Here is a 115,343-nt window from a genome sequence, read left to right on the forward strand (position 1 = left end):
TCCTTGCAGTATGTTGCATCGTGCTGGGAGCAGCCTCGATTTTCGGCTTGTACAAATATGTCGAGCCGCAGCTGCCCGACGTTGCAACGCTGAAAGATGTGCGGCTGCAGATACCGATGCAGGTCTACAGCGCCGATGGCGAACTGATCGCCCAATACGGCGAGAAACGCCGCATTCCGCTGAAACTGGATCAAATTCCGCCGGTGATGGTGCACGCATTCATCGCCACCGAAGACAGCCGCTTCTATGATCACCATGGCGTCGATCCGGTCGGCATCTTCCGCGCCGCCTCCATCGCGTTGGTCTCCGGCCACGCTTCGCAGGGGGCCAGTACCATTACCCAACAGCTGGCGCGTAACTTCTTCTTAAGCCCGGAACGCACCCTGATGCGTAAAATCAAGGAAGCCTTCCTGGCGGTGCGCATCGAGCAGATGCTCACCAAGGATGAAATCCTTGAGCTGTATCTGAACAAGATCTATCTGGGTTACCGCGCCTACGGCGTGGGCGCCGCCGCGCAGGTCTATTTCGGCAAAGACGTCAGCCAGCTGACCCTGAGCGAAATGGCGACCATCGCCGGCCTGCCGAAAGCGCCATCCACCTTCAACCCGCTCTATTCGCACGATCGCGCCGTTGCCCGTCGCAACGTGGTGCTGTCGCGCATGCTGGACGAACACTACATCACGCAGGCGCAGTACGATCAGGCGCGCTCCGAAGACCTGGTCGCCAATTACCATGCGCCGGAAATCAGCTTCTCCGCGCCGTATCTCTCCGAGATGGTGCGTCAGGAGATGATCAAGCGTTACGGTGAAAACGCCTATACCGATGGTTACAAGGTTTACACCACCGTCACCAAACGGCTGCAGCTGGCGGCGCAGGAGTCGGTACGCAACAACGTGCTGGCCTATGACATGCGCCACGGTTACCGCGGCCCATCCAACGTGTTGTGGAAAGTCGGCGAAGCGGCCTGGGATCGCAAACAGATTGTCGATTCGCTGAAAAACCTGCCGAACTACGGCCCGCTGGCGCCGGCGGTGATCACCGCCGCCAACCCGCAGGAAGCGACGGCGATGCTGGCCGATGGCAGCAGTATTGCCCTGCCGATGGCGACCATGCGCTGGGCACGCCCATACCGTTCGGACACTCAGCAAGGCCCAACGCCGAAACGCGTCACCGACGTAGTGCAGGCCGGCCAGCAAGTGTGGGTGCGTAAAGTGAACGAAGCCTGGTGGCTGTCGCAGGTGCCGGACGTCAACTCGGCGCTGGTCTCTATCAACCCGAACGACGGCGCGGTGAAAGCGCTGGTTGGCGGCTTCGACTTTAATCAGAGCAAGTTCAACCGCGTCACGCAGGCCCTGCGTCAGGTGGGCTCGAACATCAAACCGTTCCTGTACACCGCCGCGATGGATAAAGGCCTGACGCTGGCCACCATTCTGAATGACTTGCCAATTACCCGTTGGGATGCCGGCGCCGGCACCGACTGGCGGCCGAAGAACTCGCCGCCGACCTACGACGGCCCGATTCGCCTGCGTCAGGGGCTGGGGCAATCGAAGAACGTGGTGATGGTGCGTGCGATGCGCGCGATGGGCGTCGACTACGCGGCGGAATATCTGCAGCGCTTTGGCTTCCCGGCGCAGAATATCGTGCATACCGAATCGCTGGCGCTGGGGTCCGCCTCCTTCACCCCGATGCAGCTGGTGCGCGGCTACGCGGTGCTGGCGAACGGCGGTTACCTGGTCGATCCGTACTTCATCACCAAAATTGAAGACGATAACGGCAATACGGTGTTCGAGGCCAAACCGAAAGTGGTGTGCGGCAGCTGTAACCTGCCGGTGATCTACGGCGATACCCACCGTTCGGCGGTGCTGTCCGACGACAACATCGAAAACGTCGCCACCTCGCAGGAAGGCAACAACAGCACGGTGCCGATGCCTCAGCTGGAGCAAGTCACCCCGGCTCAGGTACAGCAGGACGGCGACCAACAGTATGCGCCGCACGTCATCAGCACACAGCTGGCCTTCCTGATCCACGACGCGCTGAACAGCAACATCTTCGGCGAACCGGGTTGGATGGGTACCGCCTGGCGCGCCGGCCGCGATCTGAAACGTCATGATATCGGCGGCAAAACCGGTACCACCAACAGTTCCAAGGACGCCTGGTTCTCCGGCTACGGCCCGGATACCGTGACCTCGGTGTGGATCGGTTTCGACGATCACCGCCGCGACCTGGGCCGTTCAACGGTATCCGGCGCTATCCCGGATCAGATTTCCGGCGGTGAAGGCGGTGCCAAGAGCGCCCAGCCGGCGTGGGACGACTTTATGAAAACCGCGCTGGAAGGCATCCCAGAGCAGAAAGTCACGCCGCCGCCGGGCATCATCAGCGTCACCATCGACAAGAGCAGCGGCAAGCTCTCAGGCGGTGGCGGCGGCAGCCGTTCCGAATACTTCATCGAAGGAACGCAGCCGACGGACTACCCATCGCGCGATACCGGCACCACGTTGACCGATCCGGGCGGCGAAAGCCACGAGCTGTTCTGATCGAAAAGGGCCAGAGAAATCTGGCCCTTTTTTTATTCGGCGTGAAGCGTATCAGCGCGACGCGCGCAAAAATGCCTCGGAAAGGAACAGCGCGCTGACGTTGCGCGCCTCACGGAAATCCGGTTCCGCCAGCAGCGCCATCATGTTGGCGATCGGCCAGCGCACCTGCGGCAAGGGCTCCGGCTCATCCCCTTCCAGGCTCTGCGGATAGAGATCGTGCGCCAGCACGATATTCATTTTGCTGGAAAAGTAGGACGGCGCCATCGTCAGCTTACTGAGAAAATCAAAGCGTTTCGCGCCGTACCCCACCTCTTCCATCAGCTCGCGGTTGGCCGCCTCCAGCACCCCTTCACCGGGATCGATCAGCCCTTTCGGGAACCCCAGCTCATAGGATTCGGTGCCGACCGCATATTCGCGGATCAGCAGCAGGTCATCGCCAATCACCGGCACGATCATCACCGCTTCGCGATCCGAAGGCCGCATGCGCTCATACACCCGCCGAACACCGTTGCTGAATTCCAAATCGACCGACTCGACGTTAAACAAACGCGAACGCGCGACCGTTTCCACTTTCAGAATTTTAGGTTTTTGCAGGTGTTTATCCATGATTGCCTCAAAGAGGTTACCCAGGCGCGGACGGGGCAACCGAAAAAATGATTGGCGTAACGCACGGCTCGTTGGCGCTCAAACGCTGACCAAATTCGATCCTGATCACATTGTGCGTTAAGGGCAAGCTCCGCCGCAACGCGCATGAACAGTAATTTACTTTCTTTTAACAAGCGTAGCCAGCGGCCGGCGATTTTCCGTACTGATTCAGCAAACAGCGCGCAAGAAAATAGGATAATACCGATATCGACGACAGAGGCCGGTTGCTAGTATCACGCAGGCAAGAATCAGTGATAAAATGGCCTTGCGTCATGAAGGAATGAGATCCAGAGCGAGAATCTGTTTGTTCCCTCATTAGTTCTGGGTGCCTCCTGGCGGTTTACTCCGTATAATATTCAGCTTTTCATCAGGTTGGCGAAATTCACGGGTGTGAGATGGGGATTGCATGAGCACAATAGTGTTGATATTGGCCTTAGTGCTTGTCTGCCTGATTGCCGCCGGCCTGTACCTGTGGTTCAAGGCCCGCAACCCGTCGGCGCTGGCGCACGCATTGCCGTTTATCAAGCCTGCCCACCGCAAGCTGACCGACGAAGAGCGCGCCGCGGTCGAGTTCTATCTCAGTCAGCAAAACAAACTGAGCAACAAACTGTTGCCCGGCGGCGGCGCTACGCTGCCCGCGGCCAAGCTGGCGCTCACCCCGCAAAGCGATAACGTATATCCGGTCACGCACGCCATCACCCGCTACGGGCTGGCCAGCGACGATCCCAATAAATGGCGCTATTACCTCGACGCGGAAGAGGTGCATCTGCCGCCGTTTTGGGAACCCTATATCACCGCCGACAACCATGTGGAAGTGATCAGAACCCAGACGCTGCCGCTGGTGATTTCGCTCAACGGGCACTCGCTGAAAGATCACATTCACGATCGGCCGCAGCCGCCGGTGGTGGCCGCCACGCCGACCAAAAACGCGTCCATCCGCAAGGAAGAGAGCGAGCATGTCGAGCTGGTCAATATTCGCAAGGAAACGCCGGAAGAGCATGCGCTGAACCGGCCGAACGGCATCCGCGAAGCCGTCATCATCTCCGCCGCACTGCTGCTGCTGTTCTTCAGCCTGATAAGCCCGGTGCTGGTTATCCCCTGGATGATTTTTGTGGCGGTGCTGATGATCGCCTGGGGATGCTGGAACCTGTTCCGCCGTCCGGCGTCGCGTGAGCTGAAAGAGATCCACTGCCTGCGCGGCACGCCGAAGCGCTGGGGCCTGTTCGGCGAGTCCGATCAGGGGCAGATCAGCAACATTTCGCTCGGCATCATCGATCTTATCTACCCACCGCATTGGCAGCCGTACCTGACTCAGGATCTGGGCAAGACCACCGATGTGGACGTCTACCTCAATCGGCAGGTAGTGCGCCAGGGGCGCTTCCTCTCGCTTCATGACGAAGTGAAGAATTTCCCGCTGCAGCAGTGGGGCCGCAACGCGGTGCTGGTCGCCAGCTCGGCGCTGGTACTGCTGTTGCTGTTGATCTATATCCCGCTCAACCTGCCGCTGACCCTCAGCATGGCCTGGCTGCAGGGTGCGCAAAAAGTGGAAGTGACCAGCGTGCAGGCCCTGGAAGCCACGCCGCTGCGCATCGGCGACACGCTGAAAGTGCGCGGCAGCGGCATGTGCTATGTGCCGCCGCCGGCCAACGGTGGCGGTACCGTCAATTTTGCGCCGTTCGACTGCTCCGGCATCTATTGGAACAACGCCGCCCCGCTGCCGCAGCCGGAATCGGAAGTCATAGACAAAGCGACGGCCCTGCTGGCCACGGTCAACAGCCAGCTGCATCCGAGCGGCGCCGATCAGAAGGTCAACCCGCAGCTGGCCAGCGCCATCGAGAAATCCGGCATGATCCTGTTGGATGACTTCTCTGATATCGTTTTGAAAACGCAGGATCTATGTCAGGCAGAAAACGACTGCGTGCGGTTAAAAAACGCCTTGGTCAACCTGGGCAACGCCAAAAACTGGAGCGGCCTGATGAAACGCGCCAGGTCCGGCGCGCTGCAAGGCGTCAACGTCCTGCTGCGCCCGGTGAGCGCCGAGTCGCTGGAAAGCCTGACCAAAGTGGCCACGTCATCGTTCATCTTCAATGAAACGCGCCTGGCCGCCGCGGCGCTCAACAGCCCGCCACCGGGCGGTTTCCTGATCCGCAGCGACGAAGGCCGCCAACTGGTCAGCCACCCGCAATCCTCGGTGCCGCAAAGCGAATACAACGCCCTCGACCAGTGGAATGAGCTGCAGCGCCTTTCCACTCTGCTGTTGCATACCCCGTTCCAGGCTCAGGGGGTGATCACCAGCCTCAGCGTCGATGCCAACGGCACCCGCCACGTGGCGCTGCACAGCGAACCGGACATGATTACCCTGTGGCGCTACCTCGGCACCAGCCTGCTGTTGCTGGCGGTGGTCGTCAGCCTGGGCTATAACGCCTGGCGGCTGGTGCAGCGTCGGCGCATCAATCAACACCGCGTCGCCGATATCCAGCGTTACTACGACAGCTGCTTCAACCCGCAGCTCAATCCGATGTCGATGCGGCCGATGCCCTGAACCTGACGCCGGGGCCTGCGCCCTGTCATCTGCTTATGCTACGCTAACGCTATTATTCTCATCTGCGGACCGCCCGTCGGTTCGCCCGTGGAGTTTTTATGGTTCCCGAGTTTGATTGGCCGCAGATCGATACCGTGCTGCTGGATATGGACGGCACCTTGCTGGATCTGGAATTCGACAGCCACTTTTGGCTCAGCCTGGTGCCGCAAGCGCTGAGCGAAAGGCGCGCCATTCCGTTTGACGAAGCCCGCAATATTATTGAGCGGGAATATCAGGCGGTGCAGCACACCATGAATTGGTATTGCTTCGATTACTGGAGCGAGCGGTTGGATCTGGATATCTACCGCATGACCAGCGAAGTGGGCAGCCGCGCCCGGCTGCGCGAGGACACCGAGCCATTTTTGCGGGCGCTGCGCGGCGCCGGCCTGCAAACCATTTTGCTGACCAACGCCCATCCGCACAGCCTGGCGGTGAAAATCGAGCATACCGGTCTGGATCGGCACCTTGATTTATTGTTTTCCACCCACACATTTGGTTATCCGAAAGAAGATCAGCGTCTGTGGCAGGCGGTGCAACAGCACACCGGGTTCAACCCGCAGCGCACGCTGTTCGTCGACGACGGCGAGCCGATCCTCGACGCGGCGCGCACTTTCGGCATTCGTTACTGCCTGGGCGTGCAAAACCCGGACTCCAGCACGGCGGAGAAAAGCTTCCAGCGCCATCCGTCGATGCGCGACTATCGCCTGCTGATACCGGCGCTGGCCAAGGGGGAAGCATGAAGGAAAAAGCGACGCGCGACGACGCGGTCCGGCTGGATAAGTGGCTGTGGGCCGCACGCTTCTACAAGACCCGCGCGCTGGCGCGCGAAATGATCGACGGCGGCAAGGTGCATTACAACGGCCAGCGTGGCAAGCCGAGCAAGATTGTCGAACTTAACGCCGAGCTCAAGCTGCGGCAGGGCAACGAAGAACGTACGGTGATCGTGCTGGCGCTGACCAGCCAACGCCGCGGCGCCAGCGAGGCGCAGCAAATGTATCAGGAAACCGAAGCCAGCATCGCCAACCGCGAAAAAATGGCGCTGGCGCGCAAGATGAACGCGTTGACCATGCCGCATCCGGACCGTCGTCCGGACAAAAAGGAGCGGCGCGACCTGATGAAATTTAAATTTGGTGAGCCGGAATAACCCCTCACCGCAATGAGAGAAGATTATGTCCAACCATGACCAATTGCACCGTTACCTGTTTGAAAACTACGCGGTGCGCGGCGAGCTGGTTACCGTCAGCGAAACCTATCAGCAGATCCTGAATAACCACGACTACCCGGCGCCGGTGCAAAAACTGCTGGGCGAGCTGCTGGTCGCCACCAGTCTGCTGACCGCGACCCTGAAGTTCGACGGCGACATCACCGTTCAGCTGCAAGGCGACGGCCCGCTGAAGCTGGCGGTGATCAACGGCAACAACCGCCAGGAGATGCGCGGCGTTGCGCGCACCCAGGCGCCTATCGCCGACGACAGCACCTTGCATCAGATGATCGGCAACGGCGTCATGGTCATCACCATTTCCCCGACGGAAGGCGAGCGCTATCAGGGCGTCGTCGGCCTGGAAGGTGAAACCCTGGCCAAATGCCTGGAAGCCTACTTCCGCCAGTCCGAACAGCTGCCAACCCGCCTGTTCATCCGCACCGGCGAAGCGGAAGGCAACGCCGCGGCGGCTGGTATGCTGCTGCAGGTGCTGCCGGCGCAGGACGGCAACCTCGATGATTTCGATCATCTGGTGCAACTGACCAACACGGTCAAAAGCGAAGAGCTGTTCGGCCTGCCGGCCAACGAAGTGCTGTACCGCCTGTACCATCAGGAAGAGGTCACCTTGTACGAACCGCAGGACGTGCAGTTCCGCTGCACCTGTTCTCGCCAGCGTTGCGCCGACGCGCTGCTGACCCTGCCGACCGACGAAGTGGCGGACATGCTGGAGCAGGACGGCAATATCGACATGCACTGCGATTACTGTGGCAGCCACTATGTCTTTGACCCGGTTGATGTTGCCGCGCTGTATGCGGGTAACACCGGCGAAAGCGACCAGTTGCACTAAGTTACACCCTTTCGGCGGGCGCGCCCGGCGCCCGCCAACGCCCGCCGTTTGCACGTTTGCTTTTTTCCGTGTGCTATCTCTCAGATCGTAACGAAATACCGCCTAAAACGTTAAATATTTGATACCCATCGCGGTTACGCACCGTTAGATCCCTACAATTGCCGCCAGAAATTCTGTGACCAAGGAGTAGTAACATGCGCGTTAAAGGTATAACCCCTCAGGATCTGGCCGCTTACGGCATTCACGACGTTAGCGAAATCGTTCACAACCCGAGCTATGAACTGCTGTTTAAGGAAGAAACAGACCCATCTCTGGAAGGTTTTGAGCGTGGGGTAGTCACCAAGCTGGGTGCCGTCTCCGTCGATACCGGCATCTTCACCGGCCGTTCGCCGAAAGACAAATACATCGTCCGCGACGACATCACCTGCGATACCGTGTGGTGGGCCGATCAGGGCAAAGGCAAGAACGACAACAAACCCCTCAGCCCGGAAGTGTGGGCCGATCTGAAACACCTGGTCACCGAGCAACTGTCCGGCAAGCGCCTGTTCGTGGTGGATACCTTCTGCGGCGCTAACGCCGACTCGCGCCTGAAAGTGCGCTTCATTACCGAGGTGGCCTGGCAGGCGCACTTCGTGAAAAACATGTTTATCCGCCCGAGCGACGAAGAGCTGGCTGACTTCGAACCGGACTTCGTGGTGATGAACGGCGCCAAATGCACTAACCCGAACTGGCAGCAGCAAGGCCTGAACTCGGAGAACTTCGTCGCCTTCAACCTGACCGAGCGCATGCAGCTGATCGGCGGCACCTGGTACGGCGGCGAAATGAAGAAAGGCATGTTCTCGATGATGAACTACCTGCTGCCGCTGAAAGGCATCGCCTCGATGCACTGCTCGGCCAACGTGGGCGAGAAAGGCGACGTGGCGGTGTTCTTCGGCCTGTCCGGCACCGGCAAGACCACCCTCTCCACCGATCCTAAGCGTCAGCTGATCGGCGATGACGAGCACGGCTGGGACGACGACGGCGTGTTCAACTTCGAAGGCGGCTGCTACGCCAAGACCATCAAGCTGTCTGAAGAAGCCGAGCCGGACATCTACCACGCCATCAAACGCGATGCGCTGCTGGAAAACGTCACCGTGCTGGCCGACGGCAGCATCGACTTCAATGACGGTTCGAAAACCGAAAACACCCGCGTTTCTTACCCGATCTATCATATCCAAAACATCGTCAAGCCGGTGTCCAAGGCGGGTCACGCCACCAAGGTGATCTTCCTGACCGCCGACGCTTTCGGCGTGCTGCCGCCGGTATCGCGTCTGACCGCCAACCAGACTCAGTACCACTTCCTGTCCGGCTTCACCGCCAAACTGGCCGGCACCGAGCGCGGCGTAACCGAACCGACGCCAACCTTCTCCGCCTGCTTCGGTGCCGCGTTCCTGTCGCTGCACCCGACGCAGTACGCCGAAGTGCTGGTGAAACGCATGCAGGCCGCCGGCGCCCAGGCTTACCTGGTCAACACCGGCTGGAACGGCACCGGCAAACGCATCTCGATCAAAGATACGCGCGGCATCATCGACGCCATCCTGAGCGGTGAGATCGACAAGGCGGAAACCGTCACTCTGCCGATCTTCGATCTGGCGATGCCGACCGCGCTGCCGGGCGTGAATCCGGAGATCCTCGATCCGCGCAATACCTACGCCAGCCTCGAGCAGTGGCAGGAAAAAGCGCAGGATCTGGCCGAGCGCTTCATCACCAACTTCGACAAATACACCGACACGCCTGCGGGCGCCGCGCTGGTCAGCGCCGGCCCGAAGCTGTAATTCGGTAGCATTACCTCTTCAGCTAAGGCGCGGATCCCGCGCCTTTTTTTATTTCAATTGATTGCTTTTTAATCGGCAAGACGAGAAAATAAGTCAATGCAATCATTGATAGCAAAGGAGGTTTAAATGGCGACTATCACCGTCAGAAATCTGGACGACGAAATCAAAGAGCTGCTGCGTATCTCAGCGGCGAAAAACGGCCACTCCATGGAAGAGGAAGCGCGCATGATCCTGAAACAGGCGCTGGTGAAAAAGCCGCCGCGCTATGGATTGGGTACCTGGATGCATCAGCACTTCGCCGAATTCGGCGGCGTTGAGCTGGAGATCCCACCGCGTGACGCCGTGCCGCCACGCATCGTCACCTTTGATGATGAAGATGACAACGCATGATCATTATCGACACCAACGTCATTTCAGAAACGCTGCGTCCCAGCCCGTACTACAACGTCATTAACTGGTTAAATGAAAAGGACAATGACGAGCTCTATCTCAGCGCCATTGTCCTCGCCGAACTGTTCAGCGGCGTGGCCTGCATGCCTGACGGCAAGCGCCAGCGGGATCTCAAGCTGAAATTGGCAGACGCCATTGAATTGAAGTTCGAGGGGCAGATATTGCCGTTTGATGGGCTGTGCGCGATGCAATACGCGGAATTGACGGCAAGGAATCGGCTGCTGGGTAAAGCGATGAGCATGCCGGATACCCAAATCGCCGCCACCTGCCTGCATTATGGCGCCACCCTGGCCACCCGCAATACCAAAGACTTCCTCCACTGCGGCATCGAGTTAATCGATCCGTGGCAGGCGCCGACCGGCCGTCGGTTGCATGAAGATGCGGCGGAATACTACGTGATGAGCAGAAAGTCCTGACGGGGCCGCAGCGGCGCGGCCCACACCAGAGGTCAGGCGTTTTCCCTGGCCGTTTGATGGCCGTTGGTCGACTCTTTTTTCTCCATCGGCAACGGAATATACGCGCGGATCAACAGCCCGCCGCGCTCGCTGGTGCCGATATCCAGTTCGCCGTCATGCGCGTCGATAATGCGCTGCACGATCGCCAGCCCCAGACCGGTGCCGCTGGTGCTGCGCGCGCTGTCACCGCGTACGAACGGCTGCAACAGGTGCTTCAACTCGTCCGGCTTGATGCCCGGTCCGTCATCTTCCACCTGGAACCAACCGCGCTGCAGCTCACGGCCGCTGCTGACCTTGATCCAGCCATTGCCGTAACGCGCCGCGTTCACCACCATATTCACCGCCGCCCGCTTAATCGACAGCGGATGCACATTCATCATCAGCTCGCCCGGCGACAGCGCGGTTTCAATCACCCGCTCATAGCCGCTCTCGGCCGCGACCACTTCGCCTAAAATGGCGTTCAGATCGCTGCTTTCGGTCGGCATTTCCTGCCCGGTGCGCAGATAATCGATGAACTGCTCGATGATGGCGTTGCACTCTTCGATGTCTTTATTGATCGACTCGGCCAGATAGCCGTCTTCGGCGCTCATCATCTCCGTCGCCAGCCGGATGCGCGTCAACGGCGTGCGCAGGTCGTGGCTGACCCCGGCCATCAGCAACGTGCGGTCATCCGCCAGCTGCTTGACGCCCGACGCCATCTGATTGAATGCGCGAGTCACCGACCGCACTTCGGAAGCGCCATACTCGCGCAGCGGCGGCGGAATAATGCCCTTGCCCACCTGCAGCGCCGCATGTTCCAGCTCCACCAGCGGGCGGTTTTGAATACGAATAAACAGCCAGGCGCCGCCGATCGCCAGCAGCATGATCGCCAGCGTATAGCGGAACAGCGGCGAGAAGTCGCCCTGGTGGATTTCCGTCAGCGGCACGCGCACCCAGATATCGGGCTGCAGCCAGGTTTTCAGCCACACCACCGGGGAGTTCTTGTTCACCTCCACCCGCACATCGGTCGGCCCGCCGAGCTGCTGCGCCATCTGCTGGCTGAGGAACTGGTAGTGCTGCGCCCAGCGCAGGCCGCTCTCCTCCGCCGCCGAGTTGGTGTAGAGAGAGATGCCCAGTTCGCGGTAGATCTCACGGCGGAACGCCGGCGGCACTTCCAGCAACGTGCCGTCTTCCAGCTGCAGCCGATCGGTCATCAGCATACGCACTTCGTAGGCCAATACCTTGTTGAACTGCTGCAGGCTGGGCAGGATGGCGAAGTTCAGCACCACCAGATAGGTCGTCACCAGGCTGACGAACAGCAAGGTGACGATCAACAACAGGGTTCGGGCAAACGAGCTACGCGGTGAAAAGCGCAATCGCCTCATGCCTTGCTGCCGTCCGGTACGAAGACATAGCCGAGACCCCACACGGTCTGGATATAACGCGGATGCGCCGGATCTTCTTCAACCATGCGGCGCAGGCGAGAGATCTGCACGTCGATGGAACGCTCCATGGCGCTGTATTCGCGGCCACGCGCCAGGTTCATCAGCTTATCGCGCGACAGCGGTTCACGCGGGTGGCTGACCAGCGCCTTCAGTACCGCGAACTCGCCGCTGGTCAACGGCATCGGTTCGTCTTCGCGGAACATCTCGCGGGTGCCGAGGTTCAGTTTGAATTTGCCGAACGCGATCACCGCCTCTTCCTGCGAAGGCGCACCCGGCAGTTCGTTCGCCTGACGGCGCAGCACCGCGCGGATACGAGCCAACAGCTCACGCGGGTTGAACGGTTTAGGAATGTAGTCGTCGGCGCCGATTTCCAGCCCCACGATGCGATCGACCTCTTCGCCTTTGGCGGTGACCATAATGATTGGCATCGGGTTGCTCTGGCTGCGCAGGCGGCGGCAGATGGACAGGCCGTCTTCGCCCGGCAACATCAGATCGAGCACCATCAAATGGAAGGATTCACGAGTCAGCAAGCGATCCATTTGCTCAGCGTTGGCAACGCTGCGAACCTGGAAGCCCTGCTCGGTTAAATAACGTTCTAAAAGCGCGCGCAGGCGCATGTCATCATCGACAACCAGGATCTTATGATTCTCTTGCATGGTATTACTCCCAAAGGCTTTATTGCCTGACTCGAATATTGTTAGAAAACCTTGCCATTTGAGACAGCGTTTAATGGTATGTATTCTAGACGAAATTGTTACAAAGCTTATTCTTTTCCCCATTTATCAACAATTTTCAGTGAATGTCGACGGGGGTTCGTTAAAATTTCGCCCTTTATCGGCGCAATGTGGGGTGACGGCCCAATTTTGCACAATTTCGCCACCGGCAAACCGACCGGTGGCGTTCAGCTGTCGGATCAGGAAGTCTGCAGGAAACGCGCCAGCTGCCGGCGCAACTGCCGGTTCTCTTGCTGCAACGCATCAACCCGATCGAGCAACGTCAGCGCCATGGCGATCCCCGGCCAGTCCAGATCCAGCTCGGCACGCAGCCTGCGCGCGCGCTGCAGGTGGCTCAGCGCCGGATAATCAAACTCCCAGCGCGGCTGCGCCGGCTCCAGCGGCACAATAACGCCCAGGCCGACGATCTCGACCAATTCATCCTCTGAAATCTCCACCCGCTGGCACAGTTCCACCACGGTGAATGTGATCTCTTTTTTCATCATCTGCTTTACTCCCATTCCGCGCGCGGGTTGAACGCCGCCTGTTCAGCCAGTTCTCGCCACAGGGCGCTGGCCTTCTCGTTCGGCTTCGGCGGCATCACCACCTTGAGAATGACATACAGATCGCCGGGCTCTTTCTTGCCCGCCAGCCCTTTGCCCTTGACCCGCAGCCGTTTGCCGCTCTGGCTGCCGGCCGGCACGGTCAGCGCGATTTTGCCGGTCAGCGTCGGCACCTCGATGCTGGCGCCGAGCGCCGCTTCCCACGGAGCGAGCGGCGCCACGATGCTCAGGTTGTGGCCGTCTATCTCAAACAGCGGATGCGGCGCAAGGCGGATGACCAGATACAGGTCGCCGTTCTGGCCGCCGCCCACGCCGGCAACGCCCTGCCCCTTGAGGCGAATGCGCTCGCCGTCGCCCACGCCGGCCGGAATTTTCACGTTCAGCGTCTTGCTGGCTTCGCTTACCTGCCGCCCCAGTTCGTCGTACACCGGCAACTTGTAGGAAATCTCGCGGCTTTGGCCATGCAGCGTTTCCTCGAGGAACAACGGCACCTCCATCTCCAGATCCTGGCCGCGGAAGCCATGCCCGCCGTGCGAGTGCGAAGCGGAACGGTGCCCGCCCGCCGCCCGCCCGCCGAACATGCTTTCGAAGAAATCGGAGAAGTCTTGCGCGTCGGCGCCGCCGCCGTGCCATGAAGCGCTCTGCTGATAGCCGCCGCGATCGCCGCGCGCCTGGCGGCCAAAGTTCGGATCGTTGCGGTGCAGCCGGATCTGATCGTACTCGGCGCGGCGCTCCTCGTCCTTCAGCACCTCATAGGCTTCGGCCACTTCCTTGAACTTGCTTTCGGCATCGTCTTCAGTGCTCACGTCAGGGTGATATTTACGCGCCAGCCGACGGTAGGCCGTTTTGATGGTTTTCAGATCGGCGTTGGGCTCAACGCCCATCGTGGCGTAGTAATCTTTAAATTCCATGCGGTAATACCTTCAATGTGTTGGGTTGTGCGCCAAAATTCCTTGTCTCTCTCGCCAGATATCCTCCTTTCGTCACATTCCTTTTCCGCTACGCTAAGCATACTCCCGATCGTTAAAAGCTGCGCAAACTGAATAAAAACCGTGCGACAAGGCACAGGCCCGCGCGCCATTTCTAAAGCCCCCCGCATTCACGTACACTGTGGCGGTGACCCCATAAAGATAAATCACGATGAGAACTCAACTGATAACCCGTGAAGGGTATGACAAGCTCAAACAAGAGCTGGATTACCTCTGGCGCGAAGAACGCCCCGAGGTGACCAAGAAAGTGACCTGGGCCGCCAGCCTGGGCGACAGAAGCGAAAACGCCGATTACCAGTACAACAAGAAGCGGCTGCGCGAGATCGATCGCCGCGTCCGCTATCTGACCAAATGCCTGGAGCAGTTGAAGATCGTCGATTATTCACCGCAGCAGGAAGGCAAAGTGTTCTTCGGCGCCTGGGTAGAGGTGGAGAACGAAGACGGCGAAACCAAACGTTTTCGCATCGTCGGTTACGACGAGATTTTCGGCCGCAAGGATTACATCTCCATCGATGCGCCGATGGCGCGCGCCCTGCTGAAAAAAGAGGTCGGGGACGTCGCCACCGTCAATACCCCGCTGGGCGAGGCGCAGTGGTACGTTAACGAGATAAACTACCCGAAGTAAGCTTTCAGCTTTTTCCTAACCGCCGCCAACGCCGCCGTCTGCGCTGTTCTCCATGCCGCGGCCGCGCGGCGGCGGCCCGCTTCGCTGGCATTTTCCCCGATCAATCCGTATAACTGTCCCCTGTTTATTCACCGATCTCAATACAGATACCAGACCTATGAATGACCCACTGAGCCGCATTATTGCAACAGAACTGCAGGCCCGGCCGGAGCAAGTCGACTCCGCCATCCGTCTGCTGGATGAAGGTAATACCGTGCCCTTTATTGCACGCTATCGTAAGGAAGTCACCGGGGGCCTGGACGACACCCAACTGCGCCAGCTGGAAACCCGCCTGGGTTATCTGCGTGAACTGGAAGATCGTCGCCAGACCATCCTGAAGTCGATCGATGAACAGGGCAAACTGACTGAACAATTGGCGGGGGCGATCAACGCCACGCTGAGCAAGACCGAACTCGAAGACCTCTACCTGCCGTACAAACCGAAGCGCCGCACCCGTGGCCAGATCGCCATCGAAGCCGGCCTGGAACCGCTGGCGGATACGCTGTGGCAGGATCCGCAACAGCAGCCGGAACAACTGGCTGAACGCTACGTCGACGCCGAGAAGGGCGTGGCGGACGTAAAAGCCGCCCTCGACGGCGCGCGCTATATCCTGATGGAGCGCTTCGCCGAAGACGCCGCGCTGCTGGCCAAGGTGCGCGACTACCTGTGGAAAAACGCCCATCTGGTGTCCAAAGTGGTCGAAGGCAAGGAAGAAGAAGGCGCCAAGTTCCGCGACTATTTTGATCACCACGAACCGATTTCTCAGGTGCCTTCACACCGCGCGCTGGCGATGTTCCGCGGCCGCAACGAAGGCGTGCTGCAGCTGGCGCTGAACGCCGATCCGCAGTTTGAGGAAGCCCCGCGCGAAAGCCAGGCGGAGCTGATCATCATCAATCACCTCAACCTGCGCCTGAACAACGCCCCGGCCGACGCCTGGCGCAAGGCGGTGGTCAACTGGACCTGGCGCATCAAGGTGTTGCTGCACCTGGAAACCGAGCTGATGGGCACGGTGCGCGAGCGCGCGGAAGATGAAGCAATCAACGTTTTCGCCCGCAACATGCATGATCTGCTGATGGCCGCGCCGGCCGGCATGCGCGCCACCATGGGCCTCGATCCGGGCCTGCGCACCGGGGTGAAAGTCGCCGTGGTCGACGCAACCGGCAAGCTGGTCGCCACCGACACCGTCTACCCGCACACCGGGCAAGCGGCGAAAGCCGCCGCCATCGTCGCGGCGCTGTGCATCAAACACAACGTGGAGCTGGTGGCCATAGGCAACGGCACCGCTTCACGTGAAACCGAGCGCTTTTATCTCGACCTGCAAAAGCAGTTCGGCGAAGTCCGGGCGCAGAAAGTGATCGTCAGCGAAGCGGGCGCGTCGGTGTATTCCGCGTCTGAATTGGCGGCGCAGGAATTCCCGGATCTCGACGTATCGCTGCGCGGTGCGGTGTCCATCGCTCGCCGCCTGCAGGATCCGCTGGCGGAGCTGGTGAAGATCGACCCGAAATCCATCGGCGTCGGCCAGTATCAGCACGACGTCAGCCAGAGCCAGCTGGCGAAGAAACTGGACTCGGTGGTGGAAGACTGCGTAAACGCCGTCGGCGTCGATCTGAACACCGCGTCGGTGCCGTTGCTGACCCGCGTGGCCGGCCTGACGCGCATGATGGCGCAGAACATCGTCAACTGGCGCGATGAGAACGGCCGCTTCAGCAACCGTGAACAGCTGCTGAAGGTCAGCCGTCTGGGGCCGAAGGCCTTCGAACAGTGCGCCGGCTTCCTGCGTATCAACCACGGCGACAACCCGCTGGATGCTTCCACCGTTCACCCGGAAGCCTATCCGGTGGTGCAACGCATCCTGGCCGCCACCGAGCAGGCGCTGCAGGACCTGATGGGCAACGCCTCGGCGGTGCGCAGCCTGAAAGCGGTTGATTTCACCGACGACAAGTTCGGCGTGCCGACGGTCACCGACATTCTGAAAGAGCTGGAGAAGCCGGGCCGCGATCCGCGTCCGGAGTTCAAAACCGCCACCTTCGCCGAAGGCGTGGAAACCCTCAACGATCTGCAGCCGGGCATGATCCTGGAAGGCTCGGTGACCAACGTCACCAACTTCGGCGCCTTCGTGGATATCGGCGTGCATCAGGACGGCCTGGTGCACATCTCCTCGCTGGCGGACAAATTCGTCGAAGATCCGCACACCGTGGTGAAGGCCGGCGACATCGTCAAAGTGAAGGTGATGGAAGTCGATCTGCAGCGTAAACGCATTGCGCTGAGCATGCGCTTGGATGAGCAACCGGGCGAGGGTTCACCGCGTCGCGGCGGCAACGCGCCTGCCCAGACGCGCGACAATGCCAACCGTTCGGCAGGCGGCAACAAGGCCAAACCGCGCAACGCGGTGCCGGCCGGCAACAGCGCCATGGGCGACGCGCTGGCGGCGGCATTCGGCAAGAAACGCTAAGTCGGAACCGACAGGGCGGAGCCTGCTCCGCCCTTTTCGAGAAAGAAAACTTGCGGCATTTTTTTGACCCGTCTCAATAAACCTTCATCTTTTTATTTCCCGTTGCTGCGTGACCGCCCTCTCATTGTTAAAGCGGCAAACATCCCTTCTGCAGCCGTTTATTAACAACGTCGTTAACACGCATTTTTCATTTTGCGAATTGTGAGCGAAACACAAATGGTTACCGCTCGCATTACGGCGGAATAATGTTATTGAATTGCCTTTCATCAGAAATAAATAAGGGAAAAACGCCATCAATATTTGCAAACGAGAAAACTCGGCTACAAATACGCAACTGATTTAACTCACCATTCTCATTTGTCGCCGAGTAAAAGCAGTGGTAAAACGGGGCTTATCAAGACGACACAACCAAAAACTGTCGGCGCCATAATAATTGGTTACAATACCCCTATTTTTTGTATTGAATGCGATAATGATAATTACTATTATTTGCGCTCACTTTATTGCATGACCTTATGGATGAATACCGCCGACGGCGTGGCATTTTCGCCGGCAACGTCCAATTATCATCAGCCCGATGTTCATCGGCACCCGGAAGGTTAATCACATGCAGCTTCAACCTAAACACACATATAAAATTGTCGGCTTTTCCGGTGAAATTGCACCGGCCTACCGCCAGAAACTGTTATCGCTCGGCATGCTGCCCGGCTCTTCGTTCGACGTGGTGCGCGTCGCGCCGCTGGGCGATCCGATAGAAATTAAAACCCGCCGCGTCAGCCTGGTGCTGCGCAGGAAGGATCTGGCGCTGCTGCAGCTCGACGGCCAGTCCTGAACCGGCGCGCCTCCATTTGCCGACGCGCCCTTGCGCCGGCGCTGCTCTCCTTGAAGACGACACGCTGAACTATGAAAAAACTCACCATCGGCTTAATCGGTAACCCGAACTCCGGCAAAACCACGCTGTTCAACCAGCTGACCGGCGCACGCCAACGGGTCGGCAACTGGGCGGGCGTGACGGTCGAACGCAAAGAAGGCCATTTCACTACCCCGCAGTCCGACGTGCGGCTGGTCGATTTGCCCGGCACCTACTCCCTGACCACCATTTCAGAGCAAACCTCGCTCGATGAGCAGATCGCCTGCCACTACATTTTGAGCGGCGACGCCGATCTGCTGATCAACGTAGTCGACGCCTCCAACCTGGAGCGCAATCTCTACCTGACGCTGCAGCTGCTGGAGCTGGGCATTCCCTGCATCGTGGCGCTGAACATGCTCGACATCGCCAAAAGCCAGCATATCGATATCGACGTCGCCGCGCTGTCGGCACGCCTCGGCTGCCCGGTAGTGCCGATGATCTCCACCCGCGCCGACGGCATCGGCGTGCTGAAACAGATGATCGACAATCATCGCCTCAACGAACAGCAGGCGCTGGTGAACTATCCGCCGTTGCTGCTGAAAGCGGTCGCCACGCTGAGCGATGCCATGCCGCAAACGCTGCCGGCGGTGCAACGCCGCTGGCTGGCATTGCAGATGCTGGAAGGCGACATCTACAGCCACCGGCTGGCCGGTCCCGCCGTCGCGCTGTTGCCTGCGGCCATTCAGGCGTTGCAACAGCAGCAGCAAGAAGACCCGGCGCTGGTGATCGCCGACGCGCGCTACCAGTCTATCGCCACCCTGAGCGACGCGGTCAGCAACTCGCAGCAGGCGATGCCCAACCGCCTGACCGACATGCTGGATAAAGTGATCCTCAACCGCTGGCTGGGCGTACCGATCTTCCTGTTGGTGATGTACCTGATGTTCCTGCTGGCGATCAACATTGGCGGCGCGCTGCAGCCGATCTTCGATATCGGCTCGGCGGCGATCTTCATTCAGGGCATTCAGTGGCTCGGCTACACCCTGCACTTCCCCGACTGGCTGACCGTTTTCCTGGCGCAGGGCGGCGGCGGCGGCATCAACACCGTGCTGCCGCTGGTGCCGCAGATCGGCATGATGTACCTGTTCCTGTCGTTCCTGGAAGACTCCGGCTACATGGCGCGTGCGGCGTTCGTGATGGATCGCCTGATGCAGGCGCTCGGGCTGCCGGGCAAATCCTTTGTGCCGCTGATCGTCGGTTTCGGCTGCAACGTGCCGTCCATCATGGGCGCCCGCACGCTGGACGCCCAACGCGAGCGCCTGATCACCATCATGATGGCGCCGTTCATGTCCTGCGGCGCCCGGCTGGCGATCTTCGCGGTATTCGCCGCCGCCTTCTTTGGCCAGGACGGCGCAGGGGTGGTGTTCTCGCTGTACATGCTCGGTATCGCGGTGGCGATCCTCACCGGCCTGGTACTCAAATACACCCTCATGCGCGGCGAAGCCTCGCCGTTCGTGATGGAGTTGCCGGTTTACCACGTGCCGCACCTGAAAAGCCTGCTGCTGCAAACCTGGCAGCGGTTGAAAGGCTTCGTGTTGCGCGCCGGTAAGGTGATCGTGGTGGCCAGCATATTCATCGGCGGCCTGAACAGCTTCTCGTTCAGCGGCAAAACGGTCGACAACATCAACGACTCCGCGCTGGCCACGGTTTCCAAGGTGCTGACGCCGTTGCTGCAGCCGATGGGCGTCCACCGCGATAACTGGCAGGCCACCGTCGGCCTGGTGACCGGCGCGATGGCGAAAGAAGTGGTGGTCGGCACGCTGAATACGCTGTATACCGCCGAGCACATCAACAAAGAGGCGTTCGACGCCGCCAACTTCAACCTGCTCGATGAGCTGGGCGGCGCGCTGCAGGAAACCTGGGACGGCCTGAAAAACACCTTCAGCCTGAGCGTGCTGTCCAACCCGATCGAAGCCAGCAAGGGCGATGGCGAGATGGGCGTCGGCTCGATGGGCGTGATGAGCAGCAAATTCGGCTCCGGCATCTCCGCCTACAGCTATCTGATCTTCGTGCTGCTGTATGTGCCCTGCGTCTCGGTGATGGGCGCCATCGCCCGCGAATCGAGCCGCGGCTGGATGACATTCTCCATCCTGTGGGGGCTGAACGTGGCCTACTCACTGGCGACGCTGTTCTACCAAGCGGCGACCTTCAACCAACACCCGCAGTACAGCCTGACGGCGATCCTGGCGGTGCTGCTGGTGAATCTGCTGGTGCTGTTCGGCCTGCGCCGGGCGCGCAGCCGCGTCACGGTACGCCTGGGCAACGCCACGCCGGCGGCCTGTTGTCAGGGCGCCAAAGGGAGCTGTCACTGATGGCCGGGCTGCTGCAGGTGCGCGATGCGCTGGCGCTGCGCGGCAGCGCCCAGGCGCAGCAGCTCAGCCAATCGCTGGCGACGCCGCTGCCGCTGGTGCAGGCGATGCTGGATCGTTTGACGGCGATGGGGAAAGTGGAGCGCATCGAACAGGATGACGGCGCCTGCTTGAGCGGCGGCTGCAAAAGCTGCCCGCAGGGCCAGGGGTGCAGCACGGTGTTCTACCGACTGAAAGCCTGAAGATAAGGGGCGCCAATGACGGGCGCCCCATTACCGTTCAAGGCTTATTGTTTGTCTTTGTAAACTTCGGCGATGGCGCTGAATTTACCATGTTCGCGGCCTGCCAGGATCACGTAGTATTGACCGCCCTTTTCGTCAGCCAGTTTGGACAGCTCTTCCTTGGCGTCCATCGGTGACGTGGTTTCCGCCGTCGTGGTGACGGTGCCGATCTTCTCGTATTTACCCGGGTTCTTATCCAGATCTTCCTTGGTCAGCAGGGTTGCCGCCATGGAGCCGAAAGACACCGAACCCAGCACTGCCGCTGCAATAATCATCTTCAATGATTTCATGACACTAACCTCTCAATGGATAATTTATCTGTTATGAAAGCCGTCAAAAATCCATGCGTAGTACCGCAGGCTGCCGCGACATCCTCAGGCCTCGTTGCTTTCCCTGACGGGGCCCGTTTCCCAGAGACGAAACGCCAAAATGAAAAGCGCCGCACGCGGTCTTTTCATTTTGCAGCCAACGCATTGACTCACTAAGTATTGAACAGCTTTGTCTTTTATCCACCCGGCAGCGTTTTTTTTCGCGCTCTATCGTGCGTTTTCCCGCTGCATTCAATGTGCTGCAATAAACGCTTCGATCACCGTCACAAATTCATCGGGATGAGAGATAAACGGCGCATGGGCGGCTTTGGCCACGATCTGCGACGTGGAGTTCGGCCAGGCGGCATCGAGCAGCTCGGCGACCTTGCGCGGCACTAACCCGTCCAGATAGCCGTAAATCCGCAGCAGCGGCAGATTCAACTCCGCCAGCGGCGCGCGCAGATCGGCGGTGCGCAGGATCTCCAGCCCGCCGTTCAACACCTCGACGCTCGGCGTCGGCTGATTAAGCACCACCGCTTTCAGCTGGCGCGCATCCTGACGCGCGCTCTCGGTGCCCAGCGTTTGCAGCGCCAGAAAACGCTCGACGGTGCGCTGGAAATCCAGGCTCAGCTGATGCTGGAAACCGCTCAGCACGTCCGGGCGGATCCCCGGCCACGCATCGCGAGCGGCAAAACACGGCGAGGAGGCCACGGTGATAAGCCCCTTGACCCGCCCGGGCTGCATCAGCGCCGCCTGGCTGGCCACCAGCCCGCCGAGCGACCAGCCAAGCCACCAGGCCTGCGGCGGGGCGGCCGCCAGCACGATATCCGTCATCTGCTCCAGCGACAGGGCGCCGAACCCCTGGCTGCGGCCGTATCCCGGCAGATCGACCAGATGCAGGCGAAAATGCGGCGTCAGTCGCGCCTGGATGCAACTCCACACTTCGGCGTTCAATCCCCAGCCGTGCAGCAGCACAAGATCGCGTTCGCCTTCGCCTATTGTTTGCCAGTACAGCGCTGTCATTGGTTACTGTCCTTTCATGCTTATCCGTGTCGGAGGCCCTATGCTATCAATCCGCAGCCGCTGTTGGCTATGCCGACAGCCGTTGAGCCTGGTGCGTCATGGCATCTGCAGTTGCTGCCTGCGCCATCTGCCGGTCAACCCTCCGTGTTGCCCGCGCTGCGGATTGCCCGCCGGCGAGACGCAAATGCCCTGCGGCCGCTGCCTGCAACGGCCGCCGCCCTGGCAGCGGCTGGTGTTCGTCGGCGACTACGTTGCGCCGCTCAGCCAACTGGTAAAAAGGTTCAAGTTCCACCGCGCGCCCGAGCTGGCGCCGACGCTGGCGCGCCTGATGCTGCTGCGGTGGCAGCAGGCGCGAAGAGAGCAGTATCTGAACAGACCCGACCTGATTTTAGCGGTACCCTTGCATGCATCACGCTGCTGGCGCCGTGGCTATAATCAGAGCGATCTGCTGGCCCGGCCGCTGGCGCGCTGGCTGGGCTGCGCCTATCGGCCCGCCGCCTTGCGCCGGGTGCGCAAAACCGCCCTGCAACAGCGGCTGAGCGCCTCTGCCCGCAGACGCAATCTGCAGCGCGCGTTCGCCTGTACCGTGCCGGTCGCCGGCCGGCATATCGCCCTGGTGGATGACGTGGTGACCACCGGCAGCACCGTCGCGGCGATCGCGGCGCTGCTGCGGCGGCAAGGCGCCGCTTCGGTGCAGATATGGTGCGTTTGCCGCACGTTGTAGTGCCACGGCAATGGGCGTATTATAACCGACTATAGAAGTCAACTATTGAGCTAATGCTATGATCCGTATAACAGATGCTGCACAGGAACACTTTGCCAAACTGCTGGCAAATCAAGAAGAAGGCACCCAAATCCGCGTATTCGTGATCAACCCGGGCACGCCGACGGCCGAATGCGGTGTCTCTTATTGCCCGCCGGACGCGGTAGAAGCGACGGATACCGAACTGAAGTTCGACAAACTGTCCGCCTATGTCGATGAGCTGAGCGCGCCGTATCTGGAAGACGCCGAAATCGACTTCGTGACCGACCAGCTGGGTTCTCAGCTGACGCTGAAGGCGCCGAACGCCAAGATGCGCAAGGTCGATGACGACGCGCCGCTGATGGAGCGCGTGGAATACGTGCTGCAGTCGCAGATCAACCCGCAGCTGGCGGGCCACGGCGGCCGCGTAACGCTGATGGAGATCACCGACGACAACATGGCTATTCTGCAGTTCGGCGGCGGTTGCAACGGCTGTTCGATGGTGGACGTCACGCTGAAAGAAGGCATCGAGAAAGAGCTGCTGCAGAAATTCCCGGAGCTGAAGGGCGTGCGTGACCTGACCGAGCACCAGCGCGGCGAGCACTCCTACTATTGATACCCGGCGTTCGCGCCACGGTAGATAACACAATGCCGGAAGGGGGAACCCGTTCCGGCATTGTCGTTTTCAGCCCACCGACACCTTGCGGCGCCGCTTGTCCAAATCCTTCAGTAAGCGGTTTATGTGCGGGTCGGCAAACATCTCCTCCAGCGTCTGGGTCAGCTTGCGCCGCCAGTTAGGGTATTGATCGCTGGTACCGGGAATATTGACCGGATCGGCCATATCCAGCCAGTCTTCCGGCTGCAGGCCGAGCAAGGCGCTGGCGCTGTCGGCAACATAGCGCTGCAGGCCGCGGTTGAGCAGCGGGCTCATGCCGAGCAGCGCCGCCTTCTTGCCCACCTTCTGCGGCACGCAGCCATAGCGATGCAATCCGTCCAGCAACCCCTGTTTGGCGCGTTCCCGATCGGCGAACAGCGCCCGCAGGATCTCCGCATCCGGGTAAAGGCCCAGCCGATTGCCGAGCGTCAGATCGTCGCTTTGCCAGTAGCCGCGCAGCGTCGGCAGATCGTGGGTGGTGATGGTCGCCATCGCCTGCACCGGATAGGCCTGCGGCGCGCGGAAATGATGTTCACCGTCGCTTTCGAAATAGAGCACTTTGTAGGAATAGACGCCGCTGTCGCGCAGCTTGCCGACGATCTCCACCGGCACCGTGCCGAGATCCTCGCCGATCACCATGCAACGGTGGCGCTGGCTTTCCAGCGCCAGCACCGCCAGCAGATCGTCCACCGGGTATTTGACGTAGGCGCCGCGATCGGCGGTTTCGCCATACGGGATCCACCACAGCCGCAGCAGCGCCATCACGTGATCGATGCGCAGCGCGCCGCAGCTGGTCATGTTGGCGCGCAAAAGATCGATGAACGGCTGATACCCGCGCGCCGCCATCACGTGCGGATCCATCGGCGGCAGGCCCCAGTTTTGCCCCAGCGGCCCCAGAATATCCGGCGGCGCCCCGACCGACGCTTTCAGGCAGTACAGCTCACGGTCACACCAGGTTTCCGCCCCACCTTCCGCCACCCCGACCGCCAGATCGCGATACAGGCCAATCGGCATCTGCTGCTGCCTGCTCTGGTCAAAACACTGCGCGAACTGGGTGGCCGCCAGCCATTGCAGCCACAGGTAAAAGCGGACCGCGTCCTGATGTTCGGCGCAAAACTGCCGCACCGCGTCGCTCTGCCCCTGCCGATAGCGCTCGGGCCAGGCCGGCCAGCCCCACTGGCTGGCGTCTTTGGCCGCCAGATGGGCATGCAGCGCATCAAACGCCGCCTGCTGATACAGGCTGTCGCCCCCCTCAGCCACGAACTGCTCGAACGCCTGACGCTGCGCGTCGTTCGGCTGGCGCGCCTGAAACAGCGGGAACGCCAGCTTCAGCGCCGCCAGCTTCAGCTGCATCACGGCGGTGTAGTCCACCCACTCCGCGGCGCGCGCCTTGGCCAGCTGCTTCTGCGTCGCCGGCTTCTGCCACCAGCGCTGCGCCGCGTCGCTGCGCTGGAAATCCTCCACCGCATTGACATCGATATACGCCAGATTCAGCCAGCGGCGCGATGAGGGGCTGTAGGGGCTGGCGCTCTCCGGGTTGGCCGGATACAGCGCATGGATCGGATTGAGGCCGACGAAGGCACCGCCGCGTTCCCCCACCTGCCCCACCATCAGGCGCAGATCGCCGAAATCGCCGATGCCCCAGTTGCGATCGGAACGCAGCGTATACAGCTGAACGCAGGCCCCCCACAGCTTCTTGCCGGTCAGCAAGGCGTCCGGCTCGAAGCAGCGTCTCGGCGCGACGATCACTCGGCATGACCACTGCTGCTCGCCCTGGCTCAGCGTCAATTGGTGGTACCCCATCGGCAGATCGCCGGGCAGCGTCAGGGTCTTGCGCGCGCCGACGCGCCCCTGCAGGCATTCGCCGTCTTCACGCTGCAGCGCCCACAGGTACTCGCCTTCACCCGCCGGGGTCAACGCCAGCGGCGCGCCCTGATAGAACACCTTGACCGCCGGTAACGGTGATGCCGCGCCTTCCTGCGCGCCATCGGCCCGATTCATGGCCGCCAACAGCTTGCGCTTGGTCTCCGGTTCAATCGCCTGTCGCTTGCCGTGGGCATTGATAAAATCGGCAGCGATCCCCGCCTGCGCTGCCGCCTGATCGATACGCTTGCGATCCATTCGCTCTCCTTAACGTTTGGCTTGCCAGATACGCTGCTGATAATCGCGGATCGAGCGATCCGAGCTGAACATGCCGACGCGCGCGGTGTTAAGGATAGTCCGCCGCGTCCATTCGTCCCGATCGCGATACAGCTCGTCGACCCGGCGCTGCGCCTGGCAGTACGAGGCAAAGTCCGCCAGCACCAGGTAGGGATCGCCGCCTTCCAGCAGGCTGTGCAGCATCATGTCGAACGCGTGCTTGTCGCCGTGGCTGAAGGCACCGCTCGCCAGCTCGTCCAGAATCGTCTTCAGGTGCTTGTCTTTCTTGCGGTAGCTGAGCGGATCGTAACCCTTCGCCACTATCGCCTTCACCTGCTCCACGGTATTGCCGAAGATAAAGATATTGTCTTCGCCCACCTGCTCGGCGATTTCGACGTTGGCGCCGTCCAGCGTGCCGACCGTCAGCGCGCCATTCAGCGCCAGCTTCATGTTGCCGGTGCCGGAAGCCTCTTTGCCGGCGGTGGAGATCTGTTCGGAGATATCCGCCGCCGGGATCATCAATTCGGCTACCGACACACGGTAGTCAGGGATGAACGCCACTTTCAGGCGATCCTTCACCAGCGGATCGTTGTTGATCTTCTCGGCCGCCTGATTGATGGCGTAGATGATGTTCTTCGCCAGGTAGTAACCCGGCGCCGCCTTGGCGCCGAACAGGAACACGCGCGGCACGATGTCCAGGTTCGGGTTGTCGCGCAGCTGGCGATACAGCGACAGGATGTGCAGCAGGTTCAGGTGCTGGCGTTTGTACTCGTGCAGGCGTTTGATCTGCACGTCGAAGATCGCGTCCGGGTCGAGCGTCAACCCCATCACGCCGTGCACGTACTGGGCCAGCGCCACCTTGTTGTCGCGTTTGATCTGCTGATAACGCTGGCGGAACGCCGCGTCGTCGGCGAATTTCTCCAGCCCGCGCAGCGCGTCGAGATCGTTCGCCCACTCCACCTTCAGCGTCTCATCGATCAGGCCCGACAGCGCCGGGTTGCACTGTTTCAGCCAGCGGCGCGGCGTGATGCCGTTGGTGACGTTATGGAATTTATTCGGCCACAGCTGGTGGTATTCCGGGAACAGATCTTTCACCACCAGATCCGAATGCAGCTGCGCCACGCCGTTGACCGCAAAGCCGCTGACCACGCACAGGTTGGCCATGCGCACCTGCTTGTTGTGGTGCACCGCCAGTTTGGCCCACACCGCCTCGTCGCCCGGCCAGTGCTTATCCACCAATTTTTTAAACCTGGCGTTGATCTGTTTGATGATGGAGAAATGGCGCGGCAGCAGGCTGCGCACCAATTTTTCATCCCAGCATTCCAGCGCTTCCGGCATCAGGGTGTGGTTGGTATAGGCGAAGGTGTTGCTGGTGATCGCCCAGGCCGCCTCCCACTCCAACTGGTGCTCGTCCAGCAGAATGCGCAGCATTTCCGGAATGGCGATGGTCGGGTGGGTGTCGTTCAGCTGGATCACTTCGTACTTCGGCAGCTCTTCAATCTTGCGGCCGGCCTGATGGTGCTTGCGCAAAATGTCCGCCACCGAGCAGGCGCACTGGAAATACTGCTGCATCAGGCGCAGGCGCTTGCCGGCCTGATGGTTGTCGTTCGGGTAAAGCACCTTGGTCAGCTTGTCGGCTTCTACGCCCTGCTTCTCCGCCTGCAGGAACTTGCCGTCGTTGAAATCGCTCAGGTTGAACGGATGCTGATGGGTCGCCTGCCACAGGCGCAGCGGCTGCGCCACGCCGTTGCGATACCCCAGCACCGGCAAATCCCAGGCTTCGCCGCGCAGGGTGAAGGCGGGGCGCCACAGTTCGCGGCCGTCGGCCTGCTTTTCCAGCTTGCCGCCGATGCCCACGTCCACCGCCAGCGCGGCGTTGTGACGGAACCACGGATAGCTCTCGCGTTGCCAGTTATCCGGCGCCTCTTGCTGTTGCCCATCGCGGAACGACTGACGGAACAGCCCGTACTGGTAATTCAGCCCATAGCCGGTGGCCGGTTGTTCCACCGTCGCCATCGAGTCGAGGAAACAGGCCGCCAGCCGCCCCAACCCGCCGTTGCCCAGCGCCGGATCGGTTTCCTGCTCCAGCAGATCCGCCAGCTTGATGTTCTGCTCCGCCAGCGCCTGTTCGACGGTGTCGTACCAGCCCAGGTTGATCAGGTTGTTCGCCGTCAGTCGGCCGATCAGAAACTCCATCGAGATGTAGTTCACGTGGCGCAGCGGTTTGGCACTTTTACGCGGCGCCGGCTGTACGGCCAACTGCTCGGCCAGCGCCGCGCTGACGGCTTCCCACCATTGATGTTGCGTCATCTGCTGTGCGGAACTGAGGCCGAACCGTTGCCACTGGCGGGCAAGCGCCGCCAGAAAAGCATCCTTCTTGAGCGTAGGCTGTGACATAAGGAAAACTCTCTATCCAGTAAGTGGGTCAAATTGCCGCTATCGTGCCGGTGAGAAAGCCTGACGGCATCATCCCGCCTGGGGATTAGCTGGGGAGGAGGATTGGGGCGTAGCTGGAATTGTGATCTCAGGCACTGTTTGACTCCCTTGCAACGATGCAAAAAAGCCCGCCAACGCGTGCGGCGAGCACTGAGAACGTTAACCCTGACGTTAGCACAAGTATTCGCGCTGCTGAAGTTTTGTCCATGGCCGGAAATGCGATCCGCCACCGCATCGCCGCACGCCGGCGCCAAACGTAAAAAAGTGTGATCGATAGCAACTTAACTCCAAGCCGATGCGGAAGCTTGTTGCAATACGTTTAGGGTTGGCAGAAGTTAGGGGGAGCTATTAATTACGAACCATAAAATAATTAGCGCCACTCCAATCCCGGCGGGAACCGCGATTTATACCCTGGAATACTATGCTGATCCCATCAAAACTGAGCCGCCCGGTACGGCTGCAAAATACCGTGATCCGCGATCGCCTGCTGGCCAAACTGGCCAGCGCGGGCAACTATCGTCTGACACTGGTCAATTGCCCGGCGGGATACGGGAAAACCACGCTGATCGCCCAATGGGCGGCCGGCAAGGCCGATCTGGGCTGGTATTCCCTGGATGAGAGCGACAACCAGCCGGAGCGCTTCGCCAGCTACCTGATCGCCGCGCTGCAGCAGGCCAGCGGCGGCCGCTGCGTCAAGAGCGAGGCGCTGAGCCAGAAACACCAGTACGCCAGCCTGGCGGCGCTGTTCGCCCAACTGTTTATCGAGCTGGCCGACTGGCATCAGCCGCTGTACCTGGTGATCGACGACTACCACCTGATCACCAACGACGCCATCCATGAAGCCATGCGCTTTTTCCTGCGCCATCAGCCGGAAAACCTGACGCTGATCCTGCTTTCGCGCACCCTGCCGCCGCTCGGCATCGCCAACCTGCGGGTGCGCGATCAGCTGCTGGAAATGGGCACGCAGCAGCTGGCGTTCACCCATCAGGAAGCCAAACAGTTCTTCGATTGCCGTCTGGCGGCGCCAATGGAACAGCAGGACAGCAGCCGCCTGTGCGACGAAGTCGAAGGCTGGGCCACCGCGCTGCAGCTGATCGCGCTGTCGGCCCGCCAATCCGCCTCATCGGCTCAGCTGTCGGCCAAGCGGCTGGCGGGGCTGAACGCCAGTCACCTGTCCGACTATCTGGTGGACGAAGTGCTGGATCACGTCGATGCCGATGCACGCGCCTTCCTGCTGCGCTGTTCGGTGTTGCGCTCGATGAACGACGCGCTGATCGTGCGGCTGACCGGCGAAGACAACGGCCAGCAACGGCTGGAGGAGCTGGAGCGCCAGGGGCTGTTTATCCACCGCATGGACGACACCGGCGAATGGTTCAACTTCCATCCGCTGTTCGCCTCTTTCCTGCGCCAGCGCTGCCAGTGGGAACTGGCGCTGGAGCTGCCGGGGTTGCACCGCGCCGCCGCCGAGGGCTGGCTGGCGCTGGGGTATCCGGCGGAGGCCATACACCATGCGCTGGCGGCCAGCGACGTCAGCATGCTGCGCGATATCCTGCTGCAACACGCCTGGTCGCTGTTCCACCACAGCGAACTGGCCTTGCTGGAGGAGTGCCTCAACGCGCTGCCTTATGAGCGCCTGATCCAAAACCCCAAGCTGGCGCTGCTGCAGGCCTGGCTGGCGCAGAGCCAGCACCGCTACAGCGAGGTCAACACCCTGCTGGAGCGCGCCGAGCGCACCATGCGCGAGCAGAAAATCGAGATAGACCAAACGCTGCACGCCGAGTTTGACGCCTTGCGCGCCCAGGTGGCGATCAACGCCGGCAAACCGGAAGAAGCCGAGCGGCTGGCGACCGAAGCGTTGAAATTCCTGCCGCTGTCGAGCTATTACAGCCGCATCGTCGCCACCTCGGTGACCGGCGAAGTGCACCACTGCAAGGGCGAACTGGCGCGCGCGCTGCCGATGATGCAGCAGACCGAGCAGATGGCGCGTCGTCATCAGGCCAACCATTACGCGCTCTGGGCGCTGCTGCAGCAGAGCGAAATCCTTATCGCCCAAGGCTTCCTGCAGGCCGCTTACGAAACCCAGGACAAGGCGTTCGAACTGATCCGCGAGCAGCACCTGGAACAGCTGCCGATGCACGAATTCCTGCTGCGCATCCGCGCGCAGATCCTGTGGTCATGGTCGCGGCTGGACGAGGCGGAAGACGCGGCGCGCGCCGGGCTGAAAATTCTGGCTAACTACCAACCGCAACAGCAGTTGCAGTGCATTGCCATGCTGGCCAAATGCTCGCTGGCGCGCGGCGATCTGGACAACGCCAACACCCACCTGCAGCGCTGCGAAACCTTGCTGCACGGCGCCCACTACCATCGCGACTGGCTGACCAATACCGACAAATCGCGGGTGATCCACTGGCAGATGACCGGCGACACCGCCGCCGCCGCCCAGTGGCTGCGCCACACCGAAAAACCCGGCATGGCGGACAACCACTTCACGCAGGGCCAATGGCGCAACATCGCGCGGGTGCAGATCCTGCTCGGCCAGTATGAAGAGGCCGGCGTGGTGCTGGATGAACTGAACGAAAACGCCCGCCGCCTGCGGCTGGTGAGCGATCTCAACCGCAACCTGCTGCTCAGCAACCAGCTCTATTGGCTGCAAGAGCGCAAGGGCGAAGCGCAGCAGGCGCTGATCGAAGCGCTGTCGCTGGCCAACCGCACCGGCTTTATCAGCCACTTCGTCATCGAGGGCGAAGCGATGGCGCAGCAGCTGCGCCAGCTGATCCAGCTCAACACGCTGCCGGAGCTGGAACAGCATCGCGCCCAGCGTATCTTGCGCGACATCAACCAGCATCATCGGCACAAGTTCGCGCATTTTGACGAGAACTTCGTCGATAAGCTGCTGACCCACCCACAGGTGCCGGAACTGATCCGCACCAGCCCGCTGACCCAACGCGAATGGCAGGTGCTGGGGCTGATCTATTCCGGTTACAGCAACGACCAGATCGCCGGTGAGCTGGATGTGGCGGCCACCACCATCAAGACCCATATCCGCAATCTGTATCAGAAGCTGGGCGTGGCTCATCGCCAGGAGGCGGTGCAGCAGGCGCAGCAGTTGCTGAAAATGATGGGGTACGGCGCGTAAAAACCCTGATATCCCTCTGGTCTTAAACGCCGCAGAGTTGGTTACAATAGCGGCGTCCCCCTATTACGAGGCAGTCAGCAGTATGGAACAGTTCGAAGCGATCAACGTTGAGCAGGCGTACACCCGCTGGAAAGAGGGCAGCGCCGCCCTGGTCGACATCCGCGATCCGCAAAGTTTTGAAGCCGGGCATACGCCGGGCGCCTTTCACCTCACCAACGCCACCCTGTCGGCCTTTATGCAGCAAAACGACTTCGAGCGGCCGGTGATGGTGATGTGCTACCACGGCAACAGCAGCCGCAGCGCGGCGCAGTACCTGCTGCACCAGGGGTTCGACGCGGTCTACAGCATCGACGGCGGCTTCGAGGCCTGGGCCCGCCAGTATCCGCAAGACGTGGAAACCTCTGCCTGATCCCCGCAGCCCGCCGTGCGTCGGCGGGCTTCCCCTTGGTTTTTGTGCGCGTTTTCGCGGGTTTTTCGCAGATCCGTTTGCCAGCGCTCAGGATTTCGACGTTATAATCGGCCGTCAGGGTCGCCGGCGAGTAAGCCGCGGCCAAAATCATTCACTTACGACGGAAGAGCAATGGTTAGAGTAATCGCCATATCCAACCCGCGCCTGGCGCTGGCCTTTGTCGACTATATGGCGACCCAGGGCATCCGGCTTGAGCTGCGCAACAGCGGCGAGGCGGCGGAAATCTGGCTGGCCGACGACGGTCACCTCGAGCAGGTGCAACACGAGCTGCAGCAGTTTCTGGCCGATCCGCTCAACCGCCGTTATCAGGCCGCCAGCTGGCAGACCGGCCATACCGACGCCGGCCTGCATTATCAGAGCGAATCCTACCTGCACACCCTGCGCAGCAAGGCCGGGCCGCTGACGCTCGGCGTGATGGTGCTGTGCATCGCGGTCTATATTCTGATGCAGGCGCTGGGCGACGATACCGTGATGTACTGGCTCTCCTGGCCGCAGGACAGCAGCCAATACACGCAGCTGTGGCGCTGGGTCAGCCATGCGTTCCTGCATTTCTCCCTGCTGCATATCCTGTTTAACCTGATGTGGTGGTGGTATCTCGGCGGCCAGATGGAAAAACGCCTCGGCGCCGGCAAGCTGTTCGTGCTGGCGGTGGTGTCGGCGTTCTTCAGTGGCTGGGCGCAATCGCTGTTCAGCGGCGCGCTGTTCGGCGGGCTGTCGGGCGTGGTCTATGCGCTGATGGGCTATGTCTGGCTGTCGGGCGAACGGGCGCCGGAGCGCGGCCTGATGCTGCCGCGCGGCCTGATGGTGTTCTCGGTGCTGTGGCTGGTGGCCGGATATTTCGATATTTTAGGAATGTCGATCGCCAACGCGGCACACATAGCCGGTTTAGTGTTAGGGTTATTGATGGCATTTTGGGATACGCGTCATCGCGCACACAACGAACAATAACAGCCGGGAGCTATGCCCCAATGGGCATAGCGGGCGTTTTAGGGGATTATCGTGAAGCAAACACAGCGTCATGACGCAATTATCGAGCTGGTGCGCCTGCAGGGTTACGTCAGCACGGAAGAGCTGGTCGAACATTTTGACGTCAGCCCGCAAACGATTCGCCGCGATTTGAATGACCTGGCCGACCAGAACAAGATCCAGCGTCACCACGGCGGCGCGGCGCTGCCTTCCAGCTCGGTCAACGCTGCCTATAACGATCGCAAGGTGATGTGGTCGGAAGAGAAAGCCCGCATCGCGCAGCGCGTCGCCAGCCAGATCCCGGACGGCGCCACGCTGTTCATCGATATCGGCACCACGCCGGAGGCGGTGGCCCATGCACTGATGAACCACAAGAACCTGCGCGTGGTCACCAACAACCTTAACGTCGCCACCCTGCTGACCGCCAAGGAAGACTTCCGCCTGATCCTGGCCGGCGGTGAAGTGCGCACCCGCGACGGCGGCATCATGGGCGAAGCCACGCTGGACTTCATCTCCCAATTCCGCCTCGATTACGGCATTCTCGGCATCAGCGGCATCGATATGGACGGCTCGCTGCTCGAATTCGACTATCACGAAGTGCGCACCAAACGCGCGATTATCGAAAATTCCCGCTGCGTGATGCTGGTCACCGACCATTCCAAATTCGGCCGCAACGCCATGGTCAACCTGGGCAACATGAACCTGATCGACTACCTGTTTACCGACCAACTGCCGCCGCCGAGCGTGATGAAAATCATCGAACAGTACGACGTGCAGCTGGAGCTGTGCTGATCCGGCCTTAACCTGCGGGGCGCGCCGCCGCCCCGTTTCACGCCCCTCAACTCGCCTTGCCCGACGCTGCCTGCGCGCCCGCGCCATATCCACATCAATTATGTGACTATCATCACCAAACTGTTACCTCTATCACGCCTAAATGTTTTTGTTTGGTTAACTCTTGGCTTGCTTGTTGGTTTTTGATTACAATCATGAGCGAAAACGAACATGAAAGAGCTATTTCGAACATCTGGAGGAAGATGACGTGGAAACCAAAGACTTGATCGTTATCGGTGGCGGCATCAACGGTGCCGGCATCGCGGCGGATGCTGCCGGGCGCGGGCTGTCGGTACTGCTACTGGAAGCGCAAGACTTGGCCTGTGCTACGTCTTCCGCCAGTTCCAAACTGATCCACGGTGGCCTGCGCTACCTGGAACACTACGAATTCCGTCTGGTAAGCGAAGCGCTGGCCGAGCGTGAAGTGCTGCTGAAGCTGGCGCCGCACATCGCGTTCCCGATGCGTTTCCGCCTGCCGCACCAGCCGCACCTGCGTCCGGCCTGGATGATCCGCATCGGCCTGTTCCTGTACGATCACCTGGGCAAACGCACCAGCCTGCCGGGCAGCAAGGGGTTGCGCTTTGGACCAGAGTCGGTGCTGAAGCCTGAACTGAAGCGCGGTTTCGAATATTCCGACTGCTGGGTCGACGATGCTCGCCTGGTGGTGCTGAACGCGCAGGAAGTGGAAAAACGCGGCGGCGAAGTGCGCACCCGCACCAAAGTGACCCGCGCATGGCGTGAAAACGGCCTGTGGATGGTGGAAGCGGTCGATATCGACAGCGGCAAAACCTTCACCTGGCGCGCCAAAGGCCTGGTGAACGCCACCGGCCCGTGGGTGAAAAACTTCTTCGACGACGGCTTGAAGCTGAAATCGCCTTACGGCATCCGCCTGATCAAAGGCAGCCACATCGTGGTGCCGCGCGTGCACGATCAGCCGCAGTCTTACATTCTGCAGAACGAAGACCACCGCATCGTGTTTGTGATCCCGTGGAATGACGAATTCTCCATCATCGGCACCACCGACGTGGAGTACAAAGGCGATCCGAAAGACGTGAAGATCGACGAGAACGAAATCGCTTATCTGCTGAAAGTGTACAACGATCACTTCAAGAAGCAGCTGGGCCGCGACGACATCGTCTGGACTTACTCCGGCGTGCGTCCGCTGTGCGACGACGAATCCGATTCACCGCAGGCGATCACCCGCGATTACACGCTGGACGTGCACGACGAGCAAGGCAAGGCGCCGCTGCTGTCGGTATTCGGCGGCAAGCTGACCACCTACCGCAAGCTGGCCGAACATGCGATGGAAAAACTGGCCCACTACTACCCAGGCTGCGGCCCGGCGTGGACCAAAAACGCCACGCTGCCGGGCGGTGACATCGATGGCGATCGCGACGGCTACGCGGCCAAACTGCGCCGTGCACACAGCTGGCTGCCGGAAGCCCTGGCGCGCCGCTATGCCCGCACCTACGGCAGCCAGAGCGAGCTGATCCTGGCCGGCGCCAACGGCCTCGCCGATCTGGGCGAAGATTTCGGCCACGGTCTGTATGAAGCCGAGCTGCGCTACCTGACCGAGAAAGAGTGGGTCGTGGAGCTGGACGACGCCATCTGGCGCCGCACCAAGCTGGGCATGTGGCTGGACGAAGCGCAGCAGGCGCGAGTGAAAGCCTGGCTGGCGGAACACGCGAAAACGAAAGCGCTGTCTCTGGCTTCCTGAGCTGCAGCGTAACGAAAAAGGGCCGGTTATCCGGCCCTTTGCTTTTTTCCTCTCTCGCTTTACAGCTTCACCGGCTTAATGTGCCAAATTTCATCCGCGTATTCCTGAATGGTGCGATCGGATGAGAAGTAGCCCATATTGGCGATATTCAGCACCGCGCGCCGCGTCCACTCGTCCTGATTGAGATAGACCTCGTCCACCTTGTCCTGCGTGTCCACATAGCTGCGGTAATCCGCCAACAGCTGATAGTGATCGCCGAGGTTGACCAGCGAGTCGAACAAATTGCCATAGCGTTTCGGCTCTTCCGGGCTGAACACCCCGGTGGCGATCTGCGTCAGCGCCTGATGCAGCTCCGGGTCCTGCTCATAGTACTGGCGCGGGTTGTAACCGTTGCGGCGCAGTTCCTCAACCTGCTCGGCGGTATTGCCGAAGATAAAGATATTCTCCTCCCCCACGTGCTCGCGCATCTCGACGTTGGCGCCGTCCAGCGTGCCGATGGTCAGCGCGCCGTTCAGCGCGAACTTCATGTTGCTGGTGCCCGAGGCCTCGGTGCCCGCCAGCGAGATCTGTTCCGACAGATCCGCCGCCGGGATAATGATCTGCGCCAGGCTGACGCCGTAGTTCGGGATGAACACCACCTTCAGTTGAGTATGCACGCGCGGATCGTTGTTGATCACTTTGGCCACGTCGTTGATCAGACGGATGATCTGCTTGGCGGCATAGTAGGCCGAGGCCGCCTTGCCGGCGAAGATCACCACCCGCGGCACGCGCTCGATATCAGGGTCAGCCAGCAAACGGTTATACAGCGTGATGACGTGCAGCACGTTGAGCAGCTGCCGTTTGTACTCGTGGATGCGCTTGATTTGCACATCGAACAACGCATCCGGGTTGACCACCACGTTGAGCGTTTTGGCAATGTACAGCGCCAGCCGCTCCTTGTTCTGCCGTTTGGCGCGCTGCACCGCCTGCAGGAAGCTCGGGTAATCGACGTTGGCCTTGATCTCGCTCAGTTGGCTGAGATCGGTGCGCCAGGTTTGACCGATGCAGTCGTCCAGCACCGCCGCCAGCGGCGGATTGGCCAGCGCCAGCCAACGGCGCGGCGTCACCCCGTTGGTTTTGTTGCAGAAACGGGTCGGGAATAGCCGGGCGAAGTCGGCGAACAGCGACTGCACCATCAGTTCGGAATGCAGGGCGGAAACGCCGTTGACCTTGTGGCTGGCCACCACCGCCAGCCACGCCATGCGCACCCGGCGGCCGTTGGTTTCGTCGATGATCGAGACCCGCGCCAGCAGATCGTTGTCGTCCGGCACCACTTCCTGCACCATCTTGAGGAAGTGATCGTTGATTTCGAAAATCAGCTGCAGATGGCGCGGCAAGATGCGGCCAATCATATCCAGCGGCCAGGTCTCCAGCGCCTCGCTCATCAGCGTGTGGTTGGTGTAAGAGAACACCTGCTCCACCACTTCCCAGGCGTCGAGCCACTTGAATTTATGCTCGTCGATCAGCCGGTGCATCAGCTCCGGAATCGACAATACCGGGTGGGTGTCGTTGAGGTGAATGGCGATCTTGTCCGCCAGGTTGTCGAAGGTTTTGTGCATCAGCCAATGGCGGTTGAGAATATCCTGCACCGTGGCCGACACCAGGAAATACTCCTGCCGCAGCCGCAGCTCGCGCCCGGACGAAGTCGAATCGTCCGGATAGAGCACGCGCGACACGTTCTCCGAGTGGTTTTTGTCTTCCACCGCCGCGAAGTAATCGCCCTGGTTGAACTTGCCGAGGTTGATCTCATTACTGGCCTGCGCGCCCCACAACCGCAGCGTGTTGGTGGCGTCGGTGTCAAAACCGGGGATCACCTGATCGTAGGCGATGGCCACGACCTCTTCGGTCTCCAGCCAGCGCGCCTTGGCCCCCTCCTGCTGCACGCGGCCGCCGAAGCGCACCTTGTAGCGGGTGTTATGGCGCGGAAACTCCCACGGATTGCCGTACTCCAGCCAGTAGTCCGGCGACTCCATCTGTTGGCCGTTGACGATGTTCTGCTTGAACATGCCGTATTCATAACGAATGCCGTAGCCGCGCCCCGGCAGCGCCAGCGTCGCCAGCGAGTCGAGGAAACAGGCCGCCAGCCGGCCCAGACCGCCGTTACCGAGCCCGGGGTCGTTTTCTTCCTCCAGCAGCTCCGCCAGGTTCAGCCCCATCTCGTTCAGCGCGTTGTCGATATCCTGATAGATGCCCATCGACAGCAGCGCGTTTGACAGGGTGCGGCCGATCAGGAACTCCATCGACAGGTAATACACCTGCCGCACGTCTTGAGACAGCTGGGCGCGGTTGGAACGCAGCCAGCGCTCCACCATGCGATCGCGTACCGCGAACAGCACGGCGTTCAGCCAATCGTGCCGGTTGGCGATGGCCGGATCCTTGCCGACGATAAACATCAGCTTATAGGCGATGGAGTGTTTCAGCGCTTCCACACTGACCGTAGGTGAGGTGTAACTAAACGGTGAAGTCATGGCTTTTTAATCCCTTGTAGGGAGCCCCGCCATTCGCCGCGGAATAGCGGGCTCCGCTGAACATGGACGCGGCACGCCGCGCCCCGACAATCTACCCTTACGGCTGCCCGCCGCGCGTCAACCCGAAACGCGAAACGCAGGCTACAAACGTTGATAAAGCGATAAATACTCTTTCGCCGCCACCGGCCAGCCGAAGTCCACGCTCATGGCGTGGCGCTGAACGTGGCGCCAGTGTTTCGGCCGGCTCCACAGCACCATGGCGCGGCGGATGGCGTTGCCCAGCGCGACAGCGTCGCAATCGTCGAACACGAATCCGCTGGCGGTGCCGTCGGCCAGGTTCTCCAGCGCGCAGTCCACCACCGTGTCCGCCAGCCCGCCGGTACGGCGCACCAGCGGCAGCGTGCCGTATTTCAGGCCGTAGAGCTGGGTCAGGCCGCAGGGCTCGAAGCGGCTCGGCACCAAAATGACGTCGGCGCCGCCGATGATGCGGTGGGAGAAGGATTCGTGATAACCGATCTGCACGCCGACCTGTTCAGGGTAGTCGGCGGCGGCGGCCAGAAACGCCTGTTGCAGCACCGCATCGCCGGCTCCCAGCAGCGCCAGCTGCCCGCCCTGCGCCAGCAGTTCAGGCAACGCCTGCAGCACCAGATCGAGGCCTTTCTGGCTGGTCAATCGGCTCACTACCGCGAACACCGGCAGTGATTCGTCCACCTTCAGCCCCATGGCCTTTTGCAGATGCAGCTTGTTTTTGACCTTGCTTTTCAGATCGTCGGCGTCATAGCGGGCGCTCAGCCGCGGGTCGTGGGCCGGATCCCAAATCTTGTCGTCCACCCCGTTGAGGATGCCGCTCAGCCTGCCCTGCCGCTGCCGCTCCTGCAGCAGCCCCTCCATGCCGTAGCCGAACTCCGGCCGGGTGATCTCACGCGCATAGGTCGGGCTGACGGCGGTCACGTGGTCGGCATAAAACAGCCCGGCCTTGAGGAACGACATCTGGCCGTAGAACTCCAGGCCATAGACGTTGTAGAACGACGCCGGCAGCCACAGCTCGGTCACGTGATGGGCGGAGAACAGCCCTTGATAGGCCAGGTTATGCACCGTGAACACCGAACGCGCCGGGTGGCCGTTGGCGGCCAGATAGGCGCAGCTAAGACCGGCGTGCCAGTCGTGGGCATGCACCAGCTGCGGGCGCCAGTAGCGATCCAGCCCCTTGGCCAGCTCGCAGGCCATCCAGCCCAGCAGCGCAAAGCGGCGGTGGTTGTCGGGGTAGGCATACATGGACTGATCGTGGTACGGGCTGCCCGGCCGGTCATACAGCCAGGGCGCATCGATGAGATAGATGCCCACACCATGGTAGGTGCCGTAACGCAGGCCAACCCGGCCGGCGAACGAGTCGATTTCCGCCACCAGCACGGTGTCGGGTATGCCGTTGCGTACGTCAGGGAAAGCGGGCAATAGCACCCGAACATCGGCGCCTTCGGCGATTTGCGCCGCCGGCAGCGCGCCAACCACGTCTGCGAGTCCGCCCGTTTTCAGCAGGGGGAACATTTCAGAACATACGTGTAAGACCTGCATTATCACTCCTGAAAGTCGGCCGAAGGCCTCTGGATAAGAAATAAAGCAGGCTTGCCGCTGTTATGTGTGCCGCGTTGCGCAAGCCATCGAACCGTTCATCGGGCGGCAGGCTATCGTTCTGCCCCCCACGTTAACTCACAATTTTGACAACATTTCGCGCGTCACCAGCACGATGCCGCCTTCCGAGCGATAGAAACGCTTGCTGTCCTCATCGGCGTTTTCCCCGATCACCATGCCCTCCGGAATGTGGCAGGCGCGGTCGATGATGCAGCGCCGCAGGCGGCAGGAACGGCCGACGTTCACGTCCGGCAACAATACGGTAGAGTCGATGGTACAGAACGAGTTCACTCGCACGCGCGGGAACAGCACCGAATGCACCACCACCGATCCGGACACGATGCAACCGCCGGACACCAGCGAGTTCATGGTCATGCCGTGGCTGCCGGAGCGATCCTGCACGAACTTGGCCGGCGGCAGCGGTTCCATGTGGGTGCGGATCGGCCAGGCGCGGTCGTACATGTCCAGCTCCGGCGTCACCGACGCCAGATCGAGATTGGCGCGCCAGTAGGCGTCCAGCGTGCCCACGTCGCGCCAGTACGGCGGCAGATCGGGGTTGGACGTCACGCAGGACAAGGTAAACGGATGCGCCCACGCCGCCTGCTGCGCGGTGATTTTCGGGATCAGATCCTTGCCGAAATCGTGGCTGGAGCCGGGGGTCGACATATCCTCTTCCAGCAGCTGGAACAGGTAGGCGGCATTAAAAATATAGATGCCCATGCTGGCCAGCGACATATCCGGGTTGCCCGGCATCGCCGGCGGATCGGCGGGCTTTTCCAGAAACTCGATGATACGGTCGCTTTCATCCACCTTCATCACGCCGAATTCGCCGGCTTCGCTGCGCGGCACCGGCAGGCAGGCCACGGTGCACTGAGCGCCTTTCTCGACGTGATCGATCAGCATGCGCGAATAATCCATCTTGTAGATGTGATCGCCCGCCAGGATCACCACGTATTCGGCCTCGTAGCGGCGGATGATATCCAGGTTCTGGTACACCGCGTCGGCGGTGCCCTTGTACCAATGCTCGGTGCTGAGGCGCTGCTGGGCCGGCAGCAGATCGACGAACTCGTTCATCTCCTCGTTGAGGAACGACCAGCCGCGCTGAATGTGCTGCACCAGCGTGTGCGACTGGTATTGGGTGATCACGCCGATGCGGCGGATGCCGGAGTTCAGGCAGTTCGACAAGGCGAAATCGATGATGCGGAATTTGCCGCCAAAGTGGACGGCGGGCTTGGCGCGGGTGGAGGTCAAATCTTTCAAACGTGAGCCGCGGCCGCCGGCCAGGATCAGCGCTACGGATTTAATCGGCAACTGGCGCGCCAACATCAGGGGGTCTTTATTTTCAAACCTAACCATAGCGGACTCCTTTTATTATTTCCGTACCAGAACGCAAAGCGAGCGCGCGGCCTGGTGCCAGGCGGGCAATACCGCCCGTGAGTCTTCCTGAGTGAACGGGGCGACAACCTGCCAATCGCCTTCCGGCAACCTCATCTCCGTCGTTTGCGGCGTGGCGTTGACCAGCAACAGCCAGCGCTGCGACAGCAGGATCTGCATGAGCAGCTCGCCCCGCTCCCACTGCTGCGCGTCGAGCGGTTGGCCTTGCGCGTTCAGCCACTGCACGCTGCCGTCGTCCTGCTGCCACCAGCGGTCCTGCTGCAGCGCGGGGATCTGGCGGCGCAGCGCGATCAGCGCCGCGACGTAATCGGTCAGCGCGTCATCCGCCGTGGCCCAATCGAGCCAGGTGGTGGCGTTGTCCTGACAATAGGCATTGTTGTTCCCCTGCTGGCTGTGTCCCTGTTCATCGCCGGCCAGCAGCATCGGCGTGCCCTGGGACAGCAATAGCGTGGCGAGCATCGCCCGCTGGCTGGCCCTGCGGCGTTGCACAATGGCGTCGTCGGCGACCAGGCCTTCCACGCCGTGGTTGTTGCTGAAATTGCGATCGCTGCCGTCGCGGTTGCCCTCACCGTTCGGCTGATTGTGTTTCTCGTTGAAGCTGACCACGTCTTGCAGGGTAAAACCGTCATGCGCGGTCAGCATGTTGACGGTGGCGTAAGGCGCCCGCCCGCGCTGGTTGTACAGATCGCTGGAAGCGGCAAAACGCCGGGCGAACTGGCCAAGCGACACGCCGCTCTGCAGCCAAAAACGGCGCATGTCGTCGCGGTAATGATCGTTCCATTCGGCGAAGCGGCCGGGAAATGCCCCCACCTGATAGCCGCCGGGACCAATGTCCCAGGGTTCGGCGATCAGCTTGCAGCGCGACAGCAGATCGTCCGCCAGCATCGCCTGGAACAGCGGCGCATCGCGATCGAACCCCGGCGTGCGGCCCAGCACGCTGCCCAGATCGAAGCGGAAGCCGTCGACGTGGCACTCCCGCACCCAAAAATGCAGGCAATCCATCACCCAGGCAACACCCTGCGGCTGATCCAACCGCAGCGTGTTGCCGCAGCCGGTGTCGTTGACGTAGTCCCCTTCGGGCGTCAGCCAGTAGTAACTCAGATTATCGATGCCGCTCAGCGACAGCATCGGCCCATCCCTGTCCAGCTCGGCGCTGTGGTTGAACACCACGTCAAGGATCACCTCAATGCCGGCTTGGTGCAGCGCCTTGACCGCATCGCGAAATTCGTTCAGCGGCGTGGCATCGGTGCTCAGGCTGGCGTAGCGGTTGTCCGGCGCATAGGGCGCCAGCACGTTATAGCCCCAGTAGTTGATCAGCCCCAGCCGCTGCAGGCGCGGCTCGGAGGTATGCTGTTGCACCGGCAGCAATTCCAGCGCGGTGATGCCGAGGCGTTTGAAGTGGGCGATCATCGCCGGGTGCCCCAGCGCGGCGAAACTGCCGCGCAGCGCCGGCGGGATCTGCGGGTGCAACAGCGTCAGGCCGCGCACGTGCGCTTCGTAAATCACCGTCTGCCCCCAGGGCGTGGCGGGCGGGCGATCGTCCTGCCAGTCATACTGTTCGTCCACCACCACGCACTTCGGCATCAGCTCGGCGCTGTCGTGCGGGTCCGGCTGCTCGTAACCGCCGTGCAGGTGCGGGTGGTCCGCCACCGGCCCTTCCACCGCGCGCGCGGCCGGATCGAGCGCCAGCTTGTTGGGGTTGAAGCGCTGCCCGTTCGCCGGATCAAACGGGCCGTAGACCCGGTAGCCGTAACGTTGCCCCGGCCTGCCGCCCGGCAAATAGCCATGCCAGATATCGCCGCTGCGCGCCGGCAGCGGCAGGCGCACTTCGCGCTGCTGGCCGTCGAACAGGCACAGCTCCACCCGCTCGGCATGCGCCGAATACAGGGTAAAATTGATGCCTTCGCCGTCGTAATGCGCGCCCAGCGGCGCGGCGAGGCCAGCCGTCAGCTCGGTCATGGCGCCTCCCGCAGCAGATAAATGGTCGACAATGGCGGCAACGTCACGCTGATAGAGAAATCGCGGCCATGGCTGCCGACCATTTCGGAAGAGACCCGCCCCTGATTGCCGGCGTTGCTGCCGTGATAGTGGTGCGAATCGGTATTGAGGATCTCGCGATAGTCACCGGCGCGGGAAATGCCGATGCGGTAGCGATAGCGCGGCACCGGGGTAAAGTTGCTGATGGCGATCAATTCATTGCCCTGCGAGTCGTAGCGCGCAAAGGCGAACACCGAGTTGTCGTGATCGTCGACCACCAGCCACTCGAAGCCATCCGGGAAGTAGTCGCGCTCGTACAGCGGCGCCTGCTGCCGGTAGCAGTGGTTCAGATCGCGCACCAGCCGCTGCACGCCGTTATGCCAGTTATCCAGCCCTTCCAATAAATGCCAGTCGAGGCTGGTATCGAAATTCCACTCGCGCCCCTGCGCGAACTCGCAGCCCATAAACAGCAGCTTTTTGCCCGGATGCGCCCACATAAAACCGTAATAGGCGCGCAGGTTCGCGAACTTCTGCCAGGCGTCGCCCGGCATACGGTCGAGGATCGATTTTTTGCCGTGCACCACTTCATCGTGCGAGATAGGCAATACGAAGTTCTCGGTATAGGCGTACAGCATGCCGAAGGTCATCTGGTTGTGGTGATACTTGCGGTGCACCGGATCGCACTTCATATAATTGAGCGTATCGTGCATCCAGCCGAGGTTCCATTTGTAATGGAACCCAAGGCCGTTGGCGTCCGGCGGCAGGGTGACGCCGGGATAGTCGGTGGACTCCTCCGCCAGCGTCACCGCCCCCGGCTGCGCCTGGCCGATAGTCTGGTTGGTATAACGCAGGAAGGCGATGGCCTCCAGATTCTCGTTGCCGCCGTAGTAATTCGGCACCCACTCGCCGTCGGCGCGGCTGTAATCGCGATAGATCATCGACGCCACCGCATCGACCCGCAGCGCGTCGATGCCGAAACGCTCCAGCCAATACAGCGCGTTGCCCGCCAGGTAGTTGCGTACCTCGTGACGACCGTAGTTGTAGATCAGCGTATTCCAGTCCTGATGGTAGCCCTCGCGCGGATCGGCGTACTCGTACAGCGCAGTGCCGTCGAAATTCGCCAGGCCGTAGGCGTCGCTCGGGAAGTGCCCCGGCACCCAGTCGAGGATCACGTTGATGCCCGCCTCATGCGCCGCCGCCACAAACGCCCTGAAGTCAGCCGGCGTGCCGAAGCGCCGGGTCGGCGCATACAGCCCCAGCGGCTGATAGCCCCAACTGCCGTCGAACGGGTGCTCGTTGATCGGCAGCAGCTCGATATGGGTGAATCCCATGTCCTTCACATAATCGATCAGCTGCACCGCCAGCTCGCCGTAGCTGAGCCAGAAGTGGTTGTCAGTGTGGCGGCGCCATGAGCCGAGATGCACCTCGTAGATGGCGATCGGCTGGTCAAAATCGTTGGCGCGGCGGCGCGCCGGCGTCGACGGCACCACCTCCGGCAGCGGCGCCACCAGCGAGGCGGTATCCGGGCGCATCTGCGCCTCGAAGGCGTAAGGATCGGCTTTCAACTGAGTATTGCCGTAGCAATCGACGATTTCATATTTGTACAGCTGGCCGGCCTGCACGCCGGGCAAGAACAGCTCCCAGATGCCGTTTTCACGCCGCAGACGCATCGGGTGGCGGCGGCCGTCCCAGAAGTTGAATTCCCCCACCACCGAAACACGCTGGGCGTTGGGCGCCCAGACCGCAAAGCTGACGCCGTCGATGCCATCCAGCGTGACGAGGTGAGCGCCCAGCCGTTCATAGGGGCGCAGGTGCGTGCCTTCGGCCAATAACCAGCTGTCGATATCCTGCAGCAGCGGGCCGAATCGATAAGGATCGTCGACGATCTGTTGATGATCGCGCCAGCTGACCTGCAGCTGATAGCGGAAAGGATTTTTTCGCCGCGGCACCACCGCGCTGAAGAAACCGCGCGGATCGTCGCAGTTCAGCTGCACCAGCCGCCGGCCGGTTTGCTGTTCCACCAGCCAGACTGCGCCGGCGTCCGGCAGCAGCGCGCGCACCTGCAGACCGTTATCGGTCGCATGCATGCCAAGCAGAGCAAAGGGATCGGCGTAATGGCCGGCGATGATCTGATCAATCACGTCACGATCGGGAAGTACAGGCATAGTCTTCTTCCTTAGATTAACAGCATGATCTAAGCACGGCTTGTTGATTATTCCTTGGCCGTTTTGGTCATCATGCAATGCATTCGGACTCTAAAGCGTGATTGCGGTCGGTTATTGACCAATCTTTACTCTGCCGACCTGAATTTCGCTCTTTATGCTTATTTTTTGAAATATTTCAGTCATGGTGAAAAATTGTCCACCCATGCGTTAAGCATAGCCAATGTCTGTTAAAAACTGCTCAGCATTGCTCAGGAAAATTCTTCATTAAGAAAACTGCCAGCCTGGCGGCGTTTGCATGCGGCGGCTGACGAGGAGATAGGCGGGATCCCGCCCATTGAAACGAGGCTGGCGATGACGCTGCCCGACGCGATGCGCGGCGAACAAAAAAGCGGAAAATAAGGCATTAGGGGGCTGAAAGCAGCCAGCCCCCTGGAAGTGCGGGTTTACAGCAGGATGCGCAGCATGCGGCGCAGCGGCTCGGCCGCGCCCCACAGCAGTTGGTCGCCCACGGTGAACGCCGACAGGTACTCCGGCCCCATATTCAGCTTGCGCAGACGGCCGACCGGCGTATTCAGCGTACCGGTCACCGCCGCCGGCGTCAGTTCGCGCATGGTCAGTTCGCGGTCGTTCGGGATCACGCGCACCCAGTCGTTGTGCGTCGCCAGCATCTGCTCGATTTCCGGCAGCGACACGTCTTTTTTCAGCTTCAGCGTGAACGCCTGGCTGTGGCAGCGCAGCGCGCCGACGCGCACGCACAGACCGTCGACCGGGATCACGCTGGCGGTGTTCAGGATCTTGTTGGTTTCCGCCTGGCCTTTCCACTCTTCGCGGCTCTGGCCGTTGTCGAGCTGCTTGTCGATCCACGGGATCAGGCTGCCGGCCAGCGGCACGCCGAAGTTATCGGTCGGCAGTTTGCCGCTGCGGGTGGCTTCGGTCACCTTGCGTTCGATATCCAGAATCGCGGAGGCCGGGTTCTGCAGCTCTTTCGCCACGTCAGCATGCAGCATGCCCATTTGGGTCAGCAGTTCGCGCATGTGGCGCGCGCCGCCGCCGGAGGCCGCCTGGTAGGTGGCGACCGACGCCCACTCCACCAGATCGTTGGCGAACAGGCCGCCGAGCGACATCAGCATCAGGCTGACGGTGCAGTTGCCGCCGACGAAGGTTTTGATGCCTTTGTCCAGGCCCTGCTGGATCACCGCGTGGTTGACCGGATCCAGGATGATGATGGCATCGTCCTGCATGCGCAGCGACGAGGCCGCGTCGATCCAGTAACCCTGCCAACCGCTGGCGCGCAGCTTAGGATAAACTTCGTTGGTATAATCGCCGCCCTGACAGGTAATAATGATATCGAGCGCGCTCAGCGCGTCAATGTCATACGCATCCTGCAGCGTGCCCTGCTGGCCGCCAAAGGCCGGCGCGGCGGAACCGTGCTGCGAGGTGGAGAAAAAGACCGGGCGAATGGCGTCGAAATCGCGCTCTTCCGTCATGCGTTGCATGAGAACCGAGCCGACCATTCCGCGCCAACCGATGAAACCAACATTTTTCATAATATCTGTGTCCCGCCCGGATAAGGGCTTATTAGGTGATAACGAGTTGTGTGCAATATCTCCTCACCTTACAAAATGTCGGCGCGGGCGCAAAGTGAATTTATTCGATGGCTGGGGATTTCTCAGCAATCCTTCTTATAGGCAAGGACGCGGCCGTAAAGGCCGAGGCGTTTTCCCGATCACGAGGTCACCATGACAGAGATGATTTCCGCTACGGTATTGCTGTTTTTAATTATGGATCCGCTGGGCAACCTGCCGATTTTCATGTCGGTGCTCAAGCACCTGGAGCCGCGCCGCCGCCGCGTAGTGTTGATTCGCGAGCTGCTGATCGCCCTGCTGCTGATGCTGATCTTTCTGTTCGCCGGCGAGAAAATTCTGGCGTTCCTCAACCTGCGTACCGAAACCGTCTCCATTTCCGGCGGCATCATCCTGTTTCTGATCGCCATCAAGATGATTTTCCCCACGCAGGAGGGGAACAGCTCCGGGCTGTCCGCCGGCGAGGAACCGTTCCTGGTGCCGCTGGCGATCCCGCTGGTGGCCGGGCCATCGATTCTGGCGGCGCTGATGCTGCTGTCGCACCAGTATCCACATCAGCTGCCGCATTTGGTGGCGGCGCTGCTGATCGCCTGGGGCCTCTCTGCGGCCATTTTGCTGATGTCGAACCTGTTCCTGCGCCTGCTGGGCAGCAAAGGCGTCAGCGCGCTGGAGCGGTTGATGGGGCTGATTCTGGTGATGCTGTCGACCCAGATGTTCCTGGACGGCGTGCGGGCTTACATGAAGCTGTAGGCGCCTGGCGGCGCCGACAACGGTCCGCGTTTAGCGGGCGGTAACGCGGCGAATATAGGCGAGCGTATCGGCAACCACGCCGTCCAGCGGCTGGTTGATGTCGATCGCTTGCACATCCGGCTCCTGCTCGCCCGGCTCTTCCAGCGTGGCGAACTGGGAAATCAACATCTGCGGCTTGAAGAAATGGCCCTTGCGTTGCTTCAGACGCTCCTCGATCACTGACTGGTCGCCTTTCAGATACAGGAAATGCAGGTTGAGATTGCCGTCGCGCAGGCGATCGCGATAGCTTTTCTTCAGCGCCGAGCACACCAGCAGCGACACGTCGTTGGTGCGCTGCATGGCGAAGATGGCGTCGTTCAGGGCCGCCAGCCACGGCGCGCGATCGTTGTCGTCCAACGCATGCCCGGAGGACATTTTGATGATGTTGGCGCGCGGGTGCAGGTAATCGCCGTCCAGCATGGCGGCGTTGGCCTGGTGAGCGACAGCGCTGGCCACGGCGGATTTGCCGCTGCCGGAAACGCCCATCAAAACAAATACGTGATTCTGCGGATTGCTCATTGTGTCATGCCCTTATGGGAACTGGCGCGAGCGCGCCAAATGCGTCCCAACTGATAAAGATACTCTGGAACGCCGACGCCCCGCAGGGCGCCGGATAAAGATTATACGACCGTCGCCAGCAGCAGACAGCCCACCAGGCCGCACACCGAGATAATGGTTTCCAGCACCGACCAGGATTTGATGGTTTCCATGATGCTCAGGTTGAAGTACTCCTTGAACAGCCAGAAGCCCGGATCGTTGACGTGCGAGAAGATGACGCTGCCGGAACCGACCGCAATCACCATCAGCTCAGGGCTGACGCCGGTGGTGGCGATCAGCGGCGCCACGATGCCACCCGCGGTGATCGCCGCCACGGTGGCGGAACCCAGCGCCAGACGCAGCGCAGCGGCGATCGACCAGGCCATCAGGATCGGCGAAACGTTGCTGCCTTCCATCAGGCCGGCGATGTACTTCTCGACGCCGCTGTCCACCAGCACCTGCTTGAAGGCGCCGCCGCCGCCAATGATCAACAGCATCATGGCGATGATTTTAATCGAGTCGGTGATGGTGCCCATCACTTCATCCATGGTACGGCCACGGTTCAGGCCGAAGGTGAAGATGGCGATCAGCACGGCGATCAGGGTGGCCATCACCGGGTCGCCGAAGAACTCGGCGAAGCGCAGCAGGCTGTGGCCCTTCGGCAGCACCATTTCAGCGACCGCGCGCAGCGCCATCAGGATCACCGGCACCAGCGACGTGGCGACGCTGACGCCAAAGCTTGGCATCTCCGCGTCGGTAAAGGTTTTCGGGTTGTACAGGCCTTCCGGCACCGGCTTGTCGATGCCTTTCAGGAAGCGGGCATAGACCGGGCCGGCCAGGATCACCGTCGGGATCGCCAGCAGCGTGCCGTACAGCAGGGTTTTACCCATGTCGGCATGGAAGATGGTGGCGATGGCGGTCGGGCCTGGGTGCGGCGGCAGGAAGCCGTGGGTCACCGACAGCGCGGCGGCCATCGGCACGCCGACGTACAGCAGCGGGATACGCGCGGAGGCGGCGATGGTGAACACCAGCGGCAGCAACAGCACGAAGCCCACTTCGTAGAACAGCGCGAAGCCGACGGTGAAGCCGGTCAGCACCACCGCCCATTGAATGTGTTTTCTGCCGAACTTGTCGATCAGCGTGGTGGCGATGCGCTGTGCGCCGCCGCAGTCCGCCAGCAGTTTGCCGAGCATGGCGCCGAAGCCCATGATCAGCGCCAGGCTGCCCAACGTGCCGCCCACGCCGGCCTTGATGGAGCCGATGACCTTATCGACCGGCATACCCTGCGCGATCCCGACCGCCAAAGCAACCAGAACCAGAGAGATAAAGCCGTTCAGCTTGAAGCGGATCATCAGCAGCAGCAGCAGCGCTACGCCGCCTGCAACAATCACTAATGGCATAGTTTTTCTCCAACCTTTTATCGCGACTCTCTTTACAATAGGCGTAAAGCGTGCGGTTGTTTTATTTTTAGGCTCTTTCCCGGTGTTTAAGAAGAGCTGTAGGTGTTGTTGAGTCAGAGGTTCAGTCTTGCAGCAAGATGACCGCGCACTCGTTGTTACCGGTATCATGATACCGGTAACAACATAAGCGCCGGAACCGGGTAACCGGCTAAAATTCGCGTTCTGGGACAGAGATCAAACTTATGCCGGCAACGAGCGGCGGGCTTACAGGCGGGGTAACCAGCGCGCCTCAGGGCGCGCTGTAAAAAGAAAGAGTGTTAAAACAGAACGTTAAAATGGCTCAGATGCTGCCGCCGGGGATCACGGTGAAACCGACGTCCACCATGCGCGGGCACACCGTTTCGCCGCGCAGCCGGGCCAGCAAGCGCTCGGCGCCGATCTGGCCCATGCGTTCGCGCGGCGTCAGCACGCTGGCCAGCTTCGGCACCATCACCTGGCCGATGTCATGGCCGTGGAAGCCGGCGATCGCCATGTCCTGCGGGATCGACAGCCCTTGCCGCTGGCATTCGAAGGCCGCGCCGATCGCCAGGTCATCGTTGGTGCAGAAGATACTGTCGATCTGCGGGTAGTCACGCTGCGCCTGGCGCAACAGCTCGCCGCCGGCGGAATAAGAGGAAGAACGCGCGGTCATGATGCTGTACGGCTCCAGGCCGGATTCACGCATCGCCTGCTCATACCCCTGCTGCTTGATGATGGTACGCTCATCCTGACGAGCGCCGAAATAGACCACGTGACGGTGGCCGTGCGCGATGATCTGCTGGGTCATCTGGCGCGCCGCCTCGAAGTTGTTGAAGCCCACCGCCAGATCGATGCACGGCGAGACGCAGTCCATCAGCTCCACCACCGGAATGCCCGCCACCTCGATCATCTTCAGGGTACGCGGCGTATGGTGGCGCTCGGACAGGATCAGGCCGTCGATATTGTAAGACAGCAGCGAGGTCAGACGCTCTTCTTCACGTTCCGGCAGGTAGCCATAGTGCGCCAGCATGGTCTGGTAGTTGTGCGCGTCGGTCACGCTTTCAATGCCGCGCAGCACTTCGGCGAACACCTGGTTGGTCAGCGACGGCAACAGCACGCCAATCGCCCGGCTGGTGGCGTTGGAGAGGATATCCGGCGCGCGGTTGGGGATGTAGCCCAGCTCATCCAGCGCGACGGCGATTTTTTGCTGCAGGGCGGCGGAAACCTGGTCGGGATTGCGCAGATAACGGCTCACCGTCATCTTGGTCACGCCCACCTTGTCTGCCACATCCTGGAGTACCGGCCGTTTTTTCTTCATTATCAATGAACTGACTAACCGTGAATGGGCAGTCATTTTAGCAAAAAAAACGGCGGGCCGATATTGTCGGTTATGCGACGGCCAACGCAAAAAGGGCTCACACCGTGAGCCCTTCATACGCTGACAAAGGGGGAAAAAGCGTGGTTTTTCCCCCTTTGTGATGATTAGCCGAAAATCAATAAATTGATTTTCCTTGTTTTTATATGCTGGCGGCGTCAAGTCAGGCAACATCGTCAGACGTGTCATTAACCTCAAGGGCTCACATCGTGAGCCCTTGAAATTTACCGCTTAATCACACCGGCGGCAGATCGAACAGCAGGATTTCGCTCTCTTCGTCGGCCTGGATCGTCAGCGCCGATTCATCCCACACCGCGAACGCGTCGCTGATGCCGGCGGTCTGGCCGTTGACCGAGACCTTGCCGCGCACCACCTGGATCCAAACGCGACGGCCGGCGGCGATCGGGCATTCCCCCTGCTCGCCCTTATTCAGCGCCCAACGCGACAGCGTCATATCCTGGAACACCTTCAGCGAGCCGTCACGCGCATCCGGCGACAGCACCAGCTGACGGCCCTGCGGCGCGTCGAACATGCGCTGCTCGTAGCGCGGTTCCAGCCCGACCTGATCCGGGATGATCCAAATCTGGTACAGGTGCAACGGACGATCCTGATTAGCGTTGTACTCAGAGTGACGCACCCCGGTGCCCGCACTCATGATCTGGAATTCACCGGCCTGGATCTGCTCCTTATTGCCCATGCTGTCCTGATGTTCCACCGTGCCGCTCAGCACGTAGGTCAGGATTTCCATGTCTTTATGCGGGTGAGTACCGAAACCCTGCCCTGCGTCGATCACATCTTCGTTGATCACTCGCAGCGCCGAGAACCCCATAAAGTTCGGATCGTAGTAATCGGCAAATGAGAAGGTGTGCCAGCTATCCAGCCAGCCATGATTGGCGTGGCCGCGGTCTTCCGCTTTACGTACATAAATCATTTTCAACTCTCCTCAATGTTTTTTTACAGTCTAGTCCTGCCAGCAGAATAAGAAAGCGTAAAAAACTCATGCCTCTGTTCAAAAATTTCGATGGAATGAAACAGCGGATGGGCAGCGGATTTGTTGAAAGCGGAACCGGCTGAAAAAGGGCAAAAAAAAAGCCAGCACCCGAGCTGGCTAAGTAAACACTGGAAGCAATGTGAGCAATGTCGTGCCTTCGCAGCGAGAGTATCAAGGGTTGATGCCCTCCCCGGAACGCATCGCAATAATAATCATTATCATTCGCACCTGTAAAGCGTTTTTTTTGACCCGTTGAAATAATATTGACTCAAGGCAGTAAACGGATAAATTCAGAGGTTATTCAACCGGTAAGCAAAAGGAGCAGCGAGATGAGCGAGATCGTGATACGCCACGTGGAAACATCGGATGCGCAGGCTCTGCATCATCTTTATTCTCAGACGCCCGTCTACCGCGATACGCTGCAGCTCCCGCTACCGTCCGTCGAGTCCTGGCAGAAACGCCTCGCCAACCCCGAACCGGGCACGCATAACCTGGCGGCCTTCGTTGACGGGCAGCTTGTCGGTCAGTTAGCCGTGATGCTGAATCAGCGCGTTCGCCGCCGCCACGTGGCCACCTTCGGCGTCGGCGTCGATCCGCGCTACCACGGTAAAGGCGTCGGCAGCCGCCTGATGCAGGCGATGATCGACCTGTGCGACAACTGGGCGGCCATCGAGCGCATCGAACTGACGGTGTTTACCGACAACCCGGCGGCCATCGCGCTGTATCGAAAGTTCGGTTTTGAGATTGAAGGCACCAGCCGCGCTTTCGCCATTCGCGACGGCGTGCTGGTCGATGCCTACCATATGGCGCGTTTTCGCTCCGGGCAGCCGCGCGGCGATGCGTGATCTCATCCCCCCGCAGGGGCCGCTGCGCCGGCCCCTGAATATCAACCGCCGAACCTTTTTACACGCGCTGGCCGGCCTGACCGCCGCCGGCATGTTCTCCCCCTTCACCCCATTAGGTGCCGCTATGCCAACTTCCGCCGCCGGGCGCCCTGGCGCCCGCAACCTGATTACCGATGTGCCCGGCCTGAAGGTCGGCGTGGCGCAGGACAGCCGGGTGCGCACCGGCGCGACGGTGATCCTGCCGGACAGCCCGGCGATTGCCGCCGTGGACGTGCGCGGCGGCGGCCCCGCCACCCGGGAAACCGACGCGCTGGGTGAAGACAATTTGGTACAGACCGTCGATGCGTTGACGTTCAGCGGCGGTTCGGTATACGGCCTGGCGGCGGCGGACGGCGTCGCGGCCTGGCTCGGGCTACAAGGCAGAGGCTATGCGCTGCGGCCGGCTCCCGGCGTGCCGGTCTCACCTATCGTGCCCACCGCCTGCCTGTACGATCTGGCCAACGGCGGTGACAAAAACTGGCAGCTCACGCCGCCGTATCGCCAGCTGGGCATCGACGCGGTCGGCAAGGCTGGATTGGACTTTCCACTGGGCACCGTCGGCGCCGGCTACGGCGCCATGACCGGTATGGGCAAGCTGAAAGGCGGGCTCGGTTCGGCATCGATCGTTGCCGCCAGCGGCGCTACCGTCGGTGCACTGGTGGCGGTGAACAGCCTGGGAGCGGTGGTAGCGCCCGGCACCCGCGCCTTCTGGGCGACGCCCTATGAAATTGACGGTGAATTCGGCAACGGCGGCGCGACGGCGCTGGCGCAACTGCGCGCGCAGGGCGAAGACTGGATGGTGCAAGAGCCGCAGGGCGGCAGAAAGAACACCACCCTGGCCTGCATCGCCACCGATCTGGCGCTGACGCGGGTGGAGTTGAAACGGGTGGCCATCATGGCGCAAGACGGCATGGCGCGCGCTATTCGCCCGCTGCACAGCCCGTTTGACGGCGACGTGGTGTTCGCCCTGTCCACCGGGCAGCGCGAGGTACAGGGCAGCCGCGAACTGGCGGTGCTGCAGATCGGCGCGCTGGCGGCGGACACCCTCGCTCGGGCGATCGCCCGGGGCGTATACGCCGCCACGCCGTGGCCGGGCAGCCAGGTCACAACCTGGCAAACGCTCGGCGGCTAACGCGCCGCCATCAAAAAAGGGGCGCCGGCGGCGCCCCTCGATCTTTATTGCCCCCCACCGCCTAAATGCCGGCGGTTTCCCGAATATAACGGCGCGCCTTCACCGCATACTCGAACGGGTTGGCCAGCGCCGGATCCTGCTCGGCCTCCACCACCATCCACCCTTTGTAACCGCGCTCGTCCAGCAGCTTGAACACCGGCCTGAAGTCGATCACGCCATCACCCGGCACGGTGAAGGTGCCCTTCTTCACGCCGTCGAGGAAGCTCAGCTTGTTGGCCTTCACTTCCGCCACCACCTCATCGCGCACGTCCTTCAGGTGGACATGGTTGATGCGCGGCAGATACTTTTCCAGGATCGCCATCATCGCCTGTTGGCTGCCTTCCGAATAGTAGGCGTGGCCGGTATCGAACAGCAGGTAAACGTCGTCGTTGACCATGCTCATGTAGCGATCGATTTCGGCCGTGGTCTGAATGCCGGTGCCCATGTGGTGGTGCAGGCACACCTGCATGCCTTTATCGGCGGCGATCTTCGCCAACTCGTTGTAACCGTCGGCCACGCGCTGCCACTCTTCATCGCTGAAGTACGGCTTCTCTTCGAACACGCCTTTGGTGGTGCCCTGAATGCTCTTGCTCTGCTCTGAGCAGCCAATCACCCTGGCGCCCATGGCATGCAGGAAATTCATGTGGTTGATAAATTCATCAATGGTTTTGTCTTTCTGGCCGTCGGCGAAAAAGGTGCTGAACCAGGCGTTGCAGATCTGGATGCCGCGAATATCCAGCATCGGTTTCAGCACCGCCGGATCGCGCGGGTATTTGCTGCCCACTTCGCTGCCGGTGAAACCGGCCAGCGCCATTTCACTGACGCACTGCTGGAAGGTGTTCTCCTTGCCCAGATCGGGCATGTCGTCGTTGGTCCAGCCGATCGGCGCAATGGCCAATTTCACGTTGTCTTTATTCATGGTTTGCCTCGGTCCTTGCAGGGCCGCCGGTACAAACGCCGCCGGCGAGCCGAATCAGATTATTTGCCCAACAGCTCTCTTTCGATGCGTTCTCTGGTCGCCACCGCCTGGCTCGGCATCTTTTCCGGGTAGCCGAACAGCGAGGTGCAGATGATCGATTCGCCGCCGACCTTGAAGCTGCGGTTGGCAAATTCCATGTCGCGCAGCGTCTGGAACAGGGCGTCGAAATTCACCTCGCCTTCGCCGATGCCGACGTGCTGGTGCACCGCGGCGTCAACGCCCGGCGGGTTGACGATATAACGGCAATGCTTGGTGTGGTTCATGGTGTCGGCGATCAGCACGTGGGACAGATCGTCCCCGGCGTACTGCAGCATGCCGGCTACGTCACCCTGCCCCTTGTCGTAGTAGAAGGTGTGCGGCACGCTGTAGAGGTATTTGACGTGGTCGCTGCGCAGCGACTTCACCAGATCGGCGGTTTCGTTGCTCAGCTCGCAGAAGTCCCACGGGTGCGACTGGATCTCCATACGAATACCCTCGCGCTCAACGATCGGTAGCAGCTCCTCCATCGAGCGATACCACAGCTCCTCGCAGATCTCCGGTTCGTTGGGGTTGCCGGCCAGCTCGGTGTTGATCACCTGCACGCCCATTTCCACCGCGATTTCGATCATCCGCCGCCAGTTTTTGACCGCCGCCTGGCGGCGATCTTCCCCCGGACCGGACCAGCGATACACCACGATAAATGAGGAGATCTCCACGCCGGTCGCTTTTAGGGCGTTTTTATACTCCGCCATGATTTCGCGGCTGGCCTTCGGATGTTTGTAAAACGGGTTGATCTGCGGGTGCGGCGACTGTTCGATGTATTTGTAGCCCCAGTCCGCCACCTGCTGAACCATTTTGGTGACGCCCAAATCCCGGATAACGTCGACATCAAAAGCGATCTTCATGGTCACTCCTCTGCAATCGTGGTTACGCGCTGCGAGCGGTTATTTGCCGTAAAACGCCGGGCGCGCCGGCAGGGTCACCGGCACGATCTCGCCGCTGAGCTGGGCCGCCACGCAGGCGTCGGCGGTCACTGCGGCGGCGTAGCCGTCCCAGGCGGAAGGCCCGGTCAACTTGCCCGCGGCTACGTCGTTGATGAAGCCCTGCAGCTCGACGTCATAGGCATCGATAAAGCGATCCTTCCAGTCGGTCAGGATTTCGGTCGACAGGCGGGCACCGCTGCGCATCTGCACCGAGGACGGTTCCGGCAGTTTGGCGATGCCGGTTTCCCCCACCACTTCGCACTGAATGTCGTAGCCGTACTGGCAGTTGACGAAGATTTCGACGTCGATGCGCGTCCCTTTGGCGGTTTCAAACAGCACAATTTGCGGATCTTTCAGGTGCGGGAACGCCTTCGGGCTCTTGCGTGGGAACACCACCTGCACCGACACATAGTCGTCGTCGAGCAGCCAGCGCAGCACGTCGATTTCGTGGATCAGGGTGTCGGTGATCGCCATATCGGTGGTGTAGGCCTCGCCGACCGTCGGGTTGCGGTGCGCGCAGTGCAGCATCAGCGGCTCGCCGATCTGGCCGCTGGTCAGTACCTGTTTCAGCGCGCGATAGCCCTGATCATAGGGGCGCATGAAGCCGACCTGCACCAGCCGTTTGCCGTGCTTCGCTTCGGCGTCGACGATGTTTTTGCAACCCTGCGCGGTCACCGCCAGCGGCTTCTCGCAGAATACCGGTTTGCCGGCGGCGATGGCCGCCAGCACGAACTCTTCATGACTCGGCCCCCAGGAGGTGACCAGCACCGCCTGCACGTCGGCGGCCTTGATCAGATCGTGGCCGTTGTCATACACCCGCGCATCCAGCTGCAGATCGCTCACCGCCTTGGCGGCGTTGTCGCGGTTGATGTCGTTGACCGCCACCACGCGGGCGCCCTGCAACACTTTGCTGCAGCGACGGATATGATCGCGGCCGATGGCGCCGGTGCCGATAACCCCAATGTTCAATGTCATTTTCGCTACCCTCGAGATTAATGTATGAAAACGAATCAGTAATCGCGCGCCTTATCGATGTTTTCCTGCAGCTTGCGCGCCACTGCGACGATTTTTTCGCTGTCGGCCACCTGAGCGCCGCCCACGCGCCACCAGCTGAGATACTTGTGCACCATGGTCTTCGGCAGCACCTTGATGTCCAGCAGCGTGGACACGGTTTGCCTGCGGGCGTCGGCCAGCGCGTCGAGCAGCTGCTGCTCGGTGGTGACGCGATAGGTTTTACAGCCGTAAGCCGCCGCCAGCATGGCGAAATCGACCGGCACCAGCTTGCCGTCGAGCTTGCCGCCCTGTGGATTGCGGAAGCGGAATTCGGTGGTGTAGCTGTCCATGCCATGTTCCATCTGCAGGTTGTTGATGCAGCCGTTGGTCATGTTGTCGAACAGCACCACGTTGATCTTGCAGCCTTCCTGAATCGAGGTGACCAGCTCGGAATGCAGCATCATGAAGGCGCCGTCGCCCACCATCGCGTACACCTCACGCTGTGGCTCGGCCAGCTTGACCCCCAATGCGGCGTTCACCTCGTACCCCATGCAGGAGTAGCCGTATTCCACGTGGTAACCGTGCTCGCAGCGGTTGTGCCACACCCGCTGCAGATCGCCCGGCAGGCTGCCGGCGGCGGCGACGATCACGCTGTCCGGCGGCAGCTCGCGGTTCAGCACTCCCAGCACCCGGCTCTGGGTCAGAGCCGAGCCGGTCTGGGCGATAAATTCGGCGAACACCTGCTCGCGGTCGAGGTGATCGTCTATCTCCGGCACAAAGTCTGCGCCGCTGTACTCCACTGCGTAAACGCGCTCGCTCTCTTCGCGCTGGGCACCGCGCGCCGCGGCGATGGCGTCGCCCCAGCCGGCGCGATAATCGGCCTGCGCCAGCAGCGCGCCCAGTGCGTTCAGGGCCTCGCGGGCGTCCGCCAGCACCTGCACGCCGTCGAGCTTGCCGGCGTCGAAAGCGCTGACGTTGACGTTGAGGAAGCTGACGTCCGGATTTTGGAACAGCCATTTGGACGAGGTGGTGAAATCGGTGTAACGGGTGCCGACGCCAATCACCAGATCGGCCTGCCGGGCCAGCGTGTTGGCCGCCAGGCAGCCGGTTTCGCCGATGCCGCCGAGGTTAAATTCATGGTCGCTCGATACCGTGCCTTTGCCGGCCTGGGTCTCGGCGAACGGAATGCCGAAGCGCTCGGCAAATTCGCGCAGCGCCCGCCCGGCCTGCGAGTATTTCACGCCGCCACCGCACACCAGCAGCGGTTTGCGTTTGGCCGTCAGCAGCGCCAAGGCGTCCGCCAACATGCCATCGGTCGCCGGGCGGCGATCGAGTCGGTGAACGCGTTTTTGGAAGAAATAGTCGGGGTAGTCGTAGGCTTCCCCCTGCACGTCCTGCGGCAGACACAGCGTCACCGCGCCGGTTTCCGCCGGATCGGTCAACACGCGCATCGCGTTGATGCAGGCGCTCATCAGCTGTTCCGGCCGCACGATGCGGTCCCAGTACTTGCTCACCGCGCGGAACGCGTCGTTGGTGCTGATGCTGAGATCGTAAGACTGTTCGATTTGCTGCAACACCGGGTCCGGCTGGCGGGAAGCGTAAACGTCGCCCGGCAGCAGCAATAAAGGAATGCGGTTAGCGGTGGCGGTGGCCGCGGCGGTGATCATATTGGCGGCGCCGGGGCCGACCGATGAGGTGCAAGCATAAATTTGCCGACGCAGCTTCTGTTTGGCGAAGCCGATCGCCGCATGGGCCATCCCCTGCTCGTTGCGGCCCTGGTGCACCCGCAGATCGCCGCTATCCTGTTCCAGCGCCTGCCCCAGCCCCAGCACATTGCCGTGGCCGAAAATCGCGAAAATGCCCGCGACGAATTTGGTTTCCACGCCGTCGGCCAGCAGATACTGGTTATCGAGAAATCTGACGAGCGCCTGCGCCATGGTTAACCTGATCTTGCCCATTTACCCACCCTTTAGATTAAGGGCCGCCCCGGAAAGCGCTCATGCCGAGCCGACAATCCCGTGTTTGTGTTACGCGGCGGCAGCTATTATCTTGAGCAGGCGATGCCCGCGCTGCTCACGAAGTCGACAACCTGAAACGTGAAGCGATTATAAACAAATATATTTTTCATAAAATCACATTACAGAAGAAACATTTCATTTTGCGATAAAGATCGCATATTGCATGAAAAGCCCGTTTCATCTTGTGGTTCAGCCTTCATGGGCTTCGTGCCGCGCACCGGCCGATAAAAGTCGTTGGCACATGGGCTGACAGCCTTTTCCCCTGCCCTCATCCCCCTTTTATGTTCGGCCCCGGCGGCCCTTGCGCAGCCGATTCATCGCCTTTTCCCATGCCTCTGTCGATGTTTTAAACGCATCACATTTTTGGGGTGTAAATTTCATTTCATATTGAAATTGAAATTTTCATTCCCCATACTATCCCCATGCTTCCTGCAGGGCGCCACGCTCGGGCCGCCGCCGGAGTTTTGCTTAACAGAAGGAAACGGGTATGGCTACACAACAAAAACAGCTTGATGTCATTTGTCTCGGGCGCATCGCCGTCGATTTCTATGCTCAGCAGATCGGCGCGCGTCTGGAAGACGCCGGCACATTCGCCAAATACCTCGGCGGCTCTTCCGGCAACGTGGCCTACGGCACCGCCATTCAGGGGTTGAAATCCGGCATGCTGGCCCGCGTCGGCGATGAACACATGGGCCGCTTTCTGCGTGAAGAGCTGCAGCGCGTCGGGGCCGATACCCGCTGTCTGATCACCGACAAGCAACGATTAACCGGCCTGGTGATCCTCGGCATCAAGGATCAGGAAACCTTCCCGCTGATCTTCTACCGCGAAAACTGCGCGGACATGGCGCTGACGCCGGACGACATCGACGAGGCCTACATCGCCTCCTCCCGCGCGCTGGCCATCACCGGCACGCACCTGTCGCACCCGAACACCCGCGCCGCAGTGCTGAAGGCGCTGGAGTATGCGCGCCGCCACGGCCTGCGCACCGCGCTCGACATCGATTACCGCCCGGTACTGTGGGGGCTGACGTCGCTGGGCGACGGCGAAACCCGCTTTGTGGAATCAGACCAGGTGACCCGCGAACTGCAGGAGGTGCTGCACCATTTCGATCTGATCGTCGGCACCGAAGAGGAATTTCATATCGCCGGCGGCAGCACCGACACGCTGACGGCGCTGAAAAACGTGCGCCGGACTACCGCGGCCACGCTGGTGTGCAAGCGCGGCGCACAGGGCTGCTCGGTGTTCGAAGGTGAAATCGCCGACGACTGGGCGCAGGTGAAGCTGCACGCCGGTGTGCGGGTTGAAGTGCTGAACGTGCTGGGGGCCGGCGACGCCTTTATGTCCGGGCTGCTGCGCGGCTACCTGAACGATGAGGGCTGGGAGCAGGCCTGCCGCTACGCCAACGCCTGCGGCGCATTGGTGGTTTCGCGCCACGGCTGCGCGCCGGCGATGCCGACCAAACGGGAGCTGGACGACTACCTGCAGCGTGAACAGCAGGTCACGCGCCCGGACCGCGACGCACGCCTGAACCACCTGCACCGGGTCACCACCCGCAAGCAGCAGTGGCCGGAACTGTGCGTGTTCGCCTTCGATCACCGCAAGCAACTGGCGGACATGGCGCGCGAAGCCGGCGTCGGCGAGGAACGCATTCCGCGCCTGAAGACCCTGCTGCTCACCGCGGCGCAACAGGCTGCCGCGCAGGCCGGCCTCAACGGCAACAGCGGCATTCTGGCCGACACCACCTACGGGCAGGCGGCGCTGAACGAGATCACTGGCCAGGGATGGTGGATCGGCCGGCCGGTGGAGCTGCCCAGCTCGCGCCCGCTGCGTCTGGAGCACGGCAATATCGGTTCGCAATTGATCGACTGGCCGCAGGAGCACGTGGTGAAGTGCCTGGTGTTTTATCACCCGCACGATGCGGAGGAACTGCGCCGCGAACAGGATGAGCTGATTGCCGACGTCTACCGCGGCTGCTGTAAATCCGGCCACGAGCTGCTGCTGGAGGTGATCCTGCCGGACAGCAACGCCGACAAAGACGAACGCTATTACCTGGAGATGATTGAACACTTCTACCAGTTGGGCATTCAGCCGGACTGGTGGAAACTGCCACCGCTGAGCGCAGAAAACTGGCGGCAGGTCGGTGCCCTGATCGACACCTACGATCCCTTCTGCCGCGGCGTGCTGATCCTGGGGCTCGACTCCCCGGAGGCGGTGCTGAAGGCGGGCTTCGCCGCCGCCGCGGATGCGCGCTGGGTGAAAGGTTTCGCCGTCGGCCGCACCATTTTCGGCCAACCTTCGCGCCGCTGGCTCCAGGGGGAAATCGACGACGCGGCCCTGATCGAGCAGGTGAAACAAAAATACCTGACGCTGATCGGTTTCTGGCGCCAGTACCGTCCGCAGGCGGGCGGCGCGCACTGACAGCAACAGCAGGTTCACGTCCCCTTAAGGCCATTTCGCCGCTTTAAGGGGATTTTTTTGCCCCTTTTCTGTGAAGTCGCGCAATGTGCGATCGAATAAATCGCTTTTTGAGGAAATGAAATTTCCGCTCCGTCTGTTAAAATACCCTGTCAATATTTCAGGCATCAGGCCAATGCGCCTTCACCCCACTGCGAGCCGAATGGATGAACAACCCAACTCAACTTTCGCTGTTACAGGACGAGATCCGCCACCGTTATGAAACGCTGAGCAAGCGTTTGAAGCAGGTGGCGCGCTATATTTTGGATAACAGTAACAGCATCGCTTTCGATACCGTTGCCTCCATCGCCGCACAGGCCAGCGTGCCGCCTTCCACCCTGATCCGTTTCGCCAACGCCTTCGGCTTCAGCGGCTTCAACGAAATGAAGCAGGTGTTCCGTCAGCATCTGATGGAAGAAACGGTAAACTATACCGAGCGCGCGCGCCTGTTCCGCCAAACCTCTACCGACGACAACGTCGCGCCGGAGAAGCCGGCGGAGATTCTCAACGTATTCACCATGGTCAATGCGCAGGCGCTGCAGCAGCTGGCGATGCAGATTGCCCCCGAGCAGTTGGATCGCGCCGTCGAACTGCTCAACAACGCCGAAAACATCTACGTGATCGGCCTGCGCCGCTCGTTCAGCGTCGCCTCCTACCTCACCTATGCGCTGCGCCATCTGGAGCGCCGCGCATTTCTGATCGACGGCCTGGGCGGCATGTTCACCGAACAGCTGAGCATGGTGAAACCGAAAGACGTGGTGATCGCCATCAGCTATTCGCCGTACGCCCGCGAGGCGGTGGAACTGGTGGAGTTGGGCGCCAAGCGCGGCGCGCAGCAGATCGCCATCACCGACAGCCAGGTCAGCCCGCTGGCCGCGTTCAGCGACGTCTGTTTCGTGGTGCGCGAAGCGCAGGTGGACGGGTTCCGTTCGCAGGTGGCCTCGATGTGCCTGGCGCAGACGCTGGCGGTCTCGCTGGCGCTGAATAACGCCCGGGACGAGTAAGGCGGATGTGAACGCGCCCGACAGGCTCGGGCGCGGCGGGATTATTGCAGCAACAAATAGCGGTAGAGCGCGCTTTCCAGACCCTGCTTCATGCTGATGAAAAGCAGAATCTCCACCGTTTCGCCGTCGTAGTCATAGATGACGCGGTATTCGCTGTCGGGATCCAATCGTTCGTGCAACCGCACTCCCATGCCCGCCAGCACGGCGTTGAAGCGATAGCGGACGGGATCGTCGGCGATTGCCGCGAGGGACGATAACAACAGATTGTCCACGAACATCCCGGCTGCGACGGCCCCTATCGTTCCGCTCTTATAAGACTCGATGTCTTTCAGGCTCCATTCCGCCGCCGGCGCGACGGTAAAACGTATTTCCTGGGGCATCCTGCACCTCGGGTCTATTTCCGCGCGTCACGCAGCCGCTGCAAGGTTTCTTCGGGCGACAGACCGCGCTGATTTTTAATCTCTTGCTTCGCCATCATAGTCAGTTTCAACAACGCGTTGGACTGGCGCTCGAGATTGCGTTCCCGTATTTCGGCCTCTCTCTCAGCCGCCGTTTGTACAAACAGCTCGGCAACACCATTTTTTGTGACGTAAACCCCGCCTTCAAACAGATCGGGCGAACCTAATCCTTCGCGCGCCGCTTTTTGAGACATGGTGGTTGTCATAGTTTTTCCTCCTGTGTACCGGCATTCTCACTGCATAACAGCGGTTCGTTAGATTCACTCAGCCAGGGAGCAATCGCGTGCGGACAGGTTATCATTTGAGCAAGATAGAGGGCAAATTTAGGTCAAATTTATACCCTGATAAAGAGAAAGCCCGGCAAGCCGGGCCTCAAGCGCCTATTGCGCGGCGGGGTAACCTTCGCCGTTAATCCAGGCGTGGTCTTTTTCCCAGGTGAATTTCCACTGCCGCACCGGCCCGGCCATCACGTTGAGATAATAGTTGTCGTAGCCCGCCAGGGTCGCCACCGGATGATAACCGCGCGGCACTTTCACCACGTCGCGATTGTAGACCGGCATGCATTCGTCGAGCGTGCGATCGTCGGTATAGACGCGCTGCATGCAGAACCCTTGCTCCGGCTGAATGCGGTGATAGTACGTCTCTTCGAGATAGGTCTCGTCCGGCGAATCTTCTTGATCGTGCTTGTGGCTCGGGTAGGAGCTGGTGTTGCCCTCGTCGGTGTAAACCTCCACCACCAGCAGACTGTCGGCCGGCTCGCTGTCCGGCAGAATGTTATGCACCAACCGCTGGTTGCGCCCCTTGCCGCGCCGCTCCACGCCGATTTCCGCCGGCGTGATCAGGCGTGAAGGCAGATGGCCGCTGCCGGGCGCGCTGCACACCGCCAACTCCAGATCGGTTTCTGCCCGCACGTCGATGCGATCGTGGTGCGGCACGTACACCGCGTAAGGCGGCGTGCGCTCGAACGGGCTCATGCGTTTGCCGATATGCGGGTATTCGGCGCGCAGCGTGGCGACGGAGGCGATACCGGCCACCAGTACCAGACACAGTTCCTTGTCACCGCACTCCAGCTGCAGCGACTGCCCGGCGGCCAGGCGGTAAACGTCAAAGCCGACATAGCCCCAACCGGCATTTTCCGGCGTCACGTGCTGGATACGCCCCTCGGCGTTCGGCGCCTGACATTTGGCAAGCAGTGAAGACATTTCGATTCTCCTGTTAACTCCCCGTGCAAAGGCCGCTGCCCCCATGGAGCAACGGCCCGCTCATACTCTGCGATCGCTTAACCCAGCGTCGGCATGCTGAATTCAGACACCGTCTGCTGCCCGGCTGGCCAGCGCGCGGTGGCGGTCTTCATGCGCGTGTAGAAACGCACGCCGTCGGTGCCGTGCACGTTCAGCGCGCCGAACACCGAGCGCTTCCAGCCGCCGAAGCTGTGGAACGCCATCGGCACCGGCACCGGCACGTTGACGCCGACCATCCCGGCCTGCACTTCCTGCACGAACTGGCGCGCGTAGTGGCCGCTGCCGGTAAAGATGGCGCTGCCGTTGCCAAACTCGTGGCCGTTAACCGTGTCGATGGCGGTGCGATAGTCCGGCACCCGCACGATGCCCAGCACCGGCCCGAAGATCTCTTCGCGGTAGATGCGCATGTTCGGCTTCACATGGTCGAACAGCGTTCCGCCGACGTAGTAGCCTTCAGGGTAGCCCGGCACCTGATAATTGCGGCCGTCGGCCACCAGGGTGGCGCCTTCTTCCACGCCCAGATCGATGTAGCCCAGCACCTTTTTCTGGTGAGCGGACGATACCAGCGGCCCCATTTCATTCTCTTCGCCACCCTGCTGCAAGCCCGGCCCGACGCGCAGCTGCGCGATCAGCGGCTTCAGTTTGGCGATCAGTTTGTCGGCGGTATCGTCACCGACCACCACGGCGATCGGCAGCGCCATGCAGCGCTCGCCGGCAGAGCCGAACGCGCCGCCCATCAGCGCGTTGACCGTGGCGTCCAGATCGGCGTCCGGCATGACGATCGCCTGGTTTTTCGCCGCGCCGAAGGCCTGTACCCGCTTGCCGTGCGCGCTGGCGGTGGTATAGATATGTTCCGCCACGGTGGAGGAACCGACGAAGCTCACCGCCTGAATGCGCGGATCGGTGCACAGCTGCGCCGCATCTTCATTGGCGCAGTGCACCACGTTGAACACGCCGTCCGGCAGGCCGGCTTCTTTCAGCAGCTCCGCCAGGCGCACCGAGGCCGAAGGCACCAGCGCCGGCGGCTTGAGGATAAAGGTATTGCCGCAGGCCAACGCGATAGGGAACATCCACATCGGCACCATCGCCGGGAAGTTGAACGGGGTAATGCCCGCCACCACGCCCAGCGGCTGCATCAGCGAGAAACTGTCGACGCCGCTGCCGACGTCCGGCGAGTACTCGCCCTTGATCAGATGCGGGATGCCGCAGGCAAATTCGACCACTTCCATGCCGCGCGTCAGTTCGCCCAGCGCATCCGAATACACTTTGCCGTGTTCGCTGACGATAAGCTCGGCCAGCTCGTCGCGGTGCTGTTCCAGCAGCGCCTTGAAATTGAACATGATGCGCGCGCGGCGCAGCGGCGTGGTGCGCGACCAGTCGGCGAACGCCCGATGGGCCACGTCGATGGCCTGCTTGACTTCGGCGGCGGTGCTCTGCGTGACGCGCCGCTCAACCTGCCCGCTGGCCGGGTTGTGCACGTCGACGGTTTGATTGCTGCTGCTCAGGCACACCTGCCCGTCAATAAAGTTACCCACGGTTTTCATGTCACGCCCTCTTTTCAAGTCCGCTGTCGCCTGGCCACACCCAGGCGGCGCGGCGTTAATCGTCCCGCTCGCCAAACCCCGTCGGCAAGCCGGCTAAATCCTGACCGGATGCAGCAAACTCTATTTCATTGAAAAAAAAGTTTCAAATAAATTGTTTTGAAAAATTTGTTTTTAGTGCGTGAGGTCGCAATTTTGCGGTGTCGATCGGGTTGGCGCTTGCATTGCCGTGCCAGGGAAAGCGCAACTGCGGCGGAGAAAGTTGGGGTAATACACACTGACTTTGCTACAGAAAACCCGCACTGCGCCTGCCCTGCCGCCGTTACCGCACGCCCTCGAGCGCCCAAGGCGCCCGAATCGCTCGCGACGGTTTTTTTTGAACTGGATCTAAAAATCAATATTCCATTATTCACTAATTATGAAATAAATGTTCTTGTTTGTTCCAGCATTTATCGACGACATCGCCTTGATGACAGGCACGGTTCACACCCTTCCGCTCGCCCTCTTCCCGACAACCCAACCGTGCGGACGGAAGCCAGGATAAAAATCGGAGCAACACATGTCATATCAGCGTAAGCACAATACCGGCTACATATTGCGAATTTGCGGCATCGCCGCCCTGGGCGGCATTCTGTTCGGCTACGATACCGCCGTGATCTCCGGCGCGATCGAAGCGTTGAAAGCCTATTTCGATCTCAGCCCGGCCGAAACCGGCTGGGCCGTCTCCAACGTGGTGATCGGCTGCGTGGTCGGCGCCTTCGCCGCCGGGCCGCTGGCGGCGCGCTGGGGCCGTAAAAAGGCGCTGATGCTGGCAGCGCTGCTGTTCACCGTGTCCGCCGTCGGCGCCGCATTGGCTCCAACCTTCACCTGGTTCGTCATCTACCGCATCATCGGCGGGCTGGCGGTCGGCATTGCCGCCACCGTGTCGCCGATGTACATGTCGGAGGTGTCACCGAAAGACATGCGCGGGCGGGCGCTCAGCATGCAGCAATTCGCCATCGTCTTCGGCCAAATCGTGATTTTCTACGTCAACTTCAAAATCGCCAGCATCGCCAGCGAAGCCTGGCTGGTGGAAATGGGCTGGCGCTGGATGTTCGCCTCGGGCGTGATCCCCTGCATTCTGTTCTGCATCCTGGTGTTCGTCATTCCTGAATCGCCGCGCTGGAACGTGATGATGGGCCGCGACGATCAGGCGCTGGCGATGTTGACCAAGGTCTCCAACGCCGCCCACGCGCAGAATCTGCTGAAAGAAATCAAAGACTCGCTGCAGCAGGATCAACAGCAGCAGCACCGGAAGCTGAACTACGGCGATGTGCGGGTGCGGTTCATCCTGTTCGTCGGCTGCATGATCGCCATGTTGCAGCAGGTCACCGGCGTCAACGTGATGATGTATTACGCGCCGGTGGTGCTGAAAACCGTCACCGAAAACGCGCAGGAAGCGCTGTTCCAAACCATCTGGATCGGCGTGCTGCAGTTGGTCGGTTCGGTCATCGGTGCCATGCTGATGGATCGCATGGGCCGCATTCCGCTGATGCGTTACGGCACGCTGGGCGCCATCGCCGGCCTGCTGCTCACCTCGTACGCGCTCTACACGCAGGCCACCGGCTATTTCGCGCTGTTCGGCATGCTGTTCTTCATGGTGTTTTATGCGCTGTCCTGGGGCGTCGGCGCCTGGGTGCTGGTGTCGGAAATCTTCCCGAACCGCATGCGCGCGCAGGGGATGAGCATCGCCGTCGGCTGCATGTGGGTCGCCAACTTTGCGGTGTCGCAGTCGTTCCCGATGATCAACGACCACCCTTACCTGTTCTCGCATTTCCACGGCGCCTTCCCGATGTGGATCTTTGCCGCCTGCTGCCTGTTCAGCTACTGGTTTATCGGCCGCTATATTCCTGAAACCAAAGGCGTCTCGCTGGAAAAAATGGAACAGGTGGTGCTGGCCAAACGCCACCGCCAATCCCTGCCCGACGGCAAGCCGCTGCCGTTGGAAAACGGCAAATCCTGATCTCTCACCCTTTATCGCTGGAGTCATGCCCCATGAACATTGCGCTGGACCGCTTCTGCATTAACCGCAAGATCGCGCCGAATCTCGATCTGGACAATTTTTTCCGCCTGGTGAAACGCTGCGGGCTCAGCAAAGTTGAGCTGCGCAACGACATGCCCAGCGGCAAGGTGACCGACGATCTGAGCGACGCGCAGCTCAACGCGCTCGCCACGCAATACGGCATTGAAATCGTCACGATCAACGCCCTCGGCATGTTCAATCGGGTGGATGACCCGGCGGCGCTGCAGCAGCGCGCCGAAGCGTTGCTGGCGCAGGCGCAGGCCATCCACAGCCGGGCGCTGGTGCTGTGCCCGCACTGCAGCGCCGACGACACGCGCAGCGAGCAGCAAAAACGGGACGATACCCTCGCCGCGTTGCGTCTGCTGGCGCCGCTGTTTGCCCGCTACGGCGTGCAGGGATACGTCGAGCCGCTGGGCTTCGGCATCAGCTCGTTGCGATCGTCGCTGCTGACCCAGGCGATCATCCGCGATTCGGGCGCGCCGTACCGCATCGTGCTCGATACTTTCCACCACTATTTGAGCGGTGTGGCGCAAGCCGACTTCGACGCGCAGATCCAGGTGGCGCAGATCGGCCTGGTGCATCTGTCCGGCGTGGAGGATGGGCGGGATAAAGGCGCGCTGAGCGATGAAGAGCGCATCATGCTGAGCGCGGGCGATCGGCTGGAAAGCCGCCGCCAGGTACAGAACCTGGAACGCCTGGGCTACACCGGCGTCTATGCCTTCGAGCCCTTCTCTTCGCAGTTGGACGGCTGGAGCGAAGCGGATATCGAACGGGAAATCCGCCAGAGCATCGCCCTGCTGCAAGGGTAAAAAAAACGGCCTCCGCGGAGGCCGTTTTTCATGGCGTTACTTCAGATTGCCGACCACCAGCTGGTGGCGCGCATTGTAAAACTTACGGTAAGCCAGATAGCAGGCGATGATGGTCGACAGGCTGGCGGTGGAAAGCAGCATAAAGGTCACCATAATCTGGTATTTGATCGCTTTCACCGGGTCGATGCCGGCAAAGATCAGCCCGGACATCATGCCCGGCAGGCTGACCAGCCCAACGGTTTTCGCCGAGTCCACGGTCGGGATCAGCGAAGCGCGGATGCTGTCGCGGATCAGCGCCGCCGAGGCGAACTTGGGCGTCGCCCCCAGGCTGAGCATCTCCTGAATCTTCTGCTGCTCGCCTTTGAAACGCTGGCCGAGGTTGGTGTAGCACAGCCCCACCGCCACCATGGCGTTACCGGCGATCATCCCGGAGATGGGGATCACCTGCATCGGCGTAAATTCGATGGAGCCGGTCAATACCAGCACCGCCAACGTCAGCACCGCGCCGGTGGTGATGGCGATAAACGACGTCACGAACGCGTGTTCGACGTACTTGCTGCGTTTCTTGGCGTTGTAAGCCGCGTTAAAGCAGATGAACAGCACCATCAACACGGTGAGAACGGCGTTATCCAGGTCGAAAATATACTTCAGCACGTAGCCGACGATGATCAGCTGCACCACCGCGCGGCAGATGCTCCAGATAATGTCCTTTTCCAGCGCCAGCTTTTCCCGGTGGCTGATCAGGATGGCGACCACCACCAGCACCATCGACAAGCCCAAGGATTCGTTGGTGATGTTATGCTGATTCATGCTGTTGCTCCTGTTGCTCGGCGCCGTGCGCGCGCAGGGTGATCACTTCGTCCGCATGCGCTATCTCTTCGGTATCGTGCGTCACCCACAGCACCGCCAGCCGGTGTTCCGCCACCAGCTGATGCACTATCTCATTGACGTTACGTTTGTTTTCCTCGTCCAGCGCGCTGGTGATCTCATCGAGCAACAGCACCCGGGGCATAAACTGCAGGTTGCGGATCAGGGATACCCGCTGCTTCTCCCCGCCGGACAGTTCATTGATGCTTTTGGTCAGCATCGCCTCCGGCAGCCCGAAACGCGCCAGATCGGCCTTCATTTTTCGCTCGGCCGGCGGTTCCTGGCGGATCTGGTAGGGCAGCGCCAGATTGTCGTAAACCGTATTGCCGAACAGTGACGGCGTCTGGAAGCAGTAAGAGACCTGCTTGCGATACGCCTCCGGCGACATCTCGTCGATCGCCTGGCCGTCGAAATAGAGCTTTCCGCTGGTCGGATCCATTAAGGAAGAGATGATTTTCAGCAGGGTGCTTTTCCCGCAGCCGGAAGGTCCGGTGATCAGTTTGAACTCGCCTTCACCCAGCGTGAAAGAGACGGAATCCAGGATCACCTGGCTGTCTATTTGATAATGAATATCATCCAATCTCAGTATGTCTTTCTTTTCCTTCATTACGATGCCGGCTCCCTATACCTGTTCCCGTCTGAGCGATAAGTATATGGCCGCCAAAAACATCTTAGCAATGGCTGTGCGGATGGCAGCGAACGAAGGGGAAGGATTGACGGAGCGAAACGCCCCGCCAAATGATAAATTTAATTAATGATTAGCTGTAGGAATAGTCAAAAGCGACCGCCAGGGTCGAATCACTCTTTTTTTATCGCTGCCTGTTCGTCGCAGCTGTACCAGCGGAGAGAATTGTTGATGCTGCGGTGGGTGCAGTGAACCTTACCCTCCTTTTCCAGCGCCAGCAGCAGGGTGCGGGTGGTATAAATATTTTCGCCGCATTTATCCGCCAGCTCGCGCGTCTTCGGCCACTGCTCCGGCGGGGGATGATGGCCCCCAGATCCTTCCACACGCTCCCTGCACAATCCTTGCAACACATTCAGCATCAGCGATTTTCTGCTTTCAAACGTTTTCGGCGCCTTGGCCATAGCATTCCTCCTGAGTGGTTACTGCTGAGCACCCCGCTCACGGCTGCACGTCAGCGATGCGCAGGGTGTAAATCATGGTGGCATTCGGGGGGATCGCCGGCGGGTTGCCCTGTTTGCCGTACGCCAGCGCCGGCGGCACCACCAGCGTGATCGCACCGTGACGCTGCAGCTTCTCGATAGCCGCGCGAAACAGCGGCGGGTAGCGCGTCAACGGCTGCGAGATCACCGTCCCCGCCAGCTCCATGTCTTTGACTACCCGGCCGTCGGTCAGGCTTTCGCGCACCACGATATCCACCCGATCGTCGGCGCCGATCGCCCCGCTGCCGGCATAGTCCACCCGGTAATAGAAACCGAGCGCATCCTGCTTGACCCCCTCCTGGCGAACGAAATTGGCCAGGTAGGCGTTGTCATCCCGAGGCGGCGCCTGCGTCTGTAGCGCCTGCTGCAACCGCTGCTGCGCCGTGTGCAGCGCGCCGTCGATGGCGGCTTCATCGAGCCGCAATCGCCCGGCCAGGGTATCGGCGATGCCCGCCAGCAACAGCTGGGTATCCGCTTCCAGACCCGCGCGCCGGTTCTCCTGCTGCAGATGCAGAATGTCGCGTCCGAGCGACACGCCGGCGGCATACGCCTGCTTGTCCGCCGCGCTGGCCAGCGCAGGCGGCTCGGCCGCCTGCTGCCGTTCGGCCAGCAAGGTCTCCACCCGCCGCTGCTGCTGCGCCAGCTGCGTCGCCAAACTTGCGCTGCGCTGTTCGGCCCGCGTTAACGAAGCGGCCAGCACGCTCACTTCAGGCACCGGCGCAACGGCCTGCCGCAATCCCTTCAGGGCATCGGCCAGCGGCCGAATATCGACGACGGCCGGTTCCCGTTTCGGCGCCGCGGCGGCCTGAGCCGCCGCCAACTGCCGCTCCAGCTGACGGATTTTCTCTGCCTGCTGTTGCACAGAGTGCTGCAACGACGTTAAACGAGCGCTGTCTGCGGCCGGTTTGGCGGCTGGTGCTGACGCCGATTTACGCGCGGTATCTTCCCTGGGCGCGGCCGGTGGCGCCTGCCGCTGTTCGGCAAACTTCAACAACGCGGGAATGCCGTCATCGGCGGCGCAAGCGGCCCCGCTCGCCGCCAACAGCAAAAGAGCCATCGCCCATCCTTGCGCGCATCGCTTCATGGCTACAGATTCTCAACCCGGCTGGACAGATCGGACATCAGCTCATGCTCGACGTCAGCGCAGAATTTCTCGGTTTTATATTGATAAAGAGCATCAATCGCTTTACGGGTACTCTCATCCACATTGCCGCGCACCCCGGCATATCCGGAAGCGTTGGAAAGCAGGCCATTAAAATAGGCGATGCGTTTTTGGTAACTTTGCGGATTAATATTCTTTAATGAATTAACCCGCTGCTGACAAAGCGCGATGCGTTGCTCATCGGATTTATCATTAGGATTATTCTGTGAGATTTTTTTCACGGAATTCAGTTTTGTCTTGCTCCCGCCCGCACAGCCAGAAAGCGCCATAAGAGACAGCAGAAATAGGGTCAATCCCACCCAACGGCGCCCGCCGCAAGCATTAATCATCGTTATCATTCCGTTTATAATCCTTTAATTGTCACTTAGGTCATCATTATGTGGCGAACGGCAGCAGCACATGCCTTAATTTGATTAATCAAAATGGGTTAGGTAGCGAAAAATCCCTATCACGCAATGCGATAGAATAATTCACTACCGGTGCAATTGTTATTTAATTGTTAACCAATTAGGTCTAAACGCTGGCTAAACGCGAATAAGAAACCCCATTCCCTCATGAACAAACAACCATGAAATAACAATAAAAACAATAAATTATGTTTTATATTTTGTTTCTAAAGGGAAATGCATCATCTGCTGCCTCAGAGCGATATTAGCAAAACAATATTGTGAATTGTAGGTGTCACCCTATTTCCCCCGATCTAATATCTCGCATATCGTTATTTATATAGTGATTTATACTGGATAATATTTGTATACGATCTATTGATTTTAAAGCAAATATATTTCTTTTTCCTTTTGGTTTTATATTCTGAATTTGACTTAATTTAATAAAATCTATTTCCAAGCAATACTATTATTTGCAAGAATATTCCCAGCAACACGCCACACGTAAAAAACGTATTTTATTTACCAGAAAATCCATTATCGATTTTCCAAATCTCGTTATTTCTCATAAATAACGGATATCGGCGTATTGCCCAGAGCAAAAGGATCTGGCTCCAACCGCACGGGCGGCGACATGGCGTTGCCACCGCCGCGGGGGATTTAGATGTGCTGTTCTTTTTATTTAAAAACTCTCTACAGGAACCTGAGAAATGAAACTGAATAAATTAATGCTGGCAACCATGATTGCTTTCGCTTCCGCATCTGTTGCTCATGCCGCATCTAATCAGGGCAGCGGTAAAGTCACCTTTACCGGCGAAATTATCGATGCGCCATGCAGCGTCGCGCCGGAATCCGTTGACCAAACCGTGCCGATGGGCCAGATCAGCAGCCGCATCCTGGCCAACCAGGGTAAATCCAGCATGCAGCCTTTCAACATCGAACTGAAAGATTGCTCCATCTCCACCATGAAAAACGTCAAAGTGACCTTTACCGGCACGCCTGATCCGGTTAACAACAAACTGCTGGCCCTGAGCGGCACGGCAACCGGCGCCGGCATCGTGATCTACGACAACCTGCACTCCAAAGAGGTGGAACTGGGCACCGCGACCGACGGTCAGGGCCTGAACGACGGCGACAACTCGCTGAAATTCGCCGCTTATCTGCAGGGCAGCAGCGCCTCAAGCGCCGTGGTGCCGGGCGACTTCACCAGCGTGGCGAACTTCACCCTGGCTTACCTGTAATACCCCACAGGGGATGTCTCAGGGCATCCCCCGCTTTATTGCATGCCGAGGATACCGGCAAGGGAACAGGGAAAGACAGGGAGACGCCAGCATGACTATCCGCCTTTGCGGCCTGTTGCTCATCGCGCTCAGCGTCGGCAGCGCGGCGGCGGCAGCGAAAAATCAGGGCCACGGCAAAGTCAGCCTGGGCGGCACCATCGTTGAAACGCCGTGCGGCATCGCCAGCGACAGCCTGGATCAAACCGTCGATTTTGGTCTGATTTCCATGACCGACGCCTCGCAGGATGGGCAGTCGGTGCTGATCGGCAGCCGCCGCCATTTCACGATCAAACTGGTGAACTGCGAGCTGGCCAGCCAGGTGAAGCCTGACTTCATCTATCGCGCGGCCAACGTCACGTTCGACGGCACCGCCGACAGCGGGGATCCTTCCCTGCTCGGCGTTTACGGCGAGGCGAAGGGCGTGGCTATCGAGCTGTTGAACGATGCCGGCACGCCGATCCCGCTCGGCAGCACGACGGCGGATTACCAGATCGTCGCCGGCGACAACACGCTGCGCTTTGGCGCGCAGTTGCGTCTGCATCCCGACAAGGCGCGGGCGGGCGGCTTCAGCTCTCTGGCCAAATTCACCCTGTCTTATCTCTAGCGCCGGCGGGCGCTGCACAGCATTACGTATTCAGGTCGTACGGATGACCTGCTATTGGGCGCGGACTTGCCATGAGTGATTATGCTATGACGTCATTACTGACACGGAAACACCTACCTCTCCTCGTCATTCTATCTTTCCTCTGGGTGCGTCCGGCATTTTCCGCCACGGAATTCAATACCGACGTCCTGGATATCGGCGAGCGCAGCAAAGTGGATCTTTCGCGCTTCTCCGACGCCGACTACGTCATGCCCGGCGCTTATTTGCTGGACATCAAGATCAACCAGAAAACGCTGCCCCAGCGCAGCATTCAGTATTTCCCGTCGCCGGATAACAAGAGCGGCAGCCAGGTGTGCCTGCCGCCTGACCTGGTGGAAAAAATGGCGTTGAAAGAAGAAGCGGCCAAAAAAATCACCCTGTGGCACGACAACCAGTGCGCCGACATTCGCGGCATCAAAGGCGCGACCATCTCCGATCGCATCGGCGGCGGCGTGCTGGCGATCACCATCCCGCAGGCGTGGATGAAATACTCCGATCCCGACTGGACGCCGCCCGAGCAGTGGGACGACGGCATTCCCGGCCTGCTGCTGGACTACAACCTGAGCGGCCAGTTAGGCAAGCAGAGCCACAACAACAACACCGCCCAGAACCTGAGCAGCTACGGCACGCTGGGCGCCAACCTGGGCCCCTGGCGCCTGCGCGCGGACTACCAGGCCAATTACAATCAGCAGGCCGGCGATCGCAGCACCGGTTTCGACTGGAACCAGATCTACGCCTACCGCGCGCTGCCGATGCAGGCCGCCAAGCTGACGCTGGGCGAGATCTATCTCGACTCCGGGGTGTTCGACGCCTATCGCTTCACCGGCCTCAACCTGGCCAGCGACGAGCGCATGCTGCCGCCGAACCTGCAGGGCTACGCGCCGGAAGTGCGCGGCATCGCCAAGAGCAACGCCAAGATCACCGTCTCGCAGGAAGGCCGCACGCTGTACGAAACCACCGTGCCCGCCGGGCCGTTCGCCATCCAGGATCTCAACAGCTCGGTGCGCGGCAAGCTGGACGTCAAGGTGGAAGAGCAGGACGGCACCGTTTCGACCTTCCAGGTGGATACCGCCACCATTCCGTACCTGACCCGCCCGGGCTACGTGCGCTACAACGTGGCGCTCGGCAAAACCTCGGCCTACGACCACCGCACCCAGGGGCCGCTGTTTTCCGCCAGCGACTTCTCCTGGGGGCTGAGCAACGCCTGGTCGCTGTATGGTGGCGCGCTGCTCGGCGGCGACTATAACGCCTGGGCGCTCGGCCTCGGCCGCGATCTGAACGTGTTCGGCGCCATGTCGCTGGACGTCACCCAGTCGATCGCTCGCCTGCCCGGCGAGCCGACCGCCAGCGGCATGTCGTTCAAGCTCAACTACGCCAAACGCTTCGACGAGCTGAACAGCCAGATCACCTTCGCCGGCTACCGCTTCTCGCAACGCAAATTCATGAACATGTCGCAGTATCTGCAGGAGCGCTACGGCGATTACGACAAGAATTACAACGGCCGTCAGAAAGAGCTGTATACCATCACCGCCAGTAAAACCTTTATGGCGGAAGACAGCGCCAGGGCGATCACCACCTATCTGACTTACTCGCACCAGACCTATTGGGACGCGCGAACCCAGGATCGTTACGGGCTGTCGACCAGCAAGTTGTTCAGCATCGGCGATATCAGCAACATCACCGCCTCGCTGTCGGCTTACCGCACCTATTACCAGGGCCGCACCGACGACAGCGTGATGCTCAACTTCACCGTACCGATCGGCGATCGTCGGCGCGTCGGCTATGCGCTGCAAACCAACAACGGCGACGTCACGCAGACCGCGTCGTACAACGACTACAGCGATCCGGACAATACCTGGCAGGTCAGCGGCGGCTTTAACCAGTCCGGCAAATCGCTGGCGCGCGGGTACTACACCCACAACGCCTCGTTCGGCTCGCTGAACGCCAGCGCCTCTTACCAGCAGGACAGCTACTCGTCGATCGGCGGCTCGTTCCGCGGCGGCCTCACCGCGACCCGGCACGGTATCGCGGCGCATCAGAACTCGAGCAACGGCGGCAGCCGCATGATGCTCGACACCGACGGCATCGCCGGCGTGCCGATCAATAACGGCCGCGCCTACAGCAACCGTTTCGGGCTGGCGGTGATTTCCGACATCACCAGCTACTACAACACCGACACCCGTATCGACGTCAATAAGCTGGCGGACGACGTCGAGGCCACTCGCGCCGTGGTGCAAGGCACGCTGACCGAAGGCGCCATCGGCTACCGCCACTTCGAGGTGGTGAAAGGCAGCAAGCTGCTGGCCACCATTCGCCTCGCGGACGGCAGCGAACCGCCGTTCGGCGCCGCGGTGCTGAGCGAGAAAGGCCGCGAGGTCGCGGTGGTCAACGACGGCGGCTCGGTCTACCTGACCGGCGTACAGCCGGAGGAAAAACTGGATGTCGCCTGGGAAGGCCAACGCCGCTGCCGCATCGTGATCCCGGGCGCCGCCAAGCCGCTGGACCAGCTGCTGCTGCCGTGCGCCACCCTGTAATCCGTAACGCTGAGAAATAATGACATGAACAAACACCCGATAACGCTACTGACCGCCGCCGGCCTGGCCCTGAGCGCCGTACTGCCCACCGCCGACGCGGCGATATCGCTGGATCGCACGCGCGCCGTTTATGTGAGCGACGCCAAATCGATCAGCCTGAATATCGTCAACGAAAACAAAGAGCTGCCTTTCCTGGCGCAGTCCTGGCTGGAGAACGAGCAGCATCAGAAAATCACCTCGCCGCTGGTGGTGCTGCCGCCGTTGCAGCGCGTGGAGCCGAGCGAGCGCAGCGTGGTGCGCATCACCAAAACGCCGGAAGCGGATCGCCTGCCGCAGGATCGCGAGTCGGTGTTCTACTTCAACCTGCGCGAGATCCCGCCGAAAAGCACCAAAACCAACGTGATGCAGCTGGCGCTGCAGACGCAGATCAAGCTGTTCTACCGGCCGAAGGCGATTGTCGCGCCCAAGGGTGAAGTGTGGCAGGAAAAGCTGGTGTTCCGTAAAAGCGGCGGCGCCATCACCGTCGACAACCCGACGCCGTTTTACATCACCCTGACCGGCATGACGCGGCAGACGCAAAAACAGGGCGGCGGCGCGATCGACGGTTTTCAGCCGCTGATGCTGAAGCCGAAATCCAGCGAAAGCCTCAAGCTGCACGACACCGGTATGAACAGCTTCGTCATCACCTACATCAACGACTACGGCGGCCATCCGGAGCTTCGCTTCGTCTGCAATGGCGGCGTTTGCACCGCCGTGCCCGAGAAAAAATAAGGAGGTCCAGCATGGCTGAATTCACCGATCGACTGCGCCCTCTGCTGCTCGGCGCACTGCTGTGCGGCGGCGGCGCGCTGGCGGCAACGCCGCTGGGCGCGATCGAAGGCACCACCGGCACCGTCAGCTTTCACGGCGGTCTGCTCAGCTCTCCCTGCAGCCTGACGCCGGACAGCCGGGATCAGTCCGTCGATCTGGGCGACGTCAGCGCACGCGACTTCCGCAACGCCGGCGATCGCAGTGCGCCGGTGCGTTTTCGTCTCTCGTTCCGCAATTGCCTGCTGGGCGCGCGCGCGCTGGCGGATAACCCGGCCGGCCCGCGCAACGGCGATGCCGGCCGCCTCTACCTGCAGGGTGAGCAGGCCGCCACGCTGGTGTTTCTCGGCGAAAGCGACGTCGACAACCCGTCGCTGCTGAAGCTGAACGGCGGCGTACAGGGCATCGGTCTGCGGCTGCAAGACCAACAAGGCCAGGCGCTGGAGCTGAATCAGCGCAGCCGCCCTTACATTCTGCAGCCCGGCAGCAACACCCTGTGGTTCAGCGCCAGCGTGGAATCCACCCAGCGGGCAGTGATGGCGGCCGGGTTCGCCGCCGTGGCGCACATTCAGGTGATTTACCTGTGAGGCTCGAGAACGCAATGAAAACTCAACTGACCAAACTCTGCCTGCCGCTGGCGATCGCGCTGGCGGCCCCCGCCGCCTGGGCCAACGGCTATGTCACGCCGGACGGCGGGCCGAAACAGTTCTATATCGATCTGAATGAAAGCAACATCACCAACCAGGTGGGGTTCACCAAACTGTTTCCCTATGATCTGGGTGGCACCTATACCGGCAAGGTGTATTGCGATACCCCTATCCCCACCAGCCCACACTTTTACAAGTCGGATTCGGCGTTGCCCCCCTCCGACTACGGCAACGGCTATTTAAAGCTGAATGACTTTTTGGATTTAAAAGCCGAGGTGTGGATTGCCGGCAACAAGAACGCCTACGTCACCGTGCCTTTTTACAACGAATCGAATTTGCTGAGCCAACACCGCTGCCAGCCGCCGTACTTGCAGGTCAACAACTACGGCAGCGGCTCCAAAGGCAAGATCACCTTCCGGGTGCGCAAAAAGATCATTAACGGCGTTGAGATTAACGATCGGCAGATCATCGAGATGTACGGCCGCCTCGGCTCGACCGACGGCGGTTTCGGCCCCAACCCGATGGCGCAGGTGTTTATCCAGTCCGCAATCCTCTACGTGCCCGATAAATGCGTGGTGAACGAAGGCCAGTTGATCAACGTGGAGTTTGGCGAGATCGGCGGCAGCGATCTCAACGGCTCGAACTACCCGCAAAGCATTCCGGTACGCTTCCAGTGCGAGGGCGGCAGCTTCGAGGACGGCACGCTGAACATCAAGCTGGCGGTGTCGGGCACGGCGGCCTCCTTCAGCAACGAGGTGTTCAAAACCGACAAGAACGATCTCGGCATCCGGCTGACGCACAACGGCCAACTGGTTATCCCGAATGAGTTTTACCCGGTGCCGAACATCGGCAACGGCGGCTCCTGGAACCTGGTGGCGGCGCCGCTCGCCAACGGCGGCGCAGAGATCGGCGAAGGGGAATTCAACGCATCGGCCACCATCGTGGCGGCATTCCAGTAACCGAGGGAGGAACGGAAAATGCGTCTACGCGCTTTAGCGCTGCTGAGCTGCGCGCCCTGGTGGTTTGCCGCCATGCCGGCGGCGGCGAACACCGAGCTTATCGGCGCGCCGGTGCAGTTCCACGGCACCGTGGTGAGCCGCCCGTGCAATATCGAACCGCAGTCCGCCGATCAGCTGGTGGAGATGGGCACGGTGATCGTCAAAACCCTGTACCGCTACGGCCATACCACGCCGGTGCCGTTCAGCATCAAGCTGACCGACTGCAAGACCACGGTGTTCAAATCCGTCAGCGTGACCTTCAGCGGCGCCGAAGACGGAGAGCTGCCGGGCAAGCTGGCGATCAACAACGGCGCGAACGGCGCCGCCATCGCCCTGTTCGATCATCAGGGTGCGGACATCTCTCTGAATAAGGCCACCAGCGCCGTCGCGCTGCAAAACGGCCCCAACAACCTGAACTTCACCGCCTACGTACAAGGGCGGCCGAGCGCGATTCAGAACCAAAGCATTACCGAAGGCGAATTCACGTCCGTCGCCAATTTTGTGCTGGCGTACCAATAAGCCCCGCACCGCCCCAGGGAAATCAGGAAAACGCCCGGCGCGCAATCGCCGGCGATTGGCCGTCACCGTTCGCTCCGGCACGGCCTTTTAAGGAGGCACCCATGCCAGATATTCGCTTCACGCTGTTCGACAGCGATAACTTCTACCAGCAGGGGCTGCGTCTGCTGCTGCAGGATTATCTGCACTCCCTGAACGAATGCCAGCGCCGGTACCCGCAGTTCTCGCCGCTGGCGCTGCAGGCGTTGGATAACATCGAAATCGTGTTCCGCACGCCGGAAGAGCGCTGGGGCTGCGCCTGCTGTTACCAGAGCCCCTACGGCATCCCGCGCCAGCGGCAGCTGACCCTGCTGATCCTCGACGACACGACCCAGCAACAGGTGAAAAACCTGCCGCCGCTGTTCAGCATCCATCGGCGCGATTCGGCCTACGCCATCCGCCTCAAATTGCAGATGGCGCTGGAGAAATTTATCCAGCATCCGTGGATGGCGCTGCACGCCGCCGGCATGTGGAAATGCCAGGCCTGCCGCATCGCCGCGCTCAGCCACTGCGAAAAAAAGGTGTTGGGGTTGATGAGCAGCGGCATGTCCGCCTGCAGCATCGCCGGCCTGCTGCAGCGCAGCCAGAAAACCATCAGCGCCCATAAACGCTCGGCGATGCGCAAGCTGAACGTGCGAAAAAACAGCGAGCTGAATAAGGTGCTGCTGAATCAGCGCGGGCTGAGTTGACTGACAACGGACTCGCGAGTGCCGAAAGAGTGGTTTACTCTGAATACTCATTTTCGCACTGCAAAGCGAGCCGGAATCCATGCCCAGAACAGCCAAAGTCGTTGACGTTCCCGCCCTCGGCGAGCTCGATCGCCAGGCGGGTCAGCTTAGCCACCAGCTGGCGCAGGCTCTGCGTCAGGCCATCCACCGCGGCGATCTGAAAGCGGGCGATCTGCTGCCCTCGACGCGCCGGCTGTCGGCGGCGCTGGATCTGGCGCGCGGCACGGTGTTGGAAGCCTTTGCTCAGCTGACGGCGGAAGGCTTTCTCGAACCGCAGCCCGGCTCCGGCACCCGGGTCGCCCACTATCAGGCGCCGCGCCGCACGCTGCACGCCACGGCGCAGGCGAGTTCGGCGGTAGCGGTTCCGCTTTCTTCACAGGCGCAGCATCTGGCGCGCTTTGCCACGCAGGCGCGGGCGCTGCCGCCGGTGCCGTTCACTGTGTCAGTGCCAATCGGCGATACCGCGCCCGACGATATCTGGCGGCGGCTCGGCAACCGCATCCGCGCCCGCGGCCCCGGCGCGCCGTCGGGCTACGGCGATCCGCTGGGCGCACTGCCGCTGCGCGAAGCCATCTGCGACTATGTGCGCCGTTCCCGCTCGGTAAACTGTACGCCGCAGCAAATCCTCATCACCTCCGGCACCCAACAGGGACTGTATCTGGCCGCGCAGATCCTGTTGGATGCCGGCGACAGCGCCTGGGTCGAAGATCCTGCCTACGCCGGCATTACCGCCCTTTTTAACAGCCTGTTTCGCGATCGGCACATGATTAGGGTGCCCGTCGCCGACGACGGCATCGACGTCGCCGCCGGCGTGCGCCTGGCCGCCAATGCCCGCGCCGCCTTTGTCACGCCGTCGCATCAGTATCCGCTGGGCATGCCGATGAGCATGGCGAAAAGAAGCGCCCTGCTGGCCTGGGCCAGAGAGCGGCAAGCCTGGATCGTGGAAGACGATTACGACAGCGAGATGCGCTACGCCGGCCACCCGTTCCCTTCGCTGCAGGGGCTGGCACCCGAGCGGACGCTTTATCTCGGCACCTTCAGCAAGGTGCTGTTCCCTTCGCTGCGGCTGGGTTACGCCGTCGTGCCGCCGCCGCTGGTCGACGCCTTTTGCGGCGCCAGGATCCTGATGGATCGCCATCCACCCAGCGCGGATCAATACGTGCTGGCCGCCTTTATCGCCGAAGGGTATCTCGACCGGCATATCCGCAAAATGCGCGGCGTCTACGCCGAGAAGCGTCGGGTGCTGATCGAGGCGATCAACGCGTACATCCCGGCCGAGCTGGCGGTGGTGCAGCCCTGCGATCAGGGCATGCACATGGTGCTGTGGTTGAGAAAAGATCTCGACGACGTGCGGGTCGCCCTGCAGGCCAACGAAGCCGGGTTGGCGCTGCGGGCGGTGTCGCCGATGTATGCGCCCGGCCAGGGTGAGCCGGGCCTGGTGCTGGGATTGGGCGGTTACGCCGATCGCCAGGTGCAACAGGCAGTGGAACGGCTCGGACAGGTGATCCTGGCCTGCGCCGGCAGCGGCGCCTAGCGGGAAAAACGTTTGGCGCCGAACACGCAAACCACCACGCCGGCCATCACGGCGATCATCATCGGCTGGACGGTCTCATGCAGCAGCCAGCCCGCCAGCGCCAGGCCGAAGAACGGCTGCAGCAGCTGCAACTGCCCGACGGCGGCGATGCCGCCCTGCGCCAGGCCGCGATACCAGAAAATAAACCCAATCCACATGCTGAACACCGAGACGTAAACCAGCGACAGCCAGGCAGCGCCGCTGACCACGGGCCAGGCGGCCGGTGCCGCCAGCCAGGTGGCCGCCAGCGTCAACGGCAAGGCGACCACCAGCGCCCAGGAGATCACCTGCCAGCCGCCGATCCGGCGCGACAGCACCGCCCCTTCGGCATAACCCAGGCCGCACAGCAACACCGCCCCGACCATCAGCGCATCCCCTTGCCAGGCGCCGCCGCTCCCCTGGCTCAACGCGAAAGCGCCCACCAGCACGGCGCCGACGCCTGAAAAAGCCCAAAAAGCGGGCTTGGGCCGCTCTCCGCCGCGCAAAACGCCAAAACCGGCGGTCGCCAGCGGCAGCAGGCCGATATACACCAGCGAATGCGCCGACGTGGTGTGCTGCAGCGCCAGCGCCGTCAGCAGCGGAAAACCGATGACTACGCCAAGCGCCACAAACAGCAGCGGCGGCAAATCGGCCCGCGTCGGCCGCGCCTGCCGGGTGATCAGCAGCGCACACAGGGCCAGCAAAGCGGCGATCGCCGCCCTGACCGCCGTCAGAAACAGCGGATCGAGCTCCAGCACCGCCACCCGGGTGGCGGGCAACGAGCCGCTGAAGATCATCATGCCAAGAAAACCGTTCATCCAGCCCTGGGCCGAATGACCGGCGGCGGGATGTGCAGGGGTAACAACGAGAGTTTTTGCAGACTGACTGTCCGTCATGTGAACGCTCCGCACGCCTGAGGCATACCGAAATCGGCAACCCGCGAGGCGATGTCATAGTGAAAGAGAACATCGTTGCCCAGCGTCGCTTGCCGGGGCTGCGTTCTATTTTTCAGATAAAGCGGTTCACAGACAGGTCCAGATAGTGAAATTTTTACTGTGCCGGTTAGCAAAGCGCGCCGCTAACGCCAAAGAAGGGCGTTTTTCGGGCTGTCCTTGGCCGTTTGGCGGCCCTGCCTGCAGGGTATCATGGACTTTTATGCGTTTTTGCAGAACAGGACAAGGTGCGGCGCCGTGGTGAAACCCTTCTTACGCAGTGGCAGTTTGGATGATGTGCTGGCTTTAGGCGAGAACGGGCAACCGGTCTACGCCTGCGCGCAGCAGCTGCGGGAAACCCTGCGCCTTCGCCGGCAGCAGCAGGCCGCCGACTGTCTGGCGATCCCCCAGCCGAACGAAAGCGGCACCCGCATCGACTGGTATGCGCCCTTCCCCGGCAAAGTCACCTCCTGGCTGGCGGCGAGCGATGCCCAGCGCGCGCAGGCGGTACGGCACCTGGAACACTGCCTGACGACCTTCCGCAGCCTGACGGAACAGGCCCTGGCGACCGATCACCCCAGCCATCGCCTGTTCGGCGCGCTGCTGGCCAAAGCGATGCACATACCCGACCCCAACCACGTTTACCTGGTGGACGATCGACCGGTGCTGACCTTCTGGGGCTTTATCAAGCCGCAGGCGCAGAGCCCGAACGATCCGTTGGCCTGCCTGCGCCCGATCGAAGCAGAGATGAAAGTCGAAGTGGAAAAACCGGCGCCGATCGCCGCCGCTCCGCGTAAACCGGTCGTTGTCGAACCGGTAAAACCGGCCCCGGCCGCCGAGCCCGAACCGGCGCCCGCCCCGGCAGCGCCTATCGAATCCCCTGCCGCTCGCCGGCGCCACGCTCTCTGGCTGTTGCCCGTACTGTTGCTTGGCAGTGCGGCGCTGGCCGCCTGGCTGCACCGCTCACCGCCGCCGCAACCGGCGATACCGGCTGAGGTACGGCATCCGGCGCCGCCGAAAAAAACCGCCGCGCCGTTGCCCAAGCTGCGCTTGCCGCTGGCGCACGCGACGCTGATGCCGCCGCCCCCGGCGCCGGCCATCCCGCAACCGCTGGACAAAAATGCGCTGGTGCTGCCGCCCGAGGCGGTGAAGGCCGGTTCCACCCGTTTCCTTAACGGCAAATGGCGCGCCACGGTGGCGCTGAAAGACCCGATTACCGGCAAGCGCCCCGGTCTGCAATACCGTCTGAACGGCGGCAAGGGCAGCGCCGTCATCGCCTACGGCGACGGCGTCAGCTGCCGGGTGGCGGTCGAAGCCGGGCTGATGCAGTCCGGCAATCTGGTGATCAACAGCCGCACCAAGGCGCGCTGCAGCGACGGCAGCCGCTACCAGATCCCGGAGATCGTCTGCCGCCAGGGCGAAACCGGCGCGGCAGAGTGCACCGGCCGCTACGATGCGGACACCACCTATCCCATGACGTTCAAGCGCGAGAGTAAATGATGCTGGCACCCCTTACGGACTACAAACACGGCATTACGCTGATCCAGGACAGCAGCATTCAGTTTCTGGACTTTGCCCTGACCCCGCGGCTGGACGCCGAGTTTCCCGGCAAATTCGTGCGCAAGACCGCCAGCGGCCCACTGCTGCGCCTGCAATGGGAGGCCGAGAGCGGCAAATATCAGCTGCCGGCCGAGGGTGGGCAAGCCGCCGAAGTGGTGCGGCCGGAGTTCAGCTACCCGCTGCAGCAGTCGCTGCGCCTGCTGGATAAGCTCTGGCTGCCGTTGCCGTTCTTGCGCTATACCGCCTCGGGGACATTTTTGTCGGGCCCGGATAACTGGGCTCGCCTGCAGGTGGTGCAGCTGGATGAACCGGATCAGGACGGCAACCTGCTGCGGGTGATGCTGGCCTTCGATACCCGCGCCGCCGCGCCCGGCCAGGAAGCGCTGGCGCCGGGCGAAAGCGATCTCGGCGCCGATCTGAGCTTCGCGCTGGCGCACCGCAACCACGAGCTGGGCGAGTTCCTCGATCTGACCTGGGTGGACGGCTGGCTGCGCGAGGCGTTCAGCCAGCGCGCCGCCGAGCGGGAACAGCGCGCCGAGGCGGAGATCAACGCCGGGCTGAAAACCTTCGAGTATCAGGCGCACTACCTCAACCTGCTGCACATGCTCGGCCATCAGCTGACGGTGCCGCAGATAAAAATGGCGGCGGCGACGCTGCAACAGCCGGCGATCGACGTCGATCTGGTGCTGGACGTCGGCAATTCTCACACCTGCGGCGTGCTGGTCGAAGACCATCCGGAAGAGAGCAACGGCCTGAAGCAAACCTATGAGCTGCAGCTGCGCTCGCTGTCCGAACCGCATCACGTCTACAACGAACTGTTCGAGAGCCGGGTGGAGTTTTCTCGGGCCGCGTTCGGCAAGCCGCATCTGTCGTTCCAGAGCGGACGCGACGACGCCTTCCAGTGGCCCTCCATCACCCGCGTCGGCCGTGAAGCCGCGCAATTGGCGCAGCGGCGAACGGGCCATGAAGGCACCACCGGCATCTCCAGCCCGCGCCGCTATCTGTGGGACGAAGAGCGCTATGCGCCCGGCTGGCGCTTCAACGAGCGGCACGAGCCGATGGCCGCCGCCGCGCCGTTGACCACCCTGATCAACGACGAAGGCGTGCCGCTGTCCGCCCTGCCGACGGCGCAACGGCTGCCGGTGTTCGCCGCCCATTACAGCCGCAGCGCGGTGATGACGCTGATGCTGAGCGAGCTGCTGGCGCAGGCGCTGATGCAGATCAACAGCATCGCCCAGCGCAGCCGCATGCCGAACGCCGCCGCGCCGCGCCGTTTGCGCGCCATCATTCTGACGCTGCCTTCGGCGATGCCGAAACCGGAGCGCGAGATTTTCCGCCGCCGCATGCAGGAGGCGATCGGGCTGGTGTGGAAGGCCCTCGGCTGGCACCCGCAGGATGCGCCGTTCGACGGCGCGCACGCCCGCTTCCCGGCGCCGCAGGTGCAGATGGAGTGGGACGAGGCCACCTGCGGTCAGATGGTCTATCTGTACAACGAAACCCAGGTGAACTTCGCCGGCCGCACCGACGCCTTCTTCGCCGCCATGGCTCGGCCCGACCGGCCGTTGGCGCCGGGTGAGCAGGCGGGAAAAACGCTGCGTATCGCCTCCATCGACATCGGCGGGGGCACCACGGATCTGGCGATCACGCACTATTCGCTCGACGACGGCGTGGGCAACAACATCAAAATCAACCCGCGCCTGCTGTTCCGCGAGGGCTTTAAAGTCGCCGGCGACGATATCCTGCTGGACGCCATCCAGCAGTTTATCCTGCCCGCCGTGCAGCAGGCATTAGAAGCCGCCGGCGTGAGCGCCGCCCCGGCGCTGATGGACAGGCTGTTCGGCAACGAAGGACGCATGGACGGGCTTTCCACCCTGCGTCAGCAGGCCGCGCTGCAGATCTTCATGCCCGCCGGACGCGCGCTGCTCGGCGCCTATGAAGAATACGACCCGCTGGACAACCGGGCGGAAATCGCCGCCAGCCTGGGCGATCTGCTGCCGCAGCCGCCGACGCCGCAGGTGCTGGCGTTTATCAACGGCGAAGTGCAGCGCGAAGCCGACAGCAACGCCTTCGATATCCTGCACACCCCGCTGGTGATCCGCCTGGCCGATCTGCACGCCGCCTTCTTGTCCGATCACATCGGCATCGGCCGCTGCCTGCGCCTGCTGGCCGAGGTGGTGGCGCTGTATACCTGCGACGTACTGCTGTTGACCGGCCGCCCGGCGCGTTTTCCCGGCGTGCAGGCGCTGCTGCGCCATCTGCAGCCGCTGCCCGCCAGCCGCATTCTGCCGCTCGAGGGGTATCACACCCGCAGCTGGTACCCGTTCAACAAACGCGGCCGCATCGACAACCCAAAATCCACCGCCGCGGTGGGCGCCATGCTGTGCCTGCTGGCGATCGACCTGCGGCTGGAGAGCTTTTACTTCAACGTCGGGGATTTCCAGCCCTACTCCACCATTCGTTATCTGGGCATGCTGGACGGTAACAACATGCTGGCGGACGATAACGTCTATTACCGCGACATCGATCTGGATCGCGCCGATTTCGCGCTCGATCCCGCCGGCAGCTTCCAGCTGCGCGGTCCGCTGCGCCTGGGATTCCGCCAGTTGGACAACGAACGCTGGCCAGCCTCGCCGCTCTATACGCTGACCATCAATGATGCCCAGCTGGCGCGCAAACTGGCCGGCGACGCGGTGATCAGCCTGCGGCTGGCCATCACCGCCAGCGCCGAGCAGGGCGCCGAGAGCGTCAAGATCGCGCAGGCGCTGCTGGCCGACGGCAGCCCCGTCCCGGCGCACCACCTGCAACTGAAACTCAATACCCTGGCTGCCAGCGCCTCCGGTGCGACCCACTACTGGATAGACAGCGGGAGCATTTACCCACGATGAACACACAAACCTTCGCCCCTGCGGCTCCGAATAACGCGCTCAGCGCCGGCATTTTGCAAGCTATCGGCTGGGTGGACGCTGCGCGCCGGCAGTCCGCCCGTTTGGAACAGGAGGCGGATCGCCTGACGCTGCGCCTGCGCCGTTGCCATAACCGCGCAGCACGGTTGGAAAACACATGCCCTGCGCAGGTCGCCATCGGTTTGTATGGCCACAACGCCGCCGCCAAGGCCCATCTGCTGGCGGCGCTGGCGCCTGGCGCAAAGCGCTTCAACGCGGACCTTTCGCTCGCGGTGCGCTACTGCACGGCGGCCGAGGCGGGGCCCGCCGAGTATCCGATCGCCCTCGCCCTGCTCAATGAAGCGCAGTGGCTGGCCATTGCGCTCGATGCCGCCGCGATGGGCGGTTTCCGGCTGGACTGGGACGCCCGCGCGATCGCCGGCCATCTGCAAACGTTGGCGCGCCACCGCCAAGCCATCGCCCCCGACGGCCTCAGCGACGGCGATGTGCTGGCGCTGTGGGATAGCCAACGCCGCCACGGCGTCAAGGGGCAACAGACGCTGGACAGGCATTTCTGGCCGCAGGCCGTGGCGCTGGCGCCGCAGCTGAGCATCGACGATCGCGCGCGCCTGTTTGCGCCGCTGTGGGGAGAGGAACCGACGCTGACGACGCATTATCGCCAGCTGGCACACACGCTGCATGCCCTCGGTGGCAGCCGGCAGGTTCATGCCCCGCGCCGCGCCTTGACGCTGCTGACCGCGAGCGCCGCACCGGAAAACACGGCAATCATCGTGATGGCCGAACACGGCGGTGAACGGGAGATCGCGCTGAGCGATCTGGTCTGGCTGACCGCCGAAGTCACCACCGTTCTGCCGCAAACCGCGCAGGCGGGCCTGCCCGCCGACGTGGCGCTGATCGACCTGCCCGGCAGCTGCGCCCGCCCGCAGGCGGAACCGACGCAGCGGCTGCAACAGGCGAAACGCGCCCATTTGCTGGCCCGCTGCGCGGACGGCCTGCACGCCAACCTGCTGCTGGTGGCCGATGCCGCCGCCACGCCGCAGGACGCCGCGCGCATCGGCCAGGCGCTCGCCGGTTGGGTCGACCACACCCAGGGGGAAACCCCGGCGCTGCGCCAGCGCCGCAAGCCCGGTTTAATCTGGGCGATCACGCCGTTCGACCCACGCCAGGAAGGCAAAGCGCGCCCTGACGACGCCGTTCAGCGCCAGGTCGGCGAACCCGGTGACAGCTGGGCCACACTGCTGGCGCTGGATGAGCAAGATTGCCGCCGCATGGTGAACTACCTGGCCGCACAGGCGCGCCCGGCACACAAGCAAGCGCGCCTGCTCGAGCTGCGCGAAGAGTTGCAGCGCGAGCTGACGGAAAGCCTGCTCGGCAACTGGCTCACCGCCGCCGATCCATACGCGGCCCAGCAACGCGCCCAACAGCTGCTGCGCGCGCTGCAGGCGCAGGCCGGCCGCCACGGCGAACTGCTGGAACGATTGTTGCCCCAGCGCGATACGCTGCGCCAGCTTTACCAGCAACAGCAGCACGCCGCGCCGACCCCGGCGACGCCTGCGCCGTTCGGGCTCGACATCGATCTGTTCGGCGCACCGGAAACCCCGGCGCCCGGCGAGCCCCCCACGTCACCCTTTGCCGCGCGGATATTCGCGGATTGGATCAACCATCTGCGCAGCCTGCCGGACAGCCGCCGCTTGCTGGATCTGCTCGGCGTCGACAAACCGCATCTCGAACTGCTGGTTGATGCGTTGATCGGCGCCGCCTGCCGCCAGCGGCTCGATGATGAGCTGGAGCGCGCGCTGTGCGCCGGCGGCCTGCCGGAACAGGGGGAAGATCGGCAGATCAGCCAGGCGTTGGCGCTGTTGGGCGACTTCGTCGCCTGGCTCGGCTTCCAGCGGCGCGATGCGGCAACGCGCCCCGAGAGCCGCGTCAATCCCGGCCAACCGATCTTTACCCCACCGCCGCAGCCGGCGGTGGACTGGAGCGGCCAGCAGCGGCTCACCCGGCTGGCACCGACGCCAACCAAAAATACCGCATTTTATATCTATGACTGGCTGATCGGCCTGCAGACCCTGCTGGCGGAAAATGCCGCGCAGGCGCAGCCCGCGCTGGCAGACGAGCAACGCGCCGCACTGGCGGCGATCGTCGCCGCCCTGCGCGCTGCGCCGTAGCGGGCGCCATCCGGGCCGGACACCGCCGCGCAGTCAGTGGCAGGCCGGCCCGGCCGACATCACTTCGCGGAAATGGGTGACCAGCGGGCGCAGGTTGGCCTTGTGCCACACGGCCCACAGCTGCGTGGTGTATTGCATCCAGGGCAGTTCGCGCAGCACTACGCCTTGCGGCGCGTTATGCCGCAGGCTGTGCTGGATCAACGTCATCCCCAACCCGGCGGCGACCAGCCCCAGCGCGGTCAGCGGCTCGCCCGCCTCCAGCCGGATATCCGGATCGAACCCGGCCTTCACACAGGCCGCCACGAAGTCGTCGCGCGAATGGGCATCCTCCTTGTGCAGCACCGAAATCCAGGCCTGATCGGTGAGATCCGCCGGCAGCAGCGTCTCTCGCTCCGCCAGCGGATGGGCCTGCGGCAAGGCCAACAGCATGCGATCGTCCAGCACCTGCGTATATTCAAAATCCGGATCCGCGCGATCCGGCACCGTATTGACCAGCGCCACGTCCAGGCTGCGCTGCCGCAGCCCTTCCAGCTGTATGAAAGAAGGCTGGCTGTAAAGCACGATGTGCACATCCGGCCGGGAAACCCGCAGCGACCGCAATGCGTTCGACAATACGCCGGAGTGCATCGCATTTTCGATATAGCCAATGCACAGCCCGCCGTCTTCCCCGCGCCCCAGACGACGCCCAAGCGACTCGAGCCGGGTGGCGTGCGTCAACAGCGCGCGGGTTTCGGCCAGAAACGTCTGGCCGTCGGCGGTCAGGCGGATGCGCTGCTGATTACGTTCGAACAGCATCAATCCGAGGCGCTCCTCAAGCTGGGAAATCTGCCGGCTCAGCGGTGACTGGGAAATGTGCAGCCGTTCGGCGGCGCGGCCGACGTGCTCTTCTTCCGCCACCGCCACAAAGTATTTCAACTGACGTAAATCGATCATGTGAGACCTCAAAGGACTTAACTTAGACAAATTATGTCCTATCAAGTCACAACTTGCCAAGTTATCTTTAGCCTCGTGACGGGGCAGACGCTGTATGAGCCCCACTAGTTTCCCTGAAAAGATAACGTATTGAGGATTCACCATGAGCATCAAAAATATTTTACCCGGCAAGATCGGTTTGGGCGGCGCGCCGCTCGGCAATATGTTCCGCGCCATTCCAGAAGAAGAAGCGCTGGCTACCGTAACCAGCGCCTGGGACTTGGGCATCCGCTACTTCGACACCGCACCGCTTTACGGTTCCGGCCTGTCGGAAATTCGCATGGGCGAAGCGCTCTCTCAGTATCCACGCGATGAGTTCGTGCTGAGCACCAAAGTGGGCCGCATCATGCTGGACGAAATGGAAGATCCCGCCGCCCGCGATCTGGGTGAGAAAGGCGGCCTGTTCGAACACGGTTTGAAAAACAAGATCCTGAACGACTACTCGGAAGACGGCACGCTTCGCTCCATTGAACACAGCCTGAAGCGTCTTAAAACCGACCGTCTGGATATCGTCTGGATCCACGACGTCGCTCAGGATTTCTACGGCGACAGCTGGCTGGAACAGTTCAATATCGCCCGTACCGGCGCCTTCCGCGCACTGTCCCGCCTGCGTGACGAAGGCGTGATCAAAGCCTGGGGCCTCGGGGTCAACCGCGTCGAGCCTTGCGAACTGACGCTGGCGCTTGATGAGCCGAAACCGGATGCCTTCCTGCTGGCCGGCCGCTACAGCCTGCTGGATCACGAACGCGCCCTGCAACGCCTGATGCCGGAAGCGCTGGAACAGAATGTCGATATCGTCGTCGGCGGCCCATACAGCTCCGGTGTGCTGGCCGGCGGCGAACATTTCGAATATCAGAAAGCGTCCCCGGCTATTCGCCAGCAAGTCGCGAAAATCAAAGAGATCGCCGCTCGCTTCCAGGTAGACGTCAAAGCCGCTGCGCTGCAATTCGCGCTGGCTAACCCGGCCGTCGCCGCCGTGATCCCCGGTTCGAGCCGTCCTGGCCGCATGGCCGAAGATCTGGCTGCGCTGGATGCAGTGATCCCGGCTGAGTTCTGGGCGGAGATGCGCCGTCAGAAACTGGTGGCCGACAACGCGCCGCTGCCGATTCGTTAAGTTTTATGGGGCCGGTCCCCGGCCCCATTACCCACATGACAGAGTGATATACATGATGAAACTGGATCTTTCAGGCAAAGTCGCCGTCGTCAGCGGCTCCACCTCCGGCATCGGTCTCGGCATCGCGCGCGGGCTTGCCAAAACGGGCGCCACCGTGGTGATCGTCGGCCGTCAGAAAGCCGGAGTCGATAACGCCATCGCCGACATCAGCGCCAACGTGCCCGGCGCGCAGGTACGCGGCGTGGTCGCCGATCTCGGCACCGAACAAGGGGCTGCAACCCTGTTCGCCGCGGAGCCGAAAGCCGACGTGCTGGTCAACAACCTCGGTATTTTCAACGATAAAGACTTCTTTACCGTGCCCGACAGCGAGTGGATGCACTTCTATAACGTCAACGTTCTCTCGGGCGTGCGTCTGGCGCGCCACTACGCGCAGAGCATGACCGAACAGGGCTGGGGACGCATTATTTTCGTGTCGTCCGAATCCGGCGTCGCCATACCGGCGGATATGATCAACTACGGCGTGACCAAAAGCGCCAACCTGGCGGTATCTCACGGCCTGGCGAAACGCCTCGCCGGCACCGGCGTGACGGTCAACGCCATCCTGCCAGGGCCAACCTTTACCGAAGGCCTGCAGGAGATGCTGGCGGAAGCGGCGGCCAAATCCGGGCGCAGCGCGCGCGATCAGGCCGACGAGTTCGTTAAAACCGAACGCCCAAGCTCCATCATTCAACGCGCGGCGGACGTCGATGAAGTGGCCAACCTGGCCGTTTACCTTGCGTCTCCGCTGTCTTCGGCCACTACCGGCGCTGCGCTGCGCGTAGACGGCGGCGTCGTCGACACCCTGGCAATGTAATTCCGTACCCTAAACCGATATCAAGAGAGAAAGAAAATGGCTACTACATCCGTATCTATGAACATCCCGGCATCCGCCGACACCGTATGGCAACTGATCGGCGGCTTCGACGCCCTGCCTGACTGGCTGCCGTTCATTCCGAAAAGCGTCGTTTCTGAAGGCGGCCGCGTGCGCACTTTGACGACCTCTGACGGCGGCACCGTTATCGAGCGGCTGGAAGCGTTCGACAACCGTCAACGCAGCTACAGCTACTCCATCATGCAGGCGCCGTTCCCAGTGGTGAATTACCTGTCCACCCTGTCGGTACACGCCACCGACGACGCCAACGTGGCGCGCGTGGAATGGTCGGGCAGCTTCACGCCGGTCAATATCAGCGACGACGAAGCCGTCGCCCTGTTCCATGGCATCTACCAGGATGGCCTGGATGCGCTGAGCGGCAACTTCCCGCGCTAATGCGTGAACACTCCGCACGCTTACGGCCGATGGTGAAAACCATCGGCCATTTTTTTGCTTTAGCTCTGGAGCAGGATAAATCCGCCAGCGCCGTTTATGCTGTAAAGGAGACTTCCGTTTGAGGAGATGGCCGTGCGCCCTTTCAGCCTGAAGACTATCGACCATGTGGTGCTGCGCGTGCGCGATATGCAGAAAAGCCTGCATTTTTATACCCGGATCGTCGGCTGTGATATCGCCAAACAGCGGCCGGATTTGGGGCTGATGCACCTGCGCGCCGGAGCGGCCATGATCGATCTGGTGGATATTAACGGCGTGTTGGGGAAAAAAGGCGGCACGGCGCCCGATCCTCACCGGCAAAATGTCGATCACATCTGCCTGCGCATCGATCCTTTCAACGAGGACGAGCTGTTGGCCTATCTGCGATCGCAGGGGATCGGCGTTGATCCCGCCGAATCGCGCTATGGCGCTGAAGGCGACGGCCCGTCCATTTATTTCAGCGATCCGGACGGCAATCGCGTGGAATTGAAGGGGCCGGCGATCGGCTAGATCCTGGCGCTCCCGTTGATGTCGGACAGCCGTTGGCGATCCGTCACCCGCAGTGATTTGTTTTTAAATTGAATGATGCCGTCCGCCGCGAGCTGCGCCAGCGCGCGGCTCAGCTGTCTGACGGAGATGCCCAATCTCGCCGCCAGCGCCTCCCGGTTTTCCAGCTCAATCAATTCCCCTTCGTTCTTTATCTTGAATAATAAAAATTTTCGCAGTTTATACTCCGCCGTAAAAACGCCGTTCGCATGCAGCAAAGAGGCATTCAGCAGCTTATTGCTCAATTGCCGGCAGATAAAGGTGAGGAACGCCGGGTCGCTCAGGGCGTGATTGTTGATGGCCTCTATCGGTGCCGCGAGGAGCAGCGCGTCGGTCACCGCCTGCACGGTGCTGAACAGCGTGCGCTGCGCCTGGGAGAACAGCTCCAGATCGCCAATCACCGAGAAATCCGTTTCGAAGGAAAAGACAATGTGCGCGCCATTCACATCAAAATTCTCAACCTGCAATTTTCCCTGCACGAGAAAAAACAGGTGGGTCAAACGATCGCTTTGCGTCACCAGGTATTCGCCGGCTTCGACGTTGACCAGGCGCAGTGCGGCGAGCAGCGTGGGCGAAAGCGCCGTTCGCAGATCGTGAGCGTCGATAAAAGCTTCTTTTAGCTTGCTGTCACCGACCGTTTTCAAGGCGATTCACTCCCAGGGCTCATCCTTAAACGTCTCACATCCTCGCTTTCGACTGCGTTCAGCATAGCCGACGCGCTTCAGAACGAAAAAGGACATCTGACCTTTTTTGCCTTAGGTCGTCTGGGTACTTTCTCCGCATAGCCCACCCGAGGAGATGGCCATGCGACATATTTTGATAGATACCGATACTGCTTCCGACGATGCCGTCGCGCTGCTGATGGCGTTGCGCGCACCCGACGTGAAGGTGGAAGCGATCACCACCGTCGCGGGAAACTGCCCGCTTGAACAGTGCGTCAAAAATGCACTTATCTGCGTGGAAAAAGCGGGAACCTATGCGCCTCCGGTTTATGCCGGCATGGCGAAACCGCTTTTCCGAACGCGCTATCATTCGCACCATATTCACGGCGAAGACGGCATGGGCGACATGGCCTTGCCCGATCCGCGCCAGAGCGCCGAACCCGTTCATGCCGTGGACGCCATCATCGACTGCGCCGCACGGCTCAATGGCGAGCTGGAAATCGTCACCCTCGGGCCGTTGACCAATCTCGCGATGGCGGTGCTGAAAGCGCCCACGCTGGCCGAAAAAGTGAAGAGGGTTTATGTGATGGGCGGTTCCGGGCTGATGCCCGGCAATATCACCCCGCTGGCCGAATTTAATCTTTACGCCGATGCCGAGGCCGCGCATCTGGTGCTCACTGCCGGGCTGCCACTCACCCTCGTTGGCTGGGAGATCGGCATGGGGGAAGCATTTATCAACGAACGCGATATAGAGCGATTGAATAATCTCGGCGAACTGGGGCGCTTTGCCGTGCGCTGCAATCGCACGCTGATGGCGTTCAACGCCATGCGCACCGAACGTAAAGGCTTTGATTTGCCCGATCCGACCACCATGGCGGTGGCGCTCTACCCGGACATCGTCGAAACCAGTCTGGAGGCGTATTCCTGGGTTGAATATAAAAGTGAAAGGTCTTACGGCCATTACGTCATCGATTCCACCCACCTGACCGGCGAACCGGCCAATGCGCGCGTGATCACCCGCATCAAACCCGGCCTGTTTAAAGAAAAACTGTTCTCGTTGTTATCTCAGCCGTTAATGAAATAAGTGGCCCGTATGAAATTCGATCCAAGAAAATTGAAGAAAGTGGAATTACACGTCCATTTGGATACCTGTTTAAGCTACCACTATGTCAAAAAGGTCGACCCGCAAATAACCAGAGCGGCATTTAATCGGCAATTTATCGCGCCGAAGCGATGCGCCGATCTGGGGAACTTTTTAAGCAAGATAGCGCCGCAAATAGATCTATTACAGACACGCCAGGCGATAACGCTGGCCGTCGAGGACTTATTCGCGCAGTTGGCGGCGGATAATATCATCTATGCCGAGCTGCGCTTCGCGCCGCTGCTGCATACCCGGCTGGGATTAACCGGCGAAGCGGTGGTCGAGACGGTGCTGGCGGCCATGCATCACGCATCACGGGCTTACGGCATCGCCGCCGGGCTGATCCTGTGCACGCTGCGACATTTCGACGCGGCCGCCAGCCTGCAAACGGCGAAACTGGTTATCGATTATCAGGGAAGCGGCGTGGTGGCGCTGGATTTGGCCGCCGATGAAGCGCGTTACCCGCTGGCCAATCACGTAGCGGCCTTTCGGGCGGTGCGCGAAGCCGGCGGCAACGTCATCGCCCACGCCGGCGAGGCGAAGGGCGCCGACAGCGTACGGGAAACTCTGGAGCAGCTACAGGTGTCGCGCATCGGCCACGGCGTCAGGAGCATCGAGGATGCTGCCCTTATCGAGCGTCTGATAGCCACCGGCGTCCTGCTCGAGATCTGCCCCAGCTGCAATCTCGTCTGCAATCTGTTCGACAGCATCGACGATCATCCGATAGATCGGCTGAAAAGGATGGGAGTGCGGCTGAACGTGAATACCGATGCGCGCACCGTCGCCGACACCACGCTGAACAAGGAGTACCAGCTGTTGCATGACGCCTTCGGCTGGCAGGATGACGATTTTAACCGCAGCAACCGACAGGCGCTGGAGGCGAGTTTTCTCGACGGAAACACTAAAATGAAATTAATGAATCAGCTCAAGGCCGGGCCAATGTGACCCGGCACGTGTCAAGGCTGAGCGGGTTTTAACGCCCCTGCGCCGCCAGCGCCTGGGCACAGGCCCAGGCCGAACTCCAGGCCCACTGGAAGTTGTAGCCACCCAGCCACCCGGTCACGTCCACCACTTCGCCGATGAAATAGAGCCCCGGCACCTTGTGGGCCTCCATCGTCTTGGAAGAAAGTTCGTTGGTGTCGACGCCGCCGAGCGTCACTTCCGCCGTGCGGTAGCCTTCGGTGCCGTTCGGCTGCACGCGCCAGTTCTGCAACAGATCAACCAGCGCCGCTTGTTGCGGCGCATTCAGCTGCTTCAGCGTCGCCTCCGGCAGTTGTCCCAGGGTCTGCAAGCACTCCACCAGCCGCTTCGGCAAATGCAGCGCCAGAGTGTTTTTCAGGCTTTGGTTCGGGTGCTCTTGGCGTTGGTTATCCAGGAAGCCCGCCAGATCCAGCTCAGGAAGTAAGTTAACGCTCACATACTCACCCGGTTGCCAGTAGCTGGACAGCTGCAATACCGCCGGGCCGGAGAGACCGCGATGGGTGAACAGGATGCTTTCACGGAAGCTGACGCCGTTCTCGGCGGTGATCACCGCCGGCACCGACACGCCGGACAGCGTTTGCACATGCTCCAGCAGCGGCTTATGCAGGGTAAAAGGCACCAGCCCGGCGCGCGTCGGCAGCACCCTGAGGCCGAACTGCTCCGCCAGTTTGTAACCGAACGGCGAGGCGCCCAACCCCGGCATGGATAATCCGCCGCTGGCCACCACAAGTGAGCGAGCACTTACTTTTTCGCCATTGAGCGCCAGCTGGTAGCCGTTCTCGGTTTTCTCCACGCCCAGCACTTCGCTGCGCAGGCGCATCGTCACCTGACCCAGCTCGCACTCTTTGACCAGCAGATCCACCACCTGCTGCGCCGAGTCGTCGCAGAACAGCTGCCCCAGCGTTTTTTCATGGTAGGCGATGCCGTAGCGGTTGATCAGATCGATGAAGTCCCACTGGGTGTAGCGCGCCAGCGCCGACTTGCAGAAGTGCGGGTTGTTCGACAGATAGGCCGCCGGTTCGGCGTACATGTTGGTAAAGTTGCAGCGCCCGCCGCCGGACATCAGGATCTTGCGGCCCGGTTTTTTGCCGTTGTCGAGCAGCAACACGCGGCAACCGAGTTGCCCCGCCTGCGCGGCGCAAAACATGCCGGCGGCACCCGCCCCAATCACTACGACATCAAACTGTTCCACCTGAGCCTCACTTATCAAAACCACAATCGCGACAAAAGAGCGCCATATTACGCCGTTTCGCCGCCGGTCACCGCCAAATTCACGGCGGCAGATTGTAAAGCCCCGGCGCCGTCAACGCCACAGTAAGAAAATATTACAGAGGTCAGAGGAGAATAACGCGTTGATATTCAATATTTTTGTTATAGGCGCGTCATCGTTTCGTCATGTCCAAATCAAAAAAACGTCATATTTTCCTTTTCCCCGGCCCCGGTTGTCACTGATAATGCGCGGCGTTCATGTCCACAAACTGGCGTAACGCTTATGCTGCATTTGTTCGCTGGCCTGGATTTCCATACCGGCCTGATGTTAATTCTCGCATTGTTGTTCGTGTTGTTTTATGAAGCCATCAACGGTTTTCATGATACGGCCAATGCGGTCGCTACAGTTATTTATACCCGCGCCATGCGCTCGCAACTTGCGGTCGTGATGGCAGGTTTGTTCAACTTTCTTGGCGTAATGCTCGGCGGTTTGAGTGTTGCTTACGCCATCGTCCACTTGCTGCCTACCGATCTGTTGTTGAACGTCAGTTCAGCACACGGATTAGCCATGGTCTTCTCCATGCTGTTGGCGGCAATCATCTGGAACCTCGGCACCTGGTATTTCGGTCTGCCGGCCTCCAGTTCCCATACGCTGATAGGCGCAATCATCGGTGTCGGTTTAACCAACGCCCTGATGACCCACACTTCGGTGGTGGATGCGCTTAACGTCCCGAAAATGATTGGTATTTTCCTTTCTCTGCTGTTCTCGCCGCTGGTCGGCATGATGGTGGCGGGAGTGATGGTGTTCGCCTTGCGCCGCTATTGGAGTGGCACCAAGAAACGCCAGCGTATCCACATGACCCCTGCGGAACGTGAAAAGGTCGACGGCAAACGCAAGCCGCCGTTCTGGACCCGTATCGCGCTGATCCTGTCGGCGATTGGCGTCAGCTTCTCGCACGGCGCCAACGACGGCCAGAAAGGCATCGGCCTTATCATGCTGGTGTTGATCGGCGTTGCGCCGGCCGGCTTCGTGGTCAATATGAATGCAACCGGTTATGACATCACCCGTACGCGTGACGCCGTGACCCACCTGCAGCAATATTACCAGCAGCACGGCGACGCGCTGTCGCATGCGGTGTCGCTGACGCCGCTGGTGCCAAGCCCGGATGACGAAGCTGCGTCTGGCAAACCGGCCGAGTTCCACTGTGACAGTTCGCGCGCCATGCCGGCGATCGAGCTGGCTCAGGGCATGCTGACCAACCTGCAAAGCTACGATCAGCTGACGGTTGACCAGCGCAGCCACCTGCGCCGCCTGCTGATGTGCGTGACCGACACGGCGGATAAAGTCGCCAAGCTGCCGGAAACCTCATCCGCCGACCAGCGCTTCCTGAAGAACCTGCGTCAGGATCTGCTGCAGACCGTCGAGTACGCGCCGATGTGGATCATCGTCGCCGTCGCGCTGGCGCTGTCGCTCGGTACCATGGTGGGCTGGAAACGCGTGGCCACCACCATCGGCGAGAAGATCGGCAAGAAAGGCATGACCTACGCCCAGGGCGTATCGGCCCAGATGACCGCGGCGCTGTCGATCGGCGTGGCGAGCTATACCGGCATGCCGGTCTCCACCACCCACGTCCTCTCTTCGGCGGTTGCCGGGACGATGATCGTGGACGGCGGCGGCGTGCAGAGCAAAACCGTGAAGAACATCCTGTTGGCCTGGGTACTGACCCTGCCAATCTCGATTCTGCTTTCCGGTGCGCTGTATTGGATTGCGTTGAAGCTGATCTAAGCGATAAGCATCATGAGGAAGGCGGCCGCAGGGCCGCCTTTTTTTTGCCTGCATCAAGGGAAACAGAAAGGCATTAATACCAAATCATCATCGCTATCAGGCAGATGACCACCAGGCCGCACAGGGCCGAGGTCAGCATAAACTGCCCGCGCACCCGCTCACAGCGGCGAATAAACTCCGGATCGTGGTGTTCGACATAGCGCTGCGCAAAGATATAGCGCACCAGCCTCAGTTGCTTGCTGGGTTGGCCGTGGGCGGTGAAGAAGCCGCCGCCGTCGACGTATTGGTACAGCAACGGGTCACAGCCGCGCAATACCACCAGCAACGCGCGCAGAGAAGAGTAATACCGCACCATGTTTACCACACACACCACACATAAGGCCCAAAACAGCGCGACGGTACTGATCATGATTACCCCCTCAAGGCGTTGTTATCCGCGGCCATCCGCCGGGTCCAACCGCCCTACCTCATTACCCGATACTCTGCTGGAGCTTACCGCTCTCATCCCCTTTTTTTGCCTGCACGAGCCACGCCCATAACCCACCGCCTCCGAAGACGTTGCCGCACCGCACGATGAGATTTGCACGGCATGGTTCTACTCAGAGGAGAAATGGTGAGGCCCATATCCATCATTGTAGGTTAATGGAACGCAAACTGGCCTGAGCAGTGGATAAAATTTACCGCCCTGTACCGAAAAGTCACCTGCCGGGGCGTTATAAGCGATAACCGTCCGTTTCGATTATGTCGCTTTTCTGGATAGTCTATCCCGCGCCACGCCGCTGATCTTTCCCCCCACGCTGGCTAGACTCAGGTTTCCGTTACGCTCATCCAAGGAAACTGTTATGGCAAACCATTCAATCAAGGGAAAAACCGTCCTCATCGCCGGCGGTGCCAAAAACCTCGGCGGGCTGATCGCACGCGATTTGGCTGAACAAGGCGCCAAAGCGGTGGTGATCCACTACAACAGCGCCGCTTCCAAAGCCGAAGCGGAGAAAACCGTCGCCGCCATTCAGGCCGCCGGGGCGCAAGGTGTCGCGCTGCAGGCCGATCTCACCACCGCAGGCGCGGTCGAGAAGCTGTTCGCCGATGCGGTCGCCGCCGTCGGCAAGCCGGATATCGCCATCAATACCGTCGGCAAGGTGCTGAAAAAGCCGCTGATCGACATCAGCGAAGCCGAGTACGACGAGATGACGGCGGTCAACGCCAAAACCGCGTTCTTCTTCCTGAAAGAAGCGGGTAAGCACCTTAACGACAACGGCAAAATCTGCACGCTGGTCACCTCGCTGCTCGGCGCCTTCACGCCGTTCTACGCCGCTTACGCCGGCACCAAAGCGCCGGTGGAGCACTTCACCCGCGCCGCCGCCAAGGAGTTCGGCGAGCGCGGCATCTCCGTGACGGCGGTCGGCCCCGGCCCGATGGATACCCCGTTCTTCTACCCGGCAGAGGGTGCGGACGCCGTGGCCTACCACAAGACGGCGGCGGCGCTGTCGCCATTCAGCCAAACCGGCCTGACCGATATCGAAGACGTGGTGCCGTTCATCCGTCATCTGGTCAGCGACGGCTGGTGGATAACCGGCCAAACCATCCTGATCAACGGCGGCTACACCACCAAATAAACCCGGCGGGGGCACCTATCGCCCCCGCACCTGCTCGCGCGCAACCGCGCCATGCGGCTACACTCTCTGTCAGAAACGGCGCCAAGGAACAGCAGGTCAACGAGATGGACAGATTCAATCAATACCGCGTATTCGTACAGGTGGCGGAAATGGGCAGCTTTATCCGGGCGGCCCATGCGCTGGAGGTGCCGCGCGCCTCGGTCTCCGCCGCCGTGCAGCAATTGGAAACGCAGCTGGGCGTGCGCCTGCTGCACCGCACCACGCGGCAGGTGCGGCTGACCGCCGACGGCGAACAGCTGCTCGAGCGGCTGCGCCCGCTGCTGGCCGAAGTGGAAGACATCGATCAGTCATTTCAGGCCAGCCAACGGCAGGCCTCCGGACGGCTCAGCGTCGACGTGCCGAGCCGCATCGCCCGCCGGCTGATCGCCCCGGCGCTGCCCGGCTTGCTGCGGCGCCATCCTCACCTGCAGCTGGTGCTCGGCTCCGCCGATCGCGCCATCGATCTGGTACAGGAGGGGGTCGACTGCGCGGTGCGCGTCGGCGATCTGCACGACAGCAGCCTGGTGATGCGCCCGCTCGGCCATATCGCGCTGATCAACTGCGCCAGCCCCGCCTACCTGAGCGAATTCGGTCATCCGCTCCACCCCGGCGATCTTGCCGAGGGGCACTGGAGCATCGGCTACGCCTCGCCCAAGACCGGCCGCGAATCCCCCTGGGAATACCTGACCGGCGACGGCCCTACGCAACGGCTCGAACTGCCCAGCCGGGTGGTGGTCAACAACGCCGAAAGCTATATCGCCTGCTGCCTCGCCGGGCTGGGGCTGATGCAAATCCCGCGCTACGACGTGCAACACCTGCTCGACGCCGGTGAACTGGTGGAAGTCCTGCCCGGTTACCGCGCTACCTCTATGCCGATCGCCCTGATCTACCCCCATCGCCGCCAGCGCTCAAGGCGCCTGGCGGTGTTTCATGAGTGGTTTGAAAGCCTGCTGCAGCCGCATCTGGAGCGCTGATTGCACATTTAGCGCTATACTTTGTTTAATAACGCTTATAATTCAAGCGGTCAGACCGTTAAAACCCGCATAACCCATAGGCTTTTACGCCACGCGGGTGTACAACAAAAGGTATCGTGCGCAGAGATTTTCGATGCGGCGCAGTGTGATCGCCCCAACATATCATTGCGTTATCCGAATGATACTATGGAACCAACAGCGCCAGGCGGGTACACGGAACGCCTGCTAACCCTTTTTAATCGGCATGTTTATGGAAGGAGTATTCTTATGGCTTACAAACACATATTGATCGCGGTAGACCTATCCCCGGAAAGCAAGATCCTGGTAGAAAAAGCCGTCTCTATGGCGCGGCCGTATAACGCCAAAGTTTCTCTGATCCACGTCGATGTCAACTATTCCGACCTCTATACCGGCCTTATCGACGTCAATCTCGGCGACATGCAAAAACGCATCTCTGAAGAAACCCATCAGGCGCTGACCGAGCTGTCGCAAAACGCCGGCTACCCGATCACCGAGACCCTGAGCGGCAGCGGCGATCTGGCGCAGGTGCTGGTGGACGCCATCAAGAAATACGATATGGACCTGGTGCTGTGCGGCCACCATCAGGACTTCTGGAGCAAGCTGATGTCTTCCGCGCGCCAGCTGATCAATACCGTGCACATCGATATGCTGATCGTGCCGCTGCGCGATGAAGAAGACGAATAAAGTAAGCGTTTGCTAACTTAACTGACCAACGCCCGCGCCCTGCGGGCGTTTTTCATGCCGCCACGCCGATTAATCGCTTGATAATCAACCGCCCTCCGATGATATAGTCGCTAAAGACACAACATCCTCCCCCGAGCATCGCCTATACCCATATTTATAAGAAATAGCGGGGGAAATTTAATGCGAAAAGGAGTTATCCATGGAATATGCCGTATCGGTAGAGTCTTTCCTGTCCTCGTTACAACGCCATAACCCTCACCAGCCGGAATATCTGCAGGCGGTGCGCGAAGTGTTCACCTCGCTGTGGCCGTTTATCGAGCGCAACCCGCGCTATCGCGAACAGGCGCTGCTGGAGCGCCTGGTGGAGCCCGAGCGTATCATTCAGTTCCGCGTCAGCTGGGTGGACGATCGCGGCCAGGTGCAGGTCAACCGCGCCTTCCGCGTGCAGTTCAACTCGGCCATCGGCCCCTACAAGGGCGGCATGCGCTTCCACCCATCGGTAAACCTGTCGATCCTGAAGTTCCTCGGCTTTGAGCAGACCTTCAAGAATGCGCTGACCACCCTGCCGATGGGCGGCGGCAAAGGCGGCTCCGATTTCGATCCCAAGGGCAAAAGCCAGGGCGAGATCATGCGCTTCTGCCAGGCACTGATGACCGAGCTGTATCGCCACTTGGGCCCGGACACCGACGTGCCGGCCGGGGACATCGGCGTCGGCGGCCGTGAAGTCGGCTTTATGGCCGGCATGATGAAAAAACTGTCCAACAACACCGCCTGCGTGTTTACCGGCAAGGGCCTCTCCTTCGGCGGCAGCCTGATCCGCCCCGAGGCGACCGGCTACGGCCTGGTGTACTTTACCGACGCCATGCTGCAGCGCCACGGCCTGGGCTTTGAGGGCATGCGGGTGGCGGTATCCGGCTCCGGCAACGTGGCGCAGTACACCATCGAGAAAGCGCTGGAACTGGACGCGCGCGTGATCACCGTATCGGATTCCGGCGGCACCCTGGTGGACGAAGACGGTTTCACCACCGAGAAGCTGGCGCACCTGGCGGAGATCAAAAACCAGCGTTACGGCCGGGTGGCGGACTATGCCCGTGAGCGCGGTCTGACGTATCTGGCGGGCCAGCAGCCGTGGAGCGTGCCGGTGGATATCGCCCTGCCGTGCGCCACCCAGAACGAGCTGGATCTCGAGGCGGCGCAGACGCTGATCCGCAACGGGGTGAAAGCGGTGGCGGAAGGCGCCAACATGCCGACCACCATCCAGGCCACCGACGCCTTCCTTGACGCCGGGGTGCTGTTCGCGCCCGGCAAGGCGGCCAACGCCGGCGGCGTGGCCACCTCGGGGCTGGAGATGGCGCAAAACGCCGCGCGCATCGGCTGGCGGGCGGAAAAAGTGGATGTACGTTTACAACATATCATGGCGGATATTCACCATGCCTGCGTGGAATACGGCGGCGAGGGCAAGCAAACCCACTATGTACACGGCGCGAATATCGCCGGTTTCGTTAAGGTTGCGGAGGCGATGCTGGCGCAGGGCGTGCTGTAATCGGGCGCAATGGTGATCTTGTTCACACATCGATTAAATGCTTCAATGCCGGCCTCTGCGCCGGCATTTTTTTCCGCGTCCAAGCCATCAAAATGATGCATATACGTTAATTAAAAGTTAATAAAAAGTTATTTGCAGCCGTTTTGTTGGTAGTAAATTTACCACCGCCAAATAATTAAACATTTATTTAACACTAAATACGCCAATATTTTACTTAAATGTGCGCAGATCACATTTCGTTAACTTCGGCTACACCCCCTCTTCCATTCCTTTGTAATCTGCAGCGGTGGAAAAACCGCCACCCCTACAGATAAAAAAAGGTACAGCTAATGAAATTTAACCTCGCATTATTAAATGCATGTGTGGTTTCTGCGTGCATGTTATCGACAACACCTGTGTTCGCCGCTGATAAATATGAGATTGCCGTGGTCGCCAAAGTGACCGGCATTCCGTGGTTCAACCGCATGGAAGTGGGCGTCAACGAAGCGGCGAAAAAACTCGACGTCAACGCCTACCAGACCGGCCCTTCTACGCCGGATCCGGCCGCACAGGTCAAGGTGATTGAGGATCTGATCGCCAAGAACGTCAACGCCATCATCGTGGTGCCGAACGACGCCAAAGTGCTGGAGCCGGTGCTGAAAAAAGCGCGCGACAAAGGCATCGTGGTGCTGACCCATGAATCCCCGGACCAACAGATCGGCCAGTGGGACATCGAGACCATCGACAGCGAGAAATACGCGCAGGCCAACGTCGATGAACTGGCGAAAGACATGGGCGGCAAAGGCGGCTACGCGATCTACGTCGGCTCGCTGACCGTGCCGCTGCACAACGCCTGGGCCGATTCCGCCATCAAGTATCAGAAAGAAAAATACCCGGACATGTTTGAAGTCACCTCGCGCTTGCCGGTGGCGGAAAGCATCGACAAATCCTACGCCACCACGCTGGATCTGATGAAAACCTATCCGCAGATGAAGGGCATCATCGGCTTCGGTTCGCTCGGCCCAATCGGCGCCGGCCAGGCGGTGGCCAAGAAGCGCGCCAAGGACAAAATCGCGGTGGTGGGCATCGCCATGCCGGCGCAGGCCGCCCCTTATCTGATGCGCGGCGACATCAAGAAAGCGCTGCTGTGGGATCCGAAAGACGCCGGTTATGCGCTGGTGACGGTGGCCGACCAGCTGCTGCAGGGCAAGGACGTGAACAAAGACCTGTCGATCGAGGGCCTCGGCAAGGCCGACGTCGATATGGAACACAAAGTGATTCGGTTTAATAAGATTTTGGAAGTGACCAAAGACAACGCCAAATCGCTCGGATTCTGATTTTTCGCGTAATTTCGCTACACCGGGAAAGTAGTTAAACCCTCGTAGGGGCGCAGCCTGCTGCGCCCAGGGCTTCGGCCGCTACGCAAGCACAGGTTAACGTTATGACAGCCTCCCCCGCATTTATCACCCTGGAGAATATCAGCAAGCGATTCCCAGGCGTGCTGGCATTAGACCAGATCAACCTGACGCTGAATAAAGGCGAAGTGCACTGCCTGGCCGGGCAAAACGGCTGCGGCAAAAGCACCATCATTAAAATCATCTCCGGCGTCTATCAGCCGGAAAAAGGCGCCAATATTTCGCTGGAAGGCAAACTCTTCCACGCCCTGACGCCGCAGCTGTCCGGTTATTACGGCATACAGGTGATCTACCAGGACCTGTCGCTGTTCCCTAACCTGACGGTGGCGGAAAACATCGCCATCCACCGTTACCTGCCCGGCGGCCGCTTCTGGGTGCGCAAGCGATTGATGCGCCAGACGGCGCTGGACGCCATGGCGCGGGTCGGCGTGCGTATCGATCCCGATAAAAAGGTGGAAAAACTGTCGATCGCCGATCGGCAGCTGGTGGCGATTTGCCGCGCCATCGCCGCCGAGGCGCGGTTGGTTATCATGGACGAACCGACCGCCTCGCTGACCCGCCAGGAGGTCGACGGCCTGCTGCGGGTGGTCAACGAGCTGAAGGCGGCCGGCATCTGCGTGGTGTTCGTCAGCCACCGATTGGATGAAGTGATGGAAGTCGCCGATCGCATCAGCGTGATGCGCGACGGCAAGCTGGTGGGCACCTGGCCGGCCAGCGAACTGGACAGCCATGAACTGGCGTTCCTGATGACCGGCCAACGCTTCCACTACAGCCCGCTGCCGCCGCTGCCGCCGGCCGAACAGGCGCCGCTGCTCGAGGTGCGCAACCTCAGCCGCGGCGAAAAATACCGCAACATCAATCTGGCGCTGCGCGGCGGCGAGATCGTCTCGATCGTCGGCCTGCTCGGCGCCGGCCGCACCGAACTGTGCCTCAGCCTGTTTGGCATGACGCGGCCGGACAGCGGCGAGATCCGCATCGAGGGCCAAGCGGTGCAGCTGCACAACAACCGCGAAGCGGTGCGCCACGGCATCGGCTATGTGTCGGAGGATCGTCTGACGCAGGGGTTGATCATGGAGCAATCGATCTACGACAACACCATCGTCACCGTCTTCGATCGGCTGCATACCTCGCTCGGGCTGCTGGATCACGCCAAGGCGACCGAGCTGGTCAACCGGCTGATCCGCGATTTGAACATCAAGGTGTCCGACAGCGCATTGCCGGTGAAAACCCTGTCCGGCGGCAACGCCCAGCGCATCGCCATCGCCAAATGGGTCGCGACCCAGCCGAAGATCCTGATCCTCGACTCGCCCACCGTCGGCGTCGACATCGCCAACAAAGAGGGGATCTACCAGATCGCCCGCGATCTGGCGCAGCTGGGCATGGCGGTGCTGATGATCTGCGACGAGATCCCGGAAGCCTATTACAACAGCCATCGGGTGATGGTGATGCGCAAGGGCGAGCTGATCGCCGAATTCGCGCCGCACCAGAGTACCGAACAACAGATCGCCGAGGTGGTGAATGGATAAGTCATTATTGGCCCGCCTGGCCGGGCGGCACGAGTTTTATCTCGGCCTGCTGGTGCTGCTGCTGGCGATCGGCCTGAGCGCCGGCACCGATGAGTTTCTGACGCTCGGCAACCTGACCGACGTCGCCACCAGCTACGCCATTCTCGGCATTCTGGCCTGCGGGCTGTTCGTGGTGCTGATCGCCGGCGGCATCGACATTTCGTTCCCGGCGATCACCGCCATCGCCCAATACGTGATGGCCAGCTGGGTAATCCAGCACGGCGGCAGCTTCCCGCTGGCGTTCGCCCTGGCGATCGGCGTCGGCCTGCTGCTCGGGTTGGTGAACGGTTTCCTGGTGTATTGGCTCAAGGTGCCGGCGATCATCATCACCATCGCCACCCTTAACCTGTTCTACGGCCTGCTGGTATACGCCACCAACGGCACCTGGCTGTACGGCTTCCCGGACTGGTTCATGAACGGCATCAACTGGTTCTCGTTCCAGGGCGCCGACGGCTACGACTACGGCCTGACGCTGCCGCTGCTGTGCCTGCTGGCGACCATCGTCGTCACCGGCGTGCTGATGAACCGCACCCGGCTGGGACGCCAGATCTACGCCATGGGCGGCAATCGCGACGCGGCGTCGCGCCTGGGGTTGAACCTGCTGCGGCTGCATTTTTGCGTCTACGGCTATATGGGCATTCTGGCCGGCGTCGCGGCGGTGGTGCAGGCGCAAATCACCCAGTCGGTGGCGCCCAACTCGCTGCTCGGTTTCGAGCTGACGGTATTGGCGGCGGTGGTGCTGGGCGGCACCAGCATGAGCGGCGGCCGCGGATCGTTGACCGGCACCCTGCTCGGCGTGGTGCTGCTGGCCTTCCTGCAAAACGGGCTGACGCTGCTCAGCGTCTCGGCCTATTGGCACCAGGTATTCAGCGGCGCGATCATTTTGATCAGCATCAGCACCACCGCCTGGAACGAAAAACGCAAGCTGCTCAAGGAGATCTGACATGACGCAGTTAACTCGGTTGATCCCAAACGATCGGATCATTCGCCTGCAGGGCGCGATCATCATCGCGGTGGCGCTGCTGTTCGCCGGGCTGCTCGGATCGCGCTTCTTCAGCCTCGGCAACTTCCAGTCGATCGCCTCGCAGCTGCCGATCCTCGGCCTGCTGGCGCTCGGCATGGGCATCACCATGCTGACCGGCGGCATCAACCTGTCGATCATCGCCGGCGCCAACGCCTGTTCGCTGGTGATGGCGGCGATCATCGTCAGCCATCCCGACCAGCCGCTGTTCCTGGCGCTGGCGCTGTTGGCCGGCCTGTTGGTGGCGGTGGCGATCGGCGCGCTGAACGGCGTGCTGGTAGCCTGGATCGGCGTTTCGCCGATCCTCGCCTCGCTCGGCACCATGACGCTGATCACCGGCCTGAACATCCTGCTGTCCAACGGCGCGGTGATCTCCGGCTTCCCGGCGGCGATTCAATTTCTCGGCAGCGGCGCCGTGCTCGGCGTACCGGTGGCGCTGATCCTGTTCCTGCTGGTGGCGGTCGGTCTGTGGCTGCTGCTGGAGCACACCACGCTGGGCCGCAGCCTGTACCTGATCGGCTCCAACGAGCAGGCCACCCGCTTTAGCGGCGTGAACACCGCGCGGGTGCAGATCGCGGTGTACATCCTGTCGGCGCTGCTCGGCTGGGGCGCCGCGCTGCTGATGATGGCCAAGTTCAACTCGGCCAAGGCCGGCTACGGCGAATCTTATCTGCTGGTGACCATTCTGGCCTCGGTGCTGGGCGGCATCAACCCGGACGGCGGTTTCGGCCGCATTCTGGGGCTGGTGCTGGCGCTGATCGTGCTGCAAATGTTGGAAAGCGGCCTCAATTTGCTGGGGGTCAGCAGCTACCTGACCATGGCCCTTTGGGGCGGCGTGCTGATCCTGTTTATCGCGTTACAGAATCGAAAAGCTTAGGAGAAAACAGATAATGGCGAGCTATTTTATTGGCGTAGATGTGGGCACCGGAAGCGCGCGCGCAGGCGTATTCGATCTCAATGGGCGCATGGTCGGCCAGGCCAGCCGGGCCATCGATCTGTACCGGCCGAAGGCGGATTTCGTCGAGCAGTCGTCGGATAACATCTGGCAGGCGGTGTGCAATGCGGTGCGCGACGCGGTCAACCAGGCCGACATCAACCCGATCCAGGTCAAGGGGTTGGGCTTCGACGCCACCTGTTCGCTGGTGGTGCTGGATAAAGAGGGCAAGCCGCTGACCGTCAGCCCCTCCGGCCGTACCGAGCAGAACATCATCGTGTGGATGGATCACCGGGCGATCGCCCAGGCCGAGCGCATCAACGCCACCAAACACCGGGTGCTGGACTTCGTCGGCGGCATCATTTCGCCGGAGATGCAGACGCCGAAACTGCTGTGGTTGAAACAGCACATGCCCACCACCTGGGCCAACGCCGGCTACCTGTTCGATCTGCCGGACTTTCTCACCTGGCGCGCCACCCAGGACGCCACCCGTTCGCTGTGCTCGACGGTGTGCAAGTGGACCTATCTCGGCCACGAGCAGCGTTGGGACAAGAGCTACTTCCAGCAGATCGGGCTGGAAGACGTGCTGGAACATGACGCGGCCAAGATCGGCAGCGACGTTAAAATGATGGGTGAGCCGCTGGGCCACGGTCTGACCCAGCGTGCCGCCAGCGAGATGGGGCTGATCGCCGGCACGGCGGTGAGCGTATCGATCATCGACGCGCACGCCGGCACCCTCGGCACGCTGGGCGCCACCGGCGTCTCCGGCGAGGTGGCCGACTTCAATCGCCGCGTCGCGCTGATCGGCGGCACCTCCACCGGCCATATGGCGATGTCGCGCACCGCGCGCTTTATCGGCGGCGTCTGGGGGCCGTATTACTCGGCGATCCTGCCGGAATACTGGCTGAACGAGGGCGGCCAGTCCGCCACCGGCGCGCTGATCGACCACGTCATCCAGTCGCACCCGTGCTATCAGGAGCTGCTGGCGCAGGCGAAAACCCAGGGCCAGACCATCTATGAGGTGCTGAACGCCATTCTGCGCCGCATGGCCGGCGAGCCGGAGAACATCGCCTTCCTGACGCAGGACATTCATATGCTGCCGTACTTCCACGGCAACCGCTCGCCGCGCGCCAACCCGACGCTGACCGGCATCCTGACCGGGCTGAAGCTGTCGCGCACGCCGGAGGACATGGCGCTGCACTACCTGGCCACCATTCAGGCCATCGCGCTCGGCACTCGCCACATCATCGAAACCATGAACCACAGCGGCTACAGCATCGACACCATCATGGCCAGCGGCGGCGGCACCAAGAACCCGATCTTCGTGCAGGAGCACGCCAACGCCACCGGCTGCGCCATGCTGCTGCCGGAGGAGAGCGAGGCGATGCTGCTGGGCGGCGCGATGATGGGCACCGTGGCGGCCGGCGTGTTCGACACCTTGCCGGAGGCGATGAGCGCCATGAGCCGCATCGGCAAGACGGTCACGCCGCAGACCAACCAGATAAAAAGCTACTACGATCGCAAATACCGGGTGTTCCACGAGCTGTACAACGACCACATGAAATACCGCCGGTTGATGCAGGAGGAGGCGTGATGCAGCAGGAGTGGCGGCAGGCCGTACAGGGCTGGCAAACCTACAGCCAGGAGCTGGCGCAGCTGGGCGAACGCCTCGACGCGCACACCTGGCAGCGGCTGCTGGCGCTGCTGGCCGACTGCCGCGGTAAAATCGCCGTCACCGGCGTCGGCACCTCGGGGATTGCGGCGCGCAAGATAGCCCATATGCTGGCCTGCGTGGAGCGGCCGGCGGTCTATCTCGACGCCACCGGCGCGGCGCACGGCGATCTGGGCTTCCTGCGCGCCGACGATCTGCTGATCCTGATCTCGCGCGGCGGCAATTCCGACGAGCTGACCCGCCTGCTGCCGACGCTGCAGGCCAAGGGGGTGACGCTGATCGCGGTGACGGAAAACCCGCATTCCGCCATCGCGCAGGCGGCGCAGCTGACGATCGCTACCGGGGTGCAGAAGGAGATAGATCCGCTGAACATGCTGGCCACCACCTCAATTGTGCTGGTGTTGGCGATCTTCGACGCCGCCTGCGCCTGCCTGATGGCGCGCAGCGGTTACGACAAGAGCGCCTTGCTGGCGGTGCATCCGGGCGGCGGCGTGGGGAAAAGTTTGCGAGAGGAAAATTGAGAGCCCGACACGGCGGGCCCGGCAGACATTACAGCGGCATGTAGATATCGAAACGGTGGCTTTTGGTCAGCGTGGCGGCGTGCGCCGGCACGTCGGCCAGCGGCGGCGCGTAGTCCGGGCGTTTCACCACCACGCGCTTGGTGGCCAAACGGCGCGCCGGTTCCAGCAGGCCGTCGGCGTCATCGTCGCTGCCCACCAGCGATTGAAACACCCGCATCTCTTTCTTCACCAGCGCGCTTTTCTGCTTGTGCGGGAACATCGGATCGAGATACACCACCTCGGGACGCGGGCTGAGATCCGCCAGCGCTGTCAGGCTGGAGGCGTGCAGCAGCGTCAGGCGCTCGCGCAGCCACGGGCCGATTTCCGCATCCTGATAGCCGCGCTGCAGGCCGTCGTCCAGCAACGCCGCCACCACCGGATTGCGCTCCAGCATCCGCACCCGGCAGCCCAGCGCCGCCAGCACGAAGGCGTCGCGCCCCAGCCCGGCGGTGGCGTCCACCACGTCCGGCAGGTAGCTGCCCTTGATGCCGACCGCTTTGGCCACCGCCTCGCCGCGGCCGCCGCCGAAGCGGCGCCGGTGCGCCATGGCGCCGGAGACGAAATCGACGTAGATCCCGCCGAGCTTCGGCTCGTCGCGCTTGCGCAGCTCCAGCCGCTGCGGGGTCAGTACCAGCGCCATCGGCGCGTCGTCGTCGGACGTCAGCCGCCAGCGCTGCGCCAAAACAGACAAGGCGCCGGGATCGGCGCCTGCTTCACACAATAAACACACGCTCACGTGTCGGGTTATCCTTTAATGCCGTAATGGCGCAGCATAGCATCCAGCTGCGGCTCGCGGCCACGGAAGCGTTTGAACAGCGCCATCGGCTCTTCCGAACCGCCGCGCGACAGGATGTTGTCGAGGAAGGATTTGCCGGTCTCGGCGTTGAAAATCCCCTCTTCTTCGAAGCGCGAGTAAGCGTCGGCCGACAGCACTTCCGCCCACAGGTAGCTGTAGTAACCTGCCGCGTAGCCGCCGGCGAAGATGTGGCTGAAGGCGTGCGGGAAGCGGCCCCAGCTAGGCGATGGCACCACCGCCACCATTTTCTTCACTTCCGCCAGCGTCGGCAGGATCTGCGCCCCTTTCTCCGGGCTGTATTCGAAGTGCATGCGGAAATCGAACAGGCCGAACTCCAGCTGGCGCAGGATAAACAGCGCCGCCTGGTAATTCTTGGCCGCCAGCAGCTTGTCGAGCATTTCCTTCGGCAGCGGCTCGCCGCTCTGATAGTGGCCGGAGATAAACGCCAGCGCTTCCGGCTCCCAGCACCAGTTTTCCATAAACTGGCTCGGCAGCTCGACCGCATCCCACGGCACCCCGTTGATGCCGGAGACGCCGGCGGTATCGATCTGCGTCAGCATGTGATGCAGACCGTGGCCGAATTCGTGGAACAGCGTGGTCACTTCGTTATGGGTGAACAGCGCCGGCTGATCGCCCAGCGGACGGTTGAAGTTGCAGGTCAGGTAAGCGACCGGTTTTTGCAGCGTGCCGTCGGCCTTGCGCAGGCTGCCGACGCAGTCGTCCATCCAGGCGCCGCCGCGTTTGTTTTCGCGGGCGTACAGATCGAGGTAGAAGCTGCCGCGCAGCTCGCCGTCGGCGTCGAACAGATCGAAGAAGCGCACGTCCGGATGCCAGGTATCGACGTCTTTACGCTCTTTGGCGGTGATGCCGTAGATGCGTTTCACCACTTCGAACAGCCCTTCCACCACCCGCTGTTCCGGGAAGTACGGGCGCAGCTGCTCGTCGCTGATGGAGAACAGGTGCTGTTTCTGTTTTTCGCCGTAATAGGTGATGTCCCAGGCTTCGAGCTCGTCCACGCCATAGTGCTGTTTGGCGAAGGCGCGCAGCTGCGCCAGCTCCTGCTCGGCCTGCGGGCGGGCGCGTTTGGCCAGATCGCTCAGGAAGCCGATCACCTGCTCCGGGCTTTCCGCCATCTTGGTCGCCAGCGACTTGTCGGCGTAGGTGGCAAAGCCCAACAGTTGAGCCAGCTCATGGCGCAGCGCCAGCGTTTCCGCCATCACTTCGCTGTTGTCCCATTTGCCGGCGTTCGGCCCCTGATCGGAGGCGCGGGTGGCGAAGGCGCGGTACATCTCTTCACGCAACGCGCGGTTGTCGGCGTAGGTCAGCACCGGCAGGTAGCTCGGCATGTCCAGCGTCAGCAGCCAGCCGTCCTGCTCTTTGGCCTGCGCCATCGCCTGGGCCTGCGCCAGGGCGCTTTCCGGCAGGCCGCTCAGCTCGGCTTCGTCGGTAATCAGTTTGCTCCAGCCCATGGTGGCGTCGAGCACGTTGTTGCTGTAGGTAGAGCCCAGCTCGGACAGGCGCGCGACGATCTCGCCGTAGCGCTGCTGTTTGTCCGCCGACAGGCCGATGCCCGACAGCTCGAAGTCGCGCAGCTCATTTTCTACCGCCTTGCGCTGCGGCACGCTCAGCGTCTCGAACGCCGCGCCCTCTTTCAGGCTGCGGTAGGCCTGGTACAGCCCTTCGTGCTGGCCACGCCAGGTGCCGTACTCGGACAGCAGCGGCAGCGCCTGCTCATAGGCGGCGCGCAGCTCCGGGCTGTTTTTCACCGAGTTCAGGTGCCCGATCGGCGACCAGATGCGCGACAGACGATCGTCCGACTCCGCCAACGGCTGACACAGATTGTCCCAGGTGAACGGGCCCGGCTGCGCGACCACGCGCTCTACCGCGGCGCGGCAGTCCGCCAGCGCGGATTGCACCGCAGGCACGATATCTTCAGGGCGGATCGCCGAGAAAGGCGGCAGGGAAAACGGGGTCAGCAACGGATTTGTCATAGGGCAGTCCTGATTAGCGTTGGGCCCGCCACACGGGCGAGCCTTAAAATGCGTATGAATCTCTAACATGGAGCCAGACAGCAGGAAAATCAATGCCCGGCGTTGATCGTTCGTGCCTTAAATGGCGCTTTGGCGGATGCGGGCGGCCAGCGCCGCCAGCTGTTCGTCGTCGGCGCGCGCGGCGTCGTGGGAGGAGATATAGCCCTCGTAGCGTTCGAAAAACTTCGGCGAGGTCGATTCGATCGGCCGCCACTGCTCCAGCGATGCGGTGCCGTGCAGCGGGATCAGTTTGGCGTGCACATGGTCGACGCCGTAACCTTCGAACACCATGCCGCAGCGGCCGACGTCGTCGAACGCGCGGTCCAGCTGCTTCGCCACCCGCTTGGTCGCCAGCATCAACGCGCTCAGCACCTCGTCCGGCAGATCAAACGCGTAGCTCGGGTGGTGCGCCTTGGGGATCACCACGCTGAAACCGTCGGTGTTGGGAAAGATAGACAGGAACGCCAGATGGTCGTCGTCTTCCCAGATTTTATGGCACGGCGCCTTGCCCGCCACGATGTCGCAAAAAATGCAGCTCATCCTTTCCCCTTGTGATTCACAGCGTTTCAACCCATTCGAACTCTTCGAACACCAGCCACATGTCCGGCGCAAAAGTGCCCTCGCGGGTAAAGAACTCTTGATGCCCCTGGCGCCAAAACGCCAGGCTTTTGTCGCCTTCGCCCTCTTTGGCCGCCATCTCGGCGGTCACCCGATCGTAGCGCACCAGGCGCAGCGCCAGGGTTCTGATCACGCAGGCCGGTTCGCCGCGGCCATCAAGAACGATGCTGTAATCGCCGATCCGCGGGGTTTGTTCCCGACGATAGCTCGCATAGGAACTGCAGGTGGCGGTTTTATCCCCGCTCAGCACCAATCCCAGCAGTTCGTCGGCTAACGCGGGGCCGTCGCCGAACGCCCAGCGTGCCGCGTCGGGGTAATTCGCCAAAATCGCCTGTTTGCTCATCGTCCTGTCCCTTTCTGTTAACGTCTGCGGCAACGGAGTCCGGTTTTTCCCGGCCAGACAGTTTATACTGTGCAGATTATAAGCCTTATTGCATTGAATGCTCCGCCTGCGGAGCACAAGGAACCGCCACCCGTCATGTTAAGTTATCGCCACAGTTTCCACGCCGGCAACCACGCCGACGTGCTCAAGCACACCGTTCAGAGCCTGATCATCGAGTCGCTGAAGGAAAAAGAGAAGCCGTTCCTGTATCTGGATACCCACTCGGGCGCGGGCCGTTATCAGCTCAGCGGCGAACACGCCGAGCGCACCGGCGAATACCTGGAAGGCATCGGTTTGCTGTGGCAACGCGACGATCTGCCGGAAGAGCTGGCGGCCTACATGAGCGTGGTGCACAACTTCAACCGTTCCGGCACGCTGCGCTACTATCCCGGCTCGCCGCTGATCGCCCGCCAGCTGCTGCGCCCGCAGGATAAAATCCACCTGACCGAGCTGCACCCGAGCGACTACCCGCTGCTGCGCAGCGAATTCCAGAAAGACGAGCGCGCCAAAGTGCAGCGCGCCGACGGCTATCAGCAGCTGAAATCCCAGCTGCCGCCCCTGTCGCGCCGCGGCCTGATCCTGATGGACCCGCCGTATGAAATGAAGACCGATTACCAGGACGTGGTCAAAGGCATTCAGGAAGGCTACAAGCGTTTCGCCA

General features: G+C 61.3%; 98 protein-coding genes (2 of these 98 running past the window's edge). 57 read left to right on the top strand and 41 right to left on the bottom strand.

The annotated features are described in order from the left end of the window. On the top strand, positions 1–2,534 hold the 3' portion of the coding sequence (mrcA, locus tag ACJ8QF_RS21985) for a peptidoglycan glycosyltransferase/peptidoglycan DD-transpeptidase MrcA (RefSeq protein ID WP_031300057.1). Its footprint begins 25 nt before the window's first position; only the last 2,534 of its 2,559 coding nucleotides appear in the window; its start codon lies off the left edge, out of view; the stop codon is at positions 2,532–2,534. Positions 2,535–2,585: 51 nt separating this feature from the next. Here the strand turns inward: mrcA and nudE are convergent, their stop codons facing one another. Further along, the gene (gene nudE, locus ACJ8QF_RS21990; protein ID WP_015379304.1) at positions 2,586–3,140 is read right to left on the bottom strand and encodes an ADP compounds hydrolase NudE; all 555 of its coding nucleotides are present in this window, start codon (positions 3,138–3,140) and stop codon (positions 2,586–2,588) included. Between the two features lie 445 nt (positions 3,141–3,585). Between nudE and ACJ8QF_RS21995 the strand changes: the two genes are divergently transcribed. The 7 genes from ACJ8QF_RS21995 (at position 3,586) to ACJ8QF_RS22025 (ending at position 10,488) form a co-directional block, all read left to right on the top strand. After that, complete coding sequence (locus tag ACJ8QF_RS21995; protein ID WP_015379305.1) at positions 3,586–5,721, top strand: intracellular growth attenuator family protein; 2,136 nt, start codon at positions 3,586–3,588, stop codon at positions 5,719–5,721. A 98-nt stretch (positions 5,722–5,819) separates the two neighbouring features. Beyond that, positions 5,820–6,500, top strand: a complete 681-nt coding sequence (gene yrfG / locus ACJ8QF_RS22000; protein ID WP_004930298.1) for a GMP/IMP nucleotidase — start codon at positions 5,820–5,822, stop codon at positions 6,498–6,500. Beyond that, complete coding sequence (gene hslR / locus ACJ8QF_RS22005; protein ID WP_004930296.1) at positions 6,497–6,904, top strand: ribosome-associated heat shock protein Hsp15; 408 nt, start codon at positions 6,497–6,499, stop codon at positions 6,902–6,904. The genes yrfG and hslR overlap by 4 nt, the downstream gene beginning before the upstream one ends. Before the next feature lie 25 nt (positions 6,905–6,929). Then, on the top strand, positions 6,930–7,808 hold the full coding sequence (hslO, locus tag ACJ8QF_RS22010; protein WP_265261312.1) for an Hsp33 family molecular chaperone HslO: 879 nt from the start codon (positions 6,930–6,932) through the stop codon (positions 7,806–7,808). Between the two features lie 194 nt (positions 7,809–8,002). After that, positions 8,003–9,622, top strand: a complete 1,620-nt coding sequence (gene pckA, locus ACJ8QF_RS22015) for a phosphoenolpyruvate carboxykinase (ATP) (RefSeq protein WP_131165351.1) — start codon at positions 8,003–8,005, stop codon at positions 9,620–9,622. A 126-nt stretch (positions 9,623–9,748) separates the two neighbouring features. Beyond that, a complete protein-coding gene (locus ACJ8QF_RS22020) occupies positions 9,749–10,012 on the top strand; it encodes a FitA-like ribbon-helix-helix domain-containing protein (protein ID WP_004930730.1) in 264 nt (87 codons plus the stop codon). After that, positions 10,009–10,488: a type II toxin-antitoxin system VapC family toxin gene (locus tag ACJ8QF_RS22025; protein ID WP_228206077.1), complete on the top strand. Its 480-nt coding sequence runs from the start codon at positions 10,009–10,011 to the stop codon at positions 10,486–10,488. Before ACJ8QF_RS22020 ends, ACJ8QF_RS22025 begins: the two co-directional genes overlap by 4 nt. A 32-nt stretch (positions 10,489–10,520) precedes the next feature. Here ACJ8QF_RS22025 and envZ read toward each other — a convergent pair whose 3' ends face one another. From envZ to cbpA, 4 genes are all read right to left on the bottom strand, one after another. Beyond that, entirely contained in the window at positions 10,521–11,891 is a 1,371-nt protein-coding gene (envZ, locus tag ACJ8QF_RS22030; RefSeq protein ID WP_031300055.1) for a two-component system sensor histidine kinase EnvZ, read from the bottom strand. Next, positions 11,888–12,607 (bottom strand): osmolarity response regulator transcription factor OmpR, encoded by a 720-nt coding sequence (gene ompR, locus ACJ8QF_RS22035; protein WP_004709363.1) that lies wholly within the window; start codon positions 12,605–12,607, stop codon positions 11,888–11,890. The genes envZ and ompR overlap by 4 nt, the downstream gene beginning before the upstream one ends. 257 nt (positions 12,608–12,864) lie before the next feature. After that, complete coding sequence (locus ACJ8QF_RS22040) at positions 12,865–13,170, bottom strand: chaperone modulator CbpM (protein ID WP_004930739.1); 306 nt, start codon at positions 13,168–13,170, stop codon at positions 12,865–12,867. A 5-nt stretch (positions 13,171–13,175) separates the two neighbouring features. After that, positions 13,176–14,138, bottom strand: coding sequence for a curved DNA-binding protein (gene cbpA, locus ACJ8QF_RS22045; protein WP_004930742.1), 963 nt, complete (start codon positions 14,136–14,138; stop codon positions 13,176–13,178). A gap of 229 nt (positions 14,139–14,367) precedes the next feature. Here cbpA and greB point away from each other — a divergent pair, with 229 nt between their 5' ends. The 5 genes from greB (at position 14,368) to ACJ8QF_RS22070 (ending at position 20,790) form a co-directional block, all read left to right on the top strand. Then, on the top strand, positions 14,368–14,841 hold the full coding sequence (gene greB, locus ACJ8QF_RS22050; protein ID WP_004930745.1) for a transcription elongation factor GreB: 474 nt from the start codon (positions 14,368–14,370) through the stop codon (positions 14,839–14,841). Positions 14,842–14,998: 157 nt separating this feature from the next. Further along, complete coding sequence (locus tag ACJ8QF_RS22055) at positions 14,999–17,332, top strand: Tex family protein (RefSeq protein WP_442537860.1); 2,334 nt, start codon at positions 14,999–15,001, stop codon at positions 17,330–17,332. A 607-nt stretch (positions 17,333–17,939) separates the two neighbouring features. Further along, positions 17,940–18,164, top strand: coding sequence for a ferrous iron transporter A (gene feoA / locus ACJ8QF_RS22060; protein ID WP_004930752.1), 225 nt, complete (start codon positions 17,940–17,942; stop codon positions 18,162–18,164). A gap of 71 nt (positions 18,165–18,235) precedes the next feature. After that, positions 18,236–20,551: a Fe(2+) transporter permease subunit FeoB gene (gene feoB, locus ACJ8QF_RS22065; protein WP_442537861.1), complete on the top strand. Its 2,316-nt coding sequence runs from the start codon at positions 18,236–18,238 to the stop codon at positions 20,549–20,551. Further along, the gene (locus ACJ8QF_RS22070; RefSeq protein ID WP_004930758.1) at positions 20,551–20,790 is read left to right on the top strand and encodes a FeoC-like transcriptional regulator; all 240 of its coding nucleotides are present in this window, start codon (positions 20,551–20,553) and stop codon (positions 20,788–20,790) included. The genes feoB and ACJ8QF_RS22070 overlap by 1 nt, the downstream gene beginning before the upstream one ends. Before the next feature lie 44 nt (positions 20,791–20,834). On the opposite strand, the gene ACJ8QF_RS22075 is transcribed toward ACJ8QF_RS22070, so the two are convergent. Together ACJ8QF_RS22075 and bioH are read right to left on the bottom strand one after the other, a co-directional pair. Beyond that, on the bottom strand, positions 20,835–21,119 hold the full coding sequence (locus ACJ8QF_RS22075) for a YdgH/BhsA/McbA-like domain containing protein (RefSeq protein WP_004930765.1): 285 nt from the start codon (positions 21,117–21,119) through the stop codon (positions 20,835–20,837). Between the two features lie 270 nt (positions 21,120–21,389). Beyond that, positions 21,390–22,160 (bottom strand): pimeloyl-ACP methyl ester esterase BioH, encoded by a 771-nt coding sequence (gene bioH, locus ACJ8QF_RS22080; protein WP_442537862.1) that lies wholly within the window; start codon positions 22,158–22,160, stop codon positions 21,390–21,392. 40 nt (positions 22,161–22,200) lie between these two features. On the opposite strand from bioH, the gene gntX reads away from it, so the two are divergent. Continuing rightward, entirely contained in the window at positions 22,201–22,884 is a 684-nt protein-coding gene (gntX, locus tag ACJ8QF_RS22085) for a DNA utilization protein GntX (RefSeq protein WP_033645623.1), read from the top strand. A 58-nt stretch (positions 22,885–22,942) separates the two neighbouring features. Next, complete coding sequence (gene nfuA / locus ACJ8QF_RS22090; protein ID WP_004930777.1) at positions 22,943–23,518, top strand: Fe-S biogenesis protein NfuA; 576 nt, start codon at positions 22,943–22,945, stop codon at positions 23,516–23,518. A 69-nt stretch (positions 23,519–23,587) separates the two neighbouring features. On the opposite strand, the gene malQ is transcribed toward nfuA, so the two are convergent. Together malQ and malP are read right to left on the bottom strand one after the other, a co-directional pair. Next, entirely contained in the window at positions 23,588–25,678 is a 2,091-nt protein-coding gene (gene malQ, locus ACJ8QF_RS22095; RefSeq protein WP_131165346.1) for a 4-alpha-glucanotransferase, read from the bottom strand. 9 nt (positions 25,679–25,687) lie between these two features. Continuing rightward, the gene (gene malP, locus ACJ8QF_RS22100) at positions 25,688–28,093 is read right to left on the bottom strand and encodes a maltodextrin phosphorylase (RefSeq protein ID WP_442537863.1); all 2,406 of its coding nucleotides are present in this window, start codon (positions 28,091–28,093) and stop codon (positions 25,688–25,690) included. A 460-nt stretch (positions 28,094–28,553) separates the two neighbouring features. Here malP and malT point away from each other — a divergent pair, with 460 nt between their 5' ends. The 5 genes from malT to glpD all read left to right on the top strand — a co-directional run bounded on the left by malT (position 28,554) and on the right by glpD (position 35,251). Further along, the gene (gene malT / locus ACJ8QF_RS22105; RefSeq protein ID WP_442537864.1) at positions 28,554–31,268 is read left to right on the top strand and encodes an HTH-type transcriptional regulator MalT; all 2,715 of its coding nucleotides are present in this window, start codon (positions 28,554–28,556) and stop codon (positions 31,266–31,268) included. A gap of 82 nt (positions 31,269–31,350) precedes the next feature. After that, complete coding sequence (gene glpE / locus ACJ8QF_RS22110) at positions 31,351–31,677, top strand: thiosulfate sulfurtransferase GlpE (protein WP_004930790.1); 327 nt, start codon at positions 31,351–31,353, stop codon at positions 31,675–31,677. Between the two features lie 171 nt (positions 31,678–31,848). Further along, positions 31,849–32,685, top strand: a complete 837-nt coding sequence (gene glpG, locus ACJ8QF_RS22115; protein WP_015379321.1) for a rhomboid family intramembrane serine protease GlpG — start codon at positions 31,849–31,851, stop codon at positions 32,683–32,685. A gap of 51 nt (positions 32,686–32,736) precedes the next feature. Next, positions 32,737–33,495, top strand: a complete 759-nt coding sequence (locus tag ACJ8QF_RS22120; protein ID WP_004930797.1) for a DeoR/GlpR family transcriptional regulator — start codon at positions 32,737–32,739, stop codon at positions 33,493–33,495. Between the two features lie 247 nt (positions 33,496–33,742). Then, positions 33,743–35,251, top strand: coding sequence for a glycerol-3-phosphate dehydrogenase (glpD, locus tag ACJ8QF_RS22125; RefSeq protein WP_131165343.1), 1,509 nt, complete (start codon positions 33,743–33,745; stop codon positions 35,249–35,251). 59 nt (positions 35,252–35,310) lie between these two features. Here the strand turns inward: glpD and glgP are convergent, their stop codons facing one another. The 6 genes from glgP to asd all read right to left on the bottom strand — a co-directional run bounded on the left by glgP (position 35,311) and on the right by asd (position 46,471). Continuing rightward, a complete protein-coding gene (glgP, locus tag ACJ8QF_RS22130) occupies positions 35,311–37,758 on the bottom strand; it encodes a glycogen phosphorylase (RefSeq protein ID WP_274985107.1) in 2,448 nt (815 codons plus the stop codon). Positions 37,759–37,899: 141 nt separating this feature from the next. Continuing rightward, on the bottom strand, positions 37,900–39,330 hold the full coding sequence (gene glgA, locus ACJ8QF_RS22135; RefSeq protein ID WP_004930807.1) for a glycogen synthase GlgA: 1,431 nt from the start codon (positions 39,328–39,330) through the stop codon (positions 37,900–37,902). 135 nt (positions 39,331–39,465) lie between these two features. Then, positions 39,466–40,743, bottom strand: coding sequence for a glucose-1-phosphate adenylyltransferase (glgC, locus tag ACJ8QF_RS22140; RefSeq protein ID WP_004930810.1), 1,278 nt, complete (start codon positions 40,741–40,743; stop codon positions 39,466–39,468). Between the two features lie 15 nt (positions 40,744–40,758). Then, positions 40,759–42,741 (bottom strand): glycogen debranching protein GlgX, encoded by a 1,983-nt coding sequence (glgX, locus tag ACJ8QF_RS22145; RefSeq protein WP_103086220.1) that lies wholly within the window; start codon positions 42,739–42,741, stop codon positions 40,759–40,761. Beyond that, positions 42,738–44,924 carry a 1,4-alpha-glucan branching enzyme gene (gene glgB / locus ACJ8QF_RS22150; protein ID WP_075684686.1) on the bottom strand — a complete coding sequence of 729 codons (2,187 nt, stop codon included), beginning with the start codon at positions 44,922–44,924 and terminating at the stop codon, positions 42,738–42,740. The genes glgX and glgB overlap by 4 nt, the downstream gene beginning before the upstream one ends. A gap of 443 nt (positions 44,925–45,367) precedes the next feature. Next, positions 45,368–46,471, bottom strand: coding sequence for an aspartate-semialdehyde dehydrogenase (asd, locus tag ACJ8QF_RS22155; protein ID WP_004930820.1), 1,104 nt, complete (start codon positions 46,469–46,471; stop codon positions 45,368–45,370). A 192-nt stretch (positions 46,472–46,663) separates the two neighbouring features. Between asd and ACJ8QF_RS22160 the strand changes: the two genes are divergently transcribed. Beyond that, positions 46,664–47,257 (top strand): YhgN family NAAT transporter, encoded by a 594-nt coding sequence (locus ACJ8QF_RS22160; RefSeq protein ID WP_004930825.1) that lies wholly within the window; start codon positions 46,664–46,666, stop codon positions 47,255–47,257. A 30-nt stretch (positions 47,258–47,287) separates the two neighbouring features. Here the strand turns inward: ACJ8QF_RS22160 and gntK are convergent, their stop codons facing one another. The 4 genes from gntK to ACJ8QF_RS22180 form a co-directional block, all read right to left on the bottom strand. Beyond that, positions 47,288–47,815: a gluconokinase gene (gntK, locus tag ACJ8QF_RS22165; protein ID WP_015379326.1), complete on the bottom strand. Its 528-nt coding sequence runs from the start codon at positions 47,813–47,815 to the stop codon at positions 47,288–47,290. Positions 47,816–47,916: 101 nt separating this feature from the next. Next, entirely contained in the window at positions 47,917–49,233 is a 1,317-nt protein-coding gene (gene gntT, locus ACJ8QF_RS22170) for a gluconate transporter (RefSeq protein ID WP_004930830.1), read from the bottom strand. A gap of 340 nt (positions 49,234–49,573) precedes the next feature. Further along, on the bottom strand, positions 49,574–50,569 hold the full coding sequence (gntR, locus tag ACJ8QF_RS22175; protein ID WP_004930833.1) for a gluconate operon transcriptional repressor GntR: 996 nt from the start codon (positions 50,567–50,569) through the stop codon (positions 49,574–49,576). A 292-nt stretch (positions 50,570–50,861) separates the two neighbouring features. Then, positions 50,862–51,557: a pirin family protein gene (locus ACJ8QF_RS22180; protein ID WP_004930835.1), complete on the bottom strand. Its 696-nt coding sequence runs from the start codon at positions 51,555–51,557 to the stop codon at positions 50,862–50,864. 389 nt (positions 51,558–51,946) lie between these two features. Here ACJ8QF_RS22180 and ACJ8QF_RS22185 point away from each other — a divergent pair, with 389 nt between their 5' ends. Both ACJ8QF_RS22185 and ACJ8QF_RS22190 read left to right on the top strand, forming a co-directional pair. Beyond that, positions 51,947–52,462: a GNAT family N-acetyltransferase gene (locus ACJ8QF_RS22185; RefSeq protein WP_197753900.1), complete on the top strand. Its 516-nt coding sequence runs from the start codon at positions 51,947–51,949 to the stop codon at positions 52,460–52,462. Then, on the top strand, positions 52,455–53,633 hold the full coding sequence (locus ACJ8QF_RS22190) for a P1 family peptidase (protein WP_049186509.1): 1,179 nt from the start codon (positions 52,455–52,457) through the stop codon (positions 53,631–53,633). The genes ACJ8QF_RS22185 and ACJ8QF_RS22190 overlap by 8 nt, the downstream gene beginning before the upstream one ends. A gap of 61 nt (positions 53,634–53,694) precedes the next feature. Here ACJ8QF_RS22190 and iolE read toward each other — a convergent pair whose 3' ends face one another. The 4 genes from iolE to iolD are packed head-to-tail and all read right to left on the bottom strand — an operon-like array spanning position 53,695 to position 58,564. Next, complete coding sequence (gene iolE, locus ACJ8QF_RS22195; protein ID WP_015379329.1) at positions 53,695–54,591, bottom strand: myo-inosose-2 dehydratase; 897 nt, start codon at positions 54,589–54,591, stop codon at positions 53,695–53,697. 59 nt (positions 54,592–54,650) lie between these two features. Then, a complete protein-coding gene (locus tag ACJ8QF_RS22200; protein ID WP_004930845.1) occupies positions 54,651–55,535 on the bottom strand; it encodes a sugar phosphate isomerase/epimerase family protein in 885 nt (294 codons plus the stop codon). A gap of 39 nt (positions 55,536–55,574) precedes the next feature. After that, positions 55,575–56,588, bottom strand: coding sequence for a Gfo/Idh/MocA family protein (locus tag ACJ8QF_RS22205; RefSeq protein ID WP_015379330.1), 1,014 nt, complete (start codon positions 56,586–56,588; stop codon positions 55,575–55,577). Positions 56,589–56,623: 35 nt separating this feature from the next. Continuing rightward, positions 56,624–58,564: a 3D-(3,5/4)-trihydroxycyclohexane-1,2-dione acylhydrolase (decyclizing) gene (gene iolD / locus ACJ8QF_RS22210; RefSeq protein WP_442537865.1), complete on the bottom strand. Its 1,941-nt coding sequence runs from the start codon at positions 58,562–58,564 to the stop codon at positions 56,624–56,626. 547 nt (positions 58,565–59,111) lie between these two features. Here iolD and ACJ8QF_RS22215 point away from each other — a divergent pair. Further along, on the top strand, positions 59,112–61,043 hold the full coding sequence (locus ACJ8QF_RS22215; protein WP_103086216.1) for a bifunctional 5-dehydro-2-deoxygluconokinase/5-dehydro-2-deoxyphosphogluconate aldolase: 1,932 nt from the start codon (positions 59,112–59,114) through the stop codon (positions 61,041–61,043). 203 nt (positions 61,044–61,246) lie between these two features. Beyond that, the gene (locus ACJ8QF_RS22220) at positions 61,247–62,083 is read left to right on the top strand and encodes a MurR/RpiR family transcriptional regulator (RefSeq protein WP_004930856.1); all 837 of its coding nucleotides are present in this window, start codon (positions 61,247–61,249) and stop codon (positions 62,081–62,083) included. Between the two features lie 41 nt (positions 62,084–62,124). Here the strand turns inward: ACJ8QF_RS22220 and ACJ8QF_RS22225 are convergent, their stop codons facing one another. The 4 genes from ACJ8QF_RS22225 to ACJ8QF_RS22240 all read right to left on the bottom strand — a co-directional run bounded on the left by ACJ8QF_RS22225 (position 62,125) and on the right by ACJ8QF_RS22240 (position 65,326). After that, on the bottom strand, positions 62,125–62,463 hold the full coding sequence (locus ACJ8QF_RS22225; protein WP_280631132.1) for a type II toxin-antitoxin system RelE/ParE family toxin: 339 nt from the start codon (positions 62,461–62,463) through the stop codon (positions 62,125–62,127). Between the two features lie 14 nt (positions 62,464–62,477). After that, the gene (locus ACJ8QF_RS22230; protein ID WP_004930864.1) at positions 62,478–62,747 is read right to left on the bottom strand and encodes a hypothetical protein; all 270 of its coding nucleotides are present in this window, start codon (positions 62,745–62,747) and stop codon (positions 62,478–62,480) included. Between the two features lie 174 nt (positions 62,748–62,921). After that, positions 62,922–63,743 (bottom strand): 5-deoxy-glucuronate isomerase, encoded by an 822-nt coding sequence (iolB, locus tag ACJ8QF_RS22235; RefSeq protein ID WP_044030037.1) that lies wholly within the window; start codon positions 63,741–63,743, stop codon positions 62,922–62,924. 77 nt (positions 63,744–63,820) lie between these two features. Then, positions 63,821–65,326, bottom strand: coding sequence for a CoA-acylating methylmalonate-semialdehyde dehydrogenase (locus ACJ8QF_RS22240; protein ID WP_015379335.1), 1,506 nt, complete (start codon positions 65,324–65,326; stop codon positions 63,821–63,823). Positions 65,327–65,882: 556 nt separating this feature from the next. On the opposite strand from ACJ8QF_RS22240, the gene ACJ8QF_RS22245 reads away from it, so the two are divergent. After that, positions 65,883–67,325 (top strand): sugar porter family MFS transporter, encoded by a 1,443-nt coding sequence (locus ACJ8QF_RS22245; RefSeq protein WP_049186517.1) that lies wholly within the window; start codon positions 65,883–65,885, stop codon positions 67,323–67,325. Positions 67,326–67,357: 32 nt separating this feature from the next. Continuing rightward, the gene (locus ACJ8QF_RS22250) at positions 67,358–68,194 is read left to right on the top strand and encodes a TIM barrel protein (protein ID WP_442537866.1); all 837 of its coding nucleotides are present in this window, start codon (positions 67,358–67,360) and stop codon (positions 68,192–68,194) included. A gap of 36 nt (positions 68,195–68,230) precedes the next feature. Here ACJ8QF_RS22250 and fetB read toward each other — a convergent pair whose 3' ends face one another. The 5 genes from fetB to ACJ8QF_RS22275 all read right to left on the bottom strand — a co-directional run bounded on the left by fetB (position 68,231) and on the right by ACJ8QF_RS22275 (position 71,725). Beyond that, positions 68,231–69,004 (bottom strand): iron efflux ABC transporter permease subunit FetB, encoded by a 774-nt coding sequence (fetB, locus tag ACJ8QF_RS22255; protein ID WP_033631883.1) that lies wholly within the window; start codon positions 69,002–69,004, stop codon positions 68,231–68,233. Continuing rightward, positions 68,991–69,668 (bottom strand): iron efflux ABC transporter ATP-binding subunit FetA, encoded by a 678-nt coding sequence (gene fetA / locus ACJ8QF_RS22260; RefSeq protein ID WP_004930881.1) that lies wholly within the window; start codon positions 69,666–69,668, stop codon positions 68,991–68,993. Before fetA ends, fetB begins: the two co-directional genes overlap by 14 nt. A gap of 191 nt (positions 69,669–69,859) precedes the next feature. Continuing rightward, the gene (locus ACJ8QF_RS22265; RefSeq protein ID WP_004930885.1) at positions 69,860–70,147 is read right to left on the bottom strand and encodes a FaeA/PapI family transcriptional regulator; all 288 of its coding nucleotides are present in this window, start codon (positions 70,145–70,147) and stop codon (positions 69,860–69,862) included. 37 nt (positions 70,148–70,184) lie between these two features. After that, entirely contained in the window at positions 70,185–71,282 is a 1,098-nt protein-coding gene (locus ACJ8QF_RS22270) for an FKBP-type peptidyl-prolyl cis-trans isomerase N-terminal domain-containing protein (protein WP_080352411.1), read from the bottom strand. 29 nt (positions 71,283–71,311) lie between these two features. Next, a complete protein-coding gene (locus ACJ8QF_RS22275; RefSeq protein ID WP_015379341.1) occupies positions 71,312–71,725 on the bottom strand; it encodes a hypothetical protein in 414 nt (137 codons plus the stop codon). Positions 71,726–72,483: 758 nt separating this feature from the next. On the opposite strand from ACJ8QF_RS22275, the gene ACJ8QF_RS22280 reads away from it, so the two are divergent. The 9 genes from ACJ8QF_RS22280 (at position 72,484) to pdxR (ending at position 81,499) form a co-directional block, all read left to right on the top strand. Further along, complete coding sequence (locus tag ACJ8QF_RS22280; RefSeq protein WP_004930897.1) at positions 72,484–73,014, top strand: fimbrial protein; 531 nt, start codon at positions 72,484–72,486, stop codon at positions 73,012–73,014. Positions 73,015–73,105: 91 nt separating this feature from the next. Then, positions 73,106–73,657: a fimbrial protein gene (locus tag ACJ8QF_RS22285; protein ID WP_004930899.1), complete on the top strand. Its 552-nt coding sequence runs from the start codon at positions 73,106–73,108 to the stop codon at positions 73,655–73,657. Positions 73,658–73,743: 86 nt separating this feature from the next. Further along, complete coding sequence (locus ACJ8QF_RS22290; protein ID WP_049186521.1) at positions 73,744–76,230, top strand: fimbria/pilus outer membrane usher protein; 2,487 nt, start codon at positions 73,744–73,746, stop codon at positions 76,228–76,230. A 24-nt stretch (positions 76,231–76,254) separates the two neighbouring features. Next, on the top strand, positions 76,255–77,001 hold the full coding sequence (locus ACJ8QF_RS22295) for a fimbrial biogenesis chaperone (RefSeq protein WP_442537867.1): 747 nt from the start codon (positions 76,255–76,257) through the stop codon (positions 76,999–77,001). Between the two features lie 11 nt (positions 77,002–77,012). Next, a complete protein-coding gene (locus tag ACJ8QF_RS22300) occupies positions 77,013–77,624 on the top strand; it encodes a fimbrial protein (protein ID WP_442537868.1) in 612 nt (203 codons plus the stop codon). 14 nt (positions 77,625–77,638) lie between these two features. Beyond that, positions 77,639–78,643, top strand: coding sequence for a fimbrial protein (locus ACJ8QF_RS22305; protein WP_049186522.1), 1,005 nt, complete (start codon positions 77,639–77,641; stop codon positions 78,641–78,643). A gap of 18 nt (positions 78,644–78,661) precedes the next feature. Next, a complete protein-coding gene (locus ACJ8QF_RS22310) occupies positions 78,662–79,201 on the top strand; it encodes a fimbrial protein (protein ID WP_015379347.1) in 540 nt (179 codons plus the stop codon). Between the two features lie 101 nt (positions 79,202–79,302). Next, positions 79,303–79,926: a LuxR C-terminal-related transcriptional regulator gene (locus ACJ8QF_RS22315; protein WP_176326528.1), complete on the top strand. Its 624-nt coding sequence runs from the start codon at positions 79,303–79,305 to the stop codon at positions 79,924–79,926. Positions 79,927–80,005: 79 nt separating this feature from the next. After that, positions 80,006–81,499: a MocR-like pyridoxine biosynthesis transcription factor PdxR gene (gene pdxR, locus ACJ8QF_RS22320; RefSeq protein ID WP_442535229.1), complete on the top strand. Its 1,494-nt coding sequence runs from the start codon at positions 80,006–80,008 to the stop codon at positions 81,497–81,499. Here pdxR and ACJ8QF_RS22325 read toward each other — a convergent pair. After that, complete coding sequence (locus ACJ8QF_RS22325) at positions 81,496–82,413, bottom strand: DMT family transporter (protein WP_131165326.1); 918 nt, start codon at positions 82,411–82,413, stop codon at positions 81,496–81,498. The genes pdxR and ACJ8QF_RS22325 overlap by 4 nt on opposite strands. A 294-nt stretch (positions 82,414–82,707) precedes the next feature. On the opposite strand from ACJ8QF_RS22325, the gene ACJ8QF_RS22330 reads away from it, so the two are divergent. Genes ACJ8QF_RS22330 through ACJ8QF_RS22340 form a run of 3 tightly spaced genes read left to right on the top strand, consistent with a single transcriptional unit; the run spans position 82,708 to position 89,080 of the window. Then, positions 82,708–83,949 carry an SrfA family protein gene (locus ACJ8QF_RS22330; RefSeq protein ID WP_442537869.1) on the top strand — a complete coding sequence of 414 codons (1,242 nt, stop codon included), beginning with the start codon at positions 82,708–82,710 and terminating at the stop codon, positions 83,947–83,949. Beyond that, positions 83,949–86,894, top strand: a complete 2,946-nt coding sequence (locus tag ACJ8QF_RS22335; protein WP_442537870.1) for a virulence factor SrfB — start codon at positions 83,949–83,951, stop codon at positions 86,892–86,894. Before ACJ8QF_RS22330 ends, ACJ8QF_RS22335 begins: the two co-directional genes overlap by 1 nt. Next, the gene (locus ACJ8QF_RS22340; RefSeq protein ID WP_442537871.1) at positions 86,891–89,080 is read left to right on the top strand and encodes a virulence factor SrfC family protein; all 2,190 of its coding nucleotides are present in this window, start codon (positions 86,891–86,893) and stop codon (positions 89,078–89,080) included. Before ACJ8QF_RS22335 ends, ACJ8QF_RS22340 begins: the two co-directional genes overlap by 4 nt. A gap of 33 nt (positions 89,081–89,113) precedes the next feature. On the opposite strand, the gene ACJ8QF_RS22345 is transcribed toward ACJ8QF_RS22340, so the two are convergent. Then, complete coding sequence (locus ACJ8QF_RS22345) at positions 89,114–90,013, bottom strand: LysR substrate-binding domain-containing protein (RefSeq protein WP_004930950.1); 900 nt, start codon at positions 90,011–90,013, stop codon at positions 89,114–89,116. Positions 90,014–90,155: 142 nt separating this feature from the next. On the opposite strand from ACJ8QF_RS22345, the gene ACJ8QF_RS22350 reads away from it, so the two are divergent. The 4 genes from ACJ8QF_RS22350 to ACJ8QF_RS22365 all read left to right on the top strand — a co-directional run bounded on the left by ACJ8QF_RS22350 (position 90,156) and on the right by ACJ8QF_RS22365 (position 93,018). After that, complete coding sequence (locus ACJ8QF_RS22350) at positions 90,156–91,166, top strand: aldo/keto reductase (protein WP_015379355.1); 1,011 nt, start codon at positions 90,156–90,158, stop codon at positions 91,164–91,166. Positions 91,167–91,221: 55 nt separating this feature from the next. Continuing rightward, entirely contained in the window at positions 91,222–92,019 is a 798-nt protein-coding gene (locus ACJ8QF_RS22355) for an SDR family NAD(P)-dependent oxidoreductase (RefSeq protein ID WP_004930955.1), read from the top strand. 36 nt (positions 92,020–92,055) lie between these two features. After that, positions 92,056–92,472 carry an SRPBCC family protein gene (locus ACJ8QF_RS22360; RefSeq protein WP_031300306.1) on the top strand — a complete coding sequence of 139 codons (417 nt, stop codon included), beginning with the start codon at positions 92,056–92,058 and terminating at the stop codon, positions 92,470–92,472. A 126-nt stretch (positions 92,473–92,598) separates the two neighbouring features. Then, positions 92,599–93,018 (top strand): VOC family protein, encoded by a 420-nt coding sequence (locus ACJ8QF_RS22365; RefSeq protein ID WP_004930960.1) that lies wholly within the window; start codon positions 92,599–92,601, stop codon positions 93,016–93,018. On the opposite strand, the gene ACJ8QF_RS22370 is transcribed toward ACJ8QF_RS22365, so the two are convergent. Then, complete coding sequence (locus ACJ8QF_RS22370) at positions 93,015–93,698, bottom strand: Crp/Fnr family transcriptional regulator (protein ID WP_004930963.1); 684 nt, start codon at positions 93,696–93,698, stop codon at positions 93,015–93,017. The genes ACJ8QF_RS22365 and ACJ8QF_RS22370 overlap by 4 nt on opposite strands. A 160-nt stretch (positions 93,699–93,858) precedes the next feature. On the opposite strand from ACJ8QF_RS22370, the gene ACJ8QF_RS22375 reads away from it, so the two are divergent. Together ACJ8QF_RS22375 and add are read left to right on the top strand one after the other, a co-directional pair. Beyond that, the gene (locus ACJ8QF_RS22375; protein ID WP_004930965.1) at positions 93,859–94,800 is read left to right on the top strand and encodes a nucleoside hydrolase; all 942 of its coding nucleotides are present in this window, start codon (positions 93,859–93,861) and stop codon (positions 94,798–94,800) included. A gap of 9 nt (positions 94,801–94,809) precedes the next feature. After that, complete coding sequence (gene add / locus ACJ8QF_RS22380; protein WP_280631124.1) at positions 94,810–95,802, top strand: adenosine deaminase; 993 nt, start codon at positions 94,810–94,812, stop codon at positions 95,800–95,802. Between the two features lie 28 nt (positions 95,803–95,830). Here add and ACJ8QF_RS22385 read toward each other — a convergent pair whose 3' ends face one another. After that, the gene (locus ACJ8QF_RS22385) at positions 95,831–97,030 is read right to left on the bottom strand and encodes an NAD(P)/FAD-dependent oxidoreductase (protein ID WP_044030054.1); all 1,200 of its coding nucleotides are present in this window, start codon (positions 97,028–97,030) and stop codon (positions 95,831–95,833) included. A gap of 300 nt (positions 97,031–97,330) precedes the next feature. Between ACJ8QF_RS22385 and pitA the strand changes: the two genes are divergently transcribed. Further along, on the top strand, positions 97,331–98,833 hold the full coding sequence (gene pitA / locus ACJ8QF_RS22390) for an inorganic phosphate transporter PitA (RefSeq protein ID WP_015379362.1): 1,503 nt from the start codon (positions 97,331–97,333) through the stop codon (positions 98,831–98,833). Between the two features lie 73 nt (positions 98,834–98,906). Here the strand turns inward: pitA and uspB are convergent, their stop codons facing one another. After that, entirely contained in the window at positions 98,907–99,242 is a 336-nt protein-coding gene (gene uspB / locus ACJ8QF_RS22395) for a universal stress protein UspB (RefSeq protein ID WP_004930978.1), read from the bottom strand. 433 nt (positions 99,243–99,675) lie between these two features. On the opposite strand from uspB, the gene ACJ8QF_RS22400 reads away from it, so the two are divergent. The 10 genes from ACJ8QF_RS22400 (at position 99,676) to ACJ8QF_RS22445 (ending at position 110,817) form a co-directional block, all read left to right on the top strand. Beyond that, positions 99,676–100,449: an SDR family oxidoreductase gene (locus tag ACJ8QF_RS22400; RefSeq protein ID WP_044030056.1), complete on the top strand. Its 774-nt coding sequence runs from the start codon at positions 99,676–99,678 to the stop codon at positions 100,447–100,449. 104 nt (positions 100,450–100,553) lie between these two features. Beyond that, positions 100,554–101,462 carry a LysR family transcriptional regulator gene (locus ACJ8QF_RS22405; protein WP_442537872.1) on the top strand — a complete coding sequence of 303 codons (909 nt, stop codon included), beginning with the start codon at positions 100,554–100,556 and terminating at the stop codon, positions 101,460–101,462. Positions 101,463–101,729: 267 nt separating this feature from the next. Next, positions 101,730–102,167: a universal stress protein UspA gene (gene uspA / locus ACJ8QF_RS22410; RefSeq protein ID WP_004930988.1), complete on the top strand. Its 438-nt coding sequence runs from the start codon at positions 101,730–101,732 to the stop codon at positions 102,165–102,167. Between the two features lie 199 nt (positions 102,168–102,366). After that, positions 102,367–103,710 (top strand): NADP-specific glutamate dehydrogenase, encoded by a 1,344-nt coding sequence (gene gdhA, locus ACJ8QF_RS22415; RefSeq protein ID WP_016930438.1) that lies wholly within the window; start codon positions 102,367–102,369, stop codon positions 103,708–103,710. A gap of 329 nt (positions 103,711–104,039) precedes the next feature. Then, positions 104,040–105,026: an autoinducer 2 ABC transporter substrate-binding protein gene (locus tag ACJ8QF_RS22420; RefSeq protein ID WP_028128102.1), complete on the top strand. Its 987-nt coding sequence runs from the start codon at positions 104,040–104,042 to the stop codon at positions 105,024–105,026. A 104-nt stretch (positions 105,027–105,130) separates the two neighbouring features. Beyond that, complete coding sequence (locus tag ACJ8QF_RS22425; protein ID WP_004930994.1) at positions 105,131–106,630, top strand: sugar ABC transporter ATP-binding protein; 1,500 nt, start codon at positions 105,131–105,133, stop codon at positions 106,628–106,630. Further along, positions 106,623–107,612, top strand: coding sequence for an ABC transporter permease (locus tag ACJ8QF_RS22430; RefSeq protein WP_004930997.1), 990 nt, complete (start codon positions 106,623–106,625; stop codon positions 107,610–107,612). Before ACJ8QF_RS22425 ends, ACJ8QF_RS22430 begins: the two co-directional genes overlap by 8 nt. Position 107,613: 1 nt before the next feature. Next, positions 107,614–108,567, top strand: coding sequence for an ABC transporter permease (locus ACJ8QF_RS22435; protein WP_049186544.1), 954 nt, complete (start codon positions 107,614–107,616; stop codon positions 108,565–108,567). Positions 108,568–108,580: 13 nt separating this feature from the next. Then, positions 108,581–110,218, top strand: coding sequence for an FGGY-family carbohydrate kinase (locus ACJ8QF_RS22440; protein ID WP_004931001.1), 1,638 nt, complete (start codon positions 108,581–108,583; stop codon positions 110,216–110,218). Then, a complete protein-coding gene (locus tag ACJ8QF_RS22445) occupies positions 110,218–110,817 on the top strand; it encodes a KpsF/GutQ family sugar-phosphate isomerase (protein WP_004931004.1) in 600 nt (199 codons plus the stop codon). The genes ACJ8QF_RS22440 and ACJ8QF_RS22445 overlap by 1 nt, the downstream gene beginning before the upstream one ends. 28 nt (positions 110,818–110,845) lie before the next feature. Here ACJ8QF_RS22445 and rsmJ read toward each other — a convergent pair whose 3' ends face one another. The 4 genes from rsmJ to ACJ8QF_RS22465 form a co-directional block, all read right to left on the bottom strand. Further along, entirely contained in the window at positions 110,846–111,592 is a 747-nt protein-coding gene (gene rsmJ / locus ACJ8QF_RS22450; RefSeq protein ID WP_028128290.1) for a 16S rRNA (guanine(1516)-N(2))-methyltransferase RsmJ, read from the bottom strand. 8 nt (positions 111,593–111,600) lie between these two features. Then, the gene (prlC, locus tag ACJ8QF_RS22455; protein WP_442537873.1) at positions 111,601–113,643 is read right to left on the bottom strand and encodes an oligopeptidase A; all 2,043 of its coding nucleotides are present in this window, start codon (positions 113,641–113,643) and stop codon (positions 111,601–111,603) included. Between the two features lie 117 nt (positions 113,644–113,760). Next, positions 113,761–114,222, bottom strand: a complete 462-nt coding sequence (locus ACJ8QF_RS22460; protein WP_103086199.1) for an HIT family protein — start codon at positions 114,220–114,222, stop codon at positions 113,761–113,763. 16 nt (positions 114,223–114,238) lie between these two features. After that, positions 114,239–114,643: an ASCH domain-containing protein gene (locus tag ACJ8QF_RS22465; protein ID WP_015379373.1), complete on the bottom strand. Its 405-nt coding sequence runs from the start codon at positions 114,641–114,643 to the stop codon at positions 114,239–114,241. A 135-nt stretch (positions 114,644–114,778) separates the two neighbouring features. Here ACJ8QF_RS22465 and ACJ8QF_RS22470 point away from each other — a divergent pair, with 135 nt between their 5' ends. Beyond that, positions 114,779–115,343 carry the 5' portion of a 23S rRNA (adenine(2030)-N(6))-methyltransferase RlmJ gene (locus ACJ8QF_RS22470; RefSeq protein WP_004931012.1) on the top strand. Its footprint extends 278 nt past the window's final position, so only the first 565 of its 843 coding nucleotides appear in the window; its start codon is at positions 114,779–114,781; its stop codon lies off the right edge, out of view.

Source organism: Serratia sp. CY81684, from assembly GCF_052166595.1.
Taxonomy (GTDB): Bacteria; Pseudomonadota; Gammaproteobacteria; order Enterobacterales; family Enterobacteriaceae; genus Serratia; species Serratia nematodiphila.

Excerpts from the sequence above, each read along its gene's own strand:
- nudE (WP_015379304.1), bottom strand. The coding sequence starts at position 3,140 with ATGGATAAACACCTGCAAAAACCTAAAATTCTGAAAGTGGAAACGGTC.
- ACJ8QF_RS21995 (WP_015379305.1), top strand. The coding sequence starts at position 3,586 with ATGAGCACAATAGTGTTGATATTGGCCTTAGTGCTTGTCTGCCTGATT.
- yrfG (WP_004930298.1), top strand. The coding sequence starts at position 5,820 with ATGGTTCCCGAGTTTGATTGGCCGCAGATCGATACCGTGCTGCTGGAT.
- hslR (WP_004930296.1), top strand. The coding sequence starts at position 6,497 with ATGAAGGAAAAAGCGACGCGCGACGACGCGGTCCGGCTGGATAAGTGG.
- hslO (WP_265261312.1), top strand. The coding sequence starts at position 6,930 with ATGTCCAACCATGACCAATTGCACCGTTACCTGTTTGAAAACTACGCG.
- pckA (WP_131165351.1), top strand. The coding sequence starts at position 8,003 with ATGCGCGTTAAAGGTATAACCCCTCAGGATCTGGCCGCTTACGGCATT.
- ACJ8QF_RS22020 (WP_004930730.1), top strand. The coding sequence starts at position 9,749 with ATGGCGACTATCACCGTCAGAAATCTGGACGACGAAATCAAAGAGCTG.
- ACJ8QF_RS22025 (WP_228206077.1), top strand. The coding sequence starts at position 10,009 with ATGATCATTATCGACACCAACGTCATTTCAGAAACGCTGCGTCCCAGC.
- envZ (WP_031300055.1), bottom strand. The coding sequence starts at position 11,891 with ATGAGGCGATTGCGCTTTTCACCGCGTAGCTCGTTTGCCCGAACCCTG.
- ompR (WP_004709363.1), bottom strand. The coding sequence starts at position 12,607 with ATGCAAGAGAATCATAAGATCCTGGTTGTCGATGATGACATGCGCCTG.
- ACJ8QF_RS22040 (WP_004930739.1), bottom strand. The coding sequence starts at position 13,170 with ATGATGAAAAAAGAGATCACATTCACCGTGGTGGAACTGTGCCAGCGG.
- cbpA (WP_004930742.1), bottom strand. The coding sequence starts at position 14,138 with ATGGAATTTAAAGATTACTACGCCACGATGGGCGTTGAGCCCAACGCC.
- greB (WP_004930745.1), top strand. The coding sequence starts at position 14,368 with ATGAGAACTCAACTGATAACCCGTGAAGGGTATGACAAGCTCAAACAA.
- ACJ8QF_RS22055 (WP_442537860.1), top strand. The coding sequence starts at position 14,999 with ATGAATGACCCACTGAGCCGCATTATTGCAACAGAACTGCAGGCCCGG.
- feoA (WP_004930752.1), top strand. The coding sequence starts at position 17,940 with ATGCAGCTTCAACCTAAACACACATATAAAATTGTCGGCTTTTCCGGT.
- feoB (WP_442537861.1), top strand. The coding sequence starts at position 18,236 with ATGAAAAAACTCACCATCGGCTTAATCGGTAACCCGAACTCCGGCAAA.
- ACJ8QF_RS22070 (WP_004930758.1), top strand. The coding sequence starts at position 20,551 with ATGGCCGGGCTGCTGCAGGTGCGCGATGCGCTGGCGCTGCGCGGCAGC.
- ACJ8QF_RS22075 (WP_004930765.1), bottom strand. The coding sequence starts at position 21,119 with ATGAAATCATTGAAGATGATTATTGCAGCGGCAGTGCTGGGTTCGGTG.
- bioH (WP_442537862.1), bottom strand. The coding sequence starts at position 22,160 with ATGACAGCGCTGTACTGGCAAACAATAGGCGAAGGCGAACGCGATCTT.
- gntX (WP_033645623.1), top strand. The coding sequence starts at position 22,201 with ATGCTATCAATCCGCAGCCGCTGTTGGCTATGCCGACAGCCGTTGAGC.
- nfuA (WP_004930777.1), top strand. The coding sequence starts at position 22,943 with ATGATCCGTATAACAGATGCTGCACAGGAACACTTTGCCAAACTGCTG.
- malQ (WP_131165346.1), bottom strand. The coding sequence starts at position 25,678 with ATGGATCGCAAGCGTATCGATCAGGCGGCAGCGCAGGCGGGGATCGCT.
- malP (WP_442537863.1), bottom strand. The coding sequence starts at position 28,093 with ATGTCACAGCCTACGCTCAAGAAGGATGCTTTTCTGGCGGCGCTTGCC.
- malT (WP_442537864.1), top strand. The coding sequence starts at position 28,554 with ATGCTGATCCCATCAAAACTGAGCCGCCCGGTACGGCTGCAAAATACC.
- glpE (WP_004930790.1), top strand. The coding sequence starts at position 31,351 with ATGGAACAGTTCGAAGCGATCAACGTTGAGCAGGCGTACACCCGCTGG.
- glpG (WP_015379321.1), top strand. The coding sequence starts at position 31,849 with ATGGTTAGAGTAATCGCCATATCCAACCCGCGCCTGGCGCTGGCCTTT.
- glgP (WP_274985107.1), bottom strand. The coding sequence starts at position 37,758 with ATGACTTCACCGTTTAGTTACACCTCACCTACGGTCAGTGTGGAAGCG.
- glgA (WP_004930807.1), bottom strand. The coding sequence starts at position 39,330 with ATGCAGGTCTTACACGTATGTTCTGAAATGTTCCCCCTGCTGAAAACG.
- glgC (WP_004930810.1), bottom strand. The coding sequence starts at position 40,743 with ATGGTTAGGTTTGAAAATAAAGACCCCCTGATGTTGGCGCGCCAGTTG.
- glgX (WP_103086220.1), bottom strand. The coding sequence starts at position 42,741 with ATGACCGAGCTGACGGCTGGCCTCGCCGCGCCGCTGGGCGCGCATTAC.
- glgB (WP_075684686.1), bottom strand. The coding sequence starts at position 44,924 with ATGCCTGTACTTCCCGATCGTGACGTGATTGATCAGATCATCGCCGGC.
- asd (WP_004930820.1), bottom strand. The coding sequence starts at position 46,471 with ATGAAAAATGTTGGTTTCATCGGTTGGCGCGGAATGGTCGGCTCGGTT.
- ACJ8QF_RS22160 (WP_004930825.1), top strand. The coding sequence starts at position 46,664 with ATGACAGAGATGATTTCCGCTACGGTATTGCTGTTTTTAATTATGGAT.
- gntK (WP_015379326.1), bottom strand. The coding sequence starts at position 47,815 with ATGAGCAATCCGCAGAATCACGTATTTGTTTTGATGGGCGTTTCCGGC.
- gntT (WP_004930830.1), bottom strand. The coding sequence starts at position 49,233 with ATGCCATTAGTGATTGTTGCAGGCGGCGTAGCGCTGCTGCTGCTGCTG.
- gntR (WP_004930833.1), bottom strand. The coding sequence starts at position 50,569 with ATGAAGAAAAAACGGCCGGTACTCCAGGATGTGGCAGACAAGGTGGGC.
- ACJ8QF_RS22180 (WP_004930835.1), bottom strand. The coding sequence starts at position 51,557 with ATGATTTATGTACGTAAAGCGGAAGACCGCGGCCACGCCAATCATGGC.
- ACJ8QF_RS22185 (WP_197753900.1), top strand. The coding sequence starts at position 51,947 with ATGAGCGAGATCGTGATACGCCACGTGGAAACATCGGATGCGCAGGCT.
- ACJ8QF_RS22190 (WP_049186509.1), top strand. The coding sequence starts at position 52,455 with ATGCGTGATCTCATCCCCCCGCAGGGGCCGCTGCGCCGGCCCCTGAAT.
- iolE (WP_015379329.1), bottom strand. The coding sequence starts at position 54,591 with ATGAATAAAGACAACGTGAAATTGGCCATTGCGCCGATCGGCTGGACC.
- ACJ8QF_RS22200 (WP_004930845.1), bottom strand. The coding sequence starts at position 55,535 with ATGAAGATCGCTTTTGATGTCGACGTTATCCGGGATTTGGGCGTCACC.
- ACJ8QF_RS22205 (WP_015379330.1), bottom strand. The coding sequence starts at position 56,588 with ATGACATTGAACATTGGGGTTATCGGCACCGGCGCCATCGGCCGCGAT.
- iolD (WP_442537865.1), bottom strand. The coding sequence starts at position 58,564 with ATGGGCAAGATCAGGTTAACCATGGCGCAGGCGCTCGTCAGATTTCTC.
- ACJ8QF_RS22215 (WP_103086216.1), top strand. The coding sequence starts at position 59,112 with ATGGCTACACAACAAAAACAGCTTGATGTCATTTGTCTCGGGCGCATC.
- ACJ8QF_RS22220 (WP_004930856.1), top strand. The coding sequence starts at position 61,247 with ATGAACAACCCAACTCAACTTTCGCTGTTACAGGACGAGATCCGCCAC.
- ACJ8QF_RS22225 (WP_280631132.1), bottom strand. The coding sequence starts at position 62,463 with ATGCCCCAGGAAATACGTTTTACCGTCGCGCCGGCGGCGGAATGGAGC.
- ACJ8QF_RS22230 (WP_004930864.1), bottom strand. The coding sequence starts at position 62,747 with ATGACAACCACCATGTCTCAAAAAGCGGCGCGCGAAGGATTAGGTTCG.
- iolB (WP_044030037.1), bottom strand. The coding sequence starts at position 63,743 with ATGTCTTCACTGCTTGCCAAATGTCAGGCGCCGAACGCCGAGGGGCGT.
- ACJ8QF_RS22240 (WP_015379335.1), bottom strand. The coding sequence starts at position 65,326 with ATGAAAACCGTGGGTAACTTTATTGACGGGCAGGTGTGCCTGAGCAGC.
- ACJ8QF_RS22245 (WP_049186517.1), top strand. The coding sequence starts at position 65,883 with ATGTCATATCAGCGTAAGCACAATACCGGCTACATATTGCGAATTTGC.
- ACJ8QF_RS22250 (WP_442537866.1), top strand. The coding sequence starts at position 67,358 with ATGAACATTGCGCTGGACCGCTTCTGCATTAACCGCAAGATCGCGCCG.
- fetB (WP_033631883.1), bottom strand. The coding sequence starts at position 69,004 with ATGAATCAGCATAACATCACCAACGAATCCTTGGGCTTGTCGATGGTG.
- fetA (WP_004930881.1), bottom strand. The coding sequence starts at position 69,668 with ATGAAGGAAAAGAAAGACATACTGAGATTGGATGATATTCATTATCAA.
- ACJ8QF_RS22265 (WP_004930885.1), bottom strand. The coding sequence starts at position 70,147 with ATGGCCAAGGCGCCGAAAACGTTTGAAAGCAGAAAATCGCTGATGCTG.
- ACJ8QF_RS22270 (WP_080352411.1), bottom strand. The coding sequence starts at position 71,282 with ATGGCTCTTTTGCTGTTGGCGGCGAGCGGGGCCGCTTGCGCCGCCGAT.
- ACJ8QF_RS22275 (WP_015379341.1), bottom strand. The coding sequence starts at position 71,725 with ATGATAACGATGATTAATGCTTGCGGCGGGCGCCGTTGGGTGGGATTG.
- ACJ8QF_RS22280 (WP_004930897.1), top strand. The coding sequence starts at position 72,484 with ATGAAACTGAATAAATTAATGCTGGCAACCATGATTGCTTTCGCTTCC.
- ACJ8QF_RS22285 (WP_004930899.1), top strand. The coding sequence starts at position 73,106 with ATGACTATCCGCCTTTGCGGCCTGTTGCTCATCGCGCTCAGCGTCGGC.
- ACJ8QF_RS22290 (WP_049186521.1), top strand. The coding sequence starts at position 73,744 with ATGACGTCATTACTGACACGGAAACACCTACCTCTCCTCGTCATTCTA.
- ACJ8QF_RS22295 (WP_442537867.1), top strand. The coding sequence starts at position 76,255 with ATGAACAAACACCCGATAACGCTACTGACCGCCGCCGGCCTGGCCCTG.
- ACJ8QF_RS22300 (WP_442537868.1), top strand. The coding sequence starts at position 77,013 with ATGGCTGAATTCACCGATCGACTGCGCCCTCTGCTGCTCGGCGCACTG.
- ACJ8QF_RS22305 (WP_049186522.1), top strand. The coding sequence starts at position 77,639 with ATGAAAACTCAACTGACCAAACTCTGCCTGCCGCTGGCGATCGCGCTG.
- ACJ8QF_RS22310 (WP_015379347.1), top strand. The coding sequence starts at position 78,662 with ATGCGTCTACGCGCTTTAGCGCTGCTGAGCTGCGCGCCCTGGTGGTTT.
- ACJ8QF_RS22315 (WP_176326528.1), top strand. The coding sequence starts at position 79,303 with ATGCCAGATATTCGCTTCACGCTGTTCGACAGCGATAACTTCTACCAG.
- pdxR (WP_442535229.1), top strand. The coding sequence starts at position 80,006 with ATGCCCAGAACAGCCAAAGTCGTTGACGTTCCCGCCCTCGGCGAGCTC.
- ACJ8QF_RS22325 (WP_131165326.1), bottom strand. The coding sequence starts at position 82,413 with ATGACGGACAGTCAGTCTGCAAAAACTCTCGTTGTTACCCCTGCACAT.
- ACJ8QF_RS22335 (WP_442537870.1), top strand. The coding sequence starts at position 83,949 with ATGCTGGCACCCCTTACGGACTACAAACACGGCATTACGCTGATCCAG.
- ACJ8QF_RS22340 (WP_442537871.1), top strand. The coding sequence starts at position 86,891 with ATGAACACACAAACCTTCGCCCCTGCGGCTCCGAATAACGCGCTCAGC.
- ACJ8QF_RS22345 (WP_004930950.1), bottom strand. The coding sequence starts at position 90,013 with ATGATCGATTTACGTCAGTTGAAATACTTTGTGGCGGTGGCGGAAGAA.
- ACJ8QF_RS22350 (WP_015379355.1), top strand. The coding sequence starts at position 90,156 with ATGAGCATCAAAAATATTTTACCCGGCAAGATCGGTTTGGGCGGCGCG.
- ACJ8QF_RS22355 (WP_004930955.1), top strand. The coding sequence starts at position 91,222 with ATGAAACTGGATCTTTCAGGCAAAGTCGCCGTCGTCAGCGGCTCCACC.
- ACJ8QF_RS22360 (WP_031300306.1), top strand. The coding sequence starts at position 92,056 with ATGGCTACTACATCCGTATCTATGAACATCCCGGCATCCGCCGACACC.
- ACJ8QF_RS22365 (WP_004930960.1), top strand. The coding sequence starts at position 92,599 with ATGGCCGTGCGCCCTTTCAGCCTGAAGACTATCGACCATGTGGTGCTG.
- ACJ8QF_RS22375 (WP_004930965.1), top strand. The coding sequence starts at position 93,859 with ATGCGACATATTTTGATAGATACCGATACTGCTTCCGACGATGCCGTC.
- add (WP_280631124.1), top strand. The coding sequence starts at position 94,810 with ATGAAATTCGATCCAAGAAAATTGAAGAAAGTGGAATTACACGTCCAT.
- pitA (WP_015379362.1), top strand. The coding sequence starts at position 97,331 with ATGCTGCATTTGTTCGCTGGCCTGGATTTCCATACCGGCCTGATGTTA.
- uspB (WP_004930978.1), bottom strand. The coding sequence starts at position 99,242 with ATGATCAGTACCGTCGCGCTGTTTTGGGCCTTATGTGTGGTGTGTGTG.
- ACJ8QF_RS22400 (WP_044030056.1), top strand. The coding sequence starts at position 99,676 with ATGGCAAACCATTCAATCAAGGGAAAAACCGTCCTCATCGCCGGCGGT.
- ACJ8QF_RS22405 (WP_442537872.1), top strand. The coding sequence starts at position 100,554 with ATGGACAGATTCAATCAATACCGCGTATTCGTACAGGTGGCGGAAATG.
- uspA (WP_004930988.1), top strand. The coding sequence starts at position 101,730 with ATGGCTTACAAACACATATTGATCGCGGTAGACCTATCCCCGGAAAGC.
- gdhA (WP_016930438.1), top strand. The coding sequence starts at position 102,367 with ATGGAATATGCCGTATCGGTAGAGTCTTTCCTGTCCTCGTTACAACGC.
- ACJ8QF_RS22420 (WP_028128102.1), top strand. The coding sequence starts at position 104,040 with ATGAAATTTAACCTCGCATTATTAAATGCATGTGTGGTTTCTGCGTGC.
- ACJ8QF_RS22425 (WP_004930994.1), top strand. The coding sequence starts at position 105,131 with ATGACAGCCTCCCCCGCATTTATCACCCTGGAGAATATCAGCAAGCGA.
- ACJ8QF_RS22430 (WP_004930997.1), top strand. The coding sequence starts at position 106,623 with ATGGATAAGTCATTATTGGCCCGCCTGGCCGGGCGGCACGAGTTTTAT.
- ACJ8QF_RS22435 (WP_049186544.1), top strand. The coding sequence starts at position 107,614 with ATGACGCAGTTAACTCGGTTGATCCCAAACGATCGGATCATTCGCCTG.
- ACJ8QF_RS22440 (WP_004931001.1), top strand. The coding sequence starts at position 108,581 with ATGGCGAGCTATTTTATTGGCGTAGATGTGGGCACCGGAAGCGCGCGC.
- ACJ8QF_RS22445 (WP_004931004.1), top strand. The coding sequence starts at position 110,218 with ATGCAGCAGGAGTGGCGGCAGGCCGTACAGGGCTGGCAAACCTACAGC.
- prlC (WP_442537873.1), bottom strand. The coding sequence starts at position 113,643 with ATGACAAATCCGTTGCTGACCCCGTTTTCCCTGCCGCCTTTCTCGGCG.
- ACJ8QF_RS22460 (WP_103086199.1), bottom strand. The coding sequence starts at position 114,222 with ATGAGCTGCATTTTTTGCGACATCGTGGCGGGCAAGGCGCCGTGCCAT.
- ACJ8QF_RS22465 (WP_015379373.1), bottom strand. The coding sequence starts at position 114,643 with ATGAGCAAACAGGCGATTTTGGCGAATTACCCCGACGCGGCACGCTGG.